General features: G+C 70.7%; 106 protein-coding genes and 3 pseudogenes (1 of these 109 running past the window's edge). 72 read left to right on the forward strand and 37 right to left on the reverse strand.

Features of this window, described 5'->3' with window-relative positions; genetic code table 11:
- From C3486_RS02665 to C3486_RS02675, 3 genes are all read left to right on the forward strand, one after another.
- Positions 1-210 (forward strand): aminotransferase class III-fold pyridoxal phosphate-dependent enzyme (locus C3486_RS02665; RefSeq protein ID WP_146074942.1); only part of this gene is annotated, 210 nt, incomplete at its 5' end.
- A 16-nt stretch (positions 211-226) separates the two neighbouring features.
- Positions 227-976 (forward strand): dethiobiotin synthase, encoded by a 750-nt coding sequence (bioD, locus tag C3486_RS02670; RefSeq protein WP_103830890.1) that lies wholly within the window; start codon positions 227-229, stop codon positions 974-976.
- A complete protein-coding gene (locus C3486_RS02675) occupies positions 973-4,329 on the forward strand; it encodes a molybdopterin-dependent oxidoreductase (protein ID WP_103830891.1) in 3,357 nt (1,118 codons plus the stop codon). The genes bioD and C3486_RS02675 overlap by 4 nt, the downstream gene beginning before the upstream one ends.
- 28 nt (positions 4,330-4,357) lie before the next feature.
- Here C3486_RS02675 and C3486_RS02680 read toward each other — a convergent pair whose 3' ends face one another.
- Both C3486_RS02680 and C3486_RS02685 read right to left on the reverse strand, forming a co-directional pair.
- Positions 4,358-5,611, reverse strand: coding sequence for an SLC13 family permease (locus C3486_RS02680; RefSeq protein WP_258052553.1), 1,254 nt, complete (start codon positions 5,609-5,611; stop codon positions 4,358-4,360).
- A gap of 106 nt (positions 5,612-5,717) precedes the next feature.
- Positions 5,718-6,839 (reverse strand): PrpF domain-containing protein, encoded by a 1,122-nt coding sequence (locus C3486_RS02685; protein WP_103830893.1) that lies wholly within the window; start codon positions 6,837-6,839, stop codon positions 5,718-5,720.
- A gap of 172 nt (positions 6,840-7,011) precedes the next feature.
- On the opposite strand from C3486_RS02685, the gene C3486_RS02690 reads away from it, so the two are divergent.
- The 6 genes from C3486_RS02690 to C3486_RS02715 all read left to right on the forward strand — a co-directional run bounded on the left by C3486_RS02690 (position 7,012) and on the right by C3486_RS02715 (position 14,361).
- Complete coding sequence (locus tag C3486_RS02690; RefSeq protein ID WP_103830894.1) at positions 7,012-7,965, forward strand: LysR family transcriptional regulator; 954 nt, start codon at positions 7,012-7,014, stop codon at positions 7,963-7,965.
- A 61-nt stretch (positions 7,966-8,026) separates the two neighbouring features.
- Positions 8,027-8,809, forward strand: coding sequence for an IclR family transcriptional regulator (locus tag C3486_RS02695; protein ID WP_181138419.1), 783 nt, complete (start codon positions 8,027-8,029; stop codon positions 8,807-8,809).
- A gap of 201 nt (positions 8,810-9,010) precedes the next feature.
- On the forward strand, positions 9,011-11,056 hold the full coding sequence (locus tag C3486_RS02700; RefSeq protein WP_103831026.1) for an NADH:flavin oxidoreductase: 2,046 nt from the start codon (positions 9,011-9,013) through the stop codon (positions 11,054-11,056).
- 51 nt (positions 11,057-11,107) lie between these two features.
- Positions 11,108-12,397, forward strand: coding sequence for an aromatic ring-hydroxylating dioxygenase subunit alpha (locus C3486_RS02705; RefSeq protein WP_103830895.1), 1,290 nt, complete (start codon positions 11,108-11,110; stop codon positions 12,395-12,397).
- Complete coding sequence (locus C3486_RS02710; RefSeq protein ID WP_181138427.1) at positions 12,397-13,425, forward strand: hybrid-cluster NAD(P)-dependent oxidoreductase; 1,029 nt, start codon at positions 12,397-12,399, stop codon at positions 13,423-13,425. The genes C3486_RS02705 and C3486_RS02710 overlap by 1 nt, the downstream gene beginning before the upstream one ends.
- Before the next feature lie 144 nt (positions 13,426-13,569).
- Positions 13,570-14,361: an IclR family transcriptional regulator gene (locus tag C3486_RS02715; RefSeq protein ID WP_103830896.1), complete on the forward strand. Its 792-nt coding sequence runs from the start codon at positions 13,570-13,572 to the stop codon at positions 14,359-14,361.
- Positions 14,362-14,376: 15 nt separating this feature from the next.
- Here the strand turns inward: C3486_RS02715 and C3486_RS02720 are convergent, their stop codons facing one another.
- The 5 genes from C3486_RS02720 to C3486_RS02740 form a co-directional block, all read right to left on the reverse strand.
- Positions 14,377-14,664 (reverse strand): winged helix-turn-helix domain-containing protein, encoded by a 288-nt coding sequence (locus C3486_RS02720; RefSeq protein WP_103830897.1) that lies wholly within the window; start codon positions 14,662-14,664, stop codon positions 14,377-14,379.
- 247 nt (positions 14,665-14,911) lie between these two features.
- Positions 14,912-16,267 carry an NAD(P)/FAD-dependent oxidoreductase gene (locus tag C3486_RS02725; protein WP_103830898.1) on the reverse strand — a complete coding sequence of 452 codons (1,356 nt, stop codon included), beginning with the start codon at positions 16,265-16,267 and terminating at the stop codon, positions 14,912-14,914.
- Between the two features lie 60 nt (positions 16,268-16,327).
- Positions 16,328-17,821, reverse strand: a complete 1,494-nt coding sequence (locus C3486_RS02730) for an aldehyde dehydrogenase (NADP(+)) (protein ID WP_103830899.1) — start codon at positions 17,819-17,821, stop codon at positions 16,328-16,330.
- Between the two features lie 85 nt (positions 17,822-17,906).
- A complete protein-coding gene (locus C3486_RS02735; protein WP_258052554.1) occupies positions 17,907-18,479 on the reverse strand; it encodes a flavin reductase family protein in 573 nt (190 codons plus the stop codon).
- A gap of 85 nt (positions 18,480-18,564) precedes the next feature.
- Positions 18,565-19,971: an LLM class flavin-dependent oxidoreductase gene (locus C3486_RS02740; protein WP_103830900.1), complete on the reverse strand. Its 1,407-nt coding sequence runs from the start codon at positions 19,969-19,971 to the stop codon at positions 18,565-18,567.
- A gap of 477 nt (positions 19,972-20,448) precedes the next feature.
- Between C3486_RS02740 and C3486_RS02745 the strand changes: the two genes are divergently transcribed.
- From C3486_RS02745 to C3486_RS02755, 3 genes are all read left to right on the forward strand, one after another.
- Complete coding sequence (locus tag C3486_RS02745; protein WP_103830901.1) at positions 20,449-21,825, forward strand: MFS transporter; 1,377 nt, start codon at positions 20,449-20,451, stop codon at positions 21,823-21,825.
- A 4-nt stretch (positions 21,826-21,829) separates the two neighbouring features.
- Entirely contained in the window at positions 21,830-22,609 is a 780-nt protein-coding gene (locus tag C3486_RS02750; protein WP_103830902.1) for a 2-keto-4-pentenoate hydratase, read from the forward strand.
- A 414-nt stretch (positions 22,610-23,023) separates the two neighbouring features.
- Complete coding sequence (locus C3486_RS02755) at positions 23,024-24,400, forward strand: MFS transporter (RefSeq protein ID WP_219822173.1); 1,377 nt, start codon at positions 23,024-23,026, stop codon at positions 24,398-24,400.
- A 115-nt stretch (positions 24,401-24,515) separates the two neighbouring features.
- Here C3486_RS02755 and C3486_RS02760 read toward each other — a convergent pair whose 3' ends face one another.
- The 5 genes from C3486_RS02760 to C3486_RS02780 form a co-directional block, all read right to left on the reverse strand.
- The gene (locus C3486_RS02760; RefSeq protein WP_103830903.1) at positions 24,516-25,640 is read right to left on the reverse strand and encodes a mandelate racemase/muconate lactonizing enzyme family protein; all 1,125 of its coding nucleotides are present in this window, start codon (positions 25,638-25,640) and stop codon (positions 24,516-24,518) included.
- A gap of 31 nt (positions 25,641-25,671) precedes the next feature.
- A complete protein-coding gene (locus C3486_RS02765) occupies positions 25,672-26,787 on the reverse strand; it encodes an alcohol dehydrogenase family protein (RefSeq protein ID WP_258052555.1) in 1,116 nt (371 codons plus the stop codon).
- Positions 26,788-26,878: 91 nt separating this feature from the next.
- Complete coding sequence (locus C3486_RS02770; protein ID WP_103830904.1) at positions 26,879-27,652, reverse strand: SDR family oxidoreductase; 774 nt, start codon at positions 27,650-27,652, stop codon at positions 26,879-26,881.
- 81 nt (positions 27,653-27,733) lie between these two features.
- Positions 27,734-28,837 (reverse strand): mandelate racemase/muconate lactonizing enzyme family protein, encoded by a 1,104-nt coding sequence (locus C3486_RS02775; protein WP_103830905.1) that lies wholly within the window; start codon positions 28,835-28,837, stop codon positions 27,734-27,736.
- A 250-nt stretch (positions 28,838-29,087) separates the two neighbouring features.
- Complete coding sequence (locus tag C3486_RS02780) at positions 29,088-29,969, reverse strand: alpha/beta fold hydrolase (RefSeq protein WP_103830906.1); 882 nt, start codon at positions 29,967-29,969, stop codon at positions 29,088-29,090.
- Between the two features lie 176 nt (positions 29,970-30,145).
- On the opposite strand from C3486_RS02780, the gene C3486_RS02785 reads away from it, so the two are divergent.
- Both C3486_RS02785 and C3486_RS02790 read left to right on the forward strand, forming a co-directional pair.
- A complete protein-coding gene (locus C3486_RS02785) occupies positions 30,146-30,658 on the forward strand; it encodes a CGNR zinc finger domain-containing protein (RefSeq protein ID WP_103830907.1) in 513 nt (170 codons plus the stop codon).
- A 167-nt stretch (positions 30,659-30,825) separates the two neighbouring features.
- Positions 30,826-31,215, forward strand: a complete 390-nt coding sequence (locus tag C3486_RS02790; RefSeq protein WP_103830908.1) for a hypothetical protein — start codon at positions 30,826-30,828, stop codon at positions 31,213-31,215.
- 315 nt (positions 31,216-31,530) lie between these two features.
- Here C3486_RS02790 and C3486_RS02795 read toward each other — a convergent pair whose 3' ends face one another.
- The 4 genes from C3486_RS02795 to C3486_RS02810 form a co-directional block, all read right to left on the reverse strand.
- On the reverse strand, positions 31,531-31,953 hold the full coding sequence (locus C3486_RS02795) for a hypothetical protein (protein WP_103830909.1): 423 nt from the start codon (positions 31,951-31,953) through the stop codon (positions 31,531-31,533).
- A 410-nt stretch (positions 31,954-32,363) separates the two neighbouring features.
- The gene (locus tag C3486_RS02800; protein ID WP_103830910.1) at positions 32,364-32,777 is read right to left on the reverse strand and encodes an STAS domain-containing protein; all 414 of its coding nucleotides are present in this window, start codon (positions 32,775-32,777) and stop codon (positions 32,364-32,366) included.
- 176 nt (positions 32,778-32,953) lie between these two features.
- Positions 32,954-33,649 carry a GAF and ANTAR domain-containing protein gene (locus tag C3486_RS02805; protein ID WP_146074943.1) on the reverse strand — a complete coding sequence of 232 codons (696 nt, stop codon included), beginning with the start codon at positions 33,647-33,649 and terminating at the stop codon, positions 32,954-32,956.
- A gap of 60 nt (positions 33,650-33,709) precedes the next feature.
- Positions 33,710-34,477 (reverse strand): GAF and ANTAR domain-containing protein, encoded by a 768-nt coding sequence (locus C3486_RS02810; RefSeq protein ID WP_103830912.1) that lies wholly within the window; start codon positions 34,475-34,477, stop codon positions 33,710-33,712.
- A 700-nt stretch (positions 34,478-35,177) separates the two neighbouring features.
- Between C3486_RS02810 and C3486_RS02815 the strand changes: the two genes are divergently transcribed.
- Positions 35,178-35,894: a GAF and ANTAR domain-containing protein gene (locus tag C3486_RS02815; protein ID WP_181138420.1), complete on the forward strand. Its 717-nt coding sequence runs from the start codon at positions 35,178-35,180 to the stop codon at positions 35,892-35,894.
- Between the two features lie 54 nt (positions 35,895-35,948).
- Here C3486_RS02815 and C3486_RS37840 read toward each other — a convergent pair whose 3' ends face one another.
- Positions 35,949-36,341 carry an ANTAR domain-containing protein gene (locus C3486_RS37840; RefSeq protein WP_258052556.1) on the reverse strand — a complete coding sequence of 131 codons (393 nt, stop codon included), beginning with the start codon at positions 36,339-36,341 and terminating at the stop codon, positions 35,949-35,951.
- 444 nt (positions 36,342-36,785) lie between these two features.
- Here C3486_RS37840 and C3486_RS02825 point away from each other — a divergent pair, with 444 nt between their 5' ends.
- Positions 36,786-37,829 carry a phosphotransferase family protein gene (locus tag C3486_RS02825; protein WP_219822174.1) on the forward strand — a complete coding sequence of 348 codons (1,044 nt, stop codon included), beginning with the start codon at positions 36,786-36,788 and terminating at the stop codon, positions 37,827-37,829.
- Here C3486_RS02825 and C3486_RS02830 read toward each other — a convergent pair.
- Complete coding sequence (locus tag C3486_RS02830; protein WP_103830915.1) at positions 37,780-38,949, reverse strand: epoxide hydrolase family protein; 1,170 nt, start codon at positions 38,947-38,949, stop codon at positions 37,780-37,782. The genes C3486_RS02825 and C3486_RS02830 overlap by 50 nt on opposite strands.
- Positions 38,950-39,052: 103 nt before the next feature.
- Between C3486_RS02830 and C3486_RS02835 the strand changes: the two genes are divergently transcribed.
- Complete coding sequence (locus tag C3486_RS02835; RefSeq protein WP_103830916.1) at positions 39,053-39,628, forward strand: ABATE domain-containing protein; 576 nt, start codon at positions 39,053-39,055, stop codon at positions 39,626-39,628.
- A gap of 83 nt (positions 39,629-39,711) precedes the next feature.
- Here C3486_RS02835 and C3486_RS02840 read toward each other — a convergent pair whose 3' ends face one another.
- The 3 genes and pseudogenes from C3486_RS02840 to C3486_RS37850 all read right to left on the reverse strand — a co-directional run bounded on the left by C3486_RS02840 (position 39,712) and on the right by C3486_RS37850 (position 40,730).
- Positions 39,712-40,278, reverse strand: coding sequence for an MFS transporter (locus C3486_RS02840; RefSeq protein ID WP_258052557.1), 567 nt, complete (start codon positions 40,276-40,278; stop codon positions 39,712-39,714).
- A gap of 139 nt (positions 40,279-40,417) precedes the next feature.
- Positions 40,418-40,510, reverse strand: a pseudogene (locus tag C3486_RS37845) (transcriptional regulator); the annotation flags it as partial.
- Positions 40,470-40,730, reverse strand: a complete 261-nt coding sequence (locus C3486_RS37850; protein ID WP_258052558.1) for a hypothetical protein — start codon at positions 40,728-40,730, stop codon at positions 40,470-40,472. The gene C3486_RS37850 and the pseudogene C3486_RS37845, both read right to left, overlap by 41 nt.
- 433 nt (positions 40,731-41,163) lie before the next feature.
- On the opposite strand from C3486_RS37850, the gene C3486_RS02850 reads away from it, so the two are divergent.
- Positions 41,164-41,766 (forward strand): DUF1349 domain-containing protein, encoded by a 603-nt coding sequence (locus C3486_RS02850; protein WP_103830917.1) that lies wholly within the window; start codon positions 41,164-41,166, stop codon positions 41,764-41,766.
- 127 nt (positions 41,767-41,893) lie between these two features.
- Here C3486_RS02850 and C3486_RS02855 read toward each other — a convergent pair whose 3' ends face one another.
- On the reverse strand, positions 41,894-42,862 hold the full coding sequence (locus C3486_RS02855) for a zinc-binding alcohol dehydrogenase family protein (protein ID WP_103830918.1): 969 nt from the start codon (positions 42,860-42,862) through the stop codon (positions 41,894-41,896).
- Between the two features lie 142 nt (positions 42,863-43,004).
- Entirely contained in the window at positions 43,005-43,901 is an 897-nt protein-coding gene (locus C3486_RS02860; protein ID WP_103831033.1) for an NADP-dependent oxidoreductase, read from the reverse strand.
- 163 nt (positions 43,902-44,064) lie between these two features.
- Between C3486_RS02860 and C3486_RS02865 the strand changes: the two genes are divergently transcribed.
- Positions 44,065-44,478, forward strand: a complete 414-nt coding sequence (locus C3486_RS02865) for a helix-turn-helix domain-containing protein (RefSeq protein WP_103830919.1) — start codon at positions 44,065-44,067, stop codon at positions 44,476-44,478.
- A gap of 144 nt (positions 44,479-44,622) precedes the next feature.
- On the opposite strand, the gene C3486_RS02870 is transcribed toward C3486_RS02865, so the two are convergent.
- The 7 genes from C3486_RS02870 to C3486_RS02900 form a co-directional block, all read right to left on the reverse strand.
- Positions 44,623-45,375 carry an SDR family NAD(P)-dependent oxidoreductase gene (locus C3486_RS02870; protein ID WP_103830920.1) on the reverse strand — a complete coding sequence of 251 codons (753 nt, stop codon included), beginning with the start codon at positions 45,373-45,375 and terminating at the stop codon, positions 44,623-44,625.
- Positions 45,372-46,343, reverse strand: a complete 972-nt coding sequence (locus C3486_RS02875; protein ID WP_103830921.1) for a fumarylacetoacetate hydrolase family protein — start codon at positions 46,341-46,343, stop codon at positions 45,372-45,374. The genes C3486_RS02870 and C3486_RS02875 overlap by 4 nt, the downstream gene beginning before the upstream one ends.
- Before the next feature lie 90 nt (positions 46,344-46,433).
- Positions 46,434-47,366 (reverse strand): VOC family protein, encoded by a 933-nt coding sequence (locus tag C3486_RS02880; RefSeq protein ID WP_103830922.1) that lies wholly within the window; start codon positions 47,364-47,366, stop codon positions 46,434-46,436.
- A gap of 4 nt (positions 47,367-47,370) precedes the next feature.
- A complete protein-coding gene (locus tag C3486_RS02885) occupies positions 47,371-48,366 on the reverse strand; it encodes an amidohydrolase family protein (protein ID WP_181138421.1) in 996 nt (331 codons plus the stop codon).
- Positions 48,363-49,493, reverse strand: coding sequence for an FAD-dependent oxidoreductase (locus C3486_RS02890; RefSeq protein ID WP_103830924.1), 1,131 nt, complete (start codon positions 49,491-49,493; stop codon positions 48,363-48,365). The genes C3486_RS02885 and C3486_RS02890 overlap by 4 nt, the downstream gene beginning before the upstream one ends.
- Before the next feature lie 82 nt (positions 49,494-49,575).
- A complete protein-coding gene (locus C3486_RS02895) occupies positions 49,576-50,574 on the reverse strand; it encodes a cyclase family protein (RefSeq protein ID WP_103830925.1) in 999 nt (332 codons plus the stop codon).
- Positions 50,571-51,572 carry a fumarylacetoacetate hydrolase family protein gene (locus tag C3486_RS02900; RefSeq protein WP_103830926.1) on the reverse strand — a complete coding sequence of 334 codons (1,002 nt, stop codon included), beginning with the start codon at positions 51,570-51,572 and terminating at the stop codon, positions 50,571-50,573. Before C3486_RS02900 ends, C3486_RS02895 begins: the two co-directional genes overlap by 4 nt.
- 125 nt (positions 51,573-51,697) lie before the next feature.
- Between C3486_RS02900 and C3486_RS02905 the strand changes: the two genes are divergently transcribed.
- From C3486_RS02905 to dgoD, 6 genes are all read left to right on the forward strand, one after another.
- On the forward strand, positions 51,698-52,615 hold the full coding sequence (locus C3486_RS02905) for a LysR family transcriptional regulator (RefSeq protein WP_103830927.1): 918 nt from the start codon (positions 51,698-51,700) through the stop codon (positions 52,613-52,615).
- Positions 52,616-52,868: 253 nt separating this feature from the next.
- The gene (locus tag C3486_RS02910; RefSeq protein ID WP_103830928.1) at positions 52,869-54,251 is read left to right on the forward strand and encodes an MFS transporter; all 1,383 of its coding nucleotides are present in this window, start codon (positions 52,869-52,871) and stop codon (positions 54,249-54,251) included.
- 6 nt (positions 54,252-54,257) lie between these two features.
- Positions 54,258-55,184, forward strand: a complete 927-nt coding sequence (locus tag C3486_RS02915) for a sugar kinase (protein ID WP_258052559.1) — start codon at positions 54,258-54,260, stop codon at positions 55,182-55,184.
- On the forward strand, positions 55,181-55,924 hold the full coding sequence (locus C3486_RS02920) for an IclR family transcriptional regulator (protein WP_103830929.1): 744 nt from the start codon (positions 55,181-55,183) through the stop codon (positions 55,922-55,924). Before C3486_RS02915 ends, C3486_RS02920 begins: the two co-directional genes overlap by 4 nt.
- Positions 55,925-55,950: 26 nt before the next feature.
- The gene (locus tag C3486_RS02925) at positions 55,951-56,580 is read left to right on the forward strand and encodes a bifunctional 4-hydroxy-2-oxoglutarate aldolase/2-dehydro-3-deoxy-phosphogluconate aldolase (protein WP_258052560.1); all 630 of its coding nucleotides are present in this window, start codon (positions 55,951-55,953) and stop codon (positions 56,578-56,580) included.
- Entirely contained in the window at positions 56,577-57,722 is a 1,146-nt protein-coding gene (gene dgoD, locus C3486_RS02930) for a galactonate dehydratase (RefSeq protein ID WP_103830931.1), read from the forward strand. Before C3486_RS02925 ends, dgoD begins: the two co-directional genes overlap by 4 nt.
- A 149-nt stretch (positions 57,723-57,871) precedes the next feature.
- Here the strand turns inward: dgoD and C3486_RS02935 are convergent, their stop codons facing one another.
- Together C3486_RS02935 and C3486_RS02940 are read right to left on the reverse strand one after the other, a co-directional pair.
- Positions 57,872-58,222 carry a cupin domain-containing protein gene (locus tag C3486_RS02935; RefSeq protein WP_103830932.1) on the reverse strand — a complete coding sequence of 117 codons (351 nt, stop codon included), beginning with the start codon at positions 58,220-58,222 and terminating at the stop codon, positions 57,872-57,874.
- 89 nt (positions 58,223-58,311) lie between these two features.
- Entirely contained in the window at positions 58,312-58,635 is a 324-nt protein-coding gene (locus tag C3486_RS02940) for a carboxymuconolactone decarboxylase family protein (RefSeq protein ID WP_103830933.1), read from the reverse strand.
- A gap of 143 nt (positions 58,636-58,778) precedes the next feature.
- On the opposite strand from C3486_RS02940, the pseudogene C3486_RS02945 reads away from it, so the two are divergent.
- The 19 genes and pseudogenes from C3486_RS02945 to C3486_RS03035 form a co-directional block, all read left to right on the forward strand.
- A pseudogene (locus C3486_RS02945) lies at positions 58,779-59,093 on the forward strand (transcriptional regulator); the annotation flags it as partial.
- A gap of 891 nt (positions 59,094-59,984) precedes the next feature.
- Positions 59,985-60,749 (forward strand): class I SAM-dependent methyltransferase, encoded by a 765-nt coding sequence (locus C3486_RS02950; RefSeq protein ID WP_103830934.1) that lies wholly within the window; start codon positions 59,985-59,987, stop codon positions 60,747-60,749.
- A gap of 453 nt (positions 60,750-61,202) precedes the next feature.
- The gene (locus C3486_RS02955) at positions 61,203-62,036 is read left to right on the forward strand and encodes an AfsR/SARP family transcriptional regulator (protein WP_103830935.1); all 834 of its coding nucleotides are present in this window, start codon (positions 61,203-61,205) and stop codon (positions 62,034-62,036) included.
- A 316-nt stretch (positions 62,037-62,352) separates the two neighbouring features.
- Positions 62,353-63,174, forward strand: a complete 822-nt coding sequence (locus C3486_RS02960) for an AfsR/SARP family transcriptional regulator (RefSeq protein WP_103830936.1) — start codon at positions 62,353-62,355, stop codon at positions 63,172-63,174.
- Between the two features lie 95 nt (positions 63,175-63,269).
- Positions 63,270-64,052, forward strand: coding sequence for a thioesterase II family protein (locus C3486_RS02965; protein ID WP_103830937.1), 783 nt, complete (start codon positions 63,270-63,272; stop codon positions 64,050-64,052).
- Positions 64,053-64,131: 79 nt separating this feature from the next.
- Positions 64,132-64,395: an acyl carrier protein gene (locus C3486_RS02970; RefSeq protein WP_103830938.1), complete on the forward strand. Its 264-nt coding sequence runs from the start codon at positions 64,132-64,134 to the stop codon at positions 64,393-64,395.
- A gap of 208 nt (positions 64,396-64,603) precedes the next feature.
- Complete coding sequence (locus C3486_RS02975) at positions 64,604-66,313, forward strand: acyl-CoA dehydrogenase family protein (protein WP_103830939.1); 1,710 nt, start codon at positions 64,604-64,606, stop codon at positions 66,311-66,313.
- A gap of 26 nt (positions 66,314-66,339) precedes the next feature.
- Positions 66,340-67,230, forward strand: coding sequence for a 4'-phosphopantetheinyl transferase superfamily protein (locus C3486_RS02980; protein WP_103830940.1), 891 nt, complete (start codon positions 66,340-66,342; stop codon positions 67,228-67,230).
- Between the two features lie 124 nt (positions 67,231-67,354).
- A complete protein-coding gene (locus tag C3486_RS02985; RefSeq protein ID WP_103830941.1) occupies positions 67,355-70,792 on the forward strand; it encodes a condensation domain-containing protein in 3,438 nt (1,145 codons plus the stop codon).
- Between the two features lie 147 nt (positions 70,793-70,939).
- Positions 70,940-71,191, forward strand: a complete 252-nt coding sequence (locus C3486_RS02990) for a DUF6059 family protein (protein WP_146074944.1) — start codon at positions 70,940-70,942, stop codon at positions 71,189-71,191.
- Positions 71,188-72,756 carry an acyl-CoA carboxylase subunit beta gene (locus C3486_RS02995; protein ID WP_103830943.1) on the forward strand — a complete coding sequence of 523 codons (1,569 nt, stop codon included), beginning with the start codon at positions 71,188-71,190 and terminating at the stop codon, positions 72,754-72,756. Before C3486_RS02990 ends, C3486_RS02995 begins: the two co-directional genes overlap by 4 nt.
- Positions 72,757-72,769: 13 nt before the next feature.
- Positions 72,770-72,967, forward strand: coding sequence for an acyl-CoA carboxylase epsilon subunit (locus C3486_RS03000; RefSeq protein WP_258052561.1), 198 nt, complete (start codon positions 72,770-72,772; stop codon positions 72,965-72,967).
- Between the two features lie 108 nt (positions 72,968-73,075).
- Positions 73,076-73,444 (forward strand): hypothetical protein, encoded by a 369-nt coding sequence (locus C3486_RS03005; protein WP_103830945.1) that lies wholly within the window; start codon positions 73,076-73,078, stop codon positions 73,442-73,444.
- Between the two features lie 57 nt (positions 73,445-73,501).
- On the forward strand, positions 73,502-74,920 hold the full coding sequence (locus C3486_RS03010; RefSeq protein WP_103830946.1) for an FAD-binding oxidoreductase: 1,419 nt from the start codon (positions 73,502-73,504) through the stop codon (positions 74,918-74,920).
- A 107-nt stretch (positions 74,921-75,027) separates the two neighbouring features.
- Positions 75,028-75,990: a GNAT family N-acetyltransferase gene (locus tag C3486_RS03015; RefSeq protein WP_103830947.1), complete on the forward strand. Its 963-nt coding sequence runs from the start codon at positions 75,028-75,030 to the stop codon at positions 75,988-75,990.
- Between the two features lie 81 nt (positions 75,991-76,071).
- The gene (locus C3486_RS03020; RefSeq protein ID WP_103830948.1) at positions 76,072-77,682 is read left to right on the forward strand and encodes an FAD-dependent oxidoreductase; all 1,611 of its coding nucleotides are present in this window, start codon (positions 76,072-76,074) and stop codon (positions 77,680-77,682) included.
- 131 nt (positions 77,683-77,813) lie between these two features.
- On the forward strand, positions 77,814-79,349 hold the full coding sequence (locus tag C3486_RS03025; protein ID WP_103830949.1) for an FAD-dependent monooxygenase: 1,536 nt from the start codon (positions 77,814-77,816) through the stop codon (positions 79,347-79,349).
- A gap of 234 nt (positions 79,350-79,583) precedes the next feature.
- Positions 79,584-80,615: a methyltransferase gene (locus C3486_RS03030; protein WP_103830950.1), complete on the forward strand. Its 1,032-nt coding sequence runs from the start codon at positions 79,584-79,586 to the stop codon at positions 80,613-80,615.
- A gap of 45 nt (positions 80,616-80,660) precedes the next feature.
- The gene (locus C3486_RS03035) at positions 80,661-82,265 is read left to right on the forward strand and encodes an FAD-dependent oxidoreductase (protein ID WP_103830951.1); all 1,605 of its coding nucleotides are present in this window, start codon (positions 80,661-80,663) and stop codon (positions 82,263-82,265) included.
- A gap of 98 nt (positions 82,266-82,363) precedes the next feature.
- Here the strand turns inward: C3486_RS03035 and C3486_RS03040 are convergent, their stop codons facing one another.
- Positions 82,364-83,953 (reverse strand): FAD-dependent monooxygenase, encoded by a 1,590-nt coding sequence (locus C3486_RS03040; RefSeq protein ID WP_146074945.1) that lies wholly within the window; start codon positions 83,951-83,953, stop codon positions 82,364-82,366.
- A gap of 225 nt (positions 83,954-84,178) precedes the next feature.
- On the opposite strand from C3486_RS03040, the gene C3486_RS03045 reads away from it, so the two are divergent.
- The 27 genes from C3486_RS03045 to C3486_RS03175 all read left to right on the forward strand — a co-directional run bounded on the left by C3486_RS03045 (position 84,179) and on the right by C3486_RS03175 (position 110,843).
- The gene (locus tag C3486_RS03045) at positions 84,179-84,631 is read left to right on the forward strand and encodes a DUF1772 domain-containing protein (protein ID WP_103830953.1); all 453 of its coding nucleotides are present in this window, start codon (positions 84,179-84,181) and stop codon (positions 84,629-84,631) included.
- Positions 84,628-85,179, forward strand: coding sequence for a hypothetical protein (locus C3486_RS03050; protein WP_103830954.1), 552 nt, complete (start codon positions 84,628-84,630; stop codon positions 85,177-85,179). Before C3486_RS03045 ends, C3486_RS03050 begins: the two co-directional genes overlap by 4 nt.
- Positions 85,176-87,050 carry an asparagine synthase (glutamine-hydrolyzing) gene (gene asnB, locus C3486_RS03055; protein ID WP_103830955.1) on the forward strand — a complete coding sequence of 625 codons (1,875 nt, stop codon included), beginning with the start codon at positions 85,176-85,178 and terminating at the stop codon, positions 87,048-87,050. The genes C3486_RS03050 and asnB overlap by 4 nt, the downstream gene beginning before the upstream one ends.
- Before the next feature lie 91 nt (positions 87,051-87,141).
- Positions 87,142-87,513, forward strand: coding sequence for a TcmI family type II polyketide cyclase (locus C3486_RS03060; protein ID WP_103830956.1), 372 nt, complete (start codon positions 87,142-87,144; stop codon positions 87,511-87,513).
- Positions 87,510-87,941, forward strand: coding sequence for a cupin domain-containing protein (locus C3486_RS03065; RefSeq protein WP_103830957.1), 432 nt, complete (start codon positions 87,510-87,512; stop codon positions 87,939-87,941). The genes C3486_RS03060 and C3486_RS03065 overlap by 4 nt, the downstream gene beginning before the upstream one ends.
- Positions 87,938-89,221, forward strand: a complete 1,284-nt coding sequence (locus C3486_RS03070; protein WP_103830958.1) for a beta-ketoacyl synthase — start codon at positions 87,938-87,940, stop codon at positions 89,219-89,221. The genes C3486_RS03065 and C3486_RS03070 overlap by 4 nt, the downstream gene beginning before the upstream one ends.
- A complete protein-coding gene (locus C3486_RS03075) occupies positions 89,218-90,480 on the forward strand; it encodes a ketosynthase chain-length factor (protein WP_103830959.1) in 1,263 nt (420 codons plus the stop codon). Before C3486_RS03070 ends, C3486_RS03075 begins: the two co-directional genes overlap by 4 nt.
- A gap of 70 nt (positions 90,481-90,550) precedes the next feature.
- Positions 90,551-91,015, forward strand: coding sequence for an SRPBCC family protein (locus tag C3486_RS03080; protein WP_103830960.1), 465 nt, complete (start codon positions 90,551-90,553; stop codon positions 91,013-91,015).
- 31 nt (positions 91,016-91,046) lie between these two features.
- Positions 91,047-91,796, forward strand: a complete 750-nt coding sequence (locus C3486_RS03085; RefSeq protein ID WP_103830961.1) for an SDR family NAD(P)-dependent oxidoreductase — start codon at positions 91,047-91,049, stop codon at positions 91,794-91,796.
- Between the two features lie 25 nt (positions 91,797-91,821).
- Positions 91,822-92,121 (forward strand): antibiotic biosynthesis monooxygenase, encoded by a 300-nt coding sequence (locus C3486_RS03090; RefSeq protein WP_103831035.1) that lies wholly within the window; start codon positions 91,822-91,824, stop codon positions 92,119-92,121.
- Positions 92,118-92,432 carry an antibiotic biosynthesis monooxygenase gene (locus tag C3486_RS03095; RefSeq protein ID WP_103830962.1) on the forward strand — a complete coding sequence of 105 codons (315 nt, stop codon included), beginning with the start codon at positions 92,118-92,120 and terminating at the stop codon, positions 92,430-92,432. Before C3486_RS03090 ends, C3486_RS03095 begins: the two co-directional genes overlap by 4 nt.
- Positions 92,433-92,685: 253 nt before the next feature.
- The gene (locus C3486_RS03100) at positions 92,686-93,939 is read left to right on the forward strand and encodes a cytochrome P450 (RefSeq protein ID WP_103830963.1); all 1,254 of its coding nucleotides are present in this window, start codon (positions 92,686-92,688) and stop codon (positions 93,937-93,939) included.
- A 55-nt stretch (positions 93,940-93,994) separates the two neighbouring features.
- Positions 93,995-94,831, forward strand: a complete 837-nt coding sequence (locus C3486_RS03105; protein WP_103830964.1) for an SAM-dependent methyltransferase — start codon at positions 93,995-93,997, stop codon at positions 94,829-94,831.
- A 34-nt stretch (positions 94,832-94,865) separates the two neighbouring features.
- Positions 94,866-95,642 carry an SDR family NAD(P)-dependent oxidoreductase gene (locus tag C3486_RS03110; RefSeq protein WP_103830965.1) on the forward strand — a complete coding sequence of 259 codons (777 nt, stop codon included), beginning with the start codon at positions 94,866-94,868 and terminating at the stop codon, positions 95,640-95,642.
- Between the two features lie 104 nt (positions 95,643-95,746).
- Positions 95,747-96,934: a cytochrome P450 gene (locus tag C3486_RS03115; protein WP_181138422.1), complete on the forward strand. Its 1,188-nt coding sequence runs from the start codon at positions 95,747-95,749 to the stop codon at positions 96,932-96,934.
- A 26-nt stretch (positions 96,935-96,960) separates the two neighbouring features.
- Positions 96,961-97,941 (forward strand): zinc-binding dehydrogenase, encoded by a 981-nt coding sequence (locus tag C3486_RS03120; RefSeq protein WP_103830967.1) that lies wholly within the window; start codon positions 96,961-96,963, stop codon positions 97,939-97,941.
- Between the two features lie 322 nt (positions 97,942-98,263).
- Positions 98,264-99,865 (forward strand): MDR family MFS transporter, encoded by a 1,602-nt coding sequence (locus tag C3486_RS03125; RefSeq protein WP_103830968.1) that lies wholly within the window; start codon positions 98,264-98,266, stop codon positions 99,863-99,865.
- Between the two features lie 73 nt (positions 99,866-99,938).
- Positions 99,939-100,787, forward strand: a complete 849-nt coding sequence (locus tag C3486_RS03130; protein WP_103830969.1) for an SDR family oxidoreductase — start codon at positions 99,939-99,941, stop codon at positions 100,785-100,787.
- A gap of 172 nt (positions 100,788-100,959) precedes the next feature.
- Positions 100,960-101,958: an aldo/keto reductase gene (locus C3486_RS03135; RefSeq protein ID WP_103830970.1), complete on the forward strand. Its 999-nt coding sequence runs from the start codon at positions 100,960-100,962 to the stop codon at positions 101,956-101,958.
- A 27-nt stretch (positions 101,959-101,985) separates the two neighbouring features.
- A complete protein-coding gene (locus C3486_RS03140) occupies positions 101,986-102,762 on the forward strand; it encodes a class I SAM-dependent methyltransferase (protein WP_103830971.1) in 777 nt (258 codons plus the stop codon).
- 25 nt (positions 102,763-102,787) lie between these two features.
- On the forward strand, positions 102,788-104,173 hold the full coding sequence (locus C3486_RS03145) for an NDP-hexose 2,3-dehydratase family protein (RefSeq protein ID WP_103830972.1): 1,386 nt from the start codon (positions 102,788-102,790) through the stop codon (positions 104,171-104,173).
- Between the two features lie 19 nt (positions 104,174-104,192).
- Complete coding sequence (locus tag C3486_RS03150; protein WP_103830973.1) at positions 104,193-104,822, forward strand: dTDP-4-dehydrorhamnose 3,5-epimerase family protein; 630 nt, start codon at positions 104,193-104,195, stop codon at positions 104,820-104,822.
- Entirely contained in the window at positions 104,819-105,826 is a 1,008-nt protein-coding gene (locus C3486_RS03155; RefSeq protein ID WP_103830974.1) for an NAD(P)-dependent oxidoreductase, read from the forward strand. The genes C3486_RS03150 and C3486_RS03155 overlap by 4 nt, the downstream gene beginning before the upstream one ends.
- 111 nt (positions 105,827-105,937) lie before the next feature.
- A complete protein-coding gene (locus C3486_RS03160; protein WP_103830975.1) occupies positions 105,938-107,188 on the forward strand; it encodes an activator-dependent family glycosyltransferase in 1,251 nt (416 codons plus the stop codon).
- 60 nt (positions 107,189-107,248) lie between these two features.
- Positions 107,249-108,316, forward strand: a complete 1,068-nt coding sequence (locus tag C3486_RS03165; protein WP_103830976.1) for a glucose-1-phosphate thymidylyltransferase — start codon at positions 107,249-107,251, stop codon at positions 108,314-108,316.
- Positions 108,313-109,299: a dTDP-glucose 4,6-dehydratase gene (gene rfbB / locus C3486_RS03170; RefSeq protein WP_103830977.1), complete on the forward strand. Its 987-nt coding sequence runs from the start codon at positions 108,313-108,315 to the stop codon at positions 109,297-109,299. Before C3486_RS03165 ends, rfbB begins: the two co-directional genes overlap by 4 nt.
- 119 nt (positions 109,300-109,418) lie before the next feature.
- The gene (locus tag C3486_RS03175; RefSeq protein WP_103830978.1) at positions 109,419-110,843 is read left to right on the forward strand and encodes a peptide MFS transporter; all 1,425 of its coding nucleotides are present in this window, start codon (positions 109,419-109,421) and stop codon (positions 110,841-110,843) included.
- 312 nt (positions 110,844-111,155) lie between these two features.
- On the opposite strand, the gene C3486_RS03180 is transcribed toward C3486_RS03175, so the two are convergent.
- The gene (locus tag C3486_RS03180) at positions 111,156-111,740 is read right to left on the reverse strand and encodes a TetR/AcrR family transcriptional regulator (protein ID WP_103830979.1); all 585 of its coding nucleotides are present in this window, start codon (positions 111,738-111,740) and stop codon (positions 111,156-111,158) included.
- A 226-nt stretch (positions 111,741-111,966) separates the two neighbouring features.
- Here C3486_RS03180 and C3486_RS03185 point away from each other — a divergent pair, with 226 nt between their 5' ends.
- Positions 111,967-112,905 carry an alpha/beta fold hydrolase gene (locus tag C3486_RS03185; protein ID WP_103830980.1) on the forward strand — a complete coding sequence of 313 codons (939 nt, stop codon included), beginning with the start codon at positions 111,967-111,969 and terminating at the stop codon, positions 112,903-112,905.
- Between the two features lie 163 nt (positions 112,906-113,068).
- Here the strand turns inward: C3486_RS03185 and C3486_RS03190 are convergent.
- The 3 genes and pseudogenes from C3486_RS03190 to C3486_RS03200 all read right to left on the reverse strand — a co-directional run.
- Positions 113,069-113,751: pseudogene (locus C3486_RS03190) on the reverse strand (transcriptional regulator); the annotation flags it as partial.
- A gap of 95 nt (positions 113,752-113,846) precedes the next feature.
- Positions 113,847-114,743 carry an MBL fold metallo-hydrolase gene (locus C3486_RS03195; protein ID WP_103830981.1) on the reverse strand — a complete coding sequence of 299 codons (897 nt, stop codon included), beginning with the start codon at positions 114,741-114,743 and terminating at the stop codon, positions 113,847-113,849.
- Between the two features lie 462 nt (positions 114,744-115,205).
- A protein-coding gene (locus C3486_RS03200; RefSeq protein WP_103830982.1) for a long-chain fatty acid--CoA ligase crosses the window boundary here: on the reverse strand, positions 115,206-115,343 show its end. The gene runs 1,425 nt beyond the window's last position; only the last 138 of its 1,563 coding nucleotides appear in the window; its start codon lies off the right edge, out of view; its stop codon occupies positions 115,206-115,208.

Genomic DNA, 115,343 nt, shown 5'->3' on the forward strand with positions numbered 1-115,343 from the left:
GTGCAGGACGTACGGGTGCTGGGTGCCATCGGCGTCGTCCAGCTCGACCACCCCGTCGACATGGCGGCCGCCACCCGTGCCGCGATCGGCGAGGGCGTCTGGCTGCGCCCGTTCCGCGACCTGATCTACACCATGCCGCCGTACATCACCGGCGACGAGGACATCGCCCGCATCTGCGCCGCGGTGCGCGCCGCCGCACGCCAGGGCTGAGAGGAACACATTTCACATGTCGGTGCTGTTCATCACGGGCACGGGCACGGAGATCGGCAAGACGGTCACCACCGCCGCCATCGCCGCCGCCGCACTGGCCAACGGCCGCACGGTCGCCGTCCTCAAGCCCGCCCAGACCGGTATGGCAGCAGGCGAGCCGGGCGACGTCGCGGAGGCCGCCCGGCTCGCCGGCCCCGGCCTCACCACCGCCGAACTCGCCCGGTACCCCGAACCCCTGGCCCCCGCCACCGCCGCACGCCGGGCCGGACTGCCCCCGGTACGCCCGCACGAGATCGCCGACGCGGCGGAGAAACTGGCCGCCGAGCACGACCTGGTACTGGTGGAAGGCGCGGGCGGGCTCCTGGTCCGCTTCGACGAAACCGGCGCCACCCTCGCCCACGCCGCCAAAGCACTCCGCGCGCCGATGCTGATGGTGGCGCAGGCCGGACTCGGCACACTCAACGCCACGGCGCTGACGGCGCTCGCACTGCGCACGGCGGGCATCGACACGCCGGGGGTGGTCATCGGCAGCTGGCCCGCCGAACCGGACCTCGCCTCCCGCTGCAACCTCGCGGACCTCCCGGATGCCGCGGGGGCGCCGCTGCTGGGGGCCGTCCCCGAAGGGGCCGGAGCGCTCGTCCCGGCGGACTTCCGAGCCCAGGCCCCGGGGTGGCTCGCTCCTTCCCTCGGCGGCGTGTGGGACGCCCACGCCTTCGCCCTCGACTTCGCCCCTCCGGCTGTTGTCCATGGGAGGAGCCCACGATGACCGAGGTACGCGGCTACTGCACCCTCTGCAAGTCGCGCTGCGGCGCGACCTACACCATCGAGTCGGGGGCCATGACCGGTGTGCGTCCGGACCCGGGCCACCCCACGGGCGCGGCGCTGTGCCCGAAGGGCCGCGCGGCGCCCGAGCTCGTCCACAGCCCGGCCCGGCTCACCCGGCCACTGCGCCGCACCACACCGCGTACCGACCCCGATCCGCGGTGGCGGGAGATCGGCTGGGAGGAGGCGATGAGGGAAATCAGCGACCGGCTTGCGGAGTTCCGGGACACCACGGGGCCGGAGTCCGTCGCCTTCTCGGTGACCTCACCCAGCGGCACACCGATGAGCGACGCCATCGACTGGGTGGAGCGGTTCGTCCACCTCTACGGCAGCCCGAACATCTGCTACTCGACCGAGATCTGCAACTGGCACAAGGACTTCGCGCACGCCTTCACCTTCGGCAGCGGCCAGCCGGCTCCGGACTTCGCCCGCACCGACCTGGCCGTGCTGTGGGGGCACAACCCCGCCAAGACCTGGCTGGCCCGGTCGGCCGCCCTGGCCGAGGCGCGGGCGCGGGGAGCGCGGCTGGCCGTTGTCGACCCGCGCCGGACGGCGAGCGCGCTGCAGGCCGACCACTGGCTGCGGGTACGGCCGGGCACCGACGGCGTCCTCGCGCTCGGGCTGGCCGACCTCGTGCTGCGCCGCCACGGCGGTGACCAGGACTTCCTGCGTGCCTGGAGCAACGGTCCGCTGCTGGTGCGGGCCGACAACGGGCGCTTCCTGCGGGCCGAGGAGCTGGCTTCCGGTGGCCTCGGCTATGTGGTGTGGGACGAGCACGGCCGTGGGCCCGAGCCCTACGACACCGCCCGGGCCGCCTTCGCTCCGCAGCGGTTCGCTCTGTACGGCAGCTACCGGGTCCGCACCCGCTCCGGCACGGTCACCTGCCGGCCCGCGTTCCAGTGCTACCGCGACGCCGTTGCGGCCTGGCCACTGGAGCGCACCTCGTCGGTGACGGGGGTGGACACCGGCACCCTCCTCGCGTTCGCCGACGACCTGGCCACGGCAGGCTCGGTCAGCTACGGGACCTGGACGGGAGTCGGCCAGCACGCCGACGCGACGCAGACCGAACGCGCCATCGCCACCCTGTACGCGCTCACCGGCTGCTACGACGCACCCGGCGGGAACGCGGTCCTGCCGCAGCAGCCGCTCGCCAAGGTGGCCCTGCCGCTCGCACCCGAACAAGCGGCGAAGGCACTGGGCCTCGACGAGCACCCGCTCGGCCCTCCGGCGTCCGGCTGGGTCACCGCGCGGGACCTGTGCAGGTCGATCATCGACGGCGATCCCTACCGGGTACGCGCCCTGGTCTCCTTCGGCGGCAACCTGCTGCTGTCCCAGCCCGATCCCGTGCGCACCGCCGAGGCACTGCGGCGGCTCGAATTCGGCGTACACATCGACATGTTCGAGAACCCCACCGCGCGGTTCGCCGACATCCTCCTGCCCGCCAACACTCCCTGGGAACGGGAGGGGCTCCGTGCGGGATTCGAGATCTCCCACCGCGCCCAGCAGCGCGTACAGCTGCGTCCCCGCATGCTTTCGCCGCTCGGCGAATCCCGCTCCGACCTCGACATCGTCTTCGACCTCGCCGGCCGCCTCGGTCTCGGTGACGCTTTCTTCGGCGGCGACATCCAGGCGGCGTGGAACCACCAGCTCGCACCGCTCGGGCGCACCGTGGACGAGCTGCGCGCGGCGCCCGGCGGCATCGACGTGCCGCTGCCGATGCGGTACCGCAAGTACGCAGAGACCACGCCCGACGGGCAGGTCACCGGCTTCGCCACGCCGACCGGGCGGGTGGAGCTGTACTCGGAGCGCCTGCTCGACCACGGCTACTCCCCCCTGCCGGAATCCGCGGTCCCACCCACCGACCCCGACTTCCCGCTCACCTTGAGCTGCGCCAAGAACGGGTACTTCTGCCACAGCCAGCACCGCGGGCCGGCGTCGCTGCGCAAACGCTCGCCCGAGCCTGTCGTCGAGATCGGCGAGCAGGCCGCGGCGGAGCGGGGCATCGCCGACGGCGACCTGGTGGAGATCAGGACGCGCAACGCCACCGTGCGGATGCGCGGCCGGGTGGACCCCGGCCTGCACCCCGCTGCGGTGGTCGCCGAGTACGGGTGGTGGCAGAGCACCCCCGACCTCGCGCTCCCCGGATCGGACCCACTGGCCGACGGAGGGCAGAACTACAACCTGCTCGTCGACGACACCGTGCACGACCCGGTCAGTGGCTCGGTACCACTGCGCTCGACAGCTTGCGAGGTGCGCCGGGTACCGACCGGGACCTGGTCGGGGACGCGTGCGTTCGTCGTCGAGGAAGCTCATGAAGTGACCGGTGACGTACGGGAGTTGGTGTTGCGGCCGGCCGACGGCGGTCCGCTGCCGGAGTACCGGCCCGGGCAGCACATCACCCTTGCCGAGGCCGGTGATCCGGACACCGCTCGGGCGTACTCGCTGACCGGCCCGGCCCGGGGCGAGGGGCTCGCCGCGTACCGGGTGGCCGTACGGCGGGTCGACGGCGGTGTGTTCTCCCCGGTCGTGCACCGCAGGCTCACCGCCGGAGCCCGGGTGCTGGTCACCGCGCCGTCCGGCCTCTTCGCCCTCCCGGTCGACCACGACCTACCGGTGGTGCTGCTCGCGGCGGGTGTCGGCATCACCCCCTTCCTCGGCTACCTCGAAACGCTGGCGGCCACCGGCGGCTCGGTCCCCGAGGTGGTCCTGCACTACGGCAACCGCAATCGCGGGACCCATGCGTTCGCTGACCGGCTGCGGCAGCTGGCCGAGGCGATCCCGCAGCTGACGGTGGTCGACCACTACAGCCGGCCGGATGCCGGGGACGTGCTCGGTGTGCACTGCTCGGCCTTCGGCCGGATCACCGCCGACCACATCGACGATGAGCTGATCCGCCGGCGTGCCCGCTTCTATCTCTGCGGCCCGCAGGCGATGACCGAGGAGGTGACCGCCGGGCTGACGGCACGGGGTGTCCCGACGTTCGACGTCTTCACCGAGCGGTTCCAGGCCACCGCGCGGCATGTCGAAATCCCGGCGGATGCCACCGCTTCCGTACGCTTCGCGCGCTCGGACCGCGAACTGACCTGGACCGGCGCTGACGGCACGCTGCTGGAACTCGGTGAGAAGGCAGGTCTGACACTGCCCAGCGGATGCCGCCTCGGGCAGTGTGAGAGCTGCGCCGTCACCGTCCTGAGCGGCGAGGTCGCCCACCTCGTGACGCCGGCCGACGACCTGCCCGGCGACCAGGTCCTGACCTGCCGGGCGGTACCGCTCACGGACCTGGTGCTCGACGTCTGAAGGGCGTCCTCGCGGCGTCCTGTCGTGGTCAGGACCAGGGGAGGACGAGGGCTCCCCAGGCGACTACGGGGCCGAGCGCCACGATGCCGCCGGTGTAACCGATGATCTGGCGGTAGAAGCGGCGGGTGTCGATACCGCGGGCGTTGCTGAGGACGAGGGCGCCGTTGGTGGAGAACGGGGAGGTGTCGACGATCGTGGTGGAGACCGCGAGGGCCGCGATGAGCCCGGCGGCACTGAGGTGGCTGGAGAGCAACAGCGGTACGGCGAGCGGGATGATCGCGGTGAGGATCGCGGTGGACGAGGCGAAGGCCGAGGTGATGGCCACGGTGAAGCACAGCACCAGGGCCACGACGAGCGGGGCGCCGAGGCCGGCGGCGTGGTGGGATATGTCCTCGATGATGCCGGCCTTCTCCAGCATGGCGATGTACGTCATCATGCCCGCCACCAGCAGCAACGTGGACCAGCTGATGCCGTCGACGGCCTTCTCCTGCCGCTTCATGTCCACCAGTGCCAGCAGGGCGCCGGCCACCAGGGCGAGGAAGCCGATCTCCAGCCGGAAGCCGAGCGCGCCGACCACCAGCGCGAGCAGGCAGGCGAGGGTGAGCCACTGACGCCAGTCGGGTCTGCCGGACACGGCGGGGTTCTCGTCGTCGGTCGTCTCGTGTGCCGTGTCCGCGAGCGGAGCGGGGCGCTTGGCGAGGAAGACGTAGGTGAGGAGGGACAGCCCCAGGTTGATGACGAAGCTGGCGGTGAACAGCGTCACGGGCGAGATGTGCAGTGTGGTGTCGTCGACCAGGCCCAGTACGAGGGCACCGGAGACGGCGAGGGGGGAGAAGGCGCCCGCGTGCCCGCCGCTGATCACCATCATGCCGGCCACCAGGGGGTTGATCCTGTAGCGGTAGGCGAAGTTCATGGCGATGGGGACGAGGATCGCCACGGCGGCCGGGGTGAAGGTGCCGAATGCCGTGAGCGTCGCGGCGACCAGGAACAGCACCCAGGGGATGAGCGCCACTTTCCCGCGCACCAGCCGCACTCCGGCCGCGACGAGCCAGTCGATGGTGCCGTTGCGGCGCGCGACGGAGAAGAGATACGTGACCCCGACGATGGTCACGAAGAGGTCCACCGGGAAGCCCGCGAAGATCTCGTCCTCGGTGAGGCCGAGCGAGACGGTGCCGATGGCGAAGGTGGCGACGAAGGCGAGAATGCCCAGGTTGATCGGCAGGATCGTGCCGACCACGAACATGACCAGCAGCGCGCCTATGGAGATCACTTCAGTAGACATCATTGTCCTTGGTGCGGGTGGGGACAGGATGGCGCGCCCCGAGGGCGCGAGGTTACCCCGGGGCGGAGCAGTGTGAACAGGCCTCGGGTGGGGAAGTCGTGGTGCTTCAGGCCGCCTGCGGCCGTCCTGGTTCCGGTACGTAGATCCGGGCATCGGCGAGCAGCCGTGCCGCCCGCTGCACGGTGACCCGGCCGGGCAGGCCGTCCTGGATGTCCGAGCAGCGGACCGCGATCACGCCGGCGGGGGTGCCCAGGCGGAGCCACTCCTCGGTCGGGCCGCTCGCGGCCCGGGAGACCACGGAGTCCTCCAGCAGGCCGGCGGCCGCGACCGCGACGGCGGAGGTCAGGCCGATCGCGGGGTGCGGTGCGTTCATGGTGAGCATGCGTACGGAGACGTCGTAGTCCTCGGCCGCGACGCGTTCGCCGAGCGTGGTGGTGTACGGGACGGGCCGGCCGACCAGGCCCACCTTGGGGACCGCGTCGCCGGGCTCCTCGCCCGGCTCGAGCAGGCCCATCAGCGGTGCGGCGGCGTGGCGGACGGTGCGCAGCCACGGTGCGTCCGCACGCATCTGCTCCAGGGACTCGGCACCGGTGCGTGCCGCGCTGGTGGCATCGACGAGGACGACCGGCGCCCCGGCGTCCACCATGCTCACCCGGACCGGATCAGCGGCACCGACCCGCAGATCCTGCGCGGCCTGCCCGGTGGGCAGCAGGGAACCGGTGGTGCGGCCCGCCGGGTCGAGGAAGGTGAGCCCGACCGCGACGCCGCCGGCCCGGGTGCCCGGTACGGTCTGGTCGCCGAAGTCGTGCGCCACGCCACCGGTGGTGTCCACGAGCCCTTCGAGCACCGCGCCGGTGTTCATGTTGCGCATCACCACGCGCGTCCGGTCCCCGGTGATGGGCACCAGGCCCTTGGCGACGGCGTACAGGGCGACGCCGGTGGCGCAGTTGCCGCAGTTGCTCGTCCACTCCACCGAACCGGTCCCGATGCCGACCTGGGCGAAGAGGTAGTCGATGTCCGTGCCGGGCTCGGGCGAGGCGCTGACGACCGCGGCCTTGGAGGTGGTGGGAGTGGCCCCGCCGACCCCGTCGAGTTCCACCGGGTCGGCGGCACCGTAGGCGGCGACCAGCAGTTTCTCCAGGGCGCCGAGATCGGTGGGGACATGGACCTGGTGGAACAGCCAGCACTTGCTGGTGCCACCGCGGACCAGGGTCGCGGGAGTGTGCACGTCTGAGGCTCTTTCTCGGTCGACGCGGGGGTTGGGAGGGGCCGGTGAACGGTTACGGGCGCATTGCCAATCGGTGAACCGCCCCGGCGAATGCGAAGACCTTCGCAGAGGTGTGACTTGGGCACAATGGCACTCAGCTTCACTCGGGTTTAGCTCAGCTAAACTCATCGCCATGCTGAACGTGCGCCATCTCCTGCTGCTCACCGAGGCCGCCGAACGCGGCTCTCTCACCGCCGCTGCGGAGGCGATGGGCATGACCACCTCCGCTGCCTCCCAGCAGATGTCGCAGCTGGAGCGCGACGCCGGACAGCCGCTGATGGAGCGGCTGCCGCGTGGCATCCGCCCCACCCCGGCCGGCGCCGCACTGGCCGAACGCGGGCAGGCCATCCGCCGCGAGCTGCGTGCCGCCCAGGCCGACCTCGAATCCTTCGCCGACCTCGACCAGGGCACACTGCGGCTCGGTTCGTTCCCCACCGCGAGCGCTTCGCTGCTGCCGCTCGCCCTCACGCGCTTCCGCCGCCGTCACGCGGGGGTCCGTATCGAGGTGCACGCGGGGGTACTGGCCGAGCTGCGCGAGATGCTGCACACCGGCGAGGTGGAGCAGGCACTGCTGTGGGACTACGGCTGGAACCGCATCGAGGACCCCGCGCTCGCCCTCACCCACCTGCTCGACGACCCGACCGTGCTGGTCGTCCCGGCGGACTCGCCCCTGCGCGCGCATCCTTCCGTACGCCTGAGCGACCTCGCCGACCAGGAATGGATCATCCGGGCCGACAACCACCCCGTCGCCGACGTGCTGCGCCGCAGCTGCCGCCAGGCCGGGTTCGAGCCGCGGATCGCCTACGCCTCGCACGACTACCAGGAGGCGCAGGCCATGGTGGCCGCCGGGCTGGGCATCGCGCTCGCGCCCCGGCTCGCCCTCACCAGCCGCCGCAGCGACGTCCGCCTGCTGCCCTTCGCCTCCGACGTGCCGGCGCCCACCCGCCGCATCCTGCTCGCGCACGCCCAGGCCCGGCCCACCACCCCGCCCGCCCAGGCGATGGCCCGTGTCCTGCGCGTGGTGGCACAGCGGTTCGCCTCCTCGGGCCTGCACCGGGCCCAGCTCGGCGCGGTCCGACGCAGCTGAACTCGTGCCGGCCGGGGATCGCGTCCGGGGCCGGGGGAGGGGCCTTCGATAGGCTTCCGGCATGAGCAGCAAGGGGCGGGCGCGGGACACGTCGGTGCAGTCGGTGGACCGGGCGGTGTCGATCCTCCAGGTGCTGGCCGCGCAAGGCCCGTCCGGCGTCACGGAGATCGCCGAGGCGCTGGGGGTCCACAAGTCGACCGTGTTCCGGCTGCTCGCCACCCTTGAGGCCCGGGGGCTCGTCGAGCAGGGCAGCGAGCGCGGGCGGTACTGCATCGGGTACACCGTGGTCGAACTCGCCGGCGGGGCCACCAAGGGGAGCGACCTGTCGCTGCTGAGCCGGCCGATCTGCCAGGAACTCGCCGCGGCCGTCGGGGAGACGGTGAACCTCGCGGTCCATGACGGGCAGGCGGTCGTCAGCATCGACCAGGTGATCAGCAGCGCGGCCATCACCAGCATCGACTGGGTCGGCAAGCGCACGCCCCTGCACGCGACCTCGGCGGGCAAGGTGTTCCTGGCGCACCTGCCCCAGGAGGAGGCGGCGGAGTTCCTCGCGCAGCCGCTGGAGGAGTTCACGCCGCACACCGTGACGGATCCGGCGCGCCTCAAGGAGGAGCTGCAGACCGTACGGGAACTGGGGTACGCCGTCAGCAGCGAGGAGCACGAGATCGGCCTCGCCGCGCTCTCCGCCCCCATCAGGGCCCTGAGCGGGCAGGTCATCGCCGCCGTTTCCATCTCCGGCCCGACGTTCCGCATCAACGACCACACCATCTCCCGGCTCGCCGAGCAGGTCATCGCGGCCGGCGACCGGATCTCCTGGCGCAAGGGCTACATCCGGCGCGGCTGACCGCGCGCGGGGGCCTTGACGGCGGGATGTTCAGGCCCCACATTTGTCTCGCATCGCATAACTGTTTCGCAATGCGAGACAAGCGAAACGGTACGGGCGTCGCGGTGGTGACGTCCCCTTGCATGCGGCAGAAGGCAGAACACCGTCCCCGTCATCAGCCGGCCACAGAGCTTCCCAGGAGCGGTTGTGCGCGCACAGAACATGAACACGGACCCTCTGCTCCAGCCCTTCCAGCTGAAACACCTCACCCTGCGCAACCGGGTGGTCAGCACGTCCCACGAACCCGCCTTCGGCGAAGACGGCCTGCCCAAGGACCGCTACCGGGCCTACCACCTCGAAAAGGCCCGCGGCGGCGTCGGCCTGACGATGATCGGCGGCTCCGCCGTCGTCTCCCCGGACAGCCCGCCCTCGTTCGGCAACCTGCTGCTGTACCGGGACGAGATCGTGCCGTGGCTGCGCAGGCTCGCCGACGACGTGCACGGCGCGGGCGCGGCCGTCATGTGCCAGGTCACCCACCTCGGACGCCGGACCAGCAACTACTCCGGTGACTGGCTGCCGGTGGTGGCCGCCTCGCCGTTGCGGGAGCCCGCGCACCGCGCGTTCCCCAAGGCCGCCGAGCCATGGGACCTCGACCGCATCGCCGCGGACTACGTCGCCGCCGCGCTGCGCTGCCGGGAGGGTGGACTGGACGGCATCGAGCTCCAGTCCTACGGCCACTTCCTCGACGGCTTCCTGTCGCCCGCGACCAACCACCGCGACGACGAATTCGGTGGCAGCCTGGAACACCGCATGGCCTTCCCGCGCCGGGTGATCCGTGCCGTGCGCGAGGCCGTCGGCCCGGACTTCCTCGTCGGCATCCGGATGGCGCTCGACGAGGGCCTTCCCGGCGGCCTGACGTTCGACGAGGCACTGGTCGCGGCGGAGCGATTCAGCGCCGACGGCATCGACTTCATCAGCGCCATCCGCGGCACCATCGAGAGCGACGCCTCCCTGGCCAGGACGATCCCGTCCATGGGGACGCCGTCCGCGCCGTACCTGGAATTCACCGGCGAGGTGAAGCGGCGCCTGGACATCCCCGTCATGCACGCGGCCCGCATCGCGGACGTGGCCACCGCGCGGTACGCCCTGCGCGAAGGGCTGCTGGACCTCGTCGGCATGACCCGGGCGCAGATCGCCGACCCGCACCTGGTGGCGAAGGCCGCCGCCGGCCAGGAGGACCGTATCCGGCCCTGCGTCGGCGCGAGTTACTGCCTGGACGCGATCTACGACTCCGGGGACACCAAGTGCATCCACAACCCGGCCACCGGACGGGAACTCCAGCTGCCGCACGTCATCCCTCCGGCCACCGGGCGGCGCAGGAAGGCGGTGGTCGTCGGGGGCGGTCCTGCCGGGCTCGAAGCCGCCCGTGTCCTGGGTGAACGCGGCCACGACGTCGTGCTGTTCGAGGCGAGCGACGAGCCCGGCGGCCAGGTACGGCTCGCCGCGTCGAACCCCCGCCGCCGCGACCTCCTCGGCATCGTCGACTGGCGGGTCGCCGAGTGCAAACACCTCGGCGTCGAGCTGCGCCTGGGCACGTACGCAGAGACCCGGGACGTGCTCGCGGCCCACCCCGACCTGGTCGTCGTCGCCACCGGCGGCATGCCCAACCGGTCCTTCCTCACCGCCGGCGAGGACCTGGTCGCCGACACCTGGGACGTGATGTCGGGCTCCCTGCGCCCGCGGAGCGGCAGCGACGTACTCGTCTACGACGACCATGGCGGCTATCCGGCGATGGACGCCGTGGAACTGCTGGCCCCGGCCGGCGCCCGGCTGCACTACGTGACACCGGAACGCATGCTGGCCCCGGACGTCGGCAGCATGAACTCCCCTGCGTATCTCAGGGCGTTCACCGCGCACGGCGTCGGCACCACCCTCGCCCAGCGGCTGCGCTCCGTGCGCCGCACCGGCGACGGACGGCTCAGCGCGACCCTCTACAGCGAGTACACCGGGACCGAGACCGAGCGGATCGTCGACCACGTCGTGGTCGAGCACGGCACCCTGCCCAACGACGAGCTGTACACCGACCTGCTGCCCGGCTCCCGCAACCTCGGCGTGGTCGACCACCGCGCGCTGCTGGCCCACGAGGAACAGACGGTCGTACGCAACGACACGGGCCGGTACCAGCTGTTCCGCATCGGTGACGCCGTCACCAGCCGCAACATCCACGCCGCCGTCTACGACGCGCTGCGGCTGTGCCTGCCCCTCTGACGAGCATCCGGTCCTCTGCTGAGACCTCTGACGATCCATGGGAGAGACGAGATGAACGCACCAGCTCCCGTCACGACTGCCGCCGACCTCGTCGCCCGACGCACCGTCGGACAGAGCCTCGAAGCCCCCTTCTACCTCAGCGACGAGTTCTTCCGCCTCGACATCGAAGCCGTCTTCGCGCGCAGCTGGATCTTCGCCGCCGCTGAGGCCGAACTCCCCGAGCCCGGCGACTACGTCACCGTCACCGTCGGCCCGTACTCCGTCATCCTCGTCCGCGACGACGACGAGGAGGTACGGGCCTTCCACAACGTCTGCCGGCACCGGGGCGCACGCATCCTCGACCAGGACCGCGGCACCGTCGGCAACATCGTCTGCGGCTACCACCACTGGACGTACGGTGTGGACGGCACACTGCTGCACGCCGAGTCGCAGGCGCCCGGCTTCGACCCGTCGTGCTTCGGCCTCAAGACCGTCCACGTCCGCACCGTCGCCGGCCTCGTCTTCCTCAGCCTCGCCGAGCGGCCGCCCGCCGACTTCGACGAGGTCGCCCACCGCGTCGAGCCCTACATCGCCCCGCACGACCTGCGGCACGCGAAGGTCGCCCGGCAGATCGACCTCATCGAGCACGGCAACTGGAAGCTCACCATGGAGAACAACCGGGAGTGCTACCACTGCACCGGCCACCCCGAACTCCAGCGCTGCTACTTCCCCCTCTACAACTTCACGGAGGAGAACGTCCCGCCGGCGCTCCGCGCGACCTACGAGCGCTTCCGGAAGGCCGAGGCGGAGGCACACGCGACGTACGAGTCGCTGGGCCTGCCGTACGCCACGATCGAAGAACTGGACAGCCGCCCCACCGGCTTCCGCATCCAGCGTGAACCGCTCGACCTCGCCGGCGAGTCCTTCACGCACGACGGCAGGGCAGCGGTCAAGCGCCTGCTGGCCGACTTCCCCACGGCCCGCCTCGGGCGCCTCGGTTTCCACCTGCAACCCAACGCCTGGTTCCACTTCGCCGCGGACCACGCCGTCACCTTCTGCGTCGTCCCGCTGGCCGCCGACCGCACCCTCGTACGCACCACCTGGCTGGTGCACGCGGACGCCGTGGAGGGCGTCGACTACGACCTCGACACCCTGACGCACGTATGGGCCGCCACGAACGAACAGGACGCGGCCTTCGTCGCCCGCGCCCACCGGGGCATCAGCAGCCCCGCCTACGTGCCGGGGCCCTACAGCCCGACGGAATCGCAGGTCGAGGACTTCGTCAACTGGTACATCGGCCGGCTGAAAGCACACTTGCAGTCGGACCTGCGGCCAGACCCGAAATCGCACCTGGAGAAGTGATGACGACAGCGGCCATGACGACCGGGAACCTCCCGCCCGCCTGGACCGGCGGGCTGCTGGTGTGCAAACGGGTCCACGACGTCACCGCCGACGTCCGGACCTTCGTCCTCGAACCCACCGAGCCCCGGCTGTTCCGGCACGACCCCGGCCAGTTCCTCACCCTCGTCCTCGACATCGACGGCCGCCCCGTCGAGCGCTGTTACACCATCTCCTCCCCGCCGACCCGCCCCGACCTCGTGGCGATCACGGTGAAACGCGTCCCGGGCGGCCTGGTCTCCCACTGGCTCCACGACCACCTGACTCCGGGCACCACCGTGCGGGCGCGGGGCCCGCTCGGCGAGTTCTCCCTCGCCCGGCATCCCGCACCGAAGTACCTCTTCCTCTCCGCGGGCAGTGGCATCACGCCCGTGATGTCGATGACCCGGACGCTCCACGACCTGGCCCACCCCGTGGACGTGGTGTTCGTCCACAGTGCCCGCACGTTCGACGACATCATCTTCCGGCACGAACTCGACTTCCTCGCGGCCACCGCACCCCACTTCCGGGTGACCCACCTCCTCGACGACCGCGGCGAGCAACTGACCGCGGAGGTGCTCCGCGGCCTGGCCCCGGACCTCCTCGAACGCGAGGTCTTCACCTGCGGCCCCGCCGGCTACATGGAAGCGGTGCGGCACCTGCTCGCCGCGCCGGGCTTCGACCCGGCCCGGTACCACGAGGAGAGCTTCACCTTCGACGCACCGGCCGTCCCCGAGCCCGACACCGGCCAGGGCTTCAAGGTCGAGTTCACCCGCAGCGGACGCACCATCGACTGCGACGCGCACACCCCCGTCCTGGCCGCCGCGTCCCGCGCGGGCCTCACCCTGCCGGCCTCCTGCGCCCGCGGCATGTGCGGCACCTGCAAGACCACACTGCTCGCGGGCGCGGTCGACATGCAGCACAACGGCGGCATCCGCCCCCGCGAAATCGCCAACAACAAGATTTTGCTGTGCTGCTCGACACCGCTGGACGACCTGGTGATCGACGCCTGAACGATGGGCGGTCCGGGGGGCCTCCCAACGTGTGACCAGGGCCACGTTTACCGGTGCGTTCAAAATGCGAACGAGTGGTCAGTAGAGTGAGAGGCGGTCCGCTACCGCACAGTCCGTAATGATCCAGCCGCCGAAGAGGTCCCCATGAGCGACGACTCCGCCGCCCCCGCAGAGCTGACCAACAAGTCCGTGGTCAAGGCGGCGCGATTGTTGCGGGAACTGGCGGCCCAGCCGCGTGGCGGTGCCACCGTGACCACGCTGGCGAAGGCCGTGGGGATCTCCCGGCCGACCGCGTTCCGGCTGCTGCTCAGCCTGGAGCAGACCGGTCTCGTGGACCGCATCGACAACAACTACGTACTCGGCTGGGAGCTGGCCCGGCTCGGCCGGTACGCGGACCCGCACTCGGGCGTGGTCCAGCGTGCGCAGCCGCTGCTGCAGGAGCTGGCGGACCACCTCAATGAGTCGGTCACCCTGTCCGTCGCCACGCCGGACGACAACCTGGAGCTGATCGCGGAGGCGTACGGCTCGCACGTCGTCGGCGTGATGAACCAGGGCATGCGCGGCCAGCACTATCCGCTGCACGCCAGCTCGACGGGGAAGGTACTCCTGGCCGAGCTGGGGCGGGAGCGGGTGACGGCGCTGCTGCCGGAGCGGCTGGAGGCGTTCACCGAGCAGACGATCACGGACCGGACGCAGCTGCTGCGGGAGCTGGACCAGGTCCGGGAGCAGGGTTACGGGATCATCGACAACGAGCTGGAAGAAGGTCTGCTGTCGCTGTCCCGGCCGGTGCGCGACCCGGCGGGCGAGCTGATCGCGATCCTGACCGTGAACGGCCCGCGCTACCGCTTCACCCGGGACCAGATCCCCGGCACGCTGGAGCTGATGCGGACCACGGTGGAGCGGCTCGCGGCAGCCCTGTGGGACGAGACGGACTGAGCGGCACATACGGCGTCAGCGGATCTGCGCACCCGGTTCACCGGGTACGTCCGAGCGCAGCCGGTGCAGACAGCGGCGGGCAAGACTGCGGCTGAGCCCGGTGCGGCGCGCCAGCTCGGCCGCGGTCAGTCTCGCCACCGCCGTCCCCGCGGCCGACAGCCCGTCCGTCCCCGCCGGCGGCCCGACCCCCGCGCGGGCCGCCTCCACGGACAGGACGGACTCGGCCCGTCGCAGGGCCCAGAGCGGGAGCCCGCCCGGTCCGGGCGCGTGAGCGCGCCGCTCCTCCAAGGGCTCGCCTCGCACGCGCGCCCTCCTTCCGTGCTCGACTGCCGTACTCGATTTCCGTGCTCGACTTCCGGTGCTCGACGGCGCTTCACCCGGGAGCACCGCGGTCCGTGCTGTGCGGCGCCGCCGGGCGGAAGCGCCGGGTGGGCCCCGCCGGGAGGAAGGCCCGGCGGGGCCCCGTGACGTCCGCGGTGGCTGTCCCAGGTGAGCACCGCGGACGCTCCGGCCGGTCCCCTTTTACCGGCCCGGAGTCAGGTGACGCAGGTCAGGCGAGGCTCTCGCGGACCTGGCGGGAGACGCGGGTGGCGCTCTCGACGGCACCGTCGATGAAGCCGGCCCAGATGTTGGCGAGGTCGCCGCTCGCGAAGTGCAGCACTCCGACTGGTGCCTGGAGCGCGGCGTGGTGGCCGGTGAACTGACCGGGCCGCTGGATCAGCCAGGTTTCGCGGGAGTGCGGATCGGCCATCCAGTCGTGGCCGCCGACCTCCAGCACCTCCAGGTCGTCGCGCCACACCTTCAGCGCGGCGTCGATGGCGTCGCGGTCATTGACGTCGATACGGGTGGCGTCGGCGCCGAAGGCGACCAGTACGGCATCGTCTTCGCCCAGGAACTCGGTGCGGACGACCGACAACGGGTGGTGCTGAGAGGAGTACGCGAAGAACGGCTTGATCGGGCCGCGCACGCGGATCCACGCCTTGGCGCCCTGGGAGGCGGTCTTCTCGCGGGCGGGGACGAGCTTTTCCTCGGGCAGGGCCGGGGTGACGTCGAGGCCGTCGAGGAGGTTCTGGCCGAGGGTGACGATCACGCGGCGGGCGCGGACGGTCCGCCCGTTGCCGTTGCCAGTGCCGTTGGGGCGTCCGTGGCCGTCGCCGTACGAGACGGTCGCCCCGTCCGCGTCGTGCGCGAGCCTCGTCACCGGTGACGACAGCCGGATGTCGACGTTGCCGGTGGACTCCGCCTCCGCCGCGACCGCCGCGACCAGGCCCTTCGTGCCCCCGGCGAGCCGGAAGATGGCGGTGGACTCGTGCATCAGATGCCAGTGGCCGGCCGCCGCTGCCGTCCAGCGCAGGGCGTTGACGAAGGAGCACTCCTCGAGCGGGGCGTTGAAGTGGCCCACCCAGGCCGCTTCGTTGGCGTTCCGCTCCGCCTCCGGCAGGTTCAGCTCGGCGAGCTTTTCCTGGACGGTCCAGGCGTCGGCCTTGGCCAGGTCGGGGTTGCGCAGCGGGTCGTCCGGGCGGGGGACCCAGGTCATGGTCTCTTCGAGGAGACGGGTCATGCCCGGGTCGATCAGGTTCATGAAGTCGTCGAGGGTGCCGCGCCGGACCTCGTCGCCGGCGAGCCAGTACGTCTCCTCGGAGCGCGGGCCCCGGGTGACCTCCAGGCCGTAGCGGTTGACCTCGGCCCAGGCGTGCGGCTGGGTCCAGTGCAGCCAGGTGCCGCCTATCTCCAGATCGCGGCCGAGGCGGTGGTCGGTCCAGGTGCGGCCGCCGAGGCGGTCCCGCGCCTCCAGGACGACGGTCCTCAGTCCCTGGCGGCCCAGCTCGCGGGCCGCGACCAGGCCTGCGACGCCTGCTCCGACGACCGCGACGTCGACCTGCTCGTGCTGCTGTTCCGTTCCCATGGTTCCCTTCCGGGTCGTTCGGTGTGCCGTCAATGCGTGGGCGTCCTGCTGCCCGGCTGCTCAGTGGGCGGCCGTCTCGGGCTTTCCGTCGATGGTGCGGACGAACCGGAGCGGGTTGTCGTCACGCAGGGCCGGCGGGAGGAGTTCCGCCGGGGCGTCCTGGTAGGCGACGGGGCGCAGAAAGCGGTCGATGGCGTACGGGCCGACCGAGGTGTGCGCCGAGGTGGCGGACGGGTACGGACCGCCGTGCTGTTGGGCGGCGGTGACAGCGACGCCGGTGGGCCAGCCGTTGAACAGCACCCGGCCCGCCTTGCGCTGCGCCAGTTCGAGCAGGCCGGCCGGCTGCTCACCGGGCGCGGTGTGGAAGGTGACGGTGAGGCTCCCCTCCAACGCCTCCAGTACCCGCGCGGCCTCGTCCTCGGTGTCGTACGGGACGATCACGGCCGCCGGGCCGAAGCACTCCTCCAGGAGGTTGTCCGCCTCCTTGAGGAAGTGCTCGACGGAGGGGACGAGGAAGAGGCTGGGGGAGGCCTGCGGACGGCCGTCCGCGGCGGCGGTGGTGAGCGCGCCGTCGACCAGCGTACGGGTCTGCTGCGCGCCGGCCACCTCCTGGAGGCGGCGCCGGTACCCCGCCGCGATCTGCGGCGACAGCATCGGCAGCGGGTGCGCCGCCCGCGCCTGAGCCGCGATGTACTGGACGGCCTCCGGGTCACGCGGCAACAGCAGGATGCCGGGCTTGGTGCAGAACTGGCCTGCGCCCAGCGTGAAGGAGGCGACGAACCCGGAGGCGATCTCGGCGCGGCGCTCGGCGAGTGCACCCGCCGTCACAACGACCGGGTTCACACTGCCGAGTTCACCATGGAAGGGGATGGGGCGGCGACGGGAGGCGGCGATGTCGAACAGGGCGCGGCCGCCCCGGACCGAGCCGGTGAAGGCGGCGGCCTGTACGCGCTCGTCGCGCAGCACGGTTACGCCCGCCTCGCGGCCGGTGAACATCCCGAAGGTGCCCAGCGGCGCCCCCGCCTCGGCGAGCGCCTCGCGCACCAGGGTGGCCGTCGTCGCGGAGGTACGCGGGTGACCGGGGTGCGCCTTGAGCAGGACCGGGCAGCCGGCCGCGAGCGCGGAGGCGGTGTCGGTCCCGGCGACCGAGAAGGCGAAGGGGAAGTTGCCGCCGGCGAACACCTCGACCGGCCCCAGGGGGACCAGGTGGCGGCGGAGTTCGGGACGCGGCGGGGCCGCGTCGGGGTCGGCGTGATCGATGGTGACGCCGAACGGGGCGCCGGTCACGGCGTATTCGGCGTACGCGCGCAGCTGGCCGGTGGTGCGGTTGACCTCGCCGGAGAGCCGGGCACGGCCGAGTCCGGTCTCCTGGTCGGCGAGCGTCACCAGGTGATCGGCGTTCGCCTCCAGGGCGTCCGCGACGGCGGCGAGGGCCGTGGCCCGCTCGCGCGGAGTGAAGGCGGCCCAGACAGGGGCGGCCTCGGCCGCCGGCGCGAGCAGGGTTTCGAGTTCTGCTGCCGGAGTCTCGGGCTCGGCGGACTGGGGGTGGTTCACGGGAGTCCTTCGGGTATGCGGAGCCCGGGTCGGGGGAAGGCCCGGGACCTGTACGGGTGGTGCGTGGTGCGGAAACGGCAGTGGCTCAGGCCGCGACCGGAGCGCGGTAACCGCCGAGTCGGCCCTTGTGGAAGACCAGCGGATCGCTGTAGCCGCCGTCCATGCGCAGGACGCGGCCGATGACGATGACGTGGTCGCCGCCGTCCAGCTCCTGCTCGATCTCGCAGTCGATCCAGGCCGCTGCGCCGAGGAACTGCGGGGAGCCCTCCGGCGACGGGACCCACTCCACGCCCTCGAACTTGTCGCCGGACTTGCGCGAGAGCGCCTTGCAGACGTCCGTCTGGTGCTCGGCCAGGACGCTGGCGCTGAACCGGCCGCCGGTGCGGATCTTGGGCCAGCTGGTGGAGGAGCGGTCGACGCTGAAGGTCACCAGGGCGGGGCTGAGGGAGAGCGACTGAAAGGTGCCGACGATCATCCCGGCGGGCCGGGAGGTCTCGGCATCGATCCCGGTGATCGCGACCACACCCGTCGGCAGGTGTCCCATCACGTCGCGGAAGGCCCGCTGGTCGACGGCGTTCTCGACGTCGTTGCCGGCGGGGGCCGAGGCGGCAGCGGCGGCCGGGGCGGAGGCGGCGGTGGCCATGGAGGTGGCGGTCATGACAGCGGTCCCTTCGACGTCATCGTGCGGGGCGGAAATGCGGAGGTACGGGAGCGGCGGTCCGTGCGGAACGGGCCTCCGAAGGTCAGCTCGCGAAGTCGGCTCCGGTGCCGGGCGCGGCGGCGCGGATCTTCGAGGCCGGGTGGCCGTCGAGCGTGTAGCGGCGGCCGGCGCCGTAGAAGGACTCGCGCAGGGTGGCGGCGTCCTCGTCGTACTCGGTGCGGGCCAGGCCCTCGTCGCGCAGGACGGGGAGCGCCAGCTCGATGAAGTCCTGCCAGCCGCCGGGCTTGGTGGCGTACGAGAGGTTGAAGCCGTCGACGTCGGCGACCTCGTGCCACTTGCGCATCTCCGCGGCGACGGTCTCCGGCGACCCGGCGATCACGGCGCCGCTGCCGCCGATGCCGATGAACTCGGCGACCTGGCGAGTGGTCCACTTGCGGTCCGGGTCGGCCTTCGTGAACATCTCGACCATCGAGCGGGAGGCCTCGACGTCGACGTGCTCCAGCGGCGTGTCCGGGTCGGCGCCGGAGAGGTCGATGCCGGTCCAGCCGGCGAAGCGGGCCAGCGCGCCGTCGTACGAGACGTTGCGTACGTGCTCATCGTACTTGGCCTGTGCCTCGGCGTCCGTCGCGGCGACGATGACGGTGAGCAGCGCGAGGACCTTGACCGAGCGCGGGTCGCGGCCCGCCTCGGCGACCGAGGCACGGATCTTGTCGACGCTGCGGCGGGTCATCTCGGGCGTCATGGTGTTGACGAAGACGGCCTCGGCGTTGGCGGCGGCGAACTTCATGCCCCGCGAGGAGGTGCCCGCCTGGAAGAGCATCGGGGTGCGCTGCGGGGACGGCTCGCACAGGTGGATGCCGGGGACGTCGAAGTACTCGCCCTTGTGCCGGATGGAGTGGATACGGGCCGGGTCGATGTAGGTGGCATGCGCGGCGTCGCGAACCACGGCGTCGTCCTGCCAGGAGCCCTCCCACAGCTTGTAGACGACCTCCATGTACTCGTCGGCCAGGTCGTAGCGCTGGTCGTGCGGAATCTGCTGCGACAGGCCGAAGTTGCGCGCTGCGGCATCGCTGTAGGAGGTGACGATGTTCCAGCCGACCCGGCCGCCGGTGAGGTGGTCCAGGGTGGAGAAGCGGCGGGCCAGTGAGTACGGCGCCTCGTAGGTGAGCGAGGCCGTGACGCCGAAGCCCAGGTGGCGGGTGTGCGAGGCCATCGCCGAGATCAGCAGCGTCGGGTCGTTGATCGGGAACTGGGCGGCGTCGCGGAACGCCGCGTCCGGGCTGCCGCCGTAGACGTCGTGGTAGCCGACGTTGTCCGCGAAGAAGATCCCGTCGAACCGGGCCTCCTCCAGCATCTTCGCCGTGTCCGTCCAGTAGCTCAGGTCGGTGTAGCGGAAACCCTGGTCGGCGGCGTCCCGCCAGGAGCCGGCCGTCAGGTGCGCGGGGGCGCAGACGTCGAAGGCGAAAAGCTTCAGGGGCTGTGTGCTCATGGTGTCCCTCCCGGAGCGCGAGCGAGGAGCTCTCCCACGGCTCCTCGCTGACTGCGAGGCCGTGATGACGTTCAATTTCCGAACGTCACGTTCATAGTGGGAGTGACCGACGAGTCCGTCAAGACGTCGGCGGACAGAAATTCGAGCTCTTTTCGCGGCCGCGTCAAGGGACTTGGATGGCTGTCTGCCTACGTGTCTCCCCGCAGGTGGTCGCAGTCCTGAGGGCGCTCACCGGTCGGCCGCCGCCCTTGTGGGCGGCCGCGTGCACACCTCTTGACACGCCCCGGAGCCCATGGAAGCTTTCGGTCGGCAGTGCGGCTGGTTTTTGAACGCTCCGTTCGGGACGAACGGTGCACCCCGCCCGGCCGCCCTTCTTGCACCGGCGTGCGCGTACCGACGTTCCCCCAGCACCGTCTCCGACCGTCCGCCGCGCAACGGCCCCTCGTTCCACTCGTTCCACCGAAGTTGGAGTCGCCGATGACGGCCACCATCGTGAGCCCGCCGCAAGATCCGACCAGCGACCGTAAACGGAAGAGGTTCCTGCGCCGCCTGGCCGGCATCTCCTCCGGCGGGATGTTCCTGGACGGCTACGTACTCGGCGGCATCGGCGCCGTCAACGCCGCCATCGGTAGGGACCTGGGGCTCTCCCTGTCCTGGCAGGGGTTGATCGCCGCCTCGGCCCTCATCGGCATCTTCTTCGGTGGCCCGCTCGGCGGTTACCTCTCCGACCGGTTCGGCCGCGCCCGCATGTTCACCCTGGACATGGCGGTGTTCGTGGCCGGCTCGGTGCTGCAGCTCCTCGTCGAGAACGGCTGGCAGCTGTTCGCCGTACGTCTGCTCATGGGCATCGGCATCGGCGCCGAGTACTCGATCGGCTGGCCACTGCTCGCCGAGTTCTCCCCGACCCGCCTGCGCGGCAAGCTGCTGGCCTTCCAGGAGGTCGCCTGGTACCTGGGCTACCTGGCGGCGTACGCCGTCGGCTACGGCATCGGCCACGCCCTCGACCTGGACTGGCGGGTCATCCTCGGCACCAGCACCGTGCCGGCCGTCCTCCTGCTGATCGCCCGCGCCGGCACTCCCGAGTCGCCGCGCTGGCTGATGAGCAAGGGCCGCACCGAAGAGGCCCGGAAGATCGCCGAGGAGTACTTCGAGGACGCCCACGAGATCGCCGACCTGGCCGGCGAGGAGACCCGCAAGGCGAACTTCTGGCGCCTCTTCTCGCCCGACTACCGCAAGGTCACGGCCTTCGTCTGCGTCTTCTGGTTCTGCACCGTCACCCCCTACTTCGCCATCGCCTCCTTCGCACCCACCGTCCTGGCGGACTTCGGCATGGGGGACGGTTTCCTCGGCGCACTCTGGGTCAACGGCCTCGCCCTCGCCGGTGCCGCGACCACCTTCTTCCTGATCGAGCGGGTCGGACGCCGGCTGCTGGTCATCCCGCAGTTCTGGATGGGCGCCGCCGCGCTCGCGGTGGTCGGCTTCTTCCCGGCCGCGTCCCCACTGCTGATCCTCGTCTGCTTCCTGCTGTTCTCGTACACCAACGCGATGTCGACGGCGGTCACCGGCGTCTACCCGAACGAGGTCTTCTCCACCGACATCCGCGGCGCCGGCATCGGCCTCGCCACCGCCACCAGCCGCATCGGCGCGGCGGCCGGCACCTTCCTCGTACCCGTCGCCCTGGACACCATCGGCGTGGGCTCGACGATGGTCGTCGCCGCCGGGCTGTGCGCCGTCGGCGCCGTCGTCACCCAGCTCACCGCCCCGGAGACGAAGGGCAAGCCGCTCACCGTCACGTCGGCACCACGCACCAAACGCTGCGACCCCGTTCCCCGTACCCGCATCGCCGGAAAGTGAGCCCATGCAGCACGACCTGACCGAGATCGCCGACGCCATCGAGGCCGCCCGCCAGGCCCACAAGGCGATCCCTCCGATCACCGACACCCGCCCCGACCTCACCCTCGCCGACGCCATGGCCGTACAGCAACACAACGTCCAGCGGCGGACGGCGGCCGGCGACCGCCTCGTCGGCTACAAACTCGGCAACATCGCCAAGGTCATGCAGGAGGCCTTCGGCGTCGGGCAGCCCGACTATGGCCACCTGCTCGCGAGCGACTTCCACTTCGAGAACCTGCCCGTCCGCCTCGACCGGTTCATCGAGCCGTACGCCGAGGTCGAGCCGGCTTTCCTCCTCAAGGACCGGCTCGAAGGACCCCACGTCACGGTCGCGGACGTCCTGCGCGCCACCGAGTACGTCGTTCCCGCCATCGAGATCATCGACTCCCGCTTCACCGACTGGCGCATCCAGATCGGTGACACCCTCGCCGACAACGGCTCCGTCGGCGGCATCGTCCTCGGCACCACGCCCAGGACACTGAGGGAGATCGACTTCTCGTCGATGACGGGCGAACTCCGCTACGACGGCGAGCGCGTCGGCTCAGGGCCAGCCTCCGCCGTCCTCGGCAACCCGGTCGCCGCCATCGCCTGGGTCGCCAACGAACTCTCCCAGTACGGCATTGCCTTCGAGCCCGGCCAGGTCATCCTGCCCGGCAGCTGCCTGGAGGCGGTACCGCTGCAGCGCGCGGCCGTCGTCACGGCCGAGTTCAACGGCCTGGGCAAGGTCGAGTTCCAGGCCGTCTGAACGCCTCTCGACGCCCGAAGGGGGCGGCACACCGGCTGTGCGGTCCGGTGTGCCGCCCCCTTTCGGCATTGCCGGAAGCGAGGCTACGTACGGCGGTGTCACATCCCTTGACGTTCGTTCGGGCTGAGGGTTGAGGCTGAGGCCTGACGTGAGGGATGGCGTTCGCTATGCGAATACGCCGACCACCTACAAACGCAAAGGCGAACGGACCGGTGCACGACCCTTGACCCGGAGCTCCCCGCGTCCAAAGATTACCGAACACGCCGTTCGGAATTTGAAAGCCGTGCCTCGCGCACCGCCCGCACGGCTCCCGGACCGCGGCGTCCTCATTGACGCGGCAGCACAGCGCTCCCGCCCTCCTGGACCGCCCGGTGCCGCAGCGGCGCCTTCCTGCCCCCGGACGAGGGAAACACCGTGACTCAGATCAGCACGCGCTCGACCCTGCCCGGCAACCGCCCGCCGGTTCCCCTGCCGCCCGCGAAACGCCGCTTCCTGACGAAGCTCAGTGTGGTGATCGCCGGCGGGATGTTCATCGACGGATTCATCCTCGGCGGCATCGGCGTCGTCATGCCCGCCATCTCCGACGACCTGCACCTCAGCGCGACGTGGGAGGGGCTGATCGGTGCCTCCACCCTGATCGGCATCTTCCTCGGCGGCCCGCTCGGCGGCTACTTCGCCGACCGCCTTGGCCGCCGCCCCATGTTCACCGCGACTCTACTGATGTTCCTGGCGGGCTCCGTCGCCCAGTTCTTCGTCAGTGACGTCATCCAGCTGTTCCTCGTCCGCGCAGTGATGGGCGTGGCGATCGGCGCGGACTACGCGATCGGCTGGCCGCTCCTCGCCGAGTTCGCCCCGGCCCGGCTGCGCGGCAAGCTGCTCGCCGTCCAGGAAGTCGCCTGGTACGTCGGCTATCTGCTCGCCTACGCCACCGGCTATGGCCTGGCCGTCTCCGCCTCGGCCGACTGGAACGTCATCCTGGGCCTCTCCACCGTGCCCACCTTGATCATCCTCGCGCTGCGGCTGGGCACGCCCGAGTCACCGCGCTGGCTGATGTCCAAGGGCCGTACGCAGGAAGCGCGGCAGGTGGCCGCCGAGTTCATGGACGAGGAGGACCAGCGGGACCTCGGTGAACAGGCCGCCGGCAGCGGCGGGAGCAACGGCCTGCGCGCCCTCTTCTCGCGCGACTACCGCAGGGCGACCGTCTTCTGCAGTGTGTTCTGGGTCTGCAACGTCACGCCGTACTTTGCCATCGGCGCCTTCGCCCCCATCGTGCTGGAGGAGTTCGGCATGAAGGACGGTCTGTCGGGCGCCTTCCTCCTGAACGGCTTCGTGGTGGCAGGGGCCATCACCTCGGTACTGCTGATCGAGCGGGTCGGGCGGCGCAAGCTGGCGGTCCCGCCGTTCTGGATCTCGGCGGTGGCACTGGTCGCCGTGGGCCTCTGGGCGGATGCCTCGCCCCTCCTCGTCATCTCCTGCTTCATCGTGTTCTCCGTCGCCAACGCTGTCTCCACCGCGCTGACCGGGGTGTATCCGGGTGAGGTGTTCCCGACCGAGATCCGGGGCGCGGGCGTCGGCTTCGCCACCGCCGCCTCCCGCGTAGGCGCCGCGGCGGGTACCTTCCTGCTCCCGCTTGTGGTGAGCGGGCTGGGCGTCGCGACCGCGATGCTCTGTGCCGCCGTGATCAGTCTGACCGGCGGCGTCGTCTCGCACTTCCTGGCCCCGGAGACCAAGGGCCTGCTGCTGAGCGAGGCATCGGCGCCGATCGGTACGGGCTCGGCGGCTCCGGAATAGCCCCGCGAGTGCGGCGTCCTCGGAGTACTCCGGGGACCGCGCCGACAGCCCCCGGAGCCTGCTGCTCCGGGGGCTTGCCCGTACCCTGCTTGGCTGGTCCGCCGTCCTCAGCGCATCACAGCGTCCACAACGCGATCGGATCGCCGAGTACCTTCTCGTCGACCTCGAGGCCGAGGCCCGGCGCGGCGGGCGGCCGTACCAGCCCGTCCGCGCCGACCGCATCGAACTCGGCGGTCTTCAGCGTCACCATGTCGGCGCAGTTGAGGACCGAGCGCAGCATCCGGGGCGGGACGGTGGCGCCGAGATGGACGATGCCGGCGAAGGCGATCGCGGAGCCGACCGTGTCCTGCACCGAGACGGTAAGACCGTTGGCACGCGCGATGTCGCGGTGGCGGCGGCCGCGGGTCAGGCCGCCCGCCTTGGAGATCTTCAGGCCGATGCCGTCGGCGACGTCGCCCGCGGCCGCGAACGCGATGTCGGCGTCCTCCACGCCCAGTTCGTCGATGATGACCGGGTACGGGCAGCGCTTCCGCAGCGACATCGTCTCCCGCCAGCTGGCGCAGGGCGCCTCCAGTGTGAAGTCGAGGCCGGCGGGGAGCAGGCGCAGCGTCCGCAGTACGGACTCGGGCAGCAGCCCGTTGTTGGCGTCGACGAGGAAGAACTCGCCGGGGCGGAAGTCGGCGAGGCTGGCGGCGATGCGCTCGGCGTCCAGCGACGGGCCGCCTTCCTCCTCGGCCGCACCGATCTTGATGGAGTGGGAACGGTAGCCGCGGGCGCGATGGTCGGCCACGCGTGCCCGCATCTCCTCCGGGTCACCGGCGTGGATGGACGACATCTGCGCCATGCCCACGCCGGTCGAGCCACCGAGCAGCTCGGCCACCGGAAGCCCGACCGACTTGCCGAAGGCATCCCAACACGCCACGTCCAGCGCGGTCTTGGCATGGTTGTGGCCGGTGAGCGCCTCATCCATCGCGTCATTGAGGCGGTCGCTCTGCCGCGGATCGCGGCCCAGCAGATGCGGGGCGATCTCCTCGATGCCGGCCCGTACGCCGCGTGCGTGCGAGGCGATCCAGGTGGCGCCGAACGGTGTGGACTCGCCCCAGCCCTGCGTGCCGTCGTCGCAGGTGATACGGACGATGGAGGCGTCGAAGGAGGTGTAGGTACGGCCGCCGGAGAGCAGGTAGGTGCCGCCGGAGTAGGGCAGGTCGGCCTGGAAGAGCTCGATCTGGCTGATCTTCATGGCTGCGGTCTCCTCACGTGCGTACGGAAGGTCAGCGGTCCTGCCCGGTGGCCGGCGGTACGAGAACGAGCTTTCCGGTGTGCTTCTTGCTCAGGAATTCCTCCTGCGCCGTGGCGATCTCGGCGAGGGGGAAGGTGGCGGAGATGACGGGACGGATCTCGTTCCGCTCGATGTAGGAGACGAGGTTCTCGAAGACCGCGTCGGGCTGGAACGTGCAGCCGTACAGGGTGAGGTCCTTGAGGTAGACGGTGCGCAGGTCGATCTCGCTGACCGGGCCGCCGATGGCCCCGGCGACGGCATACCGGCCGCCGGTGCGCAGCACGTCCAGCAGGGACGGCCACTGCGGCCCGACCACCAGGTCGACGACGGCGTCGACGGAGCCCGCGCCCAGCTCGGCGACGAGGTCGGCGCCGCGGTCGAGGGTCCGGTCGGCGCCCTGAGCCAGCACGTCGGCGGCCTTGGCGGCCGAGCAGACGGCGGTGACGGTGGCCCCGCGCCGCTTCGCGAGCTGCACGGCGGCGAGCCCCACGCCGCCCGAGGCGCCCGTGATCAGTACGTGCTCGGCGCCGACACCGGCCCGGTGCAGCATGTTCTCGGCCGTGGAGTACGCGCAGGGGACGGCCGCCAGCTCGGCGTCGCTCCAGTCGCTCACCACCGCGTAGGTGTCGGCGGCCGGCGCCGTGGCGTACTGTGCGAAGCCGCCGTCGCACTCGCTGCCGTACGTCCAGCAGGCGTAGGGCGCGAAGTCGACCGGGCCGCGCAGCATGGTGCGCACCAGGACGCGCTCGCCGATGCGCCCGGCGGACACCCCTTCCCCGACCGCGACGATCCGGCCGCAGACGTCGGCGCCCTGGATGCGCGGGAAGGTGAGGGTGGTGCCGGACCAGGTGGCCTGGTCCTCGTCGGTGACGGCCTCGAAGCCCTGGGCGCCGCCGGACTCGGTCTCGGACGTCACCTTTTTCGAGTACCAGCCGATGCGGGTGTTGATGTCGGTGTTGTTGATCCCGGCGGCGCCCACCTCGATGAGCACTTCACCCGGCTGCGGGGACGGGACGGGAACGTCGGTGCGGTACTCCAGCTTGTTGATCCCACCGTGACCGGTCAGGAGCACGGCGGACATGGTGTCGGGCAGCGTCTTGGGCGGCAAGGACCGTTCCTTTGCTAGGAGTTGAGGGGCCGTCGGCAGAGCTTCCTCCGAAGGGCGAAGCCGGGAGGCGGGTGCGCGCCGGCCGGACGTGTCAGTACGCGCGGACCAGGCCGCCGTCGCAGCGGAGTTGTTCACCGGTGATGTAGGAAGCCTGGGCACCGGCCAGGAACGTGACGGCCGCGGCGAACTCCTCGGGCGTACCGAACCGGCCGGCCGGGATTTCCGCGCGGGAGGCGTCGCGCACCTCTTGTTCGGGGATGCCTTGGCGTTCGGAGACGGCTCCGTAGACCTGCTTCATGCGGTCGGTCTCGATCCGGCCGGGCAGCACCATGTTCACCGTCACCCCGTCCGCCGCGACCTCCGCTGCCAGCGTCTTGAGATAGCCGGCCAGCGCGCCGCGGCCCACGTTGGAGGCCGCGAGCCCGGCGATCGGTTCCTGAATCCCGCTGGAGCCGATCGCGATGATCCGCCCCCAGCCGCGCTCACGCATGCCCGGCAGCACCGCCTCGACCAGTCGGATGTGCCCGGTCACCAGCAGCCGTACGGCCTCCAGCGCGTCCTCGGCGCTCATCCCGGCCGCGGTACTGGGTGCCGGCCCACCTCCGTTGAGCACCAGCACGTCCACCGGCCCGAACCGGCTCGTCGCAGCGTTCACGAGGGAGCGCGGTCCGTCCGGGTGGGTGATGTCCACTCCGATGCCCACCGCCGAGGGCAGCTCCGCCGCCTGTCGCGCGGCCGGCTCCACCCGGCGACCGCCGAACGCCACGTGCGCGCCTTCGGAGGACAGCGCGCGCACGACCGCCGCACCCAGTCCCGAGGTCGCGCCGGGTACCACCGCGACCCGGCCGGCCAGTCCGAGATCCACGAAACACTCACCTTTCCTCGTTTTCGGAAGAGTTGCCGGCCCGGCTGACAAGGCTCGGTGCCTGCTTTGCGGCCCTGCCCGTCAGTACGAGGCCACCGGAGCGCCGAAGAGGCTTTCCTCGGGCTCGATGCCCAGGCCAGGGCCTTGCGGGCGCTTGATGTAGCCGCCTTCGATGCGGACCCCGTTTTCCGGGTCGTAATGTCCGTCGATGTACGGGGCCGCCAGCCAGACGCCTTCGAGGAGTTCGGGCGCCACCGTCGCGCCGATATGCGTGCAGGCCGCGGCGATGATGTCGCCGCCCCAGGAATCGTCGCAGGTGTGCGGCAGGTTCCGTGCGGCGCACAGGTCCCGGAACGCGCGCATGGGATGCAGCCCACCGAGGCGGGTGACCTTCATGCCGAAGCCGTCTACCAGTCCCGTGCCGGCGGCGGTGATCGCCGTGTTCAGGCTGGTGCTGTTCTCGTCCATGTAGATGCCGTGGCCGACCTGCGGACGGATCCTCTGCAGTTCCTCGACGGTGTTGCAGGGCTGCTCCATGACGAAGGGGATGTCCGGACACTCCCGGCTGAGCCGCAGCGCATCGCGGCTGGTCAGGCTGCGGTTGCCGTCCACCGCCAGCCGCATCCCCGACCCGCGGATGACCTCCCAGACCTTGCGTACGGCCTCGATGTCCTCCTCGACCGGCCGCCCGCCGACCTTGACCTGCAGCCGCGGATACCCCTCGGCGAGTTTCTCCGCCGCGACGCGGGCGGTGTCGTCCGGCGCGCCGACAATGGTGGAGTAGTAGGACGGCACGCGATCCGTCACCGCGCCGCCGAGCAGGTCGGACACACTGACACCGAAGTGCTTGCCCAGCAGGTCGTGGGCGGCGATGTCGATGGCGGCCTTGGCGTAGTGGTGACCGTGGAGCAGGCCGTCCATGCGCCGGTGCAACGGCACCGGCAGCACCTCGGCGCCGCGCAGCCCCGGCGCCATCTCACTCAGTGCCGCGACGGCCCCGGCGGCGTGCGACTCGGCGTAGGCGGGGCCGACCGGGCAGGCCTCGCCCCAGCCGACGAGTCCGTTGTCGGCCACCAGCTTGACCAGTGTCGTGGACAAGGACCGGACCTCTGAATGGGCCATCCGATAAGGGCCGTTGAGGACCGGCAGCTCGTGCCGGTAGACGTGGATTTCAGCGATCCGCATTGTCCGCTCTCCGAAGTCGTGAGTACGGGCTTGCCAGGGACGTCTTGCTGAGGCAGAGCGTGCGCACGGTCATCGGGGGTGACCGGCGCAGCCCTCACGGTGTTCGAATAATGAACGCGGAGTTCAGGATAAGGATGGCGGGGTAGAGCGTCAACCATTCCCATGAATCGCCCGCACCGGCCGCGGCGCACGAGAGGCGTGCGGCTCCCCGGTCGCCGCGGCCACAACCGCTGCCGCCATGCCCTGCGCGTCAGGCCAGGGCGCGGGCCAGGAAGTCGCGTATGAACCCGGCGATGGCGTCGAGGTGGCTCTCCAGGGCAAAGTGCCCGGAGTCCAGCAGATGGATCTCTGCATTCGGCAGGTCCTGGCGGAACGCCGTGGCACCGTCGGGGCCGAAGATCTCGTCGCCCGCACCCCAGACCGCCAGCAGTGGCACCTGGGAGTCGCGGAAGTACTGGTGGACGGCCGGGTAGAGGTCCACGTTGGTGGGGTAGTCGCGGAAGAGCTTGAGTTGGATCTCGTCGTTGCCCGGCCGGTCCAGCAGGGCCTGGTCGTGAATCCAGTTGTCCGGGCTGACCAGGCTCGGATCGGCGACACCGGTCACGTACTGCCAGCGAGTGGCCTCAAGGGACAGCGCCTTGCGCATGGGAACCTCGGTGTCCGGCCCCGGGGTCGCGGCGTAGGCGAAGAGGTCGTCCCAGAAGGACTTCACGAAGCCCTCTTCGTAGGCATTGCCGTTCTGAGTGATGATCGCGGTGATCCGCTCCGGGTTCTGGAGGGCGAGCCGCCAGGCGATGGGGGCACCGTAGTCCTGTACGTATGTCGCGAACCTGTCGATGCCCAACTGCTGAAGCAGTCCGGCGGTGACCTCGGTGAGGGCGTCGAAGGTGTACGGGAAGTTCTGCAGCGGAGGCATCGCGGACTGGCCGAACCCGATGTGGTCGGGGGCGATCACGTGGTAGCGGTCGGCGAGTGCCGGGATCAGGTTGCGGAACATGTGCGAGCTGGTCGGGAAGCCGTGGAGGAGGGTCACTGCGGGCGCCTTCGGGTCGCCTGCCTCCCGGTAGAAGACCTCGATGCCGTTGACGGTGGTGGTGCGGTGGTGGACGGCGGGGGATGTGAGTCGAGGCATGCGCCTAACCCTTCTATCGGGCTTTGATGGTTACATGCACAGTCGAGCATGCTCGGGCTAACCTGTCAATGCCATGTGTATGGTTAGGATTGATCGAGAGGGTGCCGCGTATTCGCCCCCTCGTGTAACCTCTCAGATGAGCCAATCCGGTTAGGAGACGTGGAGAGGTGTCAGCAGTGGTTGATCCAGGGCAGCAGGACACTCTGCTGGAACTCCTCAACACCACGCCGGTGGTCAACGGTGCGCCCCGGGATAAGCTGGCGGACGCCGAAGCGGCCGCGGCGTGGCAGCGGGCGCATGGCGGCACCGGCAGCGACGAGGAGCTCCGGCATCTGGTGCGGGCGCGCGACGCCCTGCAGGCCGTACTGCGCGACGATGCCCCGGCTACGTCACTGGCCCCGCTCCTCAAGGGCGTGTGCCGCCGACCGCGCATTTCCGCTGGGGGAGTGGACTGGGAACTGGACGCCCCCGTGGAGCGCCGACTGGCGGTGGAAGCGGTCTTGGCGTGGAGCGCGCTGCAGGAGGCGAAGCCCGGTCGGCTGCGCCCGTGCGCCAACCCGGAGTGCCGTCTGTTTCTGCTCGATCGGAGCAAGACCAACAGGGCCCGATGGTGCTCCATGGCCGTGTGCGGCAACCGGATGAAGGCCCGCCGGCACTACCAGCGAACCCGAGACAGTACGGCTGAGTGAAGCAGCCCCGCGACAGCGTACGGCTCTACGTCAGCATGTGAAGGCGGACCCGGTGGAGCTGAGGCGAAGGACTGTCCGCCGACGGGTGCGCGGCCCCGAAGTGGCCGACCACTCCGTCCCTTGCAGAGGCGCATGCTGGTTCGTCCAGCGGCGCAAGGGCGGGAAGGATGGGAACTGGTCGCCTTGTTCGGCGTCGTCTGGAAGACCAGCTGACCCTGATCGCCCGGCTCGCCGGGCAGGCACGGGCCGGGCTGGCGAAGGACGTGGAGGCCGGCTGCGTGTTCCTGGCGATCTACTCGGGGGTCCTCACCGAAGCCGGAACCGAGATCCGCGCACGGCTCGATCCCTCACTCCTCGAGCAGGCGACCGTGGCCGTCCGGCGCCGGGCCCCTGATGCGGACCGTGAGCAGACCATGCTGGCCATCCGCTTGCTGGCATCGCTGTGGGCGGCAGGACTGGTGGCCGGAGTGAATACCAGGGACTGGCTCCGACGCGCACCCGAACTGCCCACTCTGTGGCCGCGGATGGCCGCCCAGCTCATCCGCGAGGAGCCCTAGAGGAGTCTCAGGGTCCGGCCCATGAAAGACCCAGGAGCCGGGGAGGGAGGCCCAGGGCCGGGAGGAGGGGCCGTCGGCCGTTCCGTTGACGGCATGGGTGTCGCGGCCGGTGAGCTTCTGCTGCCGGCTGTGTGTCTGGCTGCGGAGCAAGGTGCAGCCGGTGTCGAAGGCATGCCGGGCGAAGGGCGGCCAACGGGGGCCGCACTGCTGTCTGTTGTTGCGGCAGACCGCGGGCACGGCCGGATTACCGCGCGCTCCCCGGCCGACGTGAGCGGCACCGATGGTGACTCCGGTGCCGCTCATGGACGGTCCCCGTTACCAACCGGTGCGGGCTGGCTCGGCTGACGCGCTGTCAGGTGTGTGCGGTCCGCCGTCGGGCGGTGGGAGCTTCCCGGGCTGGGCGTGGGCGTCGGCGCCCAGGAGGGGAGCGCCGTGGCGTTCGGGACGGTGTCCCGCGGTACCGGCGATCCGCTGGCGGGGCGTGCCGGCGGGGCCGGGTGGTGGCGGTATGGGGCGGCGGGCGATGATGCGGCCGACCCAGCGGCGACCGCACTGCGGACAGGGCGGCGCTCCGGCGGGCGTGTACGGAGAGGCCACGGCCACTCCGTCGCGGGAGAAGTACTCCCACTCGCCGTTCTCGGCGTCCTTGTACTGCTGGACGTCGTAGTCGGTGCTCCACTCGTGCCAGCAATGCCCGCAGGTGAACTGCACTCGCTCGACAGCCAGTTCGATGATCATTGGGCTTCACTCTCCCTGCTGAGCAGGTATCCGCGTGTCTCCTCCACGTCTACCGTCCAGTGTGTCCGCGCGGCTCCGGTGTCTGCTGCCTGACGGAGAAAACCCTCCCTGTCTTCCGGCCGTCCCTGTCTTCCGGTACGCCATGTCTTTCGGGTGATGGCTCCCGGCGCCGGACACGGCCGGAGCGCGCGAAAGCCGATCGGACGGCACGGGCCTCATGGCGTGCCGGACATCAGGCCGTGCCGGCCGCCGGGGGCTGCTGCCCGTCCGGGAGCAGACCGGGCGGGGCGTCCGCCGTTCGTGACCGGTACGCCGGGGATGTCCCCGCTGAACAGGATGGAGGCCCGGCCGGCCCGGAGAGTGGCCGCTACGGCCGTCGAATTGCGCTTCGAAAAGCCGCGTACCCGGCGTCAACCGGGCCGAACGGCCGAGGGCTGCTCGGGCGGCGCGGGGCCGGAGCCGTCGTCCTCGCCGGGGGCCGCGAGCGAGGCAGGGAAGCCGTCGAGGACGGTGAAGACCCGTTCGAGACGGGCGAGACGTATGACGCGCCGGACGCGGGGCCGGCCGAGCACCACCCGCAGTGTCCCGCCGGCCGCGGTGACCTGCTTGTGGATGCGGACGAGCAACCGGAGTCCGCCCGCGTCCAGGAAGGTCGTCGGACGCAGGTCGACGATGACGCGCGGGCACGGCCTGTCCAACTGGCGCACCACATGCGGCGAGAGCACGGTGTTGGCCCAGATGTCCAATTCACCGGAGAACTGCAGGACGACCGAACCGTCCACCGTGTAGTGCTGCAGACCGAAAGGAACCTCGGGTGTACCCACGGCTCACCTCAGGAGGGACGAGCAACCTCGCGAAGGGAAAATGCCGGCGTGGCACGGAGACCGACGCCTGACGCACCGGGGTCTCGGGCGGTCCACACAAGTGGTACTGACACTCTGCCCGCTTCTCGCTCGTTCGACCCCGGCCGCGGGTGATTCCTTCCGGTCCGGCCTGCTGGTCACCGCCGGTTGATGCCGGGATCGTCGTCCAGGCGCAGACGGCGGGCGAGGACGTCGCGGGCGGCTTCGAGCAGGGAAATGTTGTGGCTGAAGGCGTGGGCGCGCAGCAGGAGCAGCGTATGGCTGGGGGGAAGGTCGAGCTGGGACGTCAGCATGCCGGCTGCCTGGTGGACCTCGGCGAAATGCATGCCGTCGGCGATGAGGGCAGGGGTGGATTCGGTGACGAGACGGGCCAAGGCGCCGGTGAGGTGGCGGGCGTCGGTTAGCTGGGCGGGGGTGAGCGGCCCGGGGGTCGTGCGGTAGCCGGCCAAGGTGCCCAGGGGGAGTGGCGGGGCGGTACGCAGGGGCAGGGTGAACAGGGCCGCGACGCCCGCGGTGAGCAAGGCGGGAACCAGGCCCGGCCAGTGCTCGTCGGCCTCCTTGACCAGGTCGGGGATGAGGATCGCCCGACCGGTGCGCGCCGTGTCCCAGGTGGGCCCGTGGCCCTGGACCATTTGCAGGTCCTCGATGGCCTCGGCCTGCGGGCCGGAACTCTGCCACAGCTCGGGACTGCGGCCTCCGGGCGCGAGTACCAAGGCAAGGCCGTCCAGGCCCAGGGCGTGCGCACACTGGCCCAGGGGCAGCCGTGAGGACCCGGCCCGGGCAGCGATGGTGTGCAGGCAGGCGGCCATCTCACCGGTCACCTCGGAAGGCACTGGCGCCACCCCCTGTTCTGGTGGTCGTACGGGGCATGCTCGGCACGCTGGTCAGCCCGGTCAGCGCGCGGGCCTGGGCCCCGGAAGACGCAGCTCCGCCGACGCGGTCCCGTCGAGCACGGAACGGGCGAGATCGGTGAGCCGTGTCCGGTGGCGGTGGGCGTAGCGGCGCAGCAGAACGAAGGCCGCGTCGGGGCTGATGTCGTGGCGGTGTGCGAGGAAGCCCTTGGCCTGCTCGATCAGGGCACGACTGTCCAGGGTCCGCTGCAGCTGGGCGTTGACGGTCAGCTGTTCGTGTACCGTGCGCTGCTGGATGATGCCCAGGGTGGCGTTGTCGGCCAGGGCCTGGGACAGCCGCAGTCGGCCCGGCGGCAGAGGGACGTTTTCCTCCCGGAAGAGGTTGAGCGCGCCCAGGGTCCGGTCGCCCAGGCGCAGCGGGGCAGCGACGACGGAGGTGAAGCCGACCGCCAGCGCCCGCTCGGCGAAATGGGGCCAGCGGGCGCGGGCCTCGGCGGTGTCCAGGTAGGTCTCGGCGATCGCGGTGCCGTCGCGGGTGCAGTCCCGGCAAGGGCCTTCGTCCCATTCGACGGAAGCCAATTCCAGCGCGTAGGTGCGCTCGTCGGACGCGGCCGCCTCGACGCTGTGGCCGTTGCCGTCGGACAGCAGCACCCCGGCCGCGCTCACCTCGAGGACCTGCACGCACAGGTCGGTGAGGGTGTGGAGATAGTGGATGACGTCGTAGTCGCCCACCAATGCCTCGGCGAGCTCACTGAACGCGGCCGTCACGCCTTCCTCACGCGCCGACTCCGCAAGTGGGTGGTCAGTCATCACCACGTCCCTTGATCGCGGAGTACAGCAGGGCGACGAACGGCGGACGCCGCACCTCCAGCCCGTGGGGCAGTGCCTGCGGAGCAAAGGGACGACTCAGGCCGCCCGGCGAAGATGCAGCGACGCGTCATGTCAACTTCCCGACTCTACGGATGGCAGCAGGCCGCACAGGGCCACCGAGCGTCCCCACGAGCGGGACCCGTGCTGCCGACTCCTCGCATGGACCCGCCCGAATGCCGGCGCCCGCATGTCACCGCCGGTGCAAGCATTCATGGAGCTCCCTTGCACGCTACCTTTCCATCCCGGCACCTGAAGCAGCCGACGGTAAAATTATAGCGACGCCCGCCTTTCTCTCTCGCCCGCGACCCGGTGCACCTCACCGGCGACCCAGCGCACCTCATCCGCGGCCCGGCGCACGTTCCTCGCGGCCCGGCGCACACCGACGCGCCCTGGGACTGCAGAGCCGCCCGCAGGGGCGTGTCCCCTACGCTTGCGGGGCAAGAGCTCCGCCGGCAGGAGTGTGAAGGAGCAGAAGCGGCAACCCTGCCACCTGGGGGAGGCCCGGCGGTTTCGTTGGCTGGAACGAATCTTCTGGCTTCGCCTTCTTCCCTTGCAGCCGCCCGTGGCAGGGATACGCTGACCACAGCGGGCACGGGGTGCCTTGCGGTACGACCCGGCGCCCGGCAATGAGGAGCCGTACGTGGACGCAGCACAGCAGAGCGCGGCCTGGGCCCGCATCGCCGCGACGGCCGGGCAGGGCGTGCCGGGGGCGTCCCTGACCGCCGCCGGCCTTGCGTGCGTCGGTGACCTCGACGCCGACAGCCTCGGCGTCGTCGTGATCACCGCTGGCCGGATCAGGACCATTGCGCTGGCCACCGACGAGCGGAGCGCCCGCCTGGAGGACGCGCAGCTGGTCAGTGGTGAGGGCCCGTGCACCGAGGCATATCTGGATGCCGCCCTGATCCAGGTGCCTGATCTGCACGAGAGCCCCGGTCGCTGGCCGGCCTTCGCCGAGACGGCCGGGGCGGTGGGGATCCGCTCGGTCACCGCCGTCCCCTTGAGCGTCGGGCAGGCACGGGTCGGGGCGATCGACCTCTACCACACCGTTCCCACCACCTTGGATCCGGCCGCACTGGCCCGCCTGGAAGCCTATGCCCGCATCGTGGCCGCTCTGCTGCTGGACGCCTACCCCGACCTGGTCAGCGCCACTGCCACGCCTGCCGCTGCGCCTCCGGGCTTCCCGCCGGTCGTGCACCAGGCCGCCGGGGTCCTCTCCGCCCGGCAGCAGATGAGTGTCGAGACCGCGCTGGCCCGTCTGCGGGCCCACGCCTATCGCCACGAGGAGCCTCTGCTCGACGTCGCACACCGCGTCCTGGACGGCCGCCTGCTCCTCGAGCGCGACCACGATTCTCCCTGACCTGCCCTGTCCTGACCTGCCCCGTCGGTGCCGGGCGGCCGTACGGGGGAACCGCTACTGGCGGGTCGGCGTCTCGGTCGAGGGCAGCGCGATGGCGTCGGCCCGGACATGGTCAATCTGCAGCTGACGATGTATCACACCCTCGGCCACGGTGTGCAGCTTGGTGCTGTGAGAGCGGGCGTAAGCACGCAAGCTGTGGAATGCCTGTTCCGGGGTGACGCCCCACCGGTCGGCCAGCATGCCCTTTGCCTGTTCGATGAGGACCCGGCTGTCGAGGGCGCATGTGAGCTGCGCGACCGTTCGCTGACAGCGACGCAACTCCCGTTCCTGCCTCAGCAGTACGGCGACGAGATCGCTCAGGGGACGCAGCCGGGCAGCCGGTTGCGCGGGCGGTGTCCGCCCGGCGGCGGGCAGGACCCGCAGCACCGCGTCGGCGTTGCCGTCCACGTGCAGCGGGAAGTCGACGGCCCCAGCGGGGCGAGGCCCGCAGACGGAGTCCAGGAGCGGGCCCGCGCCGTCCGAAGCGGCCGCACCCCACAGAACTCCGCCGCCTTCTCCGAGGACGGCGATCGCCACGGAGGTCTTGAGCAGTCCGACGCAGCACTCACAAGCCCGTTGCATCACTTCACGTGACACGAGGCCTTCATCGCCAAGGAGGACCTCCGTACGCCCTGTCCTGCTGTGCACATGCTGTCGCGTGTGATCACCCATCCTGCCCCCGGCTGACTCGCCCCGACTCCAGCCCTCGGAACGGAATCCCCAGCCTACCCAGCGTCGCCGCGCGATGACAGTGTGGTGACGTGCGCTTCCTCGCCGGTGCCGGATTGTCCGGCCGTGCCGCACCTCCGGCAAAGTCCTTTGCGTCGGTCGCCGCCCGGATGGTGGGGTGACATGGTGACCCATCACGATGAGGCGGCAGCCGTGAGACCGCTGACGCTGGCTTGGGTGCGACAGCACCTGACGGCCGGCGAACGCATCGTCAGAGCCGAGGCGCTGCACGGCGGCATCACTGCCGAAGTGCTCAGGCTGACCATCGGCACGCGGAACGGAGGTACCCGTGGCACCCGTGACCTGGTGCTGCGGAGCTTCGTCGACCCGGGCTACGTGGTACACGCCGAGGACTGGCTGAACCGGGAGGCCGATGCACTGGCCCTGCTCACGGGGACCGGCGTGCCGGCTCCCGGACTGGTCGCGGTTGATCCGACCGCGGCGCACTGTGAGTACCCATCGCTCCTGATGACCTGTCTGGCGGGCCGGACGGTTCTCGACGACGCGGGAGTGCACACGCGCGTTCCCCAACTGGCCCGTCAACTCGTGGCGATCCACGCGGTGCGCCCCGTCGAGCCGCCCCGCGGGTACGTGGCGTTGACGACCGCCGACACCGTCGTCACTCCGGAGGGCGCCGACGAGGCGGTATGGGCCGCAGCGATCGACGTGATCCGCAAGCCCGCGCCGCCCTACGAAGGGCGGTTCCTGCACCGGGACTTCCAGCCCGGCAATGTGCTGTTCGACGAGACGCTCCCACAGTCGGCCGGTGCCCGGATCACCGGCGTCGTCGACTGGGCAGCGGCCTCCTGGGGCCCGGCGGACCTCGATGTGGCGCACTGCTCCACCGTTCTCGCGCTGCTGCACGGCCCGGCGTGGGGCCTGCGGTTCACCGAGGCGTACGAGGAGGCGGGCGGGGTGCTGGCCGCGACCGCGAGCGAGCGGCTGTACTGGCAGGTGCGGGACGCCCTGGCGTGCTCGGAAGAAGTGCAGCAGGTGGTGCGGCCATGGCAGGAGGCAGGCAGGACAGAGCTGACGACGCCCGTCGTGGAGGAACGGCTGGACGCCTATGTCACCGCCTTGATGGCCGCAGCCGAATCGTGTCGGCACCCAGCCGCGTTCACCGATGAGCGGCCAGCACTGCCGCGAGACCCTCTTGCAGGTCCTTGAGGAAATACTGGGGAACCTCCAGCGACGGGAAATGCCCGCCGTTTTCGGGTGACCTCCATCGGACGATCTGCCGGTACCGCTCCTGTGCCCAGGGGCGCGGACACTTCTCGACGTCGCGCGGGTACATGGTGATTGCCGACGGGACGTCGACCCGAAGTTCGGGGTCGAGCGAGTTGTGGCTTTCGTAGTAAATCCGGGCCGCCGATGCACCGGACCGCGTCAGCCAGTACAGGGTGACGTTGTCCAGAACCCTGTCCAGGGAAATCGTCTCGAACGGGCTGTCCTCGGTGTCCGACCACTCGGCGAACTTGTCGAGAATCCAGGCAAGAAGCCCGACCGGTGAGTCGACGAGCGAGTAGCCGATGGTCTGCGGCCGGGTCGCCTGCTGCTTCGCGTACGCCGCGCGGTGGCGCCAGAAGTCGCGGGTTTCCTCGGTCCACTTGCGTTCGGCCGCCGTCAGACCGTCCGTCGTCAATCCCGGCGGCGCCTCGGCGAACGTGGTGTGGATGCCGAGGACGTGCGCCGGGAACCTGCCGCCGAGAACCGTGGTGATATTGCCTCCCCAGTCGCCGCCGTGGGCGGTGAACTTGCCGTAGCCGAGCCTTCCCATCAGTTCCACCCAGGCGGCGGCGGTCTTTTCGGTTCCCCAGCCGGTGGTGGCCGGCTTGTCGCTGTAACCGAAGCCCGGTAGCGACGGGACCACGACGTGGAATGCCGGCGCGTCGGCGTCCTTCGGATCTGCCAGCTCGTCCACTGCATCGATGAACCGGACAACGCTGTCCGGCCAGCCGTGCGTCAAGAGCAGCGGAGTGGCATCCGCGCGCGCGGACCGGCGGTGCAGGAAGTGAATTCCCAGATCGTCGATGGTCGTACGGAACTGGCCGATCTGGTTGAGGCGTGCTTCGAACGACCGCCAGTCGTACTCGGTACGCCAGTAATGCACGACATCGACGAGGTCGGCCAGCGGAACGCCCTGGTCCCATCGGCGACGGCCGGGCGCGGCATGCACCGTCTCTGCCTCCGGTAGCCGCGCCGCGGCCAGTCGCGTGCGCAGCTCGTCGAGGTCGGCGTCGGTCGCGTGGGCTTCAAAGGCTTGTACGTCACTGGTGGGGCGGAGCATGAGACCTCCTGGCCATCGTGGAACCGGCTGCGAACCATCGCGAACCGGCTATGACGGTTCTACCGCGCCTTCGTGCCCGAGGGCAACCAGCTAAGGTGGTTCCATGCGTACTGGGTTCCCCGACTTCCGCCTCGGCAACGTGCTCGCGACCAGCTTCACGGGGACTCTGTCGGAGCGGCACGGCAACGCCGTGGAGCGCATCCCCGTGCCGCAACGACTCGTCGACTGGCTGGCGGTGAACGGCCTCGCCGTGGACTCCTGCACTACCGCCCAGCTCGACCTCGCTCGCGAACTGAGGGAGTCGATCCACGCCGCCGCGACAGCGGCCGCGCTCCAGGACGCTCTCCCCGCTGATGCCGTCCGAGTCATCAATGACTGCAGCGTTCAGGGGCGGGCCGCGGCGGTCCTCACGCCCGAGGGCAAGCGCCGATGGCGGCTCGGGTCGGCTTCCTCCGTGGAAGATGCCCTCAGCGTGATCGCCGCCGACGCGATCAGCATCATCGCAGGCGAACGAGACGGAAAACTGGCCCTGTGCGCCTCACCGACCTGCCGGGCGGCCTTCTTCGACACCAGCCGCAGCCGCACCCGCAAGTGGTGCGACATGAACACGTGCGGGAATCGTCAGAAGAAGGCGCGCTTCCACGCCAACCAGCGCACAAGCGCCAGATCAGCGGAGTAGCCGTAGTAGCCGTTACGGGGCCCGGGCAAGTCCGGCGAGGACGCGGTACGCGGTGACGGGCCAGCGGCCCGCCGCTTGTGCCGTCACGCTCGGATGGAGCTGTCGGTGCCTCCCGCGTCGGCGGGCAGCCGACGGGCGATGACCACGGCGGCGGCCAGGGCGAGGGCGGCGAGCACCCAGAAGGGCCCCTGCCGGCCGGCCAGCTGCCCGGCGGCGGTGCCCAGCGGGACGCCGACGATGTGGGCGAGCGTCGTGCCGCCGACCATGACGCCCATGGCGCGAGTACTGGCGGCCGGGCCGGCCGCGGCGGTGGCGACCACGGCGCCCACCGTCCAGAACGTGCCGTTGCCCAGCGCCGCGGCGAACCGCCCGACGAGCGCGAGCCCCAGGCCGGTACTCAGCGCGCCGACGTGGTGACCTGCGGCGAAGACCAGCAGTGCGGCGATCATGGCCGTGCGGCGCGGCAGGCGCAGGGTCGCCATGGACATCGCGGGCGCGCCGACCATCATGCCGACGGCGAAGACGGTGATCAGCATCCCGGCGCTGGACACGCTGACGTGGAGGGCGCCGGAGATCTGCGGCAGCAGGCCGGCGACGATCAGCTCGCTGGTGCCCATGATGAACGCCACGGCCCCCAACAGCCAGACCACCGGCGGCAGCTCGACCTTGCCGGCGGTCTCCGCGGCGCTGCCGTCGCGTCCGCGCGAAGCGGTGGCCGGAGCATCTGGCCGGGCGGCGGAACCGCTTGCTGCCCGCGGTGAAGACGTGCACGTCGTGCGCGCCCCACCTCGTGCGGAAGGCGGCACTGCGCGTGGACAGCTCACCGATCAGGTTCGACAGCTCACGGTCGTAGGGGTTCTTGGCGGCCTCGACCCGCAACACCCACGCCTTCGCGGGCCACGCGTTCCCAGTCGGGACAGAGCCGGGTGGCCCGCGGGTCGAGGAAGACGAACCGGCAGGTGTTGACCGGCTCCTGCTCGAACACCTCGCAGTGCAGGGTGCGGGCGAGCGGGTTGGCGGCCAGGATGTCCATGTGGTTGTTGCGCACGTACGCCGGCTGGTCGTGCAGGCCCTCGACGATGCGCAGCACGCTGGGCCGCACGGTGGCCTGCTGCGGGCGGCGCCGGGCACGGCCCTGTCCTGCGCCCGCCGCGCGGGCCGCGGCGCAGCCCGGGCACCCGGCGCAGCCCGGGCACCCGGCGCTGCCCGTGCACCGGCAATCCCGCCTGCTCAGGGGTGACTCTGGCGCGGCGGGACTTGAGGAATGCGCTCACTTCGGCCCGTTTGTCCATGCGGCCGGCCAAGGGAGACAGTGCGGCTCCTGGGGGTCCCTCTCAGTACCCCTCACCACAGGGCAACCGGACGTGGCCTCCAGTGCCAAAGATGCTCTTTCTGACAATTGCATACAGGAATTTCCGTACATGTTTCCATCGCAGCGTTCGTGCCGACGGCTCACGGCAACAATTGGTACGCGCTGCACACACCGCACCCACCACATCCCGCCGCCCCGCTGCACTCACCAAGGAGACATCGTCATGACCACCGGCGCTGAGTCCGCCGCACCTCACTCCTGCTTCGGCCTGGACGGATGGCGGTGGCTGAACCCGCCTGCCCAGTGGGTCCCGGCCGAGGACCGAGTGGAGATCACGACCGACGCGGACACCGATTTCTGGGTCACCACCCACTACGGCTTCGTGCGCGACACCGGGCACGCCCTGCTGCGCCCGGTCCCGGCCGGCTTCCGGCTGCGGGTGACCTTCGAGGGGGACTACCGCGAACAGTACGACCAGGCAGGGCTGTTCCTCCGGCTGGACGCCAAGAACTGGGTCAAGACCGGTATCGAGTACGTGGACGGCCACCAGCAACTGAGTGCCGTCGTCACCCGCGAGGTCTCGGACTGGAACGTCGTCCCACTGGACAGGATCACCGATACCCCCGCCCCCGTCACCATCGAAATGCGCCGCGAGGGCGATCACGTGACCGTCCATTACGGCACCGGCGGCGAGGAGCCCGGCACACTGCTCCGCCTCGCCTACTTCCCGCCCGGGCTTCCGGCCGAAGCAGGCATCATGTGCGCGTCCCCCGACGGGAAGGGGTTCACCACCCGGTTCACCGGCCTGCGCTTCGAGACACCGTGAGCCGGCATCGCTGAACACCCGTTCCGGACGCTCCGGCGAGGCGGCCGCCACAGGCAGGCACCCTCGCCGGAGCGAGCACCGCCGAGGGCACCTGATGACGCGGCGACCCTGCGAGGGTCCGGGTTCGCTACTCCGTGTCGCCCATGTCGAGGACGATTTTTCCCACTGCCGCGCCCGTGCGGAGGCGTTCCACCGCTTCGCCGAGTGCGTTCATTCCGTAGCGCTCGTACGGCAGCGACAGTGCGCCCGAGGAGAGGTCGGGCAGCAGGCGCAGGACCTCGGGGGCGACTTCCGGGCCGCGGGAGATCATGTTGACCGGGAGCAGAGAGACGTCGGCGAGGAAGAAGTCCGCGAGGTCGAGGGTGAGTTCGCGGCCGGCGGTGTAGCCGAGGAGCGCGGCCCGGCCGCGCGGGCGCACGAGGGTGAGGGCGTTGCGCAGGATCTGGCCGCCGACGGTGTCGATCAGTACGTCGACCTTGCCGCCGAGCGTCTCCTCGGAGAGGTCGGAGGCGAGCAGGGCCTTGGCGACGCCGGGTACGTGCGGCAGCTTCGCGGGACGGCCGACCGCACCGATCACCTCGGCCCCGGCACGCGCCGCGAGCTGTACGGCCACGGCGCCCACCGCGCCGGACGCACCGGTGACCAGCACGCGCTCTCCCGGCCGCACCTGGGCGATGGCGTGGACGGTCGCCCAGGCGGTGCCGACGGGGGAGAAGTAGATGCAGGCGAGGGCGGGGTCGGTGCCCTCGGGCATGGGCTCCACGGCGGCATCCGGTACGAGCGAGTGCTCGGCCCAGGCGCCGTCGTGGCTGAGGCCGAGCCCTTCGCCGCGCAGCCGTACCAGGGCGCCCTCGGGGTGGGTGTCCGAGGAGACGACGAAACCGCTGCCCTGGGTGCCGGGGATGAACGGCAGCTCGGGCAGGATGCCGAACTGTCCGTCGAGGATGTTCAGGTCCAGATGGGCGACGGTGGCCGCCGCCACCCGGACGAGGGTGTGCCCGGGGCGTGGTGCGGGCACGGCCCGCTCCCCGAGCCGCGGCAGCGTGCCGAACTCCTCCAGGACCAGGGTGCGCGAGGTGGTTGCGGAAGTGCTCACGTGCTGTGTTTCTCCGTTCTGCCCGTTGACTGTCGTGCCATGCCCTGGGGCCCGTCTCCGCACGGACCTTGCCACAGCGGGAACGAGGCGAGTGGGACCGCTGCTTCACAGGCGGTGGCGGTCTTGCCGTACGTGGTGGTCGTCAGGGTGCGATGACGAGCCGCCCGCGCAGGCCGCCCCCGGCCAGACGTGCGTGGGCCGCGGCGGCCTCCGCGAGCGGGAAGATCTCGGCGACGCGGGGCAGCAGCGTGCCGCGCTCGGCGAGCCGGGACAGCTCGGCGAGCTGGGCGCCGTCGGCGCGTACGTCCAGGGCCTCGATGCGGATGCCGCGCTCGGGGGCCGGCTCCTGCCCGGGCCACAGGCCGATGTACGTGCCGCCGGCGCTGACCGGGGCGAGGGCCGCGTCACCCAGCACCGCGGCATCGATGACGCCGTCGAACGCGGCCGGCGGAAGTGGTTCGTCGCGGGACAGGAAGCGGTCGGCGCCCCGGGCACGCAGGAACTCCTCGTCCCGTGCGGAGCCGAGGGCCGTGACCTCCAGGCCGCGATGGTGCCCCAGCTCCACCGTGTGCGCGCCGACGCCGCCCGCCGCGCCCGTGACCAGCAGACTCTGCCCGGGGCGAAGCGCTGCCATGTCCAGTGCCTGCGCCGCGGAGAGCGCGTTGAGGGGGAGGGCCGAGGCGTGGGCGTCGGCCAAGGTCACCGGGGCCGGTGCGATCGCGTCCGCGTCGAGGACGGCGTACTCGGCGTGGGTGCCCAGCGGTGTGCGGTGACCGGTGGCCAGGCCGATGACGCGGTCACCGGGGGACCAGGTGACACCGGTACCGACGCTCTCGACGGTGCCGGCGACGTCCCAGCCCAGGCCGATCCGCTCGCCGGCGCCGCCGAAGACACCTGCCCGCATGGCCGCGTCCACCGGATTCAGCGCTGCCGCCGCCACCGTGATCCGCACCTGCCCCGGGCCGGGACCGGGCACCGGAACCTCCGTGATCTCGACTGCCTCGGGCCCGCCGAATCGGGACACGGTCGCGGCACGCATGAGCATGCTGATCCTCCTGGGGGGGTGGGTGCACGGACGAGGCGCTGCCATTTCTTACCTTTGGTGCGCAACCTCATCGCGGGGATGCAACACCATCCTGCGTCAGCAGGAGAGCCTGTACAAAAGGCACACGCGTGTAAGTAAGGCGGAGGGCAGACGCACGATGACAGACGACTCCCGGGCAGCACAGCCGCCGGTCCGCAGGGGGCCGTGCGCCCGCTGGCCTGCCGAGCAGGGCGAGACGATCCGGCAGATCGTCGAGCGGGCCGGCGACAAGTGGGGCGTGCTCGTGATCGGCGCACTGGAGGACGGCCCCGTGCGCTACACCGACCTGCAGCGCTCCATCCCCGGCATCTCCCAGCGCATGCTCACCCACACCCTGCGCCAGCTGCGCCGCGACGGCCTGGTCACCCGCACCGCCTACCCCGAGGTGCCGCCACGGGTCGAGTACGCGCTGACCGGCCTGGGCGCCACGCTGCTCGACGCGGTCACCGCCCTGATCGACTGGGCGGGCACACACCACGACGAGATCGTCCGCAACCGCGCCCGCTTCGACAGCGACACCGCCGGCAGCTGACACGAGGGCGGTGCGTCTCGCCGAAATACGGGCGGCGCGTCACGCTGAAACGCGCGCGGGGCGGCCCGGCCACCGGAGGCCGGCCGCGCCGGCGGCCCCGGCCCTGACCGCGGGCGTGCCGGAAAGCGGGGTGACCCAGCCGTGTCACGAGGGCCCCTCGCGCAGTGCGTCGGAGACCGACTTGACCCCGCCGTGCGCGGTCAGTCCGCCGTCGACGGGGATCTCGGCGCCGGTGATGAACGACGACTCCCGGGACAGCAGGAACACGATCAGCGGAGCGACCTCGTCGGCCGTTCCGGTGCGGCCGAGCGGCGTCTCGCGGACATTCGCCTCGCGAAAGGCCGGGGCGGCGGAGGCGGTCATCTCCGTCTCGATGTAGCCGGGGTGGACCGTGTTGACACGGATCCCGCGCGGGCCGAGTTCGAGCGCGGCGGTCTTCGACAGGCCCCGCAGCGCCCACTTGCTGGTGGTGTAGGCGACCGGGTAGTGCGCGGTGAGGGCCGCCGAGGAGCCGACGTTGACGATCGAGGCGCCGGGCGGCATCAGCGGAGCGAGGTACTGAATGCCGAGCAGCGGGCCGGTGACGTTGACGGCATGGACGCGCGCCAGGTCTTCGGGCCGTACGTCTCCGACGCGGGCGCGCCAGGTGACGCCCGCGTTGTTGACCAGCCCGTGCACCTGCCCGTACGACTCCTTCAGCTCGGCGGCCAGATTGGCCCAGTCCCGCTCGTTGCTGACGTCGAGGCGTCGGCAGCCGGGGGCCTCCGTCACGTCGGTGGCGATGACGCGGGCACCCTCGCGGGCGAGGGCTTCCGCCTCCGCGGCGCCCTGGCCGCGCGCCGCGCCGGTGACGACCACCACCTTGCCGAGCAGTCTCTTGGGGTGCGGGGTGTTCACGGCCGCTCCCGGGTGCGGCGCCGGCCGGTGGGCAGCGGTACGGGGGCGGTGCCGGGGACCACCGTGTTGGTGAGGGTGCCGAGGCCCTCGACGGTGAGGGAGACGGTGTCGCCCGGCTTCAGTGGCGGCGGGGTCTGCTCACCGCGCCGGCCCCACAGTTCGGCGAGGCAGCCGCCGTTGCCGCAGGTGCCCGAGCCGAGCACGTCACCGGGGACGACCCGCGTGCCGCGCGAGGCGTACGCGGCCATCTCCTCGAAGGTCCAGCTCATGTTGGACAGCAGGTCCGTGCCGACGACCTCGCCGTTGACCTCGGCGGTGAGTGCGAGCCGCAGGAAGCCGTCATCGTCGCGGTACGGTTCCAGTTCGTCGGCGGTGACCAGGTAGGGGCCGAGCGTGGTGGCGGTGTCCTTGCCCTTGCAGGGGCCGAGGCCGACCTTCATCTCGGCGGACTGCAGGTCGCGCGCCGACCAGTCGTTGAGGACGGTGTAGCCGATGATGTGGTCGCGGGCCTGCTCGGGGGTGAGGTCACGGCCCTCGCGGCCGATGACGGCAGCCACTTCGAGTTCGAAGTCGAGGACGGCCGAGCCGGGCGGCACCGGGATGTCATCGCCCGGCCCGTGGACGGCGTGCGGGTTGGTGAAGTAGAAGGCCGGTGCCGCATACCACTCCTCGGGTACACCGGCGGCTCCGTCGACGGAGCGGCGTACGCCCTCGACGTGCTCCTCGAAGGTGACGAAGTCCCGTACGGAGGAGGGCTGCAGAGGAGGAAGCAGCCGCACCCGGGAGACATGGGGGCCGGGCGGGGCGCCGAACGAGGCGGCGCCGGTCCTGAGGAGGGCCGCAAGCCCGTCCCCGGACGTGATCAGCTCGGTGAGCGAGTGTGCGTCCGGCACGGGGTACAGGGTGCCGTCGTCGGCCACGACGGCGACGCTGTGCTGCTGCTGGTGCTGGTAGGCGGCGAAACGCATGGGCGGCTCCTGGCGGTGCGGTGGGTGACCGGGGGCGCGGCGGATGAGTCAGGGCTGGTGACAGGGTCGCCGCGCCCCCGGAGAGGGGGATCAGACCGGCGGGGCGACGAAGCAGCCGCGGTCGGGGTCGTTGAAGGACTCCTTGGCGATGAGTTCGTTCATGGGGTTGGCCGTGCCCCACTGGTCGGTGACCTCTGGCTGGGAGAAGTCGTAGACGTGCGGGTGCCAGGTGTCCTCGTCCAGCAGCTCCAACTCCGTTGTGTACTCGACGGTGTTGCCGTGCGGGTCGAGGAAGTACGTGAAGGTGTTGTCACCCGCCATGTGCCGTCCCGGACCCCAGATCTTGCGGAAACCGGCGCGCATCACCCGTCCCGAGCCGCGCATGTACTCGTCCAGGCCGCGCATCTCGAAGGAGACGTGGTGCAGGGCGGTGTGCGGGCCCTGTGCGATGGCCATGGAGTGGTGCTGGCTGCTGATCCGCATGAAGTGCATGACCTCGCCCATGTGCGGCGAGCTGAGGGTGTCGGAGAGGCGGAAGCCGAGGTGGCGCTCGTACCACTCGCGGGTGCGGTTGAGGTCGGGGGAGTTGAGCACGACGTGGCTCAGCTTGACCGGGATGGCCTCCTTCTCCTCGATCTTGCGATGCTGCCGGACGGCGACGTCCGCGGAGACCTCGATGGTGCGCCCGTCGACGTCGAAGAAGCGGAAGCCGTAGCCGCCGCCGGGGGTGTCGATGCTGCCGGGCTGCGTTATCAACTCCACGCCACCCTGCAGCAGTTGCTCGGCGAGTGTGTCCACGGCCGCGGCATCGGGCGCCCCGTACGAGACGAGGTCCAGGCGCTTCTCGCCGGCCTTGCGGAGCCGTACGACGTACTGCTCCGGGGAGCCCTCGGCGGCGAGGAAGGAGATGCCGGAGTCCTCGGCGACCTTGGTCAGGCCCCAGACGCCGGCGTAGAAGTCGAGTTGCTTGTCGTAGTCGGGCACGGCGAGGTCGACGTGGCGCAGGTGGGTGAGCAGGCGCATGGTGTCAGTCCTTGAAGAGGAGGGCGGTGGCATTGCCGCCGCGTACGGCGTGGAAGTCGGCGTCGGGCAGACCCGCCGCGCGCAGTGCGCCGACCGGGTCCTCGGTGCCCATGTCGAAGGGGAAGTCGGAGCCGAGCAGTACCCGGTCGGCGCCCGCGACGCGTACCAACTCGCGCAGTACGTACGGGTCGTGGACCAGCGAGTCGAAGTACAACTGCCGCAGGTAGCGGCTGGGTTCGCGGGCGCAGCCGCGCGCGTCGGGGCGGGCGCGCCACGCGTGATCGCTGCGGCCGATGTGGGTGGGCAGGTAGCCACCGCCGTGCGCCGCGAGCAGCTTCAGACCGGGGTGCCGGTCCAGCACACCCGAGAAGATCAGATGGGAGAGCGCGACGGCGTTCTCCGTCGGCTGGCCGACCGTGTTGGAGAGGTACCAGCGGTCCAGCCGCTCGTCGAGGGTGCAGCCGAACGGGTGCAGGAAGACGACCGCTCCGGTCTCCTCGGCGCGCGACCAGAAGGGCTCGTAGGCCGGGTCGGACAGCTCACGTGCCGGGGCATGGCTGGAGATCTCCACCCCAGCCAGCCCCTGGCCGAGGGCGTGATCGAGGGCGGGCACCAGGTGGGCGGGGTGCTGGAGGGGGGCGAGACCGAGGCCGCGCAGCCGGTCGGGGGCCGCCGCGCAGTGTGTGGCGGTGGCCTCGTTGGCGAGCCGGTACACCTTCTCGGCCGTCTCCTCGTCTGCCCAGTAGTGGTAGTGCGAGGGGGACGGGCTGACCACCTGGAGGTCCACGCCCTGGGCGTCCATCGCCGCGAGCCGGGCCCGTACGTCGGTGAGGCGGCCGATCCGCTCGCCGATCATCGGGCCGTTGACCTGCAGCGCGGCGCGGCCGTTGCGGCGGGCGTCCAGGGCGCGGGCCTCGGCGTGGCCGGGCAGGCCGGCCACGAGCGCGTCGACCTCCGGCAGCAGGACGTGGGCGTGCACGTCGACGGTGGGCGCGGTCACGGCAGCTCCCGCAGCATGGTCATGATGCGGCCCATCAGGCCCGGTACGTCGGCGTCGCGGACGCCGTCCAGCTGCCACTGCCCGATCTGCACGGACGCTTCCACGACGGGACGTACGCGGGCGACACGGCGCTCGTAGTACTCCTGGAACAGGGCGTCGTCCCAGGTGTCGGAGGCGGTCAGCAGCTGGGCGAGCACCCAGGCGTCCTCCAGTGACATCGCGGCGCCCTGGGCCAGGGTGGGCGGGCAGCAGTGCGCGGCGTCACCGACGAGGACGACCCGGCCGCGATGCCAGGAACCCTCGACCAACAGCCGGTCGAACCAGGTGTAGTTGACCTTCGCCGGGTCGGTGAGGTGTGCGGTGATCTCGGGCCAGTGGCCTCCGTAGTGCCGTGCCAGGGCGCGCATCTCGTCCGCGTAGCTCGCCACGGGTATCGCGGCCCGGTCGCGCTTCGCCTCGACGACATAGGCGTACAGCGTGCTGTCGCTGGTGGGGCAGTAGCCGGCGATGTAGGCCGGGCCGCCGTAGGCGAGGTCGGTGCGGGTCACACCGGCCGGGCGCGGTGCGGCGACGCGCCAGATGGCCATGCCGGTGGGCTCCGGCCGGTCCGTGATGCCGATGGCCGCGCGGGTGGCGGAGCCCAGCCCGTCGGCGGCGACCACCAGGTCGTAGCGGCCCTCGCCGCCGTCGTCGAAGGTCACCGACACGCCGTCGTCGTCCTGCTCCAGGGACGCGGCACGGACACCGAGGCGGACGGTGGCGCCACTGGCCCGCACCGCGTCGATGAGGATGCCCTGCAGCCGGGGGCGCTCCATGCCGACGGTGGCGGGCAGGTCGTCACCGCCGGTGCGCAGGTCCTCGGCGGCATGCAGGACGGTGCCGTCGGGCGCCGTGATGCCGACCGAGCTGAACGCGTAGCCGGACTGCGCCACCCGGTCCCACACGCCGAGTTCACGCAGCACGCGCAGGGCGTTGCCCTGGAGGGTGATGCCGGATCCCGCGGTGGCGTTCCAGTCGTCCTTGGCCTCGATCAGATCGACGGTGATCCCGGCGCGGCGCAGCAGGATCGTGACCGCGTTGCCGGCCGCGCCACCGCCGATGACGAGGACCGTGCGGGGTGTGCTCATAGGGGAACTACTCCTTTGTCCCTCAGGGAGTTCTCTCCGAGACTTCGGGGAGGTCTCGGGCAGAACTCCTGCAGACCGAGGGCTACTTGACGGCGATCGGGTTGACGGGCGAGCCGACGGCGCCGGTGATGGGCAGGGGAGCGGCGGCCAGCCAGAAGTCGTACACACCGTCGTCCGCGCAGTCCGCGGCCAGCGCGTCCAGGTCCCACATCTCGCCGATGAGGAGTCCGATGTGGGGGATGGCAACCTGGTGCAGCGGCTGGAAGGCGTGCGCGAACTCGTTCGGGCGGACCTCGAAGCCCCAGGTGTCCGTGGCGATCGCGGCGATCTCGGTGCGGTGCAGCCAGCCGGCCGTGGTGAACGACAGACCGGGCGCGGGGCCGCCCGCGTACTCGCCCCAGCCCTCGCGCCGGGCCCTGGCGAGCCGTCCGGTGCGCACCACCACGATGTCGCCCCGGCCGACCGTGACGCCGTGCGCCTCGGCCGTCGCGGTGAGGTGCTCCTCGGTGATCGCGAAGCCGTCGGGCAGTTCTCCCCCGCTCTCGGCTCCGCTCGAGCGGGAGGTGCCCCCGCCCTCGCCGATGACGCGGCCCACGTCGAGGAGGACGCCACGTCCGGCGACGTACGGGGCCATGTGCTCGATGCCGGTGACGAGGTCACCGTCGGAGGTGACGACCTGCTCGGCGGGGCGCCCGTTCCACGCCTTGCCGTGGTCGAAGATGTGGCCGAGCCCGTCCCACTGGGTGGAGCACTGCAGCGGCATGGCGATGACGTCGTCGGCGCCGCCGAGGCCGTGCGGGAAGCCCTGGTTGCCGAGCGCTGCGTCGGTGCCGGTGTCGAGCATCGTGTGCACCGGGTTGGTCCGCCGCCGCCAGCCCTTCTGCGGCCCGTCCATGTCGAAGCGCTGCGCCAGTGAGAAGCTGACGCCCCGGCGCACCAGCGCGGCTCCTTCGCGGCGCTTGGCCGCGTCGAGGAAGTTGAGGGTGCCCAGCCGGTCGTCATCGCCCCAACGTCCCCAGTTGGAGCAGGACTTGGCGGCCTCGGCGATGGCGCCCTCGGGGTCGTTCCGGTCCGGGGTCACGACGCCACCTCCGCCACACAGCGGGTGCGCTGCGCGCCGAGGCCGCTGATCGAGCCGTCCATCACGTCGCCGTCACGCAGCAGCCGCCCCCAGTGCATGCCGTTGCCGGCGGGGGAGCCGGTCAGCACCAGGTCTCCGGGGAGCAGGCGGGCGGTCTGCGAGGCGTACGACACCATGCGTGCCACGTCGAAGATCATGTCCTGGGTGGACTCGTCCTGCATGGTCTCGCCGTTCAGCTTCAGGACGAGGCGCAGGTCACCGGGGTCGGCGATCGACTCGGCCGGCACGATCCAGGGGCCGAGCGGGGTGAAGCCGGGCGCGTTCTTGCTGCGCAGCCAGTCGGTACCGATCTGCGGCATGTCGCGCCGGAAGACGGCGGCGCGGTCGGTGAGGTCGTTGGCGATGGTGTACCCGGCTACGTACTCCAGGGCCTCCTCCACCGTCACCCGATGCGCGGGCCTGCCGATGACGGCCGCCAACTCCAGCTCCCAGTCCGGCTGTTCGGCCCAGGCGGGCAGCACCACGTTGTCGTACGGGCCCGTGATCGCGCTCGGCAGCCCGAGGAACACGTACGGCAGGTCCTCCTCGGCCCGCCGGTCCATGAGTTCGGCGGCCTCCGCGCGGCGCTCGTCCTCCGGGCGGTCGTCACCGGGCGCGCGGTGCGCGACGTGCAGGTCGATGACGTGCTGCCGGTAGTTGGCACCGGACTGGAAGACCTGCCGCGGCTCGACCGGGGCGTGCACCCGGAACCCTGCCAGAGGCACGCGCTCCACCGTGCCGTTGCCGGCCAGGGCGCGCAGCCGGGGCAGCGCCGCGGTCCAGCTCTCCAGCAGCCGACGGACCGTCAACTCGTCGTCGTCCAGGGCGTTTCGCAGGTCCACGACGCGCTCGTCGGGAGTGACTAGCGCGGGGAAAGCCGGGCCGTCCGGGGTCGACAGGGTCGCGAGGGCGAAGGGCCCGACGAAGGGCGGGGATACGGGTGCGGGGTTCACAGACATGTCCTCCTGAGTGCTGTGGGACTAATGTGGACCCGCCGCCAGCGATCAGGGAAATAGATTGTGTGGATAAGAGCAATCCATCGCGCAAATTCCTCCTGGTCAGCGTCGAACAGCAAGGGGAACCCGTGAACCTGGCCCGTCTCGACCTCAACCTCGTCGTCGCCCTGCGCGCCCTGCTGGAGGAGCGGAACGTCACCCACGCCGGGCAGCGTGTCGGTCTGAGCCAGCCCGCGATGAGCGCGGCCCTCGCCCGGCTGCGCCGGCACTTCGACGACGACCTGCTCGCCCGCGTCGGCGGCCACTACGAGCTGACCGCCCTCGGCCAGGTACTGCTGGACCGCACCTCCACCGCCTACGACGTGCTGGAACGCCTCTTCTCCAGCCAGGCCGACTTCGACCCGGCCAAGGCGGAGCGCGAGTTCCGGCTGCTGGCGTCCGACTACGCCGTCGCGGTCTTCGGCACCGAACTCGCCCGCGTGGTGCACGAGGAGGCCCCCGGCATCCGGCTCCGCTTCACCCAGGCCCCGCCCACCGTCGTCGACGACACCGCGACCCTGCTGAGCGCCACCGACGGCCTGCTCATGCCGCACGGCGTGATCAGCGACTTCCCCGCCACCGACCTCTACGACGACCGCTGGGTGTTCCTCGTGGCGCAGGACCACCCCGGCGTCGAGGACCGTCTCACCCGGCAGGACCTGGCCCGGCTGCCCTGGGTCACGTACCAGCGCACGTACGACGCCCCCGCGGTGCGCCAGCTGGCCATGCTCGGCATCGAACCGCGGGTGGAGGTCTCCGTCGACAGCTTCCAGCTCCTGCCCCTGATGATCGCCGGCACCCGGCGCCTCGCCCTGATCCAGGCACGCCTGGCGCGGCTGCTGACGCCGATCGCCGCGGTCCGGGTGGTGGAGCCGCCGTACGAGGCGGTGCCGCTGCGTGAAGCGCTGTGGTGGCACCCGGTCCACACGCATGACGCGGCCCACATCTGGCTGCGCGACACGGCCGCGTGGGTCGGGGCGCGACTGCCCCGCATGGACGGGGAGTGACTCGATGAAGGCACTTCAGCGCCGTTGTCGTGCGGGGTGCAGCCACCGCCGAAGGCCGAACGCCGACCGGGCGGGAGGGCGCCTGTTCGGCGTTCCGCGCCGTGAGGCCGAGGGTGACCTCGCTCGTTTCGCCCGCCGCGGCCACGTCGGGGGCGGTGTGCAACATGTGCACAGCCAGTGTGCACACCGCTCAACGGGAGGTTAACTTCGCCGAAACGCCTTGGCAGGTCTCCTGCCGTGCAAAGGAGCACGCATGCCGGACAGCCCTGTGGTCGAGACGGCCGGTCAGGACCCCCAGCGCAGAACACGGCGCCGCAACGCCATGGCCGCCGTCGTCGGCTCTGTTCTGGAGTGGTACGACTTCTTCCTGTTCAGCACCTCAGCGGCGCTGGTGTTCAACAAGATCTACTTCTCGGGTGAGTCCGAGTTCGCCGCGACCCTCGCCTCGTTCGCCACCTTCGCCGTCGGTTTCGCCGCACGGCCCGTGGGCGGGCTGATCCTGGCCCACTTCGGTGACCGCTGGGGACGCAAACCGGTGCTGATGGTCACGCTGCTGATGATGGGCTTCGGCACCCTGGCCATCGGCGTGCTGCCCACGTACGAACAGATAGGTCTGTGGGCACCGGCACTGCTCGTCGTCTGCCGGATCCTGCAGGGACTCGGTGTCGGCGCCGAACTCGGCGGTGCCTACGTGTGGACCACCGAGAGCGCCAAGCCCGGCAATCGCGGCTTCTACGCGTCGCTGCCCGGCGCCGGCGAGTTCCTGGGCGTGCTGTGCGCGTCGGGATCCATGGCGGTGGTCTCCTCGCTGCCGCAGGAGCAGTTCCTCAGCTGGGGCTGGCGGCTGCCCTACCTCGCCTCGTTGCTCGTGGTGATCGGCGGCATCGTCCTGCGGTACACCTCAGAGGAGAGCGAGAGCTTCAAGGACGCCGTGGCCGAGGGCAGGACGGAGAAGGCCCCGCTGGTGAAGGCGGTCCGCGGGCACGGACGGCGGATTCTGCTGATGGTCGGTGCCGGCTGTGCCACCGCGATCGCCTCGTACTCGATCCAGGGCTACCTGCCCGACGCCTACACCACCCAGCAGCTCGGGCTGCCGGACAACGTGGCCGTCATCGCCATCACCGTGGCCTCCGCCGTCTCCATCTTCGGTGTGCCGTTCTGCGGCTGGCTGTGCGACCGGATCGGCCGGCGCCCGCTGATCATCGCCGGCGGGCTGGCCGTCGCCGTGTGCGCCGGACCGTTCTGGCTGCTGGTGGGCACGGAGTCGACGCCCCTCATCGTGATGGCCGTGATCCTCGTGTTCGCCGTCATGCTGAATTCGATGATCTTCGGCCCGGCGGGTTCGTTCTTCTCCGAGCTGCTGCCCACCGAGGTCCGCTACACCGGCCTGGTCCTCGCCCGCGAAACCACCGCCGTACTGTTCTCCGGTACAGCGCCGTTCATCGCCACCCTGCTGGTGCACGCGGGCGGCGGAAGTCCATGGCTCCTCGCCGGATACATGGCACTGTCGGGCATCGTCACCGCAGTGTCGGTGCTGCTGCTGCCGGAGACCGCGCCCCGTGTCCTGCGCCGCAAGGAGCCCAGGGGCGCCGGCGACGGCCGCACCGCGGCCGACAACACGTACGCAGAGGTGTGAGGAAAAGTGTCAGAACCCGAAGTGCTGTGCCTCGGTGAATCGATGGTCCTGGTGGCCCCCGCGCCGGGCGAGCGGCTCGCCACCGCACGCGAGGCGGCCATCCGGGTCGCCGGAGCCGAGTCGACGGTCGCGCAGTACCTCACCGACCTCGGCCACCGCACCGCGTGGGCGAGCCGAGTGGGCGACGACCCGCTGGGGGACCAGGTGGTGACAGCCATCGCGCGCTCGGGCGTCGATGTCGGCCACGTCGAGCGGGACCACTCGGCACCGACCGGTGTGTACTTCAAGGACCCGAGCCCGGAGGGCACAGGGGTGCACTACTACCGGGCCGGTTCGGCCGCCTCCAGGATGACCCCTGCGTATCTCGACGGCCTCCCGCTGGCCACGGCGCGCCTGGTGCATCTGTCCGGGGTGACACCGGCCCTGTCGGGCGACTGTGCCGCGACGTCGACGGCCTTGTTCGAGCGCGCGCGTGCGGCCGGGACGCTGTGCTCGTTCGACGTCAACTACCGTGCCGCACTGTGGAGTACGGACAGCGCCGCCGGGCCGCTGCTCGCCCTGGCACGCCGGGCGGACATCGTCTTCGTCGGTCGCGACGAGGCCCAGCACGTCTGGGGAGCCGAGACCGCGGAGCAGGTGCGTGAGCTGGTCGGGCCCGAGGTGTGTCTCGTGGTGAAGGACGCGGACGTCGGCGCCACGTACTTCCCGGCCGGGGCCGGCCCGGCCGTCTTCGTCCCCGCGAACCCGGTCGAGGTGGTCGAGCCCGTCGGCGCCGGGGACGCCTTCGCGGCGGGCTATCTCTCCGCCTGGCTGCGCGGCGCCGAGCCGGCCGACCGGCTGCGGCTCGGTCACCGCCTGGCCGCCTTCGCCCTGGGTGCGATCGAGGACCACGCGGATGCCTCCGCCCTGCGTACGGCGGAGACCGCCCGATGAGCCAGACCGTGGAACGCGCCATCCGGGCCTTGGAGTTGATCAGCGAAAGCCCTCAGCATCCGACGGACGTCGCCGAGAGCCTGGGCGTGCACCGGACCACGGCGCTGCGCCTGTTGCAGGACCTGTGCCAGGGCGGGCTCGCCCGCAAGCGGGAGGACGGCTCGTTCGCCGTCGGCTACCGGCTGGCCGGCCTGGCCCAGTCCGCGCTCGAACAGTTCGACCTGCGTACGATCGCCCATCCCCACCTGCTGGAGCTGGGCCGCAAGCTCCGCCTCACCGTGCACATCGCCACCGTCGAGGAAGGCCGCGTCTTCTACGTCGACAAGGTCGACCCGCAGGGCGGAGTACGGCTGTACTCGCAGATCGGCAAGGCGGTCGTGCTGCACACCTCCGGCGTCGGCAAGGTGATCCTGGCCTATATGTCTCCGGAGGAACGCGCCCAGGTCCTGGAGGGCTACTCCTACGAGCGGTTCACCGACGCGACGGTGACGACCGCCGACGACTTCGCGGCCCAGCTGAGCGAGATCCGCGAGCGCGGCTGGGCGGCGGACGACGGAGAGTACGAGCACTTCATCAACTGCGTCGCCGTCCCGGTCCGGGACGGTACGGGCGCGGTGCGTACCGCCCTGTCCGTCACGGCACTCAAAGCGCAGGTGGACCTCGCCCGGCTGCAAGAGCTGCTGCCGACGATCCGGGCCACCGCCCACACCATCTCCCGAGCACTCGGCTGGACCCAATGACAATGCAACCCGTAGTGGGGAACCACGTGACCGAACACGACCGGCTGTTCCAGGAGGCGTTCGACGCCCTCCCCCTCATGGCGATTCTGCGCGGCTTCGGCCCGCAACGCACCGTGGAGGTGAGCCGGCGGGCCTGGGACGTCGGCATCAAACTTGTTGAGGTGCCCGTCCAGAGCGAGGACGCGGTGGCCGCGCTGCGGGCGGCGGTGGCAGCGGGGGAGGAGCGCGGCGCCGTGGTGGGTGCCGGTACGGTGACGACCCTCGCACGCGTGGAGCAGGCCGTGGCGGCCGGGGCACGCTTCACCGTGGCGCCCGGGTTCGACCGCGAGGTCGCCGAGGCTTCGCTCGCCGCGGGCCTGCCGCATCTGCCGGGTGTGGCGACCGCCACCGAGATCCAGCAGGCCCAGGCGCTCGGCCTGACCTGGCTCAAGGCGTTCCCCGCCGCCGACCTCGGGTCCGGCTGGATCACCTCCATGGCCGGCCCGTTCCCCGAGGCCCGCTTCGTGGCGACCGGCGGCATGGGCCTGCACAACACACGGGAGTTCCTCGACGCCGGAGCCGCCGCCGTCTCGCTGGGCTCGGCACTGGCCGACCCCGACCAGTTCGAACGGCTCCCCGAGCTGATCGAGGACCTCAACCGAAAGGCACAACGATGAAGATCACCGCACTGGAGACGTTCTCCGTCGCACCCCGCTGGCTGTTCCTGGCCATCCGTACCGACGAGGGGATCACCGGCTGGGGCGAACCGGTGGTCGAAGGCCGCTCGGCCACCGTCGCGGCCGCCGTCGAAGAGCTCTCGGACTACCTCATCGGCGAGGATCCGTACCGGATCGAGGACCACTGGCAGGTGCTCACCAAGGGCGGCTTCTACCGTGGCGGCCCGATCCTTTCCAGCGCGGTGGCCGGCATCGACCAGGCGCTGTGGGACATCAAGGGCAAGGCCCTCGGCGTGCCGGTTCACGAGTTGCTCGGCGGCGCGGTGCGCGACCGCATGCGGACGTACTCCTGGATCGCCGGCGACGAGCCGGACCGGGTGGCGGAGCACGCCCGCGAGCGGATGGAGCAGGGCTTCGACGCGGTCAAGATGAACGGCACCGGCCGCGTTCGCCACTTGGAGTCCAAGGCCGAACTCGACCTGCTGGTGGGCCGCGTCGCCGCGGTGCGCGAGGCCATCGGTGACGAGGCGGACATCGCCATCGACTTCCACGGGCGCGTCTCCCCGGCCCTGGCCCGCGAGGCCTGCCGACTGCTGGAGCCGCTGCACCCGCTCTTCGTCGAAGAGCCGATCGTGCCCGAGCTGACCGGCGACTACGAGCGCATCTGCGCCTCCACCGTCGTACCGATCGCCACCGGTGAACGGCTGTACTCACGCTGGGACTTCCGCGAGGTCCTGCGCTCCGGCATCGCCGTCGCCCAGCCCGACCTGTCCCACGCGGGCGGCATCTCGGAGGTGCGCAGGATCGCGGCGATGGCCGAGGCACACGGTGTCTCGCTCGCCCCGCACTGCCCGCTCGGGCCGATCGCCTTCGCCGCCTCCCTGCAGATCGACTTCGCCACTCCCAACGCCCTCATCCAGGAGACGAGCCTCGGCATCCACTACAACGCCGACAACGACCTGCTGGACTACCTCGTCGACACCAGCGTCTTCGACTTCACCGACAGCCACATCACCCGCCCGACCGGCCCCGGCCTGGGCATCGAGATCGACGAAGCCGCCGTACGCCGTGCCGCCGAGGCAGGCCAGCGGTGGCGCAACCCGGTATGGCGCCAGGCCGACGGCTCCCTGGCCGAGTGGTAAAAGCTGCGGCCCCCGTCAAACCCCTCCGGGCTCGCAGGCCGGGCCCGTGGGGCGGGGGTACTGGGGTGGGGAGTCTGGCGGGGGTCCGGGGTTCTACGGTGAGCCCAGGGCGGGGACGGCCCGGCACGGATGCAAGGGGGGTGCGTCGGTCAGGCCGCGCGGGTGCTGCGGCGCGGTCCGCCGTACTCCCCGTCGGTGACGTGCTCCAGCCAGTCGACGTCGTCGGTCTCCCACAGGGCGATGTGGGTCATGAAGTGGTCGGGCGCCGCGCCGTGCCAGTGCTCCTCACCCGGCGGCGTCCAGATCACGTCACCCGGGTGAGCCTCGAGGGGGCCCAGGCCGTGGGAGTGCCAGGCAGTACGGGCGCCGGGAGCGAAGCGCACCGCGTTCGCCCGGGCCCGGGAGGGCTCCTCACCGCGGTAGATCACATCGGCCCAGGCGTCCCCGGTGAACCACTCCGCCGGCAGCTTCATCGCCGGCTGCTTCTTCAACAATTCCATGCTCTGTGCTCCGTAGTAGTGCGGGTCCGCGGGGCGCGCAGGCAACGAGCGCTTCCACACTGCGCACGCGTCGTTGCCCCGCGGCGTCGTCAGGCGGCACCGCGCTCCTCGGCGATCCTCTTCAGCTGGACGACCGCAGGCATGGCGTTGGGCCAGCCGGCGTAGAAGGCGAGGTGTGTGATCGCCTCGGACAGCGCTGCCACGCTCAGCCCGTTGTCCAAAGCCACTCCGAGGTGGTAGCCGAGCTGCTCGCCGCGGTACAGGGCAGCCAGCGTGCTCACCGTCACCAGGCTCCGGTCGCGCGGCGAGAGCCCGGGCCGCTCCCAGACGTCACCGAAGAGGACGTCATCGGTGACCTCGATGAGCTTCGGCGCTATGTCGGCCAGCTCCTGGGGTGCGGACTGCTTCGGCATGACGGTGACTCCTTGTGACGAGTGGGTGAACCGACCGAGAACCACTGAGCGGCTCGGCCGGCCTTCCGGCAGCCGCCGCCCGCTTGGGGCCGAACGCGTTCGAGGAGCACCAGCAGCTGCCAATATCGAGGAAACCGCAGCTCAACGACACCGAGCTGACGGGCCTCATCGGCGAACTCGTCACCCGCAGCGAGGAGTTCCGCACCGCCTGGGCCAAGCACAACGTGCGCCTGCACCACACGGGCCGCAAGTCGTTCCGCCACCCCGCCGTCGGCGTCCTCACTTTCGACTTCGACGCCATGGAACTGCCCGCCCAGCCCGGCCTGACCCTGACCGCCTACAGCGCCCCTTCCGGCACCCCGGTTCACGACGCCCTGCAGCTCCTGGCCACCTGGGCCGCCACCGAAGAGGCCCAGGTCACCGACACCCCCGCCGACTCCGGCCCACAGGAACGCTGAGCGCCGAACCACACTGTCACTCAGCCTGCTCCCAGTCGCGCCAACGCCAGCTCTCAGAGCTATGTGACGGGGTGTCTTGGGTGCGACCTTCTGAGCCATCGCGGAGCTCGACGACACGGCAGCGAGGGAACTCGGCGGCTTTTCGGTGCCCGGGAGAGTGAGCGGGGCGTCGAGGCCGCCCACTGTGGGCGCGTTGGGTCGTTCGCCGGCCGAGGTCCGGCGAGGTCAGCGGCTCTTGGCGGGGCTGACGCCAACCGTCCTGACGTGCCGGCAGCCGCAATCGGTGCCCTGCGCCATCCCTCCCGGGGCCGGCCGGCCCCGGTATCGACCTGCCGTGTGGCGCGCCGGAATCACCGTTGCGGAATCGCATATGGCAGAGGTCGTGTCCGAGGCTCTTAGGCTTCTGTGAGCCTGCAAGCATCGTGCTGGGGCATGCCTGCGGGGGGATCGTCGCTTTCGGGCTCGACGAATCCTCTCCCTCTTTTCGTGGTGTCCCTGTCCGCTTGGCCTGACAGGTCTGTCGGGTCTGACAGAGCTGGCTTGAGTCGGTACCGTCCCAATCTGGACGGGGGATTGAATTCATGTCGGTGCGGTGGGGTGGAATGTCGGGCACGAGGCCGGTGATCCCGTTCCGCTCCACGTCGAGGTGGCGAAAAGCCATCCCCGAATCTCCGGCCGGGCCGTGGGCGCGATTCGGCAGCCGTGCCGGACGGTGAAGTGGCGGCAGCCCACACCGGAGGCGAAGGCGGCATTCGCCGGCAGGTGACCCGGCCGCCACCGCTACTGCTTCGCTCGAACCGGTATCGAAGCAGGCTGGACCCGGGTGGGAAATCACGTTTCCCTGTGGCTGAATGAGGGCGGGAAATTCGTCAGTCAGGGGAGAGCCGGGAAATGGACCGGAACATACGCAAGATGGACGATGTGCTCAGGCTCCTGGACGGTCTTTTCGCGCCGGAGGCCGACAGTTGGACGACCGACGCAGCCGCCTGGTGGGACAGCCTGTATGCGGACCGTTCCAGTCCGGTGCCCTTTTTCGCGCCGAAGCCGGACGAGAATCTGGTCCGGTACGTCGAGCGCGGACTGATCACCAAGGGGCGCGCCCTCGACCTGGGATGCGGCCTGGGCCGCAATGCTCTGTACCTCGCCGCCCTCGGCTTCGACGTGGACGCGGTCGACCTCTCGCCGGCTGCTGTCGCCTGGGCCGAGGACCGCGCCCGCGAGGCGGGGGCCGAGGTCCGCTTCCACTGCGGGGACGCCTTGGCGCTGGCCGGGGCCGGACTCGACGGCCCCTACGACCTGATCTACGACTCCAGCTGTTTCCACCACATGCCGCCGCACCGCCGCATCAGCTATCTCGACTTCCTCCACCGCGCCCTCGCCCCTGGCGGACACTTCGCGCTGACCTGCTTCGCGGCCGGAGGGATGGGATCGGAACTCGGTGATACCGAGTTCTACCGCCGGTCCGGCCTCCAGGGCGGCCTTTTCCATGGGGGCCTCGCCTACACGCCGGAGTCCCTGCGGTGGATCTTCTCCGACCTGACCGAGATCGAATTGCGCCGTATGCGTGACGAAGTGCCCGAGTCTCCCTCGTTCGGCGAGTCTTTCCTGTGGACGGCTTTGTTCCGCCGGTCTGAGCGGGTGAGTGAAGTCCGGTAGGGGCGAGTACGCACCGTGACCGTCGATCCCGGTGGAGCGGCCGCCTCCCGCCCGGCCCGACGGCCGCGCGCTGCGGGTCGTTCGCGGATGAGCCCTCGGGCGAGGCTTGGAAGAACTATGAAACGGCTCGAGGGAGACTCGAGTTGCGAAGTAGTTCAATGGCGAAGCAATATGAGGGCAGGGTCCGTGCGGGCCGCTTCCGCTGCAGGTATTGCAGAGGGAGGCCGCTGCTCCTCCAATATCTAAACGGCTCGCGCAGCGACAGGTTGATGGAAAAGAACAGGGGAGAACTTTTCGTGTTCTTTACCACCTGACGGGGAGTCGCTTATTGAGCCCATGGGTGGCGATTGACAAACCGCTTGCCTGGAATTTTACTCGGACCGGCGCTCGGACCTGGGGTCTGTCAAGACCTTTGTGCGTCACCACCGATTCATGTACGGATGGGGGAACCGCATGGACATCGAAGTGCTAGGTGTGTTAAAGGTCAGAGAAAATGGGATCTTGGTGACGCCGACCGCCCCGAAGGCCCGTCAGGTGCTGGCCATGCTCGCACTGCGCGCCGACCACCTGGTACCGGTGACCGAGTTGATAGGGGAGCTCTGGGGCGAAGAGCCGCCGCGGAGCGCACGCACCACCCTCCAGACCTACATCCTGCAGCTGCGCGAAAGGATCTCGGCCGCCCTCGCGCACGACCCGGAGGGTGCTGCACCGCGCACGGCCAAGGACGTCCTCGTCACCTCGTCCGGCGGCTACATCCTGAACACGTCGGGCGGCCGCAGTGACGTGCGAGAGTTCGAACGGCTGGCCGGAATGGGGTACCGGTCGATCGACGCCGGCGACTTCGCGGGCGCCGCACGGCGGCTGCGGGAAGCGCTGGCATTGTGGACCAGCTCTGCCCTCGCCGACGTGCATGCCGGTGGGCTGCTGGAGACGGAGGTCAAGCGACTGGAGGAGACGCGTCTCTGCGCCCTCGACCAGCGCATCGAAGCCGACCTGCGACTCGGCCGGCACCGTGAACTACTGGGTGAGCTCACCGTTCTGGTCAGCCGGTACCGCACTCACGAGACCCTGCACGGTCAGCTCATGCTGGCGTACCACCGTTCGGGCCGGCGCAGTGAGGCTCTCGACGTGTACCAGCGACTGCGCAGCACTCTGGTACGGGAATTGGGCCTCGAGCCGTCCTCGAGGCTGCGCAGGGTGCAGCAGTCGATTCTGGCGGCCGGCCCCGGAACCGCCCTGGACGCAGGATTGCTCGCGGGAGGCGAACGCCTCAGCCGAGTCGGCTGACACCGTGTGATGAGGCTTCGGGGCGACAGCGACCCCGTGGGCGACTGACGCCTGCGCGGTAAAGGCGGCGGTACAACAAGGCTCCGGTACAACAAGGCTCCGGTACAAGGGGACGCGACGTAATGCGTCTCCTTGCCGGAGCCTTGTCGCATGTCAGGGGGTGACAATTCGCGCTGGGAGGCAGGTCGAGGGGTGCTTGACATGGGCTCAAGAAATCCGGGGTGTGCCTCCCGGGGCGGTTACGGTTCCCCAAGCCGTGTCCCCTACGGACGCGGAATTCGACGAAACGTCGACAGCGGAAGGAAGGGACCGGTAAGTGAGGATCCAAGTTCTGGGGCCGCTGCGGGCCGATATCGATGGAGTATCCATTGTGCCGACGGCCGGAAAACCGCGGCAGATCCTGTCACTGCTCGGAGTGTGCCCCGGCCGTGTGATGCCGGTGTCGACACTGATGGAAGAAATCTGGGACGCTGACCCGCCGTGCAGCGCGGTCACCACATTGCAGACCTACATCCTGCAACTGAGACGCAGGCTGGGGGCTGCCATGGGGCCCGATTCACCGGCCACCGCCAAGGACCTGCTCGCCACCTCGCACGGCGGATACGTGCTGCAGGTGCCGCCGGAAAGCACGGATGTGCACCAGTACGAGCGGCTGGTGTCGTCGGGCATCGCGGCTTTCGAGGCCGGCGAGAACGAGCGTGCCGCGGAGACATTGCGCCGGGCACTGGGCCTGTGGCAGGGGAAAGCGCTGGTCGATGTGCGCGTAGGTCCCGTGCTGGCCATTGAGGCGGTCCGGCTGGAGGAGAGCAGGCTGGTCACCCTGGAGCGGCGCATCGACGCCGACCTCCGGCTGGGCCGGCACGCCGAACTCATCGCAGAGCTGCGCGAACTGATTGCCCGACAGCCGCAGCACGAAGGTCTGCACTCACAGGCCATGGTGGCGCTCTACCGCTCGGGTCGGCAGGCTGCTGCCCTCGACGTCTACCGGAAGCTGCGCATACGGCTGATCGAGGAACTGGGCGTCGAACCGTCGCCGCCGCTGCAGCGTCTGCACCAGGCGATGCTCACCGTGGACCCCGCCCTGGACATGGCTGCCGGGCCTCGGCGCAGCTCGACCTTCGACTTCTACGCCGCTTGATCCTCGCCCTGTTGTGTCCGCTTCGAGCCTTCCTCTAGGGCCATCGGTGAGCCTTGATGACGCCGGGAAGTGTGATGGGCCGAGGAGTGGCGGAGATGGCGGACACAGCACCACCCGTACGGCTGTACTGCTTCGCCCACGCGGGGGCAGGAACGTCGGCCTTCCGGAGCTGGGCACGCGGCGTGGGGCCAGGTGTCGAACCGGTCCCCGTCCTCCTGCCCGGCCGCGAGAGCCGGCGGCATGAAGCGCGGCTGACGGGCCATGACCCGCTGGTGGCAGATCTGCTGGACGGTATCGCTGCCGAGCCCGGACGGCCGTTCGTCATGTACGGGCACAGCCTGGGCGCGCTGGTGGTGCAGTGCCTTGCACAGACCATGCGGGAGAGGGCGCTGCCGCTCCCCGCGCTCATCGCCGTCGGCGCCTGCCCGCCGCCCGACGCGGCCAACGAGCTCTCCGACGTCCGGGAGAGTGCCGATGAGGACCTGATGGACCGGCTGCGGAAACTGGGACTACTGCCGGACGGGGCGGAGCACAACGGCTACTGGCGCCGGGTGGTGATGCCCGTGCTCCGGGACGACCTGCGCCTGGCACACGCACTGCGCACCGCCGCCTGCAGCGCCGTGGTCGCACCGGGGCCACTGCCGGTGCCGCTGCTCGCGGTCTCCGGGGACGGCGACCTGCTGGCTCCTCCGCGAGTCATGGCCGGCTGGCGCCGGTGGAGCACGGCGCCGGTGGCCACCCGCACCGTGTCCGGCGGCCACTTCTTCGTACGGGACGGCGCGCTGCCCCGCCTCCTGGGCCGTGCCTGCCGTGTGGTGCAGCGACTGGGCGGTACCAGCACCCCACACCCGGCGGCACACCGCTTCGCCGACCACTGAGCTGACCGGTCCACCCGGTCGGAAGGCGCCGGGCACCACAGGAGACCTGAAGGTGCCGGCACGAGAAGAGAGGTTCCTCATGCAACAGCTCGACATCGCCGCTCTGGTCACCTTGCTGCGTGACAGCTCGGGTGACAGCGAGACCAACGAGCTCAGCGGGGACGTGCTGGACGTCCCGTTCGGTGAACTCGGCTACGACTCGCTGGCGCTGCTTCAGGTCACGGGGGTCATCGAGCGCGACGCCGGCGTCACGCTGGACGACGAGGCGCTGGACGAGGCCGAGACCCCGCGGCAGTACCTCGAGGTCGTCAACCGTGTGCTGTCCGCCCGCACCGTGGCCTGATTCCACAGCATCCGCAGGGATGCCCACAGCGGCAGGGGCCCCGGGGCCCCTGCCGTTCTGTGCTGACGTGCCCGGAGGGCCTTGAGGGCAGCTACCGCCAACGTGGTTCGAACCTCGTTCCACCACGTCACGAGCGGCACGGCCGAAGGTCGTCCCAGATGCCGAGAGCCGCGGGCCGCAGGCCGCAGAGACAAGGGGGGAACCGGTCATGGAGCAGACCACCGCACAGCGCCGTGTCGCCTTGGTCGACGCGCTGCTCGGTGACCCGTACGACCCGGCGAACGCCCACGGATACCGCGCGTTCCTGGCGGCCGACCGGGACCACCGCCCGCCGGAATCCGCCGAACAACTGCTCGCGGAGGTGGGGCTGGCGGCCGAATTCGTCCCCGCCCGGTACGGTGGCGCGCTGACCAGCGCGGACCAGCTGCTCCGGATGTTGCGCCCCGTCTTCCGACGTGATGTGGCCCTCGGCTTCGGGTGCGGTCTCACCTCGCTGTTCGCCACTTCCGCCATATGGGCCGCCGGTACCGACGCACAGCGGCGCAGCACCGCCCGGCTGCTGCTCGGCGGCGGGCGGGCCACCGTCGCACACCCCGGGCTCGCCCCTGCCGGAGGTGTACTGCGCGAGGTGTTCACCGTGCGACGGCCGGCTGCCGCGAGGCTGTCTCTCAGCGGCCGGCGGGACGTCGTGATCGATGCGGCGCGAGCGGACGCCTACGTCGTCCACGCGCGCACCGCCGGTGCTCCCGGGCCCCGCGACCACTCCGTGTTCCTGCTCGCGCCCGACCGGCTCCCGGGCGACCGGCTGCACCGGCTGCCGCGGGTCGCGACAACGGGGATGCGCGCCGCGGTCTTTTCCGGGCTGCGGTTCGCCGACTGCCCGCTGCCCGGAGACGCTCTGGTGGGCGGCCTGGGGGAGGGGGCCACCCTGGCGCTGCGTACCCACCAGGTCAACCGGTGCCTGGTCGCCGGAGCCATGACCGCGGCCGTCGATCCGGTACTGCGCTCCGCCGTCAGCGCCGCCGTCGACGGGCGCGTCGGCCGGCCTGCCCGCCGCTGGTACCGCCCGCTCGCCGGCGTCTTCGGAGACCTGCTCGCCTGCGACGCCATGGCGACGGTGTGCCTGCGGGCGATGAGCCTGGTGCCCGACCGGGCCCACGTACCGTCCGTGGCAGCCGCCTACGTCGTTCCCACCCTGATCGAGGACGCTCTGGAGGAACTCTGCGCCGTCCTCGGTCAGGAAGGCCGACGGGACGGCGGCCTCGTCCACGGCATCCTCGCCAAGCTGGCGCGCGACCTGCCGGCCGTAGGGATCGGACGGGCCGGCGCCGCGTCCTGCCAGGCAGTGATCGTCCCGCAGTTGAGCACGCTGGCGGCCGGGTCCTGGCTCGTGGAGGACGAACCGCCGCCCGGCCTCTTCCGCCGCCGGACCGGGCTGCCGCCGTTGGACCACCGGCTGCTGGCGTTCGCGGGAGGCAAGGACTTCCTGGCCGCCTCTCTGGCCGGTTCCGCCGACCGGCTCGCACGCGGCCGGCCGGCCGACGGCCGGACCGCGCTGCTCGGGCGGCTGGCCGGAGAATTTCTCGGTGAACTGCGCCTCCTGCGCGAGCAGTGCGCCGGCCTGGCCACTCGGCCCGCCGCTCTGACGGGCCCGGCGGCGGGTGCCCTGAGCGAACGGTACGGGCTGGTCGTCACGGCGGCCGCCGTCCTGGGGGTATGGGAGGGCCAGGAAGGGGACGACCCGTTCCTGGCCGACCCCGGCTGGGCAGTGCTCGCGCTGTCCCGACTCGGCCGTCGGCTGGGCCGGCCGTTGCCGGAGGTACCGGACGGCTGTGTCACCGGCGTACTCGACGAACTCCTGCAGCGGCACCGGGCAGGCCGCGGCCTCGACCTCGATGGCATCGAACTCACACTGTGACGCACGAGGGAGGGGAACCCGTCCCGATGACGGCCGCGCCGCGCATCACGCCCCCCGTGCACGTGGACGGCCCGGCCGGGCCCTGGCACGAGGTCCGTGCAGGCATGCAGCAGGACGGCAACGTGGTCGTGTACGCCACTCCGGAGGAGTGGCCGGCAGCGGTCGGCACCGGACCCCGGCTGCGCCGCTTGCTCGGCCGTGACTGGCAGCGTTACCACCGCACCACCGACCCCGTGGCGCGGCGCCGGTTCGCCGCCGCCCGGCTCGTCCTCAAGTACACGGCTGCGGCCGCGCTCGGCACCGATGCCGCGGAACTGGACCTCGCCTACAAGATCGGTGGGCGTCCGTATCTGCGCGGGCTGCGCCAGGTCGACGTGGGCCTCACGCACACCGGTGGACTCATCGCGGTTGCCATCAGCCGCGCCGGCAGGATCGGTGTCGACGCGGAACCGCTCTCGCGTGCGCTGTCCTTCGATGTGCTGCACGACCGCGTGTGTTCACCCGCCGAGCGGGCCGTACTGCGGAGCCTGGACGGGCCCGAACGGACAGCCGCCATGCTGCGCCTGTGGACCTTGAAGGAGGCTTACACCAAGGCGCTGGGGCAGGGGCTGCGTCTGCGGTTCGCCGAGGTCGACTTCTCGCCCGGCCTCCGGGGAGACGTACCGGCAAGCCCGGGCGCGGGACTGTGCGCGCCGGACGGTACACCCGCCGGGCGCGGTGCGTGGGCCTTCGGCACCTACCGTGCCCTGGACCGGTATCTGATCAGCGTGGCCTGCCACGGCCCGGCACCCGGTCCCGCCGCCTGCGACCTCGTGGACGAGCGGTCCACGGCGCTGGTCTCGCGGTTGCTGTCCGGTGAGCCCTCGCCCGCGGCGCGGCCGCAGCGGCCCCGCCCGGGCCCGTTCCAGGATGTCTGACGATCCCAGGTAACGCAGTCGGAGACCCACTCGCTCGACCGGCGTCGCCGGCACACACCGACGCGCCGCGGGAGCACGAGGAGGCGCTCCGGGCACCCACCCGCACACCGACAGGAGAGGGCGCATGACCAGCAGCCGTACCGCAGAGGCGCCGATGACAGTGGTCACGGTGGGCCCGGTCCTCGAACTCCACGGCGCCCTGGACCCCGCTGTGCTGGCGAGGGCTCTCGCCTGCGTGGCAGCGCGCCATCGTGAACTGCAGACCTGGCGCATCAGTGCCGACGGTGCCGCGGAGCCCGGCGAGGACGGCGTGCTCCACGCTCACCTGGAGCGGCACGGCACCGGCCGCCACACCGTGCGCCTCGTCGGTCACCCCGAAGGGCGCCCCGCGCAACCGGCCCGGAATCTGCCTGCGGGGATGCTCGCCGACCTGCTGACCACGTCGGCCGCTTCCGTCGCCCTCGGTCCGCATCAGCGCGAGGTACTGCGTGCCGCCCGCGGCGGACCGGTCCGTGCGCACCACAGTGTGCTGCTCCGGCTGTGCCACCCCGTCGAGGAGGGAGTGCTGCGACGTGCCCTGCGCGCCGTCATCGCCGCCCACCCGATGCTGACCGCTCGTATCCCGTCGTCTCCTGACGGCCGGATGCCGCTGACCACCGCCATGGCGGACGGGGCCGGCCGGGACGATCCGCTGCGGACGGTGGAGTTCACCGACCACAGGACCTTCGAGGAGGCCGTCGCCGCGACCCGCCGGAGCCTGTCTCCGCATACCGGGGTGCTGCTGCGTGCCCTGCTCGCCCGGGGCCGCGGCGCGGGGCTGCCGGCCGACGGCGACCTGCTCTTCGTCGCCGTGCATGACCTCGCCGCCGACATGGCGTCCTGGCGCGTCCTCCTGGAAGACCTGGACGCGGCGCTGACCGCGCTCGCAGCCGGCATGACACCGGGCCCGGAGAGTGACGCCGGCCGGTTCGAGGAGTGGGCCGAACGGCTGGACGCGTCATCCCCCGGTTCCGAAGAGTTCACCCGCGCCGGTGCTGCCGCCGATGACGAGACCGCCGCCGCACGCCGGTCCGCCCCCACGGCCGAGCGGCCGCGCGTGCGCCGTACCGGCTTCGTCCTGCCGGTGGCGGAGACCGCGGTGCTCACCGAGGTCCTTCCGGCCCGGTACGGACTCTCGGTCGCCGAAGTGCTGGCGGGGGCGTGCGGCCAGGCTCTGGCCCGCTGGGGCGGGACCCACGACATCGTCCTTCACATGCGCACGGACGGGCGGGACGGGCTCCCGGGACACGCACGCGCCGTCGGCCCGTACACCCGCGTACGCGCCCTGCGGTTCGACAGCGACCGGCACTTGGCACCCGGCCGCTACCTTGCCGCCGTCGTGCCCGCGCTCGCCGGTGGGGGTGGCCCTTCCGGCTCCTTCCGGGCCGTCGCTCCACCGCCCGGCGGCCCGTGCGGTGTGCCGGTTTGCTTCACCCATCACTCACCGGCACAACTGCTGTCGCCCGGCGAGCACTTCACTCTTGCTGCCGACGCCCCGAACCGGCGGCCCGAGCCGGCCGGCAGCGCGTCCGTGTACGGAATGGAGATCTCCAGCCATGTCGAGGACGGCGAACTGCACGTACGGACCGAGTCCTTTCCCCGCCCGTCCGAGGACAGCGCCGACTCACGTGCCGACGCCCTGAGCGGCCACCTGCGCACCGTACTGGAGGCGCTGGCGGCCGGCGGGGAGAGCGGGACCCCCGTGCCCTTCGCCGGACCGGCCATCTCCGCCACGCCCCGCCAGCGTGAACTGCTCGCCCGGTCCCTGGACCGGCCCGGCGCGGGACACCACGTCGAACAGCTGCACTGGACCTGGCACGGACCGCTGGTCCACGAGAGGTTCACCGCCGCGTGGCAGGCCGTGTTCGACAACGAGGCACTCCTGCGTGCCGCCTTGGACCGCAGTCACGCACGGATCGTGCTGCACGGCCGGGCCACCGCCGAGATTCTGCGGTTGTCGCACACCGATGTCAGCTGGCCCCGGCTGCTGGAGCGCGACCGCTGCCGCGGGATCGACCCGCACCGTCCCGGAGCCTTGCGCATCACCCTGTTCGACGACCGGCCGGCCAACGGTGGAGCGGTGGACACCACACGGGTCCTGCTCACCTACCACCACGCGCTCGTCGACAGCCGGAGCGTCCAGCTGCTGCTGCGCGAGTTCTACCGCGCCTATCTCGACGACGGCCGCTCGTCCGGGGGCGAGCGACGCCCCGACCTGCGCGACTATGCCCACTGGCTCAGCGGGCAGGACCACTCGCCGGCACGGCAGTTCTGGTCCCGCGCGGGCTGGCGGCCCGGGGCGGCACTGCACCCCGCCCGCGTCGGGGCGCCCACCGGACTCACCGGCCCCGGACGCACCTCACGGCGGCTGTTACGCCCCGAGGCGGTGCGACTCGCCCGCTGGGCCGCCTCGTGGGGCGTCACCGAGTCCACTGTGCTCCAGGCCGCCTGGGCCCTGCTGCTGCACCGTGCCACCGGTGCCACCGGCCCGACCACGGTGAGCTTCGGGGTGTCGGTGGACGGCCGGGGCATCCCTCTGGAGGGCATTGAGCACCTGCCCGGGCCGCTGGCGGGCATGCTGCCGATGACCGTCGGCGTCGACCCGGCGTCCAATGTGCCCCAACTGCTGACGGCCCTGCGGGACAGGGCCCTCGACATGTCGGCGTACGAATGGGTGAGCACGGAGCACATCCGCCGCTGGAGCGGCTGCCCGGCCGGTGCCAGCCTCTTCGGCACCGCTCTCGTACTCGATTCCCCTCAGCGCCTGCCGGACCACCTCGTGGCCGGACTGGCGGCGCACGGCATCCGGGTCGGGCCGCCGCAGAGCACCGGCGTCCCCAGCGCGCTGCCGCTGAGGCTGATCGCCTCCTTCGACCACCTCGGGAATCTGGTGGTGACCACGGACTACGACCGCGGCCGTCTCGACGACGCCGAGGCGGCGAAGATCCTCGCTCAGGGCATGCAGCTGCTGCGGGAGCTCACCCACCGTGCCGACGGCGCCAGGTCCATCGCCTCGGTGCTGGAGGTCTTGCGCGGCGCCGGCCTTCCCCGGATGGCGGCGGAGGGGGCGAGGCGGGACCACGGCCCGCTCACCGAACTGCGCGCGGGAGAAGGGCCGGCCGCCGGGGCAGTGTGTCTGATCCCGCCGCCGGGCACGACGCACGCCTGCTACAGCGCGCTCGTCACGTGCCACACCGGCCCTGCCCAGCTGCTCGCCCTGCGCTCGGCGGACGAACAGCCCCACGCGGCGGCCGAGGCACTGCGTACCGTACTGGCGCCGGGCCGCCCCCTCCTGCTGGCCGGCTGGACGGGCAGCGGGCATGCCGCGCACGAGATAGCCCGGTGCGTCACGGCCGGGGAGGCGATGACCGGTCCGCTCGTGGTGACGCACGGCGCCGGCCCGGCCGACGCAGAAGGCCTGGCACGTGTGCTCATGCGCCTGACCAAGGAGCTGAGCGGGGCCGGCCGACCGGACGGAGCCGGCCGATGCCCGGCGGACCACGGGCGGGAAGCGGACCGATGAGTACGCCGCGGAACGCCCTGGCGCGCCCACGGCGCCCGCACGTGGGCGCGCCACGCCCTCGAGCGGGTCTCCAAGTGCTCTTGAGCCCTATGGAAGACCGTTGGCCGAGTGCGCCGTCGCGCACCACGAGCATGAGGAGGCCGGTCCATGCCCAGATGGACGACCAGGTCCTCGGGTTTCCGGTCGGTGGCTGCCGCCGTCCTGCGGTGGACCGGCCGGATGCTGGCCACGTCCGGGGCCATGTGGCTCCCCGTCGACCTTCCCGGTGACCCGGCCGCGGAACGGACGCTGTCCCAGCCTCCGCCGGGCCACCCGGAGCAGTTCTGCCCGGACACACCGCTCAGCCCGGTGGAACAGGACCTGGCACGCCGGCTGTCGAACTCCAAGGAGAGCGCGTGAGCACCGAGACCGAGGGCTCCGTACGGGAGCGATTGGACGAACTGGCCCAGCTGAAGGAACTGGCCGAGCGAGGCCCTGACGAACAGGCCACCGCCCGTCAGCACGCCAAGGGCAAGCTGACCGCCCGTGAACGCATCGACCTGCTGCTGGACGAGGGGTCGTTCCACGAGATCGAGGCCCTGCGCAGACACCGCGCGACCGGTTTCGGACTGGAGGACAAACGCCCCCACACCGACGGCGTGATCACCGGCTGGGGCACTGTCCACGGCCGAACCGTCTTCGTCTACGGCCATGACTTCCGCATCTTCGGCGGTGCGCTCGGCGAGGCCCACGCCCAGAAGATCCACAAGGTGATGGACCTGGCGCTGGCAGCCGGTGCTCCCCTGGTCTCCCTCAACGACGGTGCCGGGGCCCGCATCCAGGAGGGTGTCACCGCGCTCGCCGGCTACGGCGGCATCTTCCAGCGCAACACCCGGTCCTCCGGCGTGATCCCGCAGATCTCCGTGATGCTCGGCCCCTGCGCGGGCGGCGCCGCCTATTCACCCGCCCTCAGCGACTTCGTGTTCATGGTCCGCGAGACCTCGCAGATGTTCATCACCGGACCGGACGTTGTCAGGGCCGTCACCGGAGAGGAGGTCAGTCAGGACAGCCTCGGCGGGGCGGACGTCCACGCGTCCGTCTCCGGTGTCGCGGCCTTCGCCTACGACGAAGAGGCCGCCTGCCTGGAGGACGTACGCTTCCTGCTGAGCCTGCTGCCGTCCAACAACCGCGAGACGGCGCCCCGTCAGCCCTCGGCGGACCCGGCCGGCCGGCTCACCGAGGCGCTGCGGGAGATCGTTCCCGTCAGCGGCAATCAGGCGTACGACATGCGCGCGGTCGTCGAGGAGATCGTCGACGACGGCGAGTACTTCGAGATCCAGCCGGACTGGGCGACCAACATCGTCTGTGCACTGGTCCGCCTCGACGGTCATGTCACGGGCGTCGTCGCCAACCAGCCCGCCGCCTTCGCCGGGGTCCTCGACATTCACGCGAGTGAGAAGGCAGCGCGCTTCGTGCAGTTCTGCGACGCCTTTTCCATCCCCCTGGTGACCCTCGTCGACGTCCCCGGGTTCCTGCCGGGCGTGGACCAGGAACACGGCGGCATCATCCGGCACGGTGCCAAGCTGCTGTACGCGTACTGCAACGCGACCGTCCCGCGGGTGCAGCTGATCCTGCGCAAGGCCTACGGCGGCGCGTACATCGTCATGGACTCCCGCTCCATCGGCGCGGACATCTCGCTGGCGTGGCCGTCCAACGAGATCGCGGTGATGGGCGCCGAGGGAGCCGCGAACGTGATCTTCCGGCGGGAGATCGCCGCCGCCGACGACCCGGAGGCCGTACGGGGACAGAAGATCAAGGAGTACCGGAGCGAGCTGATGCACCCCTATTACGCCGCGGAGCGCGGGCTGGTGGACGACGTGATCGACCCCGCCGAGACCCGCTCGGCGCTCATCGGCGCGCTCGGGATGCTGCGGTCGAAGTATGCGGAGATGCCGTCGCGCAAGCACGGCAACCCGCCGGTATGACGGGGAGTGGGACGTGAACCTGTGGCGGATCGTCAGCGGCAGCCCCCGCGCGGAGGAGACCGCCGCCCTCACCGTGGTACTGACGGCCTTCCTGGCCGAACGCGCCGCGGCGGCGGCAGCGGCGGCCAGCGAGGAGCCGATCCGGTCCGCCGGCTGGCATCGCGCACACCGCAACCCGCACCGGCCGCCGGGGACCTGGCGCAGCAGGTGACCCTGTCCTCGCTGTGTGCTGCAGGACCGTTCGAGTACCACTCCAGCGCGCGGTGACACCTTATCGACGGCACACGACGCAACCGAGAACCACGTCAGGAGCATCGACATGAACGACGCGCGGCTGGTCGGAACCTGGACCACGGAGCTGGAGGACGACGGCAAGTCCGTGTTCGGACTGGCGTCCTTCACAAGTGACGGCGGTGTCACCTGCTACCAGGCCAACGCCAAGAACATCGGCCTGGGCAACTGGGAGAGCACCGGCGCGGACTCCTTCCACTACAACTTCCACATCATCGCCGTCAGCCCGGAGGGGGAGCACGTCGGGGAGGCGCACGTGTTCGTCAGCGGCGAGTTCGTCTCCGACGACCGCTGGGAGGGCACCGGGGGCGCCAACTTCTACTCGCCCACGGGCACACTGCTGCGCGGCCACGAGGGCTCCAAGGTCTCAGCGCACAAGTTCGGCATCGACAAGTAACCGGACGACGCACCCGCCTCGTACCCCGGACCGGCACGTTACGGAGGACAGAATCCCATGCTGCGGGACCAACTCAAGGGCGAGCTCGTACTCCCGTCCGACCCGGGTTACCAGCTGGCCAAGCAGTTGCAGAACACCGAGTACGACCGGATCGCGCCGCGCGCCGTCGCCTACTGCGAGTCCCAGGAGGACGTCGTCGCCTGCGTGCGGCACGCCCGGGAGACCGGCGTCGCGGCGCACGTCCGCGGTGGGGGACACAGTTACAACGGCTGGTCCACCGGCCCTGGCCTGGTCATCGACGTCTCCCGGATGAACCACGCGGTCGCCGACGGTCCTACCGTGCGTATCGGCGGAGGCGTGCAGTCCCTCGATGCGCTCGACGTCCTCGAACCGCAGGGCCGCCAGATCATCAGCGGTACCTTTCCCACCGTCGGCCAGGGAGGATTCCTGACCGGCGGCGGACTTGGCTGGCAGACACGCAAGTTCGGCGTCGGCTGCGACCGGATCGTCTCCGCGCGGGTCGTCCTCGCCGACGGCCGCGTCGTCCTGGCATCCGCTGACGAGCATCCGGACCTGTACTGGGCGCTGCGTGGTGGCGGCGGTGGGAACTTCGGCATCGTCACCGAATTCGAGCTGCGCCCCATCGACGCCCCGCGGCTGACCGGTTTCGAAACCCTGTGGTCGTACGAGGACGCGGCCGATGTGCTGGTCGCCTGGCAGGCCTGGGCCGTGGCGGCCTCCGATGACCTCGGCACCTCCCTGGTCGTGCTGCCCGGAATGTTCGGGCCGGGCGGCAAGCCGGTCGTGAAGATCTGGGGCGTGCACCACGGGACCCCCGGGGAACTGGAGAGAGCCCTCGACGAGCTCACCGAGCGCACCTGCACCAAGCCCATGCACCGCGAGGTCGGCGCACCCGGCCGGTACGCCGACGTGATGCACGAGGCGCTGTGCGGCTCCAAGACCGTTCAGCAGTGCCATCGCACCGGGACCCACCCCGACGCGATCGGCCACCGCCACCCTTACACCCGGCAGGCTTACCGGCTCACCGGGCGGCCGGCCGGCCGTGGCGAGGCCGAGGCCCTGCTGACGGCGTGGAACCCGGACCTGGACGGTGAGCGCTACCTCCTGTGCATGGCGCTGGGCGGCGCCGCCAACCGCGTCGACCGCACCGCGAGCGCTTACGTGCACCGCGACGCCCAGTTCCTGACCGGCTTCCAGATCGCCACGCGTGACGAGGAGTCGGCCGCCCGGAAGCCGCGCGAGTACGACGAGTGGGCCGACCGGTGCGGCGCGGCCCTCGCCCCGCTCGCGACCGGCTCGTACATCAACTTCCCCAGCTCCCGGGTGCCGGCGGACTGGGAGAGCGATCACTACGCCGAGAACGCCCCGCGGCTGCGTACCGTGAAACGGGCCTACGACCCCGACGGCTTCTTCCGGCACGCGCAGAGCATCGGCGAGGCGGCACCGGCCGGCTGAGCACGACGCCCCGGCGTGCGGCCGTGGCCCGGGTCCGGGGATGCGCGGTACCCCGGACTCGAGCCGCGCTCCACGGCCGTCCGACCGCCGCCGAGAACCATGAGCACATGGACATCCGCAGCCTTGACGGCGACGACCCGACCACCATCTCCCTCCTCCTCCCGGGCTTCCAGGAGACGATGCGCCTCGAACTGCCCGATGACCCGCCCGTCTCGGCGGCCCTGCTGGCTCGGCTGCTGCAGCGCCGGCACGGCGCGGACCGGATGCTCCTGGCCGCATTCGACGGTGACCGGCCCGTCGGCTGCACCAAGCTCGGCCTCGACCTCGGCGACCCGACCGGACCGGGCCACGGCTCGCTCTGGGTCTTCCCCTCCTTCCGCCGCCGCGGCGCCGGAACTGCCCTGGTGGACGCCGCCCGCGCCGAACTGCGCGCCCGCGGCCGCAGCCACCTCGTCATCGACGCCCCGGACACCACCGCCGCCGCGGCCTTCGTCTCCGCGTGCGGCGCGGAACTCCGGGGCACCAACCTGCGCAATCGTCTCTTCCTGCGCGGCCCGGGCCGCGCAGAACTCGACGGACTCGCCGACCGTGCGGTCGCCGGCCATCGCTTGGAGCAGTGGACCGACCGCTGTCCGGACGAGCTCGTCGACTCCTACGCCCGCGCCTGGGGCGCTCTGGACGTACCGGTCAACGGCCAGGCGCAGGTGCGCACTCCCGCCGCCGCGGACGTCCGCGCGCGCGAGGCCGAGAGCGAACGGGCCGGACACCGGCAGTACGTGAGCGCCGCTGTCGACGCGGAGACCGGCGAGGTCGCCGGGTACGCCACCCTCTTCGTCCGGGACAGCCCCATGGCCGACGCGGGGGAGACGCTCGTGCTCGGCGACCGGCGCCGCCGGGGCCTGGGCACTTGGCTCAAGGCGAACCTGCTGGCCCGGGCCGCCCGCGAGAACGACGGCCTGGCCCTGGTGCAGGCCTGGAACGACGTGCGCAACGACGCCGTCGTCGCGCTCAACCGCCGGCTCGGATTCCGGGCGGACAGCGCCTGGTCGACGTACGCCGTCAGGGCCTGACCGTCCGAGCCGGGTTCGAGTCCAGGTCCACCGGCCGCTGCCACGATCGGCACGGTCAGCTCAGTGCGAGAGGGGTTCTTCGTGAGTAACAGCGGCAGACACGTACTGATCGTCGGCGGCAGCCTCGTCGGCCTGTCCACCGCGGTCTTCCTCGCCCACCACCACGTGTCCTGCACCGTGGTCGAACGCCATCCCGGTACTTCGGTTCATCCCCGTGCGGTGGGGTACTACCCGCGCACCGCTGAACTCCTGCGCATGGTCGGGGTCGAGGAGGCCGCGAAGGCGGCCGCGTCCGGGTTCGAGAAACACAGGACCCGCGCCGGCGTGGTCTCGCTCGCCGGCGAGCTCCTCTTCAGCCAGGAGGAGCTGGCGGGCGGTGACGAGCTCGCGGACCTGACCCCGTCCAAGCTCCTGCTGCTGCCCCAGGACCGGCTGGAGCCCCTCCTCCGGGCACGTGCCGAGAAGCTCGGCGCCGACCTGCGCTTCGGCACCGAGCTGGTCTCCTTCACCCAGGACGGCGATGGCGTCACCGCCGTGGTCAAGGACGCCGAGGGCACGGAGACGACCCTGTGCGCCGACTACCTGGTGGCCGCCGATGGGCCGCGCAGCAGCGTCCGGGAATCCCTCGGCCTCGGACGCGAGGGCCGCGGGGTCCTGTCACGGCACGTCAGCATCGCCTTCGGCGCCGACTTCAGCAGCGTCCTCGGGGACCGCCGTTACAGCGTCGTACATGTCAAGAACGACACGGTGACCGGCATCCTCGTGCACGACGACACCCTCACCGAGGGCACCCTGATCGTCGGTTACGACCCCGGGAAGGGCGAGAGCCTCGACGACTTCACCGACTCCCGCTGCGCCGAGCTGGTCTCCGCCGCGATCGGCTCGGACACGGTCGAGGTCACCATCCGCTCCCGCTTCCCCTGGGACATGGCTGAGCTCGTCACGGAAAGGTTCGTCCAAGGCAGGGTGCTGATCGCGGGCGATGCCGCCCACCAGATCCCGCCCACCGGCGGATACGGCGCCAACACCGGCATCGCCGACGCCTGCAACCTGGCCTGGAAGCTGGCCCTCGTCACCCAGGGCGTCGCGGGCCCCGGCCTGCTCGACACCTACGACGAAGAGCGTCGGCCGGTGGGGGCCTACACGGCGCGTCAGGGCTCCCTCCAGCTCGCGGTGCGTTCCGGCACGGCGACCCCGGAGCAGCAGGCCGCCACCGATGACGCGATGACGGTGACGATGGGCCAGGCCTACCGCTCCGGTGCGTTCGTCCGCGAGGCGGCAGCGGAGCCGCTGCCGCTGACCAACGACCCGCGGTCCCTGCACGGCGAACCCGGCACCCGCGCCCCGTACGTGGTGCTGGACCGGGAGGGGGCGCCGGCGGCCACACTGGACCTCTTCGGCGCGGGCTTCGTCCTGCTGGCCGGGCGGGACGGCGGATCCTGGGGAAAGGCGGCCGCTTCGGCCGGTTCCGCGACCGGTGTGGACATCGCCTTTCACCACATCGCGCCGACCGCCGGGCACGCTCCCGCCGACCGGCGGGAGAGCTGGGAGGACGCCTACGGCGTGGCTGCCGAGGGTGCCGTCCTGGTCCGTCCGGACGGCATCGTCGCCTGGCGGTCGCCGGCCTCCGTTTCCGCCGCTGGACAAGGTGCGGCGCTCGAAGCGGTGCTGCGTCGGATCCTGGCGCGCTGAGCAGCGTCTCCTGACCGTCGCGCGCAGGTGGCCGGACGCGGCGTCCGACGCCGGCCGAGCATGTAAGTGTAGATGTCAACTCCTCGACGGCAAGCGCGGCTTGGCCTCGAGTTCTCTCCGGAAGGACCGCAATGCCGGACACTCAGGACTTCGACTTCGATGTCCTTGTCGTCGGCGGAGGACCGGTGGGCATGCTGATCGCCTCCGAGCTCCGTATCGCCGGCGTCAAGACGGCCGTGCTGGAACGTCTCACCGAGCGCACGCCCCACTCCAAGGCGTTCGGCCTGCACGCACGTTCGCTGGAGTCGCTGGACCGCCGCGGTCTCGCCGAGCGTTTCCGCGACGGCGCCCGCTCGTGGAACAACGGCCACTTCGCCGGCCTCGACGTCTGGGTCGACTTCGCTCTGCTCGACAGCGCCCACAACTATGCGCTGCTCTCCGAGCAGACCCGCACCGAGCGTCTGCTGGAGGAGCACGCCCTGGAGCTGGGCACCGACATCCGCCGAGGCCACGAGGTGACCGCGGTGCGCCAGGACGAGAACGGCGCTGAGGCCGACGTCACGGGACCCGGGGGCGCGTACACCCTGCGCGCCCGGTACCTCGTCGGCACCGACGGCGGCCGCAGCCTGGTCCGCAGGTCAGCGGGGATCGGCTTCCCCGGCACAGGGGGCCGCGTCACCGCGCGCCTGGCCGATGTCGTCCTCGCCGACCGTGAGAAGGCGCCAATGGGCATGGAGCGCACGGAGCGCGGCCTGCTCTTCTGCGTGCCGCTGGACGAGACGTACCACCGCGTCGCCACCTTCGATTTCGAGAAGGGCAAGGAGCCGGGCTCCGAGCTGTCGCTGGCGGAGTTCACCGAGAGCCTGCGCGAGGTATGGGGCGACGACCTCGGCGCCGCCGAGCCGCGCTGGCTGTCCTGGTTCACCGACTCCGCCTGCCAGGCCGAGCGCTACCGTGAGGGCCGTATCTTCCTGGCGGGCGATGCCGCACACACCCACTTTCCCGTGGGCGGCCAGGGCGTCAACCTCGGCCTCCAGGACGCCTTCAACCTCGGCTGGAAGCTCGCTGCCGAGGTCAACGGCTGGGCGCCCGAGGGACTGCTCGACACGTACGACAGGGAACGGCAGGAGCCCGCGCGCAACGTGCTGTCCAACACGCGGGCCCAGATCGCGCTGATGAACCCCGACCCGTACGTCACCCAGCTCCGCGAGCTGTTCCAGGACCTGATGGCCAAGGACCAGGTGAACCGGCACATCGCGGAGATGCTCAGCGGCGTGCGGGTCCGCTACGGCCTGGAGGGTGCCGAGCACCGTCTGCTCGGCGACTTCGCACGTGACCTGACGCTGAGGACCGAGGAGGGCAGCGACACCCTTCCGAAGTTCTTGCGCGGGGGCGGCTTCGTCCTGCTCGACCTGGCCGGTGTCCCCGAGGTCTCCGAGACGTTCGGGGAGTGGGCGGCACCGCAGGAACGGTCCGACCGTGTCAGGCGCGTCGTGGCGACGTGCGAGGAGGAGCCCGAGCTGGCGGGTGTCCTCGTCCGCCCCGACGGTTATGTCGCCTGGGCCGCGGACCGGTCCGCTCCCGGCGCGGAGATCGCGGCGGGCTTGCGGGCGGCCCTGGCCGCCTGGGCCGGCACCACCGGGCCCGCCCGGCGCGTCGTGGAGTAAGCACGGCAGGTCCTGGACGAGCTGCTGAGCAGGCGGCCGGCCCGCCCCCACCGGAGGCGGGCCGGCCGCCTTTCCGGCATGTGTCCCGCGGTCCCACCCAGGGGGCGCGCCGCGGAGCCGATCTTTCGCCGTGCACGGCACGACGTTGCAGGCCGCTTCGAGTGGGACTCCACGCGCACCGGCCATCGTCGGGGGAAGACCTGTGCGGTCCCAGAAGCTTGCTAGGAGGCTTGCGTGACAACGAGCGATGTCCGTACGACGGCTGTGGCGGTCGACCCCGGCCCGCTGATCAAGCTGACCATCGCGGACTGTGCGGCCAAGGTGCTGCACAGTGCCGTGACGCTCGGCGTCTTCCGTGTCTGCGCCGAGCAGCCCGCCGACGCGGACCACATCGCCGCCGCGACCGGTCTGCACCCGCGCATGGCCGCCGATTTCCTGGACGCGCTGGCCGGGCTCGGCCTGCTCGAACGCAGCGGGGACCACTACGGCAACGCACCGCTGGCTCAGGCGTACCTCGTGCCCGGCACCGCCACCTACCTCGGTGGTTTCGTCGAGCTGACCAACGAGACGCTCTACAGCACGTGGGGCCGGCTCACCGAGGCCCTGACCACCGGTGCCCCGCAGCACCTCGACCCTGACAAGGGCGGCTTCGTCGGCGACAAGCACAAGGACCCGGAGAAGATGAAGCGCTTCTTCGCCGGCCTCGACGCATACAGCGACCGGATGGGCACCGAGCTCGCGGGCCGGATCGACTGGAGCCGCCACGCCTCCGTCCTCGACCTCGGGGGTGCGCGCGGGAACCTCGCCTCCGTACTGGTCGTGGAACATCCGCATCTGACCGCCGGCGTGTTCGACCTCGAGCGCACCCGTCCGCTGTTCACCGAGCACACTGCCCGCCTGGGCCTCGGCGACCGGATCGCGTTCACCGGCGGCGACTTCTTCACGGACGACATTCCCAAGGCCGACGTCATCGTGCTCGGCCACATCCTGCACGGCTTCGACACCGACCGGCGCCAGGAACTGCTGCGCCGCGTCCACGCCTCCGTCAACCCCGGCGGGCAGGTCCTCGTCTACGACCGGATGATCGACGATGAGCGCCGGGACGCCGAGCGCCTGCTGTCCAGCCTCCACATGCGTCTGGTCAGCCCCGACGGCTCCGAGTACCGCGTCGGGGACCTGCGCGGCTGGCTGCGCGAGGCCGGCTTCACCGACAGCGCCGCGGAGCCGCTGCTCGGCACTCACACGCTGGTGACCGCGGTCCGATGACCGTCCGGACCTGAGCCGCCCGCCCCGACCACTTAAGGAATCACCATGAGCCAGGAGAAGGTGCCCGTACTCATCGTCGGTGGCGGCCTCGCGGGCCTGTCCGCTGCCGTGTTCCTCGCCCACCACGGAGTGCGGGCGACTCTGGTGGAGCGCCACCCCGGCACCTCCACGCACCCCAAGGCCCGTGCCATCAACCCCCGCACGATGGAGCTCTACCGCGCCGTCGGCATGGCGGAGCGCGTCAAGGCCGGACGTTCACCGATCTCCGGGAACACCGACCTGGTGCACGTCGAGACCCTGGCCGGCAACGAGCGGGTCAGGATGCCCAACGCCTCCGTCGAGGACATCAGCCGGATCAGTCCCGCCCAGTGGACCCTGATCGACCAGAACCAGCTCGAGCCGATCCTGCGCGAGCGGGCCGAGGAGGTCGGCGTCGACCTGCGCTTCCACACCCGCCTCGACGCCGCCACCGAGGACGCGGACGGAGTGACCGCCACCCTCACCGACCTCGGTACCGGTACGAGCTGTGAGCTGCGTGCCGAGTACGTCGTCGCGGCCGACGGCAGCCGCAGCCCCGTACGTGACCTGCTGGGCGTCGGCGCCCACGGGCGTGGCACCCTCACCAACCTGGTGAGCTTCTTCTTCGACGCCGACCTGGAGCAGGCGCTGCGCGGCCGGAAGATCATCGCCGCGTACGTCAACAACCCCGAGGTACGCGGCACGATCATCCCGATCGACAACGACCGCAAGTGGGTCATCAACGTCTCCTTCTTCCCGGAGAAGGGACAGAGCGCCGACGACTTCACCCCGCAGCGCTGCGTCCAACTGGTCCGGGCCGCGGTCGGCGTCCCCGACCTGCCGCTGACGATCGAGTCGGTCAACATGCCGGCCTGGGACATCTCGGCGCGCGTCGCCGACACCTTCACCGCCGGCCGCTTCCTCATCGCCGGTGACGCCGCCCATGTCATGCCGCCCACCGGGGCCTTCGGCGCCAGCACCGGCATCCAGGACGCCTACAACCTGGCCTGGAAGCTGAGCCTCGTGCTGAGCGGCAAGGCGGGCCCCGCGCTGCTCGACACCTACGACGCCGAGCGCCGTCCGGTCGCCGAGGAGACGGTGCGTCAGGCGATGCTGCGGTTCGCCGTCCGTGAGGGCAGACAGCTCCAGGACGTCGCCGACGACCTGGTCGACGAGACCACGATGACCTTCGGGTACGCCTACCCGGCGGGGGCCTTCGCCGGCGAGGACCCGACGCTGTGGACGGTCACCGAGGATCCGGACAAGCCCAGTGGCCGGCCCGGTTCCCGCGCCCCGCACGTGGTCATCGAGGGAACACACGGCCCGTTCTCCACCATCGACCTCTTCTCCGTCGGTTTCACTCTGCTGACCGCCGGCCCCGCCGCTCCCTGGGGTGCCGCGGCCGCGGCCGCTCGCGAGCTCGGCCTGGTGCTGAGGGTCCACGGCATCGGCCAGGGCGGCGACTACACCGACACCGAGGGCGTCTTCACTCAGCGGTACGGCCTCTCCGAGGGCGGCGCGGTGCTGGTCCGGCCCGACGGCTTCGTCGCCTGGCGGTCGCGGAGCGGCCCCGAAGGAGACGTCGGGCAGACCGTGACCGCCCTGCTGCGTCAGCTCCTCGCCCTGGACTGACCAGGCATCACCGGCCGGTGGAAACGACTCGGCGCGCCTCCCGGAAGCGGGTGGCGCGCCGAGTCGTCGTGGCCGGCCGGACGTGCGGCCGGACGGGGTCAGACCGTGCGCGCCAGCAGTCGGTGGACCACCGCCGACAGCTCCACCGACGGGTCCGCGGGCTCCTCGGCCGCACGCCAGGCAAGGAATCCGTCCGGGCGGACCAGCGCGGCACCGGACGCGGTGATCCCGTACTTCTTCAGGAAGTCCTCGACCACCTCGGCCTCCTCCTGGCCGCCCACTGCGTGGCAGACGATGTCGATACCGGTGAGCCGGGAGACATCAGCCGCCGCACGCCCCCACAGGCCGCTTTCCGGCCCGGCCAGCAGCCGCCAGCCGCCCGTCAGCAGGTCGTGCAGCGGGGTGGCCGTACCGTCGACGCGCACCTCGATGTGCGGGGCCCGAGTGCCCGGGCGGCCGGAGGGCTGGGTGGGGTCCTCCACCGGTGCGCCGTCGTCCGCGCCCGGCTCGGACAGCACCGCGCCCGAGCGGTAGACGTGGCCGAAGAGCACGATGGTCTCCGGCCGGTGCCGGGCCGCGGCCTCCTCGTCCAGGCCGCTGCGCTGCAGATACCGGATCACGCCCTGTTCCACGGTGAACTCGGCGATCGGGGCGCGCTCCTCCTCGTACGTGTCCAGCAGTTCGGCCCCTGCCTGCCCGCGCAGCACGAGCGCCAGTTTCCACGCCAGGTTGTGCGCGTCCTGCACGCCCATGTTTCCGCCGAAACCACCGGTGGGCGGCATGACATGAGCCGCGTCACCGGCCAGCAGGACCCGCCCGGAGCGGAAGCGGTCGGCGATCCGTGCGGCGATCTCCCAGCTGGTGCTCGTCTCCACAGCCACATCCAGGTCCGGTACGCCGACCGCGGCCCGCACCATCTCGACACACTCCTCCTCGGAGTACTCCGCGTGGGTCTCCTGCGGCGGCAGGCTCGGTGCCAGCACCCAGCGGTCGGCGTCGTCGAGCCTGCCGAGCACACCCTTGACCTTGTCATTGCTGACGAAGCAGAGGAAGAACTCGCGGCCGGCCACGTACTCGTCGAGCCGGGCATGGAAGATGACGTTCATCTGGCGGCCGAAGACGCCCTGGCCGTGCGTGCCGATCCCCAGCCCCTCGCGGATCGGGCTGCGGAACCCGTCCGCTGCTACCAGGTACCGGGCACGGACGGTGGTCTCGGTGTCGTGCCGCACGTCCCGCAGGACCGCCGTGACCCCGTCGGCGTCCTGCTCGTAGCCGACCAGCTCGGTGCCGAACCGGATGTCGGCGCCCAGCTCCTCGGCCTTCGCGCGCAGCACCGGCTCGAAGCGGTCCTGCCCGATCAGGGTCCAGCCGGTGGTGCTGACCTCGTTCGGGTCGTGCCGGAACGGCCCGTCGAAGCGCCCCAGCTCAGCGCCTGTCAGCGATTCCACCTGAAGGATGTCCCCGTACTGCGCATGGGGATTCTCCTGCGCGCGTACCGTCCGCTCCAGCCCGAGCGCACGCATCAGCTCCATCGTGCGGGGACTGGCCGCCTGCGCTCGTGGATGCGCCGAGATGTGCGGGTGCCGCTCGACGAGCACCGGCCGGATGCCCTGCTGGGCGAGGAACAGCGCCTGGGCCAGGCCCACCATGCTGCCGCCCACGATCAAAACGTCGGTTCGTTCCGCCACCGGATGTGCTCCCTCGTCTCGATGCCGCTCCGATTCGATACGGCGTTGGACACTCCCGGCCAGCCAACACGGCCGGGCTAGAGGGCGGCTCGGGCTCCGAAAGGGCCCGGGGGCGCGGCGCGGGCGGCGGCCGGTCTGTCGAGACGGCTTCGAGCGGCATGCGAGGGCCGGCTGGAACCTTCGTAGCGCTCCTTGACGATTCGTGCCGGACGGAGGCCGCGGGCCGTGGTGGAAACCCTGAGTGTGCTGGTGCTGTTGGGCACCGGGCTGGTGGCAGGCGTACTGTTCGCCGTGGCGATCAGCGTGATGCCCGCCCTGATCGCGATGACCCCGGACCGCTATGTGGACACCCACAAGCTGCTCGGCAAGCGGTACGACCGGATCATGCCGTTCATCGTGAGCGGCTCCCTCCTCGTCGACGCGGCCTTCGCCGTGCACGCCGAGGCGACCGGGCCGCGGGTGCTGTTCATCGGCGCCGCGCTGGCCATGGCCGGTGTCGCGGTGGTCTCGCAGACCCGCAACGTACCCATCAACAACCGGGTCAAGAAGACCCGGCCGGAGGACATCGGCCCCGACTGGGAGGACCCGCGTACCCAGTGGCGGGACTGGCACCTGCTGCGCACCTGCTTCGCGGTCGCGGGCTGCACCCTCACCGCCGCCGCGGTGGTCCTCTCGTGACCGCCGGGAACGAGCGGGCCGCCACGGTACGCCCACGCATCACCCGGGCCCTGCCCGGTGCAGAGGACCGGGCCACCGCCAACGCCCGCATGATCGCACTGCTCGCGCGGCCCGATCCGGGGCCGGTCGCCGCACACCTCGCGCTACTGCACTTCACCGGACGACGCAGCGGCCACGCCTACACCGTGCCCGCAGGCGTCCATCGCATCGGCAGCGCCCTGTACGTGGCCACCGGCAGCTCCTGGCGGCACAACTTCAACCCGGCCGCAGAGGGCGAGCTCACCTGGAACGGCAAGCGCACCGCCGCCCGCTTCGCACTGGTCACCGACCCGGAGCTGACCGCTCGGGGCTACCTGGAGCTGTACGAGCGCTACGGCGCCGAGGCCGCGCAGCGCCGCCTCGGCATCACCGTCGACGACAGCGGTCCGGCCCCTGCCCTGGAGGACTTCCGCGCCGCCGTCACCGGCGTCCCGCTCGCCCTCGTCACCGTCACGCTCGGCACCGGCGGCACCGACGAACTCGCCATGAATGAGAGGACCTCCCGATGAGCGCAATCGCCGGCTGGGTCGACTTCGAACGGGACCTGTCCCCGCAGACCGACACCGTCGAGGCCATGGCGGACACCCTCGCCCACCGCGGCCCCGACGGCCGGGGCACCTGGCTCCAGGGCCACGCCGCGCTCGCACACCGGCGCCTGGCCCTCCTCGACGTGACGGAGACCGGCAGCCAGCCCGTCGTCCACACCACCGAAGGCGGAACCACCGTCGCGGTCCTGACCCTCGACGGGGCCGTCACCAACCACACCGAGCTGCGCACCGAACTGACCTCCAGGGGACACCGGTTCACCGGCCGCGGGGACGGCGAGACCGCCCTGCACGCCTACTTGGAGTGGGGCACCGACTTCCTCACCCACCTCGAGGGCCTCTTCGCCATCGCCCTGTGGGACGTCCGCAGCCAGGAACTCCTGCTGGCCCGCGACCGCCTCGGCGTCAAGCCGCTCAGCTACTACCCGACCCCCACCGGCGTGATCTTCGGCTCGGAGCCCAAGGCGATCCTCGCCCACCCCGACGTGGCCCCCGTCGTGGACGCCGACGGCCTGCGCGAGCTGTTCGCGCACAGCCGCAAGCCGGGCACGGCCGTCTACCGCGGCATGCGCGAGGTCATCCCCGGTCACGTGCTGGTCGTACGCCGCCCCGGCAGCAAGGAGCAACGCTACTGGTCACTGCCCGCCCGGCAGCATACCGACAGCCTCGACGACACCGTCGCCACGGTCCGCCGCCTGCTCGGCGACGCCGTCTCCTCACATCTGCGCGCCGACGTGCCCGTAGGCGCCATGCTCTCCGGCGGAATCGACTCCAGCGCGCTGACGGCCCTCGCCCACCGGGCGCTGCCCCCCGCCCACGGACCGCTGCGCAGCTTCTCGGTGAACTTCACCGGGTACACGGAGCACTTCGAGCCGCACCCCACGATGCGGGCCACGCCCGACGCACCGTTCGCGGCGCTCGCCGCACAGCACATCGGCTCGCGGCACACCGAGATCCTCCTCGACATCTCAGCGCTCACCGACCCCGAGGCGCGTGCCACGTCCCTGCGCATGCAGGATGCTCCGTCCCCGCTCGGCGACATGGACGTCTCCCTCGTCCAGTTCTTCGCCCGGCTGCGCGAGGCCGGCTTCGCCGCCGTGCTCTCCGGCGAGACGGCCGACGAGGTCTTCAACGGGTACTTCTGGGCGTACGACCCGAAGCACAGCAACTCGCACACCTTCCCGTGGGTCTCCTTCGAGCGTGGTCACGACGCCGCCGCCGGCGGTCTGGGCACCTCCATGGTCGACCGGCAGCTGCGCAAGGAACTCGACTTCATCGGCTACGCCGACCAGCACTACCGCGATGCCCTCACCGAGGTCCCGCACGTCGACGGAGAGTCCTCCGCCGAGCGCCGGGCCCGCGAGGTCACCTACCTCGCCCTCACCCGCTGGGCACCCACCCATCTCGACCGCGCCGACCGCATGAGCATGGCCCACGGTGTGCAACTGCGGCCCCCGTTCTGCGACCGCGCGCTCGTCGAGTACGTCTACAACGTGCCGGCCACGATGAAGCGGGTGGACGGTGTCGAGAAGAGCCTGTTGCGCTCAGCCGTTGCCGACCTGCTGCCCGAGGCGGTGCTGCGCCGCAAGAAGAGCGCGTACCCGGCCACACAGGAGGCGGCCTACGGCGACTTCGTCCGCCGGCGGTTCATCGAGCTGGCCACCGACCGCAACGCCGCCGTGGCGGGGCTGCTGGACGCCTCGGCCACCGCTGCGGCACTGACCGCCGACGGTTCGCCGCAGGGCGCCTTCGCGTGGGTGGAGCGGGCCGGCATGGAGATGGTGCTGCAGCTCGACACCTGGATGACCGAGTACGGGATCGACCTCCGTCCGTGACCGCACACGCAGCGGGTCCAGACCTGTTCAAGACAGCTTCGAGAGCCCTCCACGAGGGTGGCACAACGACCGAAGAAGCCAGGAGGGCAACGTGCACCGCACACTGATCGTGGCGCGTATGGACCTCGATGACGCCGAAGGCGTCGCCAAGGTCTTCGCGGATTCGGACAGCACCGACCTGCCGCACATGGTGGGTGTCTCCAGGCGAACCCTGTTCGCCTTCCACAACCTGTACTTCCACCTCGTCGAGGCCGACCAGGACATCGGCCCGAATCTCTACAAGGCGCGCAGCCACCCGCTGTACAACGACATCAACACCCGCCTGCAGGAGTTCATCTCCCCCTACGACCCGAACTGGCGCGAGCCGCGCGACGCGATGGCCGTCCCGTTCTACTCCTGGACTCCGCAGGACGGACCGTTCGTCACACCCCCGTCCGCGCCGAACCTGGGCGGTGGACGATGACCACCGCAGCGCACCGGACCAAGGTCGGCCTGGGAGACGTCACCGCCAACCGCAAGCGCGGCGGGGACATCCGGATCACCCTCAGCCCGCGCACCGTCGGCTGCACCTCCGGCTTCGGCGGGACGCTGCGGCTGGCCCCGGGCGAGTACGTCACCGAGCACCTTCACCCGTACTCCGAGGAGTTCCTGCACGTCGTCGTGGGCGACCTGGAGATCACCCTCGACGGGGAGCCGGTACGCATCGGCCCCGGTGATTCCTTGCTCGTCCCGATCGGCGTCCGTCACCGTCTGGTCAACACCGGCCAGGAGCCGGCACAGGTGGTCTTCCACCTCTCACCGCTGGCACCCCGCCCGGAACTCGGCCACGTCGACACCGAGGCCCCGCTCACCGAGGACGGCGCCAACCCGGACGTCGGAGGAGCTCGATGAGCCGTCGCGCCGTCATCACCGGGGTCGGCGCCGTCGCCCCCGGCGGCATCGGCCGCGACGCCTACTGGGACCTGCTCTCGGCCGGCCGTACGGCCACTCGGCAGATCAGCCTGTTCGACGCGTCGGACTTCCGCTCGCGGGTCGCCGCCGAGTGCGACTTCGACCCCCTGGCCGCGGGCCTGAGCCCCCAGGAAGTCCGCCGGATGGACCGGGCCGCACAGTTCGCGGTCGTCGCCGCCCGGGAAGCCATCGAGGACAGCGGCATCGACCTCACCGCCGGTGACCCAGGCCGTATCGGCGTCAGCATCGGCAGCGCCGTCGGCTGCACCACGGGCCTTGAGGACGAGTACGCGGTGCTGTCGGACGGCGGCCGGAACTGGCTCGTCGACCACACCTACGGTGTTCCGCACCTGTACGGCTACATGGTGCCGAGCACGCTGGCGGCCGAAGTCGCCTGGCAGGCGGGGGCCGAGGGTCCGGTCGCGCTGATCTCCACTGGCTGCACCTCCGGGCTCGACGCCATCGCCCACGGGGTCCAGCTCATCGAAGAGGGCACGGCCGACATCGTCATCGCGGGGGCGACCGACGCGCCGCTGTCACCCATCACCTCGGCCTGCTTCGACGCCATCAAGGCCACGACGCCCAACAGCGACGGCGACCCGGCCGCCGCCTCCCGGCCCTTCGACGGCCGGCGCGACGGCTTCGTACTCGGTGAGGGCTCAGCGGTCATGGTGATCGAGGACGCCGCATCGGCCCGCCGCCGTGGTGCCACCGCCTACGCCGAGACGGTCGGCTTCGCGAGCCGTTCCAACGCGTACCACATGACCGGGCTCAAGCCCGACGGCCGTGAAATGGCCGAGGCCATCAGCCTCGCCCTGGACCGGGCGCAGCTCGCCCCGCAGGACATCGACTACATCAACGCGCACGGCTCGGGCACCAAGCAGAACGACCGGCACGAAACGGCCGCGTTCAAGCGGAGCCTGGGGGAGCGGGCCTACGAGGTGCCGGTCAGCTCCATCAAGTCGATGATCGGCCACTCGCTGGGTGCGATCGGCTCGCTGGAGGTCGCCGCCTGCGCTCTCGCCCTGCGCCACCAGGTGGTACCGCCGACGGCGAACCTGTCGGTCCCCGATCCGCAGTGCGACCTCGACTACGTACCGGTCACCGCGCGCGAGCACCGCATGGACCACGTACTCAGCGTCGGCAGCGGATTCGGCGGCTTCCAGAGCGCCTTGATCCTCGGCCGTCCCGGCGCCGGGAGCGGAAGGGAGGCGGCATGAGCGCGCTCGGCATACCCGACGGACGACGGCGTCCCGCGGTCGTCACCGGTCTCGGCGTGGTAGCGCCCACCGGCATCGGAGTCCGCGAACACTGGGAATCCGTGCTGGCCGGCAAGAGTGCTCTGGGACGCATCACCCGTTTCGACCCGTCCACCTACCCGCTGAAGGTGGCTGGGGAAGTGCCCGGGTTCGATGCCCGTGAGCAGATCCCGAAGACCCTTGTCAGCCGCACCGACCGGTACACCCACTTCGCGCTGGCCGCGGCGGAGGCGGCGCTCGCCGACGCGGGCGCCGACCCGGCCCAGCTGCCCGAATACGAGATGGCCGTGGTCACCGCGAGTTCCTCCGGCGGCACCGAATTCGGCCAGCACGAGATGGAGCAGCTCTACCAGCGGGGCCCGGCCTGGGTGGGCGCCTACCAGTCGATCGCCTGGTTCTACGCGGCGACCACGGGCCAGGTGTCCATCCGCCACGGCATGCGCGGCCCCTGCGGGGTCGTCTGCGCCGAGCAGGCGGGCGGCCTGGACGCGCTGGGCCAGTCCCGGCGGCTGCTGGACACCGGGTCCCGGCTGGTACTGACCGGTGGTACGGACGCCTCGCTGTGCCCGTACGGCCTGACCGCCCAGCTGTCCACCGGCGCGCTGGCCACCGAGGACGACCCGGCCCGCGCCTACCTGCCCTTCGACGAGGCCGCCGGCGGCTACGTGCCCGGCGAAGGCGGGGCCATGCTCGTCGTCGAGACGGAAGCGGGCGCGCGCGAACGGGGCGCCAGGCACTACGGCCGCATCCTCGGCTACGCGGCCGGGTTCGACCCGCCGCCCGGCTCCGGGCGCCCGCCCGTGCTCGCCTCGGTGATCCGCCGGGCGCTCGTGGACGCCGGGCTCGGGGCGGATGCCGTGGACGTCGTCTTCGCCGACGCCGCGGGCGTACCGCGTCTCGACGTCGCCGAAGCTGCCGCCGTCAACGAGGTGTTCGGCACCGGCCGGGTGCCGGTGACCGCGCCCAAGACGCTCACCGGCCGGCTCTACGCCGGAGGTGCGGCCCTGGACGTGGCCACCGCCCTGCTCAGCCTGAGCGCCGGCGTGATCCCGCACACCGTCGGCACCGGCCGCCCCGCACCGTCTCTGGGCATCGACCTCGTCGTCGACCGCCCACGGCACACCGCGCCGAGGACCGCCGTGGTCCTGGCCCGCGGCCACGGCGGCTTCACCTCCGTGCTGGTCGTGGCCGCCGGGGACCGCACCGACCACATCAAGTGACCCCGCTGTGTGAAAGGCAGGAAGTCATGCGCACATTCACCGCCGCACCGCTCGCGGAGGACCGATTCTGATGGCAGGCCACACCTCCAACTCCGTCCTCATCGATGCCCCGATGGATCTCGTCTGGGAGCGCACGAACGACGTGGCGTCCTGGACCGAGCTGTTCAGCGAGTACTCCGTCGCCGAAGTCCTGGAGCAGGACGGCCCGACCGTCACCTTCCGCCTCGCCCTGCACCCGGACGAGAACGGCAAGGTGTGGAGCTGGGTCTCCCGGCGCACCACCGACGCGGCGACCCGCACCGTCCGCGCCCACCGCGTGGAGACCGGTCCGTTCGAGTACATGAACATCCGCTGGGAGTACACCCAGGAGGACGCGGGCGTCCGCATGCAGTGGACCCAGGACTTCCACATGAAGGACGGGGCTCCACTCGACGACGCGGGCATGACGGACCGCATCAACCGCAACACCGCGGTCCAGATGAACCTCATCAAGGAAAAGCTCGAGGCCGCCGCGCGCACCGCCCTCGCCGGCTGACTCCACCGACGCACCACAGGAGGGAAACACCGTGGAATTCGCACTGCGCGGCAAGAAGCTGCTCGTCACCGGAGGCACCCGGGGGATCGGCCGCGGCATCGTGCTGGCCGCGGCACATGCCGGCGCCGATGTGCTCACCTGTTACCGCCAGGAGAGCGAATACGTGGAGAGCCTGCGCCGTGAGCTCAAGGAGACCGGCGGCAACCACCACGTCATCCGCGCGGATGTCGGCGAGACAGCCGAAGTGGACAGGCTCGTCAAGGAGGCGGGCGACCGCTACGGACGGCTCGACGGCGTCGTCAACAATGCCGGAACGATCACCCACATCCCCTTCGCCGAGCTGCCGGCCGAAGAGTGGTCGCGGGTCATCGACACCAACCTCACCGCTGCGTACCGGGTCATCCAGCAGGCGCTGCCGCTGCTCGGCCCCGGTGGCTCGATCGTCAACATCGGCTCCCGCGGTGCCGCCGCCGGCATCCCGCTGCGCGCCCACTACACGGCCGCGAAATCCGCGATGATCGGCCTGACCCGCTCGCTGTCCAGGGAGCTCGGCGGCAAGGGGATCCGCGTCAACGTCGTCGCGCCCGGTGTCATCGAGACCGAGGCGTTCGCCGGCATGCCGGCGGAGCGAGCCGAGGGCCTGCGGGCCACCTACGCCCAGAAGACGGCGCTCGCCCGGCTCGGCACCGTCGAGGAACTGGCCGCGCCGGTCCTCTTCCTGCTCAGCGATCTCGCCGCGTACGTCACCGGTGAGACGCTCAACGTCGACGGAGGAATCTGAGGTGTCCCGGCCCGTATTCCGCGTCATGCTGCGCATGGAGATCAAGCCCGGCATGGGCCCCGAATTCGAGCGGGTGTGGAAGGAAGTCGGTGAATCTGTCACCAGTCATCCGGCCAACATCGGGCAATGGCTCTCCCGCGGCGCCGAACAGGGCGAGGACGAGGTCTATTACATCGTGAGCGACTGGCTCGACGAGGCCCAGTTCCGTGCGTTCGAGAGCAGCGACCGCCACCTGCAGCACCGCACCAAGCTCCACCCGTACCGCAGCGGCGGCTCCATGACGACCATGCACGTCGTCGCCCGCCTTGCCGGCGCGGCGGCATGAGCGGCTCCGCCGCCCCGGCGGTGGAGGTGGTGCTCTACCACCTCGCCGACCGGGGGCCGGACATCGTGGCCGCGTACCACGAGGCCAGCCGCCGCATGGCCGGGACCCCTGGCCTCCTCGGGAACCAGCTGATGAACCAGGTGGGCCGGCCCGACAGCTACGTCGTGGTCAGCTACTGGGACAGCTGGGAGTCCTTTGAGACATGGGAGGCCGGCGCGGGGCACAAGGACCAGACGGCCCCGCTCCGCGCATTCCGGGACGTCGGGCGTGAGCGTCCCTTCGAGATCTACAAGGTGCTCGCCCGCTACTGACTGCCCCCGCACCCTCCCTGCCGGACCGGATCGCCGCCGGTCCGGTCCGGCAGGCCGCCGCTCTTTCCTCCACGCGCTCCGTGGAGCCGTATTCCCAGGCCATGAAGCCAATGTTCGAAGCCCGCTCGAAGCGGGGTCGAAGCCGCCTGGACCGGGGTGGGAACCCCCGATTTCCTGTGGCTGAATGAGGCCCGGAAAAAGCCGAATTCGCGAACTGAACGCATGAATCCACCGCCATTCGAGGGAGCTCCACGTGGCCAGTGCCGCGACGCCGAACACAGTGCTCGAGCTGTTCGATTCCGATTTCCTCCGCGACCCGCACCCCACGCTCGCGTCCTTGCGCGAGGAGTCGCCCGCACGCCTCGTGGCCACTCCCAACGGCCTCAAGACGTGGCTGGTGACCCGCTACGAGGACGCCAGAGCGCTGCTGACCGACCCGCGGGTGAGCAAGGACATGCGGGTGGGCTACGGCCTGGTCCCGCAGAACTTCGTGGACGCCGAGAAGCAGGCGCACTTCCAGGCGCAGCGGGGCACGCGCAAGCAGTTCGCGACCGAACTGAGCACCACCATGCTGGACAGCGACCCGCCGGACCACACACGACTGCGCAAGCTCGTCGCCAAGGCATTCACCATGCGCCAGGTGGAGGCGCTGCGCCCGCGGATCACCGAGCTGGTCACCGAGCTCCTGGACGCCTTGGACTGCCACGACGAGGCGGACCTGATGGACTCCCTCAGCTTCCCCGTCCCCTTCACCGTGATCTGCTGGCTGCTCGGCGTGCCGCCGGAGGACCGCGACACATTCCGCCGCTGGTCCAACCTGCTCACCTCCGGCCAGGGCAGCGAGGAGGCCCTCGACGCCAGCCAGGACATGGTCGCCTACCTGCGCGCCCTCATCGCCGTCAAGCGCGAGACCCCGGCCGACGACATGCTGACCGCGCTCATCGAGGCGACCGACGAGGGTGAGAAGCTCGACGAGGTCGAACTGATCTCGATGGCCTTCCTGCTTCTCGTCGCCGGCCACGAGACCACGGTGAACCTGCTCAACACCGGCACACTGGCGCTGCTGACCAACCCTGACCAGCGTGCCCTGCTGGAGGCCGACCCGGGCCTGTGGGACAGCGCGATCGACGAGTTCCTGCGCATCGACGCGCCACTGGCCAATGCCACCTGGCGCTTCACCCTGGAGCCGATCCGGCTGGGCGAGGTACTGATCCCCGAAGGGGAGTTCATCACGATCTCGCTGACCGCCGCAGGCCGCGATCCGAAGCGCTACGACGACCCCGATCGCGTCGACATCACCCGCAAGAACTCCGGGCACCTGGCGTTCGGTCACGGCATCCACCACTGCATCGGCGCGCCCCTGGCCCGCCTCGAAGGCCGCATCGTGCTCAGCGAGCTGTTCCGCCGCTTCCCCGGGCTGAGCCTCGCGAAGCCCGCGGAGGAACTGTCCTGGCGCCCCAGCTTCAACCTGCGCGGACTGGCCTCCCTCCCGGTCCGTCTCCGCTGACCCGCGTGGTCCGCGCCCGCCCATCCCTGCACCGCAGCCGTACAAGGAGACTTCCGTGAACCGTCCTTCCTGGGCACCGCCCGAGGTCGACATCGAAAAGCCGAGCATCGCCCGGGTCTACGACTACTGGGTCGGCGGCACCCACAACTTCCCGGCCGACGTCGCGGTCGCCAAGTCCATCGCGGACAAGAACCCCCTGCTGCCGCGCACCCTGCGCTCCAACCGGGCCTTCCTGCGCCGCGCCGTCAAGGAGCTGACCGACCTCGGCATCGACCAGTTCCTCGACATCGGCTCCGGCATCCCGACCGAGGGCAACGTGCACGAGGTGGCCCTGGAGAACAACCCCGACAGCCGAGTGCTGTATGTGGACATCGACCCGGTCGCCGTGGCCCACGGCAAGGCCATCCTGGCGGACAACCGGCAGGCCGCCTCCCTCCTGGGGGACCTGCGCGAGCCCGGTGACATCTTCGCCGCGCAGGAGACCGAGGACCTGATCGACTTCTCGCGCCCCGTCGCGCTGATCCTCGCCGCGGTACTGCACTTCATCAGTGACGCGGACGACCCGAAGGCCATGCTGCGACAGTTCACCGACAAGCTCGCTCCGGGCAGCTACGTCGTCATCTCGCACGCCGGCATGGAGAAGAAGCCGGCTCCCGAAGACGTCCCCGCGTCCGCGTCGCAGACCTACCAGGAGAACGTCAGCGAGGTCTACTGGCGCGATCTCGGCGAGGTCACCGCGCTGTTCGAGGGGCTCGAACTCATCGAGCCCGGCGTGGTGCCCGTTCCGGTGTGGCGCATCGGTCCGGAAGGCGACCCCGAGGGCTTCGGTGCCGAGGCACACGCGCTGGCGGGTGTGGCGAAGAAGGTCTGGTGCGCCGCGCGGCCACGGTGACCGAACCGACAATCCGGCTGGAATGGAGTGACTGATGGAGACCGATCTCCGTAACAAGGTAGTGCTGGTGACGGGGGCTTCCTCCGGCATCGGGCGGGCGACCGCCCTCGCCTACGGGGCGGACGGCGCGCGGGTGGCGATCACCTATCACAGCAACAAGGACGGTGCGGAAGAGACGGCCCGGCTCGCCCGCGAGGCGGGGGCCGCCGACACCTTGACCGTCCGTTACGACCTGGCCGACGAGACCGTCATACGCAGCGCGGTCAAGGCCGTCGCCGACACCTGGGGCGGGATCGACGTCCTGGTCAGCAACGCCGTGGTGTGGTCCGAGGGCATCCCGCGCCCCGGCCGGGTGATGCCCGACTTCGAGGACGCCGACCCGAAGGTGTGGCAGGAGGTGCTGCGCACCTCCGTCGACGCGACCTTCCACACGGTCGCCGCCGCCCTGCCGGCCATGCGTGGCCGCGAGTGGGGCCGCATCGTCATGGTCTCCTCGGGCCTGGCGGACTACGGCATGCGCGGAGGCGCGGCCTACGGTGCGGCCAAGGCCGGACTGCTGGGCATCGCGCGGAGCCTCACCTGGGAGCTCGCCCCGGAGAACATCCTGGTCAACGTGGTCGCCCCCGGTCAGACCATGACCGAGAACGTACGCCGGATCGCCCCGGCCGCGGCGCTGGAGGCCAAGGCGAAGACTCTCCCGTCAGGCCGGCTCTCGGTGCCCGAGGACGTGGCCAACACGATCGTGTTCCTGGGCTCCCGCGCCAACGGCAACATCAACGGCCAGACGATCCGGGTCACCGGCGGCGCATGACGCCCGCCGGCCGGCCCGCCGCGACCACTTCGGTGGCCGCGGCGGCCGGCCGCTCCCCGGTTCCCGAGCCGGTGACCTCGACCGTCGCGAACGAAGAGACTCCGATGACCGAAGAAGCGCCGAAGTTCACCTTTCCCTTTCACCGGGACTATCCGACCCGTTGCCCTGTCGACTTCGCCGCGTTGCGCGAGGAGCGCGTGGCGCAGCTGACGATGCCCAGCGGCTCGCCCGGATACATGGTCGGCCGTTACGAGGACGTCCGCCGGGTCCTGCTCGACCCCCGTTGCAGCGCCGACCTGCACCGCCCGGGTGTGCCACTGATGACCAACTGGCCGCCGCTGGAGAGCCTCAACTTCACCGACCCGCCGCAGCACACCCGGCTGCGCCGGCTCGTTGCCAAGGCGTTCACACCCGAACTGGTGGAGAGCTTCCGCCCGCGCATCCACCAGCTCACGAACGAACTCCTCGACGAGATGGAGCGGGGCGGCGACTCGGCCGACATCGTCGAGGCGTACGCACATCCGCTGCCGATCAACATGATCTGCGACCTGCTGGGCGTGCCGCGGGGCGACCGGTCCCGGTTCCGCAAGTGGTCGGAGGCCTTCCTCGTCCTGGAGAACAATCCGGTGGACGAGATCCGGGCCGCTGCCGAGGAGCTGCGCGAGTACCTCGGCTCGCTCGTCGCGGACAAGCGGCGCGCCCCCGGCGACGACGTGCTCAGCGCGCTCGTCGCGGCGCGTGACGTCGACGACCAGCTCAGCGAGGGGGAGCTGGTGTCCACGGCGACCCAGCTGCTCATGGCCGGCCACGAGACGACCTTCCTGCAGATCGGGCTGTGCGTCGCGACGCTGCTGCTGCACCCGGAACAACTGGCCGACCTGCGCGCGCACCCGGAGCTCATGCCCAACGCGGTCGAGGAGCTCATGCGCTACCAGGGGCCCGGGGACGGTGCCGCCTACCGGATCCTGCTGGAGGACATGACCTTCGGGGACACCACCATCCCCGCGGGAAGCGGAGTACTGGCGGCGATCAGTGCCGCCAACCGGGACGACGAGCGCTTCCCGGACGCCGGCCGTCTCGACATCCGCCGCGAAGACACGCGCCATCTCACGCTCGGCCACGGTATCCACCACTGCCTGGGCGCCCCGCTGGTGCGCATGGAGATGCAGATCGCGCTGACCAACCTGTTCGACCGATTCCCCACGCTGAAGCTCGCGTGTACCGAGGACGAACTCGAATGGATGCCCGGTCGGCTGCTCAGCGGCTTCCGCACCGTCCCCGTCACCTGGTGACCCGACCCCGATTCCCTGGAGGAACCATGCGCGTCGTCCGCTACTACGAGCACGGCGATCCGAGCGTGCTGCGCCTCGAAGAGGCCCGAAAGCCGGAGCCCGGTCCCGGTGAGGTGCTGATCCGCGCCGAGGCGATCGGCGTCAACTTTGCCGATGTCCAGAAGCGTCAGGGCCTGCCGATCGGCGGCCCCGCCACCCTGCCCGCCGCGCCTGCCGGTGACGTCGCCGGTGTCGTCGAGGCGGTCGGCGCCGGCGTGAGCCAGGTGTCCGTGGGGGACCGTGTCGTCGCCCCTGTCCGGTACGGCGCCTACGCCGAGTACGTGACCGCGTACGCGGCCACGGTGTTCCCGGTCCCCGGCAGCATCGACGCCGCGCAGGCCACTGCACTGCCGAGCCCGGGGGAGACCGCCTACCACGTACTCACGACAGTCGGACGCCTCGAGCCAGGTGAGACCGTCCTGATCAACGCTGCCTCCGGTGGCATCGGTCACCTGCTGGTGCAGCTCGCCCGCGCCCGTGGTGCGGGCCGCATCATCGGTACGGTCGGTTCGCCCGCCAAGCTCGACTTCATCCGCTCCATCGGCGCGGACGTCGCGGTGTGCTACGGGCACGAGGACTGGGTGGACGAGGTCCGTGCGGCAACCGGTGACAAGGGTGCCGACCTGGTGCTGGAGACCGTCGGTAACGAGGTCCTCAAGCACAGCATCGAGCTGGCCGCCCGCTTTGGCCGCATCGTCTGCTACGGCGGGGCGTCGGGCGAGCGCCCGCCGGCCATCTCACCTTGGGACTTCGTCGACATGAAGTCACTGCACGGCTTCAACCTCTACGCGCTCTTCCAGGACCGGCCCGACGTGGTCGCAGCGGGACGCAGGGAACTCCTCGGGTACGTCGAGTCGGGCCAGGTCACACCCGTCGTGCACAGCCGGCTTCCGCTTGCGGAGGCGGCCAAGGCACACGAGCTGATGGAGGCACGCGTCCATACCGGCAAGGTCGTACTGATTCCCTGACCCCGGCGTCACCGCTCGGTCGGCCTGGCCGTGGTTTGCATCGCAAGCGGAACTTCCGTTACAGTGCTGGACATCTGTAATCGACACAGAGGAAGTGGCGAGTAGCAAAAACGATCGCGAAGAACCGTGATCAGCGCATCTGCTGACGTCTGATCAACGGTTGAGAGGGCCGTAAAAGGCCGGAGTCGGACGAGATCCGACCACCCTTTCCTTCTCCGCTGCTGTTTCACAGGCAGCGTTCTTCAACGACTTCGTTCTGCGTACTCCCGTTCCGGGCGATGCCCTGCATCACGGCACCGCTCTTCGATTACAAGGATTCCTCATGGCTTCCCCTTCACCCGAGCCTGCCCTCGGGGCCCCTGCCGCGCCGGCTCCGTCCGCCAAGACCAATGCGGTCGTCCTCACCCTGATGGTGGCGGTCTTCCTCTCCCTGCTCGACTCCCAGATCGTCGCCACCGCGCTGCCTCGCGTGGTCAGTGACCTGGGCGGACTCGACCAGTTCGCCTGGGTCACGACGGGCTACCTCATCGGCGGCAGCGCCGCCGTCCCGGTCTACGGAAAGCTCGGCGACCTGTTCGGACGCAAGCGCGTCTTCATGGCCTCCATCATCGTCTTCCTCGTCGGATCGGCGCTCTGCGGCATCGCCCAGACGATGGGTCAGCTCATCACCTTCCGCGTCATCCAAGGCGCGGGCAGCGGCGGCCTGTTCATCTGTGTCCTCGCCCTCATCGGCGAGATGTTCTCCCCGCGCGAAGGCGCGCGCTACTACGGCTGGTTCTCCATCACCTTCGGCGCCGCCTCGCTCGCCGGCCCCACCCTCGGCGGCGTGCTGACCGAACTCGCCAACTGGCGCTGGGTGTTCTTCGTCAATCTGCCCCTCGGCGCCGTGGTGCTGGTCGTCGTCTCTTCGATGCTGCATCTTCCCGCGCAGCCCAAGAAGAAGGCCCACATCGACTACGCCGGCGTTCTCCTCCTCGTCGTCGGGATCGTCGCCCTGAACCTGCTGACCGGCTGGGCAGGCGTCAAGTACCCCTGGAGCTCGCCGGTCATCCTCGGCCTCGCCGCCGGATCCGTCCTCGCGATCGCGCTGTTCATCCTGTCGCAGCGCCGCGCGGTGGACCCCGTCATCCCGTTGCGCCTCTTCGCCGACCAGACCTTCACCATCGTCGTCATCCTCGGATTCATCGCCGGCTTCGTCGGCCTGGGCCTGATCAACTATCTGGTCCTGTGGCTCCAGACCGTCCTCGGCCTCGACGTGGAGAAGTCCGGCTACATCCTCACCGCGATGATGCTCGGCGTCGTGGTGACCTCGTGGGCCAGCGCCAAGATCATCGGACACACCGCTTCCTACCGCTGGTTCCCGGTGGCCAGCATGGCTGTGTTCGCCGTCGCCGCCGTGCTGTTCTCCACGGCCGGCCCCGAGACGGGCGCTGCCGTCGCCATTGCGTACGTCCTGCTCTTCGGCATCGCCGGCGGTCTCAACTCCCAGGCGCTGAGCCTCGCCGCCCGCAACACCGCGACAATGCAGGACATCGGCGCCGTGCAGGGCACCGCCACCCTCATGCGGCAGCTGGGCACCGGGCTCGGCGTCTCGTTCTTCGCCGCCCTGATGAACGCGCGCCTCGGCGCCGGACTCGAACAGCGCCTCGGTGGCGAATCCGGCGTCCGGGTCGACAAGGACGGCTCGCTCGCGCCCGAGGTACTCGGCCGCCTCTCTCACACCGTCCGCCTCGAAGTCGCCGACATCTACGCGGACTCGCTCCGTGCCGTCTTCTACGCGGTGATCCCGATCGTCCTGGTCGGGCTGGTGACCGCACTCTTCCTCAAGGACGTCAAGCTCTCCGGCGGCCGCGGCGGCGCCGGGGCCGAGGACTCCGAGATCGACGCGGCGAGCGACTCCTCTGTCGCCCGCGACGAACACTGACCCACCCCTCTCCCCCCAACGGCCTTATTCGCACGGCGTCCTGCCGTGCCCGCACATCCAAGGAGATCCACAGATGATTCTGGTAACCGGCGCCACCGGCAACGTCGGCAGCGAACTCGTCACCCAGCTCGCCGCCGCAGGCGTTCCCGTACGGGCCATGACCCGTTCTCCCGAGAAGGCCCGCTTTCCCGACGGCGTGGAGGTGGTCGCCGGCGACTTCGACAAGCCCGAGACGCTCCCCGCGGCCCTGGCCGGAGCCGACCGCGTCTTCGTCGTCCCGCCGGGCTACGGCCCCGAGGGCCCGGTCCAGGAGCGCACCCTCGTCGCCGCCGCGCGTGAGGCCGGCGTCAAGCACCTGGTCAAGCTCTCCACCAGCGGTGTCGGCTTCGGCGCCACCGACCCGCTGACCTCCGGCCACCGCCAGGGTGAGCAGGTCATCCAGGAGTCCGGCCTGGAGTGGACCATCCTGCGCCCCGGCACCTTCATGGTCTACCTCTACGGCTACGCCGACACCATCAGCAAGGAGCGGACCATGTACGTGACCGAGGGCGACCCGGTCTCCGCCATGATCCACCCGCGGGACATCGCCTCCGTCGCCTTCAAGGTCCTCACCACCTCCGGACACGAGGGCCAGGCCTACACGCTCACCGGCGGCGAGGCTCTCAGCCCGCAGCGCCAGGGCGAGATCGTCGGCGCGGCCCTCGGCCAGGAGATCACCGTCGTCGAGCGCACCCAGGCCGAGACGCAGGCAGAGTTCGACCGGCTGGGCTGGGGCGGTCCCCGCCTCGAGGCCCTGCTGGAGCTCAAGCGCCAGTCGGCCGCCTGGGACTGGAAGATCTCCGACGCCGTCGAGCAGATCACTGGAAAGGCGCCGTTGACCCTGCGCGACTGGGTCGACGAGCACATCCACATCTTCGGCTGAGCCGGTCCGCACACCGCACGGGGCCGGCGTGCCCGGGACGTCCCGGGCACGCCGGCCCCGTGCCTTGCGGCCTCTTCGGCGGGTCCAGCTGGACACCAGGACCCTTCGAGAGGGCCTCTCCATGCTGAGACACACAGCGCAAGGTCCGTCCACGCAGTGGGGAGTACGACACATGACCGGCAGCCCGCTCCACACCCGGCTGGGCCGTACGGGGCTGGAGATCAGCAAGCTCGCCTTCGGTACCGTCAACTTCGGTGGCCGGCTGGACGAGCCCGGCGCGCATCGGCTGCTCGACCACGCGGTCGCGCGGGGTGTCACCTTTCTCGACACCGCCAACACCTATGGCTGGCGCGTCCACAAGGGCTACGCCGAGGAACTCATCGGCAGCTGGCTCAACACCGGCCCCTCCCGGCGGGACGAGGTCGTCCTCGCGACCAAGGTGGGCGACCCCATGGGCGAGGGGCCCAACCGGGCGGGCCTGTCCACCCGGCACATCATCTCCGCCTGCGAGGCCTCGCTGAGGCGGCTCGGTACCGACTGGATCGACCTGTACCAGATCCACCACCTGGACCGGAGCGTGCGCTGGGACGAGGTCTGGCAGGCCATGGAAATCCTGGTGGCCCAGGGCAAGGTCCGCTACGTCGGCTCATCGAACTTCGCCGGCTGGGACATTGCCTCCGCACAGGAGGCCGCCCGGCAGCGCCACTTCCTCGGCCTCGCCTCCGAGCAGTGTGTGTACAACCTCGTGACCCGCCACGCGGAGCTCGAAGTGATCCCCGCAGCGCAGGCCTACGGACTCGGCGTCCTCGTCTGGTCGCCGCTGCACGGCGGCCTGCTCAGCGGCGTCCTGCGCAAGCTGCGGGAGAACACCGCGGTCAAGTCGGGCCAGGGACGTGCGAGGGAGGCCCTGGAGCGCCACCGCCAAGCGATCGAGGCGTACGAGAAGTTCTGCGCCGACCTCGGCCGTGATCCCGCAGAGGTCGGTATGGCCTGGGCCCTGTCACGTCCCGGTGTGACCGGGCTTGTCATCGGTCCCCGGACCGAAGCACACATCGACGGCGCCCTCGCCGCGCTGGACTCGCCACTGCCCCAGGACGTACTGGACCTGCTCGACCGTCTCTTCCCTCCGGTCGGCCGCGGCGGACCGGCGCCCGACGCCTGGCTCTCCTGACTCACCGACGAAAGGACCTGCCCTCTCATGGCCAAGGACGGATTCACCGACCCGCGCATCGTTCCCCACGAGTCGGACCAGGAACGCGAGGCGCGGGAACGGCTGACGAAGCTTCTCGTCGAGAGCCCCATCCCGCCCGAGTACCTGATCGACAACCTGCCCGTCTACATGCGCCGCCACCAGCTCGCCGACCTGCTCTCCATGGACGCGCTGTACCGAATGCTGCCCGAAGTCCCGGGCGTCATCATGGAGTTCGGTGTACTGCACGGCCGTCACCTGACCACGCTCACCGCCCTGCGGAGCATCTACGAGCCGTACAACTCGCTGCGCCGGATCGTCGGCTTCGACACCTTCACCGGTTTCCCCGCGGACATCCAGGACGTCGACAAGGTCAGCACCAGTGCCGTCCCCGGCCGTTTCGCGACACCGGAGGGTGAGGTCGACCACCTGCGCGAGGTCCTCGCGGCCCACGAAGTGTCCGAACCGTTCGGGCACACGCAGCGGTCCTTCGTCGTCCAGGGGGACGTCCGCGAGACCGTTCCGCAGTACCTGGAGGAGAACCCGGAGACGGTCATCGCCCTGGCCTACTTCGACCTGGACCTCTACCAGCCCACCAAGGAACTCCTCGACGCGATCCGGCCGCACCTGACCAAGGGCAGCATCCTCGCGTTCGATGAGCTCGCCCACCCGAAGTGGCCGGGCGAGACCACGGCCCTGCGCGAGGTTTTCGGCCTCGACCACGCCCCGCTCCGCCAGCTGCCGGGCCGCGAGCCGCCGGTCATCTACATGAAGTGGGGCGAGTGAGCGGACGACGGACGAGGACGAGCCGATGCCGACCACTTCAACGCTCAGCGCACGTCAGGATGTCGGGCTGCCGGCCCGGCTGGCCCGGTCCGCGGCCACCGGCGGTACCGGATGCCGGATGTCCCTCACCGACTTCACGGGCTGGCTCACGCACCGGACCACGGTGAACCGGTTCCGGGTGGAACGGATCCCGTTCGCCGACATGGACGCCTGGTCGTTCCACCCGGAGACCGGGAACCTGGTCCATGACACGGGCCGGTTCTTCAGCGTCGAAGGCCTGCACGTCACAGTGGGGGAGGGCCCCTTCCCCGAGTGGCAGCAGCCGATCATCAACCAGCCCGAGATCGGCATTCTCGGCATCCTCGCCAAGGAGTTCGACGGCGTCCTGCACTTCCTCATGCAGGCCAAGATGGAGCCCGGTAACACCAACCTGGTCCAGCTGTCGCCGACGGTGCAGGCCACCCGCAGCAACTACACCAAGGCGCACAAGGGCGCCGATGTGAAGTACCTCCAGTACTTCACGGGCGCGGCCGACGCGACCGTGCTGGTCGACGTGTTGCAGTCCGAGCACGGGGCCTGGTTCTACCGCAAGTTCAACCGCAACGTGGTGGTCGAGACGACGCAGGACGTCGCGGTCGACGACGACTTCTGCTGGCTGACGCTCGGACAGATCGGTGAGCTGCTGCGTCGCGACGACGTGGTCAACATGGACTCGCGTACCGTACTCGCCTGCCTTCCCGTCCCCTTCGAAGAGCCCGGTGCCCTGCACTCCGATGCCGAGCTGCTGTCGTGGTACGCGGCGGAGCGGTCCCGTCACTCGGTCGACGTCCGCCGGATCCCGCTGGCCGGTGTGACCGGCTGGCGGCGCGGCACGGACTCCATGGACCACGACCTCGGCTGGTACTTCCGGGTGGTCGCGGTGCGGGTCCAGGCGTCCAACCGCGAAGTCGGCGCGTGGACACAGCCACTTTTCGAACCCCGGGACTCCGGCGTCATCGCCTTCCTCACCCGGAAGATCGGTGGCGTCCCCCATCTGCTCGCACACGCCCGGGTCGAGGCCGGCTTCATCGACTCCATCGAGCTGGCGCCGACCGTTCAGTACACACCACGGCACTACGCACACCTCACGGGGGACGCCCGGCCCCCGTTCCTGGACATGGTGCTCGCGGCGAGGCCCGACCGGATCCGCTACGAGGCCGTGCACTCGGAGGAAGGCGGCCGCTTCCTCAACGCGCAGGCGCGCTATCTGATCGTCGAGGCCGACGAGACCGAGGCGCCCGACGAGCCGCCGCCGGGCTACCGGTGGCTCACGGCCGGACAGCTGAACACGTTGCTGCGGTACGGCCGCTACGTGAACGTGCAGGCCCGCACGCTCATGGCGCTGCTCAATTCCCACGCCGCCGAGTTGTGACGACCCAGGGAACCCACTGATGACGACCCAACAGACCGATAAGACAGCCACCGCGACCGCCCGGGAACTCGCCGTCGAGGGCGCCTACGAGTTCACCCCCAAGGTGTTCCCCGACGACCGGGGGCTGTTCGTGGCCACGTACCAGCGACCGTTGTTCAGCGATGCGACCGGCCATCCCTTCCCCGTCTTCCAGGCCAGTCAGAGCCACTCCCGCCGGGGTGTGGTCCGGGGGGTGCACTTCACCTCGACGCCGCCGGGCACGGCCAAGCACGTCTACTGCGCGCGGGGCCGGGCGCTCGACCTGGTCGTCGACCTCCGCGTCGGCTCGCCGACCTTCGGCCAGTGGGACTCGGTCCTGCTCGACCAGGAGCACTTCCGTTCGACGTACCTGCCCGTCGGGGTGGGGCATGCGTTCGTCGCGCTCGAGGACGACACCGCAATGGTGTACCTGATGTCCGGGCCTTTCGTGGCGGAGAACGAGCACGCCGTGTCCCCGCTGGACCCCGCACTCGGACTGCCCGTCACACTGGACGGCGTCGAGCCGGTCCTGTCCGACCGTGACACGGTGGCCCCCACTCTGGCCCAGGCCCGCGAACTGGGCATCCTGCCGGACTACCGGACCAGTCTCGCGCTCGAGGCAGCGCTGTGACGGCCCCCGCCGCCCGGCCGCTCGTCGTCGTCCTCGGCGCCTCCGGCTATCTGGGCACCGCCGTCACCCGCGAACTCGCCGCCAGGGACGTCCGGCTGCGTCTGGTGTCCCGTCGCCCCGCGGCCGTACCCGAAGGCGCCCGCGCCGTGGTGGAGTCGGTGACGGCCGACCTCACTCACCCGGAGCAGCTCGCCGCCGCCGTCGAGGAAGCGGACGCGATCGTCCACCTGGTCGCGCGGATCGCCGGCGCGACCTCGTGGCGTGCCGCGGGCGGCGACCCACTGATCGAGCGGGTCAACGTCGGTCTGGTGCACGACCTCGTCGACGTGCTGCGGGAGAGCGCCGTGCCGGGCCGGCGCCCCGCCGTGCTGTTCGCCGGATCAGTGGCGTCGGTCGGCGTCCCCGGAACGTTCCGCATCGACGGTTCGGAGCCGGACGCCCCCAGGAGCGCCTACCCCCGGCAGAAGCTGGAGGCCGAATTCGCTCTCAAGGCCGCCCACGACGAAGGCCTGCTCCGGGCCGTCTCCCTGCGGATGCCGACCATCTTCGGTCCGGGCCCGCAGGAGACCGCAGCCGACCGCGGTGTGGTGATCACCATGATCCGGCGCGCTCTGGAGGGCCGCCGCCTTGAGCTGTGGGACCGCACCGTGCGCCGGGAGATGATCCATGTGACGGATGTGGCCCGGGCCTTCGCCGCCGCCCTCGATCACGCCGACGCGCTCGGCGGCCGCCACTGGGTCATCGGTACCGGACGCAGCGAGCCGCTCGGCGACATGTTCACGACGATCGCCGCAGCCGTGGCGGACCACACCGGGGCGGCTCGCGTACCGGTCGTCGAGGTCCCGCCGCCGGCCGAGGCCGAGGCCACCGACCTGCAGAGTATGGAGGTCGACTCCTCCGCCTTCACCCGGATCACCGGCTGGCAGCCGGTGGCGGACCGGTCCGCCGCGCTGCGCGCGCTGGTCGCCGAAGTGGCCGCCCGCACCGCACCGAGCCGGGTGTGAGGGGGTTCCGCCGCGCTGGGCCGGGCACGGCACACACCCTCTCCGGAAGACACCACGCATTCGACGGGACCCACTGATGGCCGATCGGGCCGTTACATCGAGAGGTTGATCATGCGAGTACTCCTGGCCTGCGTCGGCATCAAGACGCACTTCTACAAGGTGGTCACCACCGCCTGGGCATTGCAGAACGCGGGGCACGAGGTACTGGTCGCCAGTCACCCGGTGCTGGTCGACGACATCGTCCAGGCCGGCCTGCCCGCCGTCGCGGTCGGCACCGACCACACCATGTTCGCCCCCTCCCCGTCCGGCGCTACCTCGTACAGCCGTGAGTGGGACTTCACCTTCTCCACCCCGGAGACCCTGACCTGGGACTACCTGCACGAACTGCACGAAGCGCTGGTCGGCCGGTTCCACACCACACTGAACAACGACAGCTTCGTGGCCGGGATGGTGGACTTCGCCCACAAGTGGCAGCCCGACCTGGTGCTGTGGGAGCTGGGGACCTACGCCGGTGCCGTCGCCGCGCGGGCCGTCGGCGCCGCTCATGCCCGCATCGTCTGGGGCCAGGACGTGACGATGCGGGCCAGGGAGGAGTTCCTCCGGCTCGACCGCGCGCGCCCGGCGTCCCGGCGGAGCGACCCGCTCGCAGACTGGCTGGGCGGGGTCGCCGCCCGCTTCGGCGACACGTTCGACGAGGAACTCGTCACCGGCCAATGGACGGTGGACCTGCTGCCCGAGAGCGCTCGGCTGGAGTCCAGCCTCAAGATCGTGCCCAGCCGGTACGTGCCGTACAACGGTCCCTCGGTGGTGCCGGACTGGGTGTACGAGGCCCCCGCGCGCCCCCGAGTCTGTCTCACCCTCGGCGTGGCGGGGCGGGAGCGCGGCCTCGACTACGTCTCACAGGCCGATCTGCTCGATGCCGTCGCCGACCTCGACATCGAGATCATCGCCACGATGGACAGCCTGCAACGTGAGAACCTGCGGCAGGTCCCGGACAACGCCCGGCTGGTCGATTTCATCCCGCTGCAGGCGCTGCTGCCGAGCTGCTCCGCCATCGTTCACCACGGCGGATCGGGCACCTGGGGCACGGCCATGCTGTGCGGCGTCCCGCAGATCGTGATCGCCGCCACTTGGGACACGCCGGTCAAGGGACAGCACCTGGAGCGTGTCGGCGCCGGATTCTCCATCCCGGCGGGGGAGCTGAAGCCGGACCGACTGCGCGAGAAGCTCGTCCGGGTCCTGGAAGAGCCGTCGTTCCGCGAAGCGGCGGCGCGCCTCCGCCAGGAGGCGCTGGTCGAGCCCTCTCCGAACGAGACCGTCCCGATCCTGGAACGTCTGACCGCTCAGCACCGCGCTCGGTGATCCCTGAGCTTCTCCCACCCACCCTGCCGGCGTAGCGCCGCAGACCCACGGAGTGAACACGTGAAGGCACTCGTCCTGGCCGGAGGTGAAGGGACTCGGCTCCGGCCGATCACCCACACCTCTGCCAAGCAGATGGTCCCGGTGGCGAACAAGCCCGTCCTCTTCTACGGGCTCGAAGCCATCGCGGACGCCGGCATCGAAGAGGTCGGCATCATCGTCGGCGACACCGCCCAGGAGATCCAGGAAGCGGTGGGCGACGGCTCGAAGATGGGGCTGCGCGTCACCTACATCCCACAGGAGCAGCCACTGGGGCTCGCCCATGCGGTGCTGATCGCCCGGGGCTTCCTCGGCGACGACGACTTCGTGATGTTCCTCGGTGACAACTTCATCCTCGGAGGCATCACCGGCATCGTGGACGCGTTCCGCAGGGAACGCCCCGACGCGCAGATCCTCCTGACCCAGGTCTCCGACCCCCGGGCTTTCGGCGTGGCCGAACTCGACGCGTCGGGACGGGTGACCGGGCTCGAGGAGAAGCCGACCCATCCCAAGAGCGACCTCGCTCTGGTCGGCGTCTATCTCTTCACCCCCGCGGTCCACGAGGCGGTCCGGGCGATCACACCGTCATGGCGCGGCGAGCTCGAGATCACCCATGCCATCGAGTGGCTGATCCACCGGGGCAAGGACGTACGTTCCACGGAGATCTCCGGCTACTGGAAGGACACCGGAGGGGTCGAGGACATGCTGGAGGCCAACCGGACGGTGCTGGAGACCCTGGTCACCCGGATCGACGGCGACCTGGACGACGCCAGCGAGATCACCGGGCGGGTGGAGGTCGCCGAAGGCGCAGTGATCCGCGGATCCCGCATTGTCGGGCCCGCGGTCATCGGAGTCGGTACCTCGATCATCAACTCGTACGTCGGCCCCTTCACCTCGATCTCCGACCACTGCCGTGTGGAGGACAGCGAGATCGAGTTCTCGATCGTCCTCGGCGACTCCTCCATCACCGGTGTCCGCCGGCTGGAGTCCTCGCTCGTAGGGCGGAACGTTCAGGTCACCCCCGCGCCCCGGACCCGGGCGGCGCACCGTCTCATCCTCGGCGACAACAGCAAGGTGCAGATCTCCTCATGACGAACAGGATCCTGGTAACCGGCGGAGCCGGATTCATCGGCTCGCACTACGTCCGCACGCTGCTCGGCACCGACGGCCCCGGCGACGTCGGAGTCACCGTTCTCGACAAGCTCACGTACGCGGGCAACCCGGCCAATCTCGACGCGGTGCGCGACCACCCCGGGTTCGCCTTCGAGCAGGGTGATGTCTGCGATGCCGCACTCGTGGACCGGCTGGTAGAGGAGCACGACCAGATCGTCCACTTCGCGGCCGAGACCCATGTGGACCGTTCGATCACCGGCGCCGACCCCTTCGTACGGACGAACGTCGTGGGGACGCAGGTACTCCTCGACGCGGCTTCGCGGCACGGGATCGGCACCTTCGTTCACATCTCCACGGACGAGGTGTACGGCTCCGTCGACCACCCCTGCCTCGAAACGGAACCGCTGCACCCGACGTCCCCGTACTCGGCCTCCAAGGCCGCCGGCGACCTTCTCGCTCTCGCCTACCACCGCACCCACGGTCTGGACACGCGGATCCTGCGCTGCACCAACAACTTCGGGCACCACCAGTTCCCGGAGAAGGTCATACCGCTCTTCATCACCCACCTCCTCCAGGGCCGCAAAGTGCCGTTGTACGGCGACGGCCTCAACGTCCGGGAGTGGCTGCACATCGACGACCACGTACGAGGCATCGAACTCGTACGGGCCCAGGGCAGACCCGGCGAGATCTACAACATCGGCGGCGGCACGGAGCTGTCCAACCGGGAGCTGACCCAGCGGCTGCTCACCGCGTGCGGTGCGGGCTGGGAGATGGTCGATCACGTCCCCGATCGCAAGGGGCATGACAGGCGCTACTCCGTCGACTTCACCAAGATCCACACAGAGCTCGGATACCGGCCGCGTCGGGACTTCGACACGGCGCTGGCCGAGACCGTCGACTGGTACCGCGAGAACCGAGCCTGGTGGGAGCCGCTGCGCGCCCACGTCCCTGCCGCCGCCTGACCCTGCCCCACCGGGGCCCTACCGAGGAGGCGGCCGTGGCAAGCCCGAGCCGACCGCACGACCGCAGCAATGACGCCCCGCTGCGTCCACGGACCGGAGAGACGCGGCCCCATGAGGGGATGCATCCGCCGCCCGCGGAATTGGGTGGCGCCCTGGGGCCGGGAGCCCGACGTGGGTTCCTCACCCTGCTTGGCGTCGACCTCTGGGAGCGGTTCAGCTTCTACGGGATGAGCGCGATCCTGGTCCTCTACCTCACCGCGCCGCCTGCCAATGGCGGCATGGGCATGGCACCCCGGACAGCCACCGCGCTGTTCGCCACGTACATGTCGCTGACCTTCATGGCCGGACTGCCCGGCGGCTGGCTGGCCGACCGGGTGCTCGGTGCGCGTCGGGCCGTGCTCCTGGGCGGCGCCCTCATCGCGGTGGGGCACGCCGTCCTCTCTGTTGGCTCCGCACCCACGCTCTACGCCGGGCTGGGGCTCATCATCGTGGGCACGGGCCTCGTCAAGCCTTCCCTTGCCGCCATGGTGGCTGCCGTCAGCGGCGGGGAGAAGCGCGAGGAGGCGTTCGGCCGCTTCTACATGTGCATCCAGGTGTCCGCGCTGCTCGCCCCCGTCGTCACCGGCCTGCTCGCCGAGAGGGTCGCCTGGCACCTCGGCTTCGCCGCCGCGGCGTTCGGCATGGCAGCAGGTCTGGCACAGTTCGGTGTCGGCCTCCGTGCCTTCGAAGAGGTCGGCCGCGCCCCGGCGCGCCCGCTTCCGCGGGAAGCGGTCCGGACCGCGGTCGAGCGGGCAGCCATGGTCCTGGCGGCCGTCGCCGTCACGGTCACCGCGGTCGCCCTCGGTGTGCTGCCTCTGCCCGCGGTGCTGGCACTGCTGGGCCTGACCACCCTCGCCATGCCCTTCCTCTACCTGCGTACCCTCCGCCGCCGGATGCCTGTCGACAGCAAGCCGCTCGCGGCGTTCACGGCCGTGATGGGGGCCTCCGCCGCCTTCTGGATGATCTTCGCCCAGAGCGGTTCGGCGCTCGCTCTCTTCGCTGAGCGCCATACCGACCGCACCCTCCTCGGCTTTGACATACCGGCGAGCTGGCTCCAGTCGGTGCACCCCCTGTTCGTCCTGTTGCTGGCCCCGCTGGTGACGAAGTCGCGCGCCACCGTCCTCACAAAGGTCGCGGGCGCGTTGGGCGTGGCGGGCCTGAGCTTCGTCGTCATGGCCGTGGCCGCCCTGCGGGCCCAGGCCGGTCCGGTCTCCACGGCATGGCTGGTCGTGGTCTACCTGCTGTACTCCTTCGGCGAGATCGTCCTCGCTCCGGCCGGTCTCGCCCTCGCCGCCGCAGTCGCCCCGACGGGTTTCACCAGCCGGTTCCTCGGCCTCAACGGCATGTTCGCCGCAGTCGGCGTGGTGCTGGGCGGCCAGCTGTACCGGCTGACCGCGGTGCTCCCGCTGCCCGCCTACTTCCTGCTGCTGGGCACCGCCGTACTCGCGGTCGGCACCACCGTGGCCGCCACGGCCCGCCGTCTGCGCTCCCACCTGCCGATCTGATGGCCCGCCGCCTCACGCGGCGAGGGCAAGTCGTCCAGGAAGTGGAACAGGCGGTCGGCTTCGACCACACCGAGGCGCGCGGCTACCGGGCCGGCCGACTGCGGCCATCCCCAGGATGCAGCGGCTTCTCATCGTGAGCACACGGCGCAGACAACAAGTCCCGGACTCCGCGCTCCACTTGGTCCGGCCCGATGGGCGACGAAGCCATCAGGCCCCGAGCCCGGCACCACTGCCGCGCACGCCTCGAACCCATGTAATGACCGTGCGTGCCAGGCTGCGAGTCCGACGGCCGTAACGGCCGCGTCCGATTCGTTACGCGCGCACCGCCTGCGACAGGGCGTCGACGGTCACGCCCACGATGGCCAGGAGCTGCGCCCGGCTCGCCCCGGCCCTGCTCATGACGGCGAGCGACTGGTTCACGGCCGCCGCGTGCAGTGCGAAGGTCTCTGCGTCCTGGTCGGTCAGCCGGCCGGCCTTCAGCGCGGCGCGCAGGCGCCGGCGCTGGAAGCCGAGCGCCTGCTCGGTGTGCGCCGCGACGCTCGGACTCAGCGCTGGGATCGCCATGGCCGACTGGGCGATCAGGCATCCGTCAGGTACTTCGGGATCGGCGATGCGCTCGAGGGTGACGTCGAAGAACGCACGAACGGCGGCCACGGGGTCCGAGGCCGCACACGACAGGGCGGCGTCGTACTTCTCGCCATAGCGCGCGGCGTAGCGATCCAGGCAGCGCAGGAAGAGTGTGTCCTTGTCGCCGAGGGAGGAGTAGATGGAACTGCGGTTCAGGCCGGTTGCCCGGGACAAATCACCCAATGAGGTGTCGGCGTAGCCGTCGCGCCAGAACTGGATCATCGCGGCGTCGAGCGCCGCGTCCATGTCGAACTGCTTCTTGCCTGCCACGCGGGCACTTCCTTGCCGGTGCTCGATGGTTCGTACGGTGTTGCGCACCATTCTATCTTGAACTGACCGGTTCAAGATGTGTTAGCTTTCCAGTGTGGCGGTCATGGCGAGGCATGCGGCGCACTTCGCGCACCACGCGGTCCGCAAGAAACACACCACGTGGTCCCAGCCACCGCCGTCAGCTGCACCGTCCCCACCGCACACCTCACACCGACGGAGGATCCCCGTGACCGGCCCGGCAACCAGTACTCCGCATGTCTCCGAAAGCAACCCCGTCCGCGACCTGCCCCTGCAGCATCTGCCCGGATTCACTCACCGCTGGGTCGACGCGGACGGCGTCCGCCTTCATGCCGTCGAAGGCGGACGGCCGAGCGGCCCGGCCGTCGTCCTGCTCGCCGGCTTCCCGCAAACCTGGTGGGCCTGGCGAAAGGTGATGCCCGGCCTCACCCACCGGTTCCGCGTCATCGCGATCGACCTGCCGGGTCAGGGCCACTCCGAGCGTCCGGAGCGCAGCTACGACACGCACACGGTCGCCGCACACGTCCACACCGCCGTGCAGGCTCTCGGAGTGTCGACCTACTCCCTGGTCGCCCACGACATCGGTGCCTGGGTCGCCTTCTCCCTCGCCCTCAATTTCGAGAGCCACCTGCACGGGGTCGCACTGCTCGACGCCGGAATTCCCGGTATCACTCTCCCGGAGGCGATTCCCACCGACCCTGAACGGGCGTGGAAAACCTGGCACTTCGCGTTCCACACCGTGCCCGACCTGCCCGAGACGCTGCTTGCCGGCCGCGAACGCGAGTACGTCGGCTGGTTCCTGAAGGTGAAGGCCCTGGCTCCCGACACGTTCGACGACGCCGAGCTCGACCACTACGCGGCGGCCGTCGCCGCCGACGGCGGCCTGCGCGCTTCCCTCGCGTACTACCGAGACGCCGCGGAGTCGGCGCGCAAGAACCGGGAGGCGCTCAAGCGGCGGCACCTGACCGTGCCCGTCCTCGGAATCTCCAGCAGCCACGGCTCCGTTCCGGACATGGCAGCCTCCCTCAGCCCGTGGGCCGACAACACCGCCCGAGTCGTCGTGCCCGACGCCGGACACTTCATCCCCGACGAGCAGCCCGAAGCCGTCGCTGCCGCGATAGCGGACTTCATCTCCGCCGACGACTGACACCCGCGTAATGCCAAGCTGGATTCGCGGGGCAGCATCATTGTTCTGAGCGATGATCTCAACGGGCCAACGGCCCCTGGGTACAGGTCGACGACACCGCCGAGGGGTGTCGCTCCGCGAAGCGCACGCCGCAGTCCCCTCGCGTGAGCCGGCCGCACGCGTGTCAGTTGCTCGGCACGGAATCCGCCGACGGCTGCGTTTCCTGCGTGGCGGCCCAGGAGGCGAGCAGGCGGAGGCCTTCTTCGGAAGGGGAGGCGGGTTCGGCGGTGTAGACGGTGAGGGTGAGGCCGGGGTCGGCGGCCATCTCCAGGCCCTCGTAGGCAACGGTGAGCTCACCCACGGCGGAGTGGTGGAAACGCTTCGTCCCGGCGCCGTGAAGGCGGACGTTGTGGGCGCCCCAGCGGGTACGGAATTCCTCACTGCGGGTGGACAGCTCGCCGATGAGGTCGTGCAGGTCTTTGTCGTGCGGGTTGCGGCCGGCTTCGGTGCGCAGATGGTGTCGGCGGCGGAGTCCCAGTCGGGGGAGAATCGCCGGGAGACCGGGGCGGGAAAGTGGAAGCGGGCGAAGTTCGGCGGCCGGCAGCTGCTGTGGTAGACGTCGCGGTAGAAGCCGCGGGCCAGCCGATTCGCGGCGAGCAGGACCATGCGGCCGTTGCGGACGAAGGCCGGTGCTTCGGTGATCGCGTCCAGGGTCCATCGCAGGCTGCGGTGTGGTGTCCGCTGTCCCTTGGTGCGTCGGCGCCGGGGCCTGGTGAGGGCCTCAGTGCCGTCGGCGGTCTGGGCCGGATGGAGGAGGTGGGCGCGTTCGGCGTCGTCGAGCTGGAGGGCGCGGGCGACGGCTTCGATACCCGCCCCCCGCACCACTCTGCCGCCGCAGTCTCCGCAGCCTCCGCCAGGACCGTCAGGGCAGGCTTCGCCACAGCCCGCTGGCACTGCGTGGGCTACGCGGCGCGGAAACGCCCTGGTGCCACCTCCGCGACCCGTCCTTCGCGCAGCAGCCGGTCCAGGTGACGTACCGCCGTTCTCCGCTCCACCGGGCGTACCTGTGCTCCTTCGACGTGCGGACGGTAGACCAGGCGGTGATCGACGATCTCCTCGACGGTTCGGGGTTCGCTGAGGAGGGCCAGGAGGGTTGCCTCCCGCTCCTTCACCACGCCGGCGAAGGCGTCGAGCCGGCGCCGGAACTCGGCCGCGCCCTCGATCACGCCCTTCTGGTGGGAGGTGCCGTACCAGCGCGCGTCGATCTCCCGGCACCGGCGCATCGACGCCTCGAAGTCCACGAGGCTGCTGCCCACGTCGCCGTAGTACGGCCCGAACGACGTCAGGTCGATGTCCGCGATGAAGAGGAAGCCGTCGGGCTCGATCAGGAAGCCGCTGTGGCCTGCGGTGTGGCCGGGGAGGTGCACGACGGTGACGGTGCGTCCGCCCAGGTCGAAGACGGTGCCGTCGGCGAACCCCGTGGCGTCCGGACGGCCGTGCACGTGGAAGTGGTCCCGCAGCCCCCTGTCGGCCTCGTCGACCGCCTCGGGTGCGAGACCGAATCCGGCGACCAGGGCCTCGCGGGAGCGCAGCGCGTCGAGATCCCCGTGGTGGACGTGGACCGGCACCGTGTAGCTGCCGAGACCTGCGATGTGGTCCTCGTGGGCATGGCTGACGAGGACCACGTCCGCGGGCGGCGCGTCCTCGACGAGTGACAGCGAGGGGTCGACGACCAGTGATGCGGTGGTGCCGCGTACGAGCAGTGAATTGCTGTACGGGTAGGCGCCCCGCTTCGGGCCGACGAGCACGTTGACCTCACCGAATTCCACTGCCGTGTATCCGGTTGAGCGCGTTTCCATGGTGGCGACCTCCTTCTGTTCGCTTCCGTCGGTCGTCCGACATCCGATCGAACGCCCACACCACACGCAACACCGGAGAGTTGAAGACGAGTGCGGGAGCGAACCGCGGCCGTCGCTCCACCGATCCGACCTGGGAGCCCAGTGTCGGAACGGGCATCATCCGCCGGTTCACCACTGTTGTCGGGCGGAACGCGCGGCAGTGGGACCTGTTGGCCGTTATCAGCGGAACCTGTTGGCCGTCATCGCGATGAAGGAAGGCTTCCGCCTTCGCGCCAGGATCATCGGCGCCGTCCCGGAACGAGTGCGCCAGGGCGCCCTGGTACGGCCGGCCACCTGCGACGGGTTGCGTTCCCAGGAGGTCGCCTTTCAGCTCTGCGACGCACCGTACTCCCGGTGGGGCTGTTGGTCCGCGAGCACCGGCAGGTCCGGTGCCGACCACGGTGGGTGCGTACGCCTGGCGTGTCACTGCTGCGTACTGCGGGCCAGTTCGCGCTTGAGGATCTTTCCGGTGGCGGTCATCGGCAGGCTGGGGACGAATTCGATGATGCGCGGGTACTTGTAAGATGCCATCTCTTTCCTGGCCCAGGCGACGAGATCGTC

The sequence above is a fragment of the Streptomyces sp. Ru73 genome, assembly GCF_002920575.1.
Lineage (GTDB): Bacteria > Actinomycetota > Actinomycetes > Streptomycetales > Streptomycetaceae > Streptomyces.

Excerpts from the sequence above, each read along its gene's own strand:
- bioD (WP_103830890.1), top strand. The coding sequence starts at position 227 with ATGTCGGTGCTGTTCATCACGGGCACGGGCACGGAGATCGGCAAGACG.
- C3486_RS02675 (WP_103830891.1), top strand. The coding sequence starts at position 973 with ATGACCGAGGTACGCGGCTACTGCACCCTCTGCAAGTCGCGCTGCGGC.
- C3486_RS02680 (WP_258052553.1), bottom strand. The coding sequence starts at position 5,611 with ATGTCTACTGAAGTGATCTCCATAGGCGCGCTGCTGGTCATGTTCGTG.
- C3486_RS02690 (WP_103830894.1), top strand. The coding sequence starts at position 7,012 with ATGCTGAACGTGCGCCATCTCCTGCTGCTCACCGAGGCCGCCGAACGC.
- C3486_RS02695 (WP_181138419.1), top strand. The coding sequence starts at position 8,027 with ATGAGCAGCAAGGGGCGGGCGCGGGACACGTCGGTGCAGTCGGTGGAC.
- C3486_RS02700 (WP_103831026.1), top strand. The coding sequence starts at position 9,011 with ATGAACACGGACCCTCTGCTCCAGCCCTTCCAGCTGAAACACCTCACC.
- C3486_RS02705 (WP_103830895.1), top strand. The coding sequence starts at position 11,108 with ATGAACGCACCAGCTCCCGTCACGACTGCCGCCGACCTCGTCGCCCGA.
- C3486_RS02710 (WP_181138427.1), top strand. The coding sequence starts at position 12,397 with ATGACGACAGCGGCCATGACGACCGGGAACCTCCCGCCCGCCTGGACC.
- C3486_RS02715 (WP_103830896.1), top strand. The coding sequence starts at position 13,570 with ATGAGCGACGACTCCGCCGCCCCCGCAGAGCTGACCAACAAGTCCGTG.
- C3486_RS02725 (WP_103830898.1), bottom strand. The coding sequence starts at position 16,267 with ATGGGAACGGAACAGCAGCACGAGCAGGTCGACGTCGCGGTCGTCGGA.
- C3486_RS02735 (WP_258052554.1), bottom strand. The coding sequence starts at position 18,479 with ATGACCGCCACCTCCATGGCCACCGCCGCCTCCGCCCCGGCCGCCGCT.
- C3486_RS02740 (WP_103830900.1), bottom strand. The coding sequence starts at position 19,971 with ATGAGCACACAGCCCCTGAAGCTTTTCGCCTTCGACGTCTGCGCCCCC.
- C3486_RS02745 (WP_103830901.1), top strand. The coding sequence starts at position 20,449 with ATGACGGCCACCATCGTGAGCCCGCCGCAAGATCCGACCAGCGACCGT.
- C3486_RS02750 (WP_103830902.1), top strand. The coding sequence starts at position 21,830 with ATGCAGCACGACCTGACCGAGATCGCCGACGCCATCGAGGCCGCCCGC.
- C3486_RS02760 (WP_103830903.1), bottom strand. The coding sequence starts at position 25,640 with ATGAAGATCAGCCAGATCGAGCTCTTCCAGGCCGACCTGCCCTACTCC.
- C3486_RS02775 (WP_103830905.1), bottom strand. The coding sequence starts at position 28,837 with ATGCGGATCGCTGAAATCCACGTCTACCGGCACGAGCTGCCGGTCCTC.
- C3486_RS02780 (WP_103830906.1), bottom strand. The coding sequence starts at position 29,969 with ATGCCTCGACTCACATCCCCCGCCGTCCACCACCGCACCACCACCGTC.
- C3486_RS02790 (WP_103830908.1), top strand. The coding sequence starts at position 30,826 with ATGGGAACTGGTCGCCTTGTTCGGCGTCGTCTGGAAGACCAGCTGACC.
- C3486_RS02795 (WP_103830909.1), bottom strand. The coding sequence starts at position 31,953 with ATGATCATCGAACTGGCTGTCGAGCGAGTGCAGTTCACCTGCGGGCAT.
- C3486_RS02810 (WP_103830912.1), bottom strand. The coding sequence starts at position 34,477 with ATGACTGACCACCCACTTGCGGAGTCGGCGCGTGAGGAAGGCGTGACG.
- C3486_RS02825 (WP_219822174.1), top strand. The coding sequence starts at position 36,786 with ATGGTGACCCATCACGATGAGGCGGCAGCCGTGAGACCGCTGACGCTG.
- C3486_RS02830 (WP_103830915.1), bottom strand. The coding sequence starts at position 38,949 with ATGCTCCGCCCCACCAGTGACGTACAAGCCTTTGAAGCCCACGCGACC.
- C3486_RS02835 (WP_103830916.1), top strand. The coding sequence starts at position 39,053 with ATGCGTACTGGGTTCCCCGACTTCCGCCTCGGCAACGTGCTCGCGACC.
- C3486_RS02850 (WP_103830917.1), top strand. The coding sequence starts at position 41,164 with ATGACCACCGGCGCTGAGTCCGCCGCACCTCACTCCTGCTTCGGCCTG.
- C3486_RS02860 (WP_103831033.1), bottom strand. The coding sequence starts at position 43,901 with ATGCGTGCCGCGACCGTGTCCCGATTCGGCGGGCCCGAGGCAGTCGAG.
- C3486_RS02865 (WP_103830919.1), top strand. The coding sequence starts at position 44,065 with ATGACAGACGACTCCCGGGCAGCACAGCCGCCGGTCCGCAGGGGGCCG.
- C3486_RS02875 (WP_103830921.1), bottom strand. The coding sequence starts at position 46,343 with ATGCGTTTCGCCGCCTACCAGCACCAGCAGCAGCACAGCGTCGCCGTC.
- C3486_RS02880 (WP_103830922.1), bottom strand. The coding sequence starts at position 47,366 with ATGCGCCTGCTCACCCACCTGCGCCACGTCGACCTCGCCGTGCCCGAC.
- C3486_RS02890 (WP_103830924.1), bottom strand. The coding sequence starts at position 49,493 with ATGAGCACACCCCGCACGGTCCTCGTCATCGGCGGTGGCGCGGCCGGC.
- C3486_RS02900 (WP_103830926.1), bottom strand. The coding sequence starts at position 51,572 with ATGTCTGTGAACCCCGCACCCGTATCCCCGCCCTTCGTCGGGCCCTTC.
- C3486_RS02910 (WP_103830928.1), top strand. The coding sequence starts at position 52,869 with ATGCCGGACAGCCCTGTGGTCGAGACGGCCGGTCAGGACCCCCAGCGC.
- C3486_RS02920 (WP_103830929.1), top strand. The coding sequence starts at position 55,181 with ATGAGCCAGACCGTGGAACGCGCCATCCGGGCCTTGGAGTTGATCAGC.
- dgoD (WP_103830931.1), top strand. The coding sequence starts at position 56,577 with ATGAAGATCACCGCACTGGAGACGTTCTCCGTCGCACCCCGCTGGCTG.
- C3486_RS02935 (WP_103830932.1), bottom strand. The coding sequence starts at position 58,222 with ATGGAATTGTTGAAGAAGCAGCCGGCGATGAAGCTGCCGGCGGAGTGG.
- C3486_RS02940 (WP_103830933.1), bottom strand. The coding sequence starts at position 58,635 with ATGCCGAAGCAGTCCGCACCCCAGGAGCTGGCCGACATAGCGCCGAAG.
- C3486_RS02950 (WP_103830934.1), top strand. The coding sequence starts at position 59,985 with ATGGACCGGAACATACGCAAGATGGACGATGTGCTCAGGCTCCTGGAC.
- C3486_RS02955 (WP_103830935.1), top strand. The coding sequence starts at position 61,203 with ATGGACATCGAAGTGCTAGGTGTGTTAAAGGTCAGAGAAAATGGGATC.
- C3486_RS02965 (WP_103830937.1), top strand. The coding sequence starts at position 63,270 with ATGGCGGACACAGCACCACCCGTACGGCTGTACTGCTTCGCCCACGCG.
- C3486_RS02970 (WP_103830938.1), top strand. The coding sequence starts at position 64,132 with ATGCAACAGCTCGACATCGCCGCTCTGGTCACCTTGCTGCGTGACAGC.
- C3486_RS02975 (WP_103830939.1), top strand. The coding sequence starts at position 64,604 with ATGGAGCAGACCACCGCACAGCGCCGTGTCGCCTTGGTCGACGCGCTG.
- C3486_RS02980 (WP_103830940.1), top strand. The coding sequence starts at position 66,340 with ATGACGGCCGCGCCGCGCATCACGCCCCCCGTGCACGTGGACGGCCCG.
- C3486_RS02985 (WP_103830941.1), top strand. The coding sequence starts at position 67,355 with ATGACCAGCAGCCGTACCGCAGAGGCGCCGATGACAGTGGTCACGGTG.
- C3486_RS02990 (WP_146074944.1), top strand. The coding sequence starts at position 70,940 with ATGCCCAGATGGACGACCAGGTCCTCGGGTTTCCGGTCGGTGGCTGCC.
- C3486_RS03005 (WP_103830945.1), top strand. The coding sequence starts at position 73,076 with ATGAACGACGCGCGGCTGGTCGGAACCTGGACCACGGAGCTGGAGGAC.
- C3486_RS03010 (WP_103830946.1), top strand. The coding sequence starts at position 73,502 with ATGCTGCGGGACCAACTCAAGGGCGAGCTCGTACTCCCGTCCGACCCG.
- C3486_RS03015 (WP_103830947.1), top strand. The coding sequence starts at position 75,028 with ATGGACATCCGCAGCCTTGACGGCGACGACCCGACCACCATCTCCCTC.
- C3486_RS03025 (WP_103830949.1), top strand. The coding sequence starts at position 77,814 with ATGCCGGACACTCAGGACTTCGACTTCGATGTCCTTGTCGTCGGCGGA.
- C3486_RS03035 (WP_103830951.1), top strand. The coding sequence starts at position 80,661 with ATGAGCCAGGAGAAGGTGCCCGTACTCATCGTCGGTGGCGGCCTCGCG.
- asnB (WP_103830955.1), top strand. The coding sequence starts at position 85,176 with ATGAGCGCAATCGCCGGCTGGGTCGACTTCGAACGGGACCTGTCCCCG.
- C3486_RS03065 (WP_103830957.1), top strand. The coding sequence starts at position 87,510 with ATGACCACCGCAGCGCACCGGACCAAGGTCGGCCTGGGAGACGTCACC.
- C3486_RS03070 (WP_103830958.1), top strand. The coding sequence starts at position 87,938 with ATGAGCCGTCGCGCCGTCATCACCGGGGTCGGCGCCGTCGCCCCCGGC.
- C3486_RS03075 (WP_103830959.1), top strand. The coding sequence starts at position 89,218 with ATGAGCGCGCTCGGCATACCCGACGGACGACGGCGTCCCGCGGTCGTC.
- C3486_RS03080 (WP_103830960.1), top strand. The coding sequence starts at position 90,551 with ATGGCAGGCCACACCTCCAACTCCGTCCTCATCGATGCCCCGATGGAT.
- C3486_RS03090 (WP_103831035.1), top strand. The coding sequence starts at position 91,822 with ATGCTGCGCATGGAGATCAAGCCCGGCATGGGCCCCGAATTCGAGCGG.
- C3486_RS03095 (WP_103830962.1), top strand. The coding sequence starts at position 92,118 with ATGAGCGGCTCCGCCGCCCCGGCGGTGGAGGTGGTGCTCTACCACCTC.
- C3486_RS03110 (WP_103830965.1), top strand. The coding sequence starts at position 94,866 with ATGGAGACCGATCTCCGTAACAAGGTAGTGCTGGTGACGGGGGCTTCC.
- C3486_RS03115 (WP_181138422.1), top strand. The coding sequence starts at position 95,747 with ATGACCGAAGAAGCGCCGAAGTTCACCTTTCCCTTTCACCGGGACTAT.
- C3486_RS03120 (WP_103830967.1), top strand. The coding sequence starts at position 96,961 with ATGCGCGTCGTCCGCTACTACGAGCACGGCGATCCGAGCGTGCTGCGC.
- C3486_RS03125 (WP_103830968.1), top strand. The coding sequence starts at position 98,264 with ATGGCTTCCCCTTCACCCGAGCCTGCCCTCGGGGCCCCTGCCGCGCCG.
- C3486_RS03130 (WP_103830969.1), top strand. The coding sequence starts at position 99,939 with ATGATTCTGGTAACCGGCGCCACCGGCAACGTCGGCAGCGAACTCGTC.
- C3486_RS03135 (WP_103830970.1), top strand. The coding sequence starts at position 100,960 with ATGACCGGCAGCCCGCTCCACACCCGGCTGGGCCGTACGGGGCTGGAG.
- C3486_RS03140 (WP_103830971.1), top strand. The coding sequence starts at position 101,986 with ATGGCCAAGGACGGATTCACCGACCCGCGCATCGTTCCCCACGAGTCG.
- C3486_RS03145 (WP_103830972.1), top strand. The coding sequence starts at position 102,788 with ATGCCGACCACTTCAACGCTCAGCGCACGTCAGGATGTCGGGCTGCCG.
- C3486_RS03150 (WP_103830973.1), top strand. The coding sequence starts at position 104,193 with ATGACGACCCAACAGACCGATAAGACAGCCACCGCGACCGCCCGGGAA.
- C3486_RS03160 (WP_103830975.1), top strand. The coding sequence starts at position 105,938 with ATGCGAGTACTCCTGGCCTGCGTCGGCATCAAGACGCACTTCTACAAG.
- rfbB (WP_103830977.1), top strand. The coding sequence starts at position 108,313 with ATGACGAACAGGATCCTGGTAACCGGCGGAGCCGGATTCATCGGCTCG.
- C3486_RS03175 (WP_103830978.1), top strand. The coding sequence starts at position 109,419 with ATGCATCCGCCGCCCGCGGAATTGGGTGGCGCCCTGGGGCCGGGAGCC.
- C3486_RS03195 (WP_103830981.1), bottom strand. The coding sequence starts at position 114,743 with ATGGAAACGCGCTCAACCGGATACACGGCAGTGGAATTCGGTGAGGTC.